Below are 115343 nucleotides of genomic sequence, written 5' to 3' on the forward strand. Positions count from 1 at the left end.
CAACGTATTTGGTTGTCACTTTACCTACAGTTGGCGCAGGAGGGTCCTTCTTGTATACATAGGTTACAACTATATCGTTTTCACTATATTTTCCTGTCGCATTAGCAGGTATTTTACTTTCATCTAATGTATAACCTTCAATAGCAAGCTTTTTTGTCACATATTTTGTGCCAATTATACCAGTTTCAGTGACTGGATCATGTATTTCTTTACCTGTCTCATCAACGTATTTGGTTATTACAGCACAATTAGCCTTTTTCCATTGTGCATATAAAGTAATGACGCCATTAGCAGTATCTGTTAAATTAAAGACATTTTGACCATCTGTATACGTAACTCCAGAAGCATCCGGTGCAGTATTCCAGTTATTAAAAACAAAGTTATCTCTTACAAAAATGTTTTTATTTAAAAGTTGAGCCACATTATATGTAAAAAGTTGGTCTGGCATTGTGTTGATACCTTGATTGGGATCAAACTTTACGCGATAGTTATTAGCTTTGTATACGTAGATAATGCTTCCATTATTACCATTTTTCTTCAAAGTACCTGTAGCAGGCAGGCTTTTTTCTTCAGTAACAGTTCCATCATCCATATTCTGGAAAGTATATCCCTTGATTTCCATTTTTTCAGTATTATATGTGCCATTAACATAAGCACCTGAAGGATAATCTACTTTTCCCTGTGCCAAAGTTTTACCAAATGTATCTACATATTTTACATCAACAGTAGCAGCTTCTTGAAATGAAAAACTGGTTATCTTAAATTGTTGTTCATTAATAAGTGATCCGGTTGATCCGGTCACTGTGAGGGACATTGTAGAATAGCTATCATCTATCTGTTTAGTCCACCTTAGTACATTATCGTTTGTTTGAGTGAAACTAATAGTTAGAAGCCTGCTTCTACCATCATAATTAACATTAAATTTATGAAATTCACCATCAATGTCAGAACTGGAAAGAGATTGTGCACTATCAGGCACATCCTCAGCCCACCATCTATCTACAAGGACTCCATTCTTGGATTTCAACTGCTTTTTGCTCGTGGTAACAAACGCACCATATGGTGGGTTGCCTGAATCTGGATTTAAGCCAAAGCCAAAAGAATCAGCTTGATTAACCATTGACCCTTTCAGATCACTTTCTGGAGCCACAAATTTATTAAGGAAAGTATCTATCTTAAAGCCAATAGCATTTTGCAAGCCGGCAATTCCCAAATTGCCACCTGCATTACCAAGGTCAGATGAGTTACCGGCATGAAAAGCAAAACCCAAACCGTCTCCTCCATTAGGATTTTCCCCAAGGTTAATGTATCCTAACAATGAAAAACTGGTATTTAGATCAATTTTACTATTTAAAGTAAAGGATCCTACTTGATTTTTTGAGGCAGGTGTTAAAGTTACTACACCTGCATTTTGATCATAAGATGCAGATCCATTCAAATTAAAATAGTCATTAAAACTATCTTTATCAACTATAATATAAGGACTACTATTTGTATCTGCATATGTAGTATTTACATTTCCATAGAATAAAAATAATAATATACCTAGAAAAAAAGCAACTATTCTTTTTTTATACATAAATGTTCCTTTCTCTTAAAAAATACTTAAATCTAGGATTATTTAAATATTTTATGTTTTTAAAAGTAATTTTATGTATTCACTAGTGTTTATTTTCCGCGGTATATTAAATGACACGGATTAACGTAATTGTAGCAGAAGCCCTTAGTAAAATCAACTTCTAAATTAGCTGAAAGTACTAAGATAAAATAACAAACTTATTATATTTTTTTAGTTTCACTAAATTTATTAATAAAAAATAAAAAAAGATATACATTTTATTTTTTTAATATACAATAAAGTTATCAAAGAGAAGGAGATTTTCAGAATTAGACTTCAAAGATTTATTTTGGCTTATTATTATCTGTTGCATTAGTTGACTTTGTCTGAGACCATATCAAGACAAAGTCAAATGCACTCTAGAATCTACCGAAATAATTAAAAAACACAGAGTTAAACTTTTTCTCTTTATTCAAAACAATTTGTAAATCATTTTTTAATAATATAGGAGAAATTAATTATGAAATTGAAGAAATTTTTGACGGCTATGTTATTGTCTGCCACTTTAGTTGGTGGTGGTCTAACTCATGCAAAAACAGTTGATGCAGCATTATCAAAAAAGCAGGCTATTGCAATTGTTAAAAAGAAAGAGAGCAACCAAACTAGTGGCCAATATACTACCAGCACAAAGATTAAAAGTGGTAAGCAAAAAATAAATTTCGACTCTCATGGTGCTTTTACCACCAAGCCTGAACTAGTTCAAGCCATTACTAAAGTAAAATCTGGCAAACACGCTGAAACAGTAGAGCAATGGATTGATATGGACGCAAAACGTGTCTACACCAAAGCAGATGGCAAATGGCAATATACACCTATTGCAGACGCTGATACTGCCAAAACTGATATAAAAAAATATAGCAGCGATCTGAAGAAATTTGCTAAAAGCATCACTACTGATTTGAGCAAAAATGCCAAACTTAGTCATAAAGATGGAGTTTATACCCTCAAAAGTAATGTCAATATTACTAAGGCAAGTAAATTTCTGAACAAAATTTTTAAAGACTATAAGGTAGATCTCAAGTCGTTCAAAAAGCACGTTAAACTCAGCAAGTGTAATGTTACTTTTAAAATCAAAGATAAAAAAATAACAAGCTCTGCTACTTCTTTTAAAATGAACTACGACAAAAAAATGCCAGCTTCATTCAACTTTAGAATCTTTGGCTTTGGTAATTCCGACTCTTTGAAGTTACCAGATGAAGTCAAAAACGCCACTCCAGCATCTGCAAAATAATTTGAGCAATAAAGTAAAAGTTTTTATATGAAAACAACTATTTTTAGTAAATATTTAACTATCATAATTATGGTGCTTTTAGGTTACTTAATGAGATAAAATGACTATAGAGTTGTTTAAATATTTTCATTAGTAATCGGAGGTCCAAAAATGAAATTAGGAATTATTGGCAGCGGTAAAATTGTTCACGATTTTTTAACGACTGCTGCTAAAATTAAAGGCCTTGAACTTGCAGCAATATCCACTACTAAACGTAGTCAGCCTATTGCCAAAGACTTAGCTAAGCAATACAACATTAAAGAGGTATTTGCTGATAATGGGCAGTTGTGTCATGATGAAAATGTCGACACAGTTTATGTAGCCGTACCTAATTCTTTACATTATGAAATCGTAAAAGAAGCTCTTCTTGCAGGCAAAAATGTTATTTGTGAAAAACCATATGTAGAAACTGTTGCTCAAGCTGAAGAACTTAAAGAAATAGCTGACAAAAAGGATTTAATCATAGTTGAAGCTATCACAAATATTCACTTGCCAAATTTCAAAGCGATTAAACAGCAATTAGCTGAAATTGCACCTATTCACATTATTTCTTTAAACTATACGCAATATTCCAGTCGCTATGATGATTTTTTGCAAGGCAAAATTGCTCCTGTATTCGATCCTGCTAAAGATGGTGGAACCCTAACAGATTTGAACATTTACAATATTCACTTGGCAGTTGGTTTGTTCGGTAAGCCGGAAAAAGTACAATATTATCCAGTAATGCAAAAACAAGTTGATACTTCGGGCATACTTAATTTAGTTTATCCTGATAAACAAGCAGTTTTAATTGCCGCAAAAGACAGCTATACTACTCCAAGATCATTTATTGAGGGTGAAAAAGGAACCATCTACTTTGATGGTTCAACTGGTGTTATTAAAAATTTCACGGTTGAACACAGAAACGGTGATGACAGTGAGTTCAACTTTAACGAGTTTGACCACCGAATGGCAAGTGAATTTACGGACTTTGTGAAAATTATTGATACCCACGATACACAGAAAGCTAATGATTTATACGAGCATAGCATAGCTGTCATGGATGTATTAGCCAAAGCAAAGCAGTCTGTTTCTAATAATTAATATTATTGACTAAAAACGCAATCAATTCTTGAAGTTAAGAAAGTTGCGTTTTTTTGTATCAAAAAAGAGGTCAGAGAATTTTGAAAAAACCTGTAAAAGCAAGTTTTTTTAACAAAATCAAAGACCTCTTTATCTTTTATATTAAATTTACTCAATAATTTAATATAAAAAGCAAATTAATGATTACTCATTACTTTGAAGGGGTTGAGCTAGCTGAGCTAGATGAATTACCGTTTGAGCTAGCCGAGCCAGATGAACTGTTGGAGCCTGTTGAGCTGCCGTTTGAGCCGTTTGAACTAGCTGAGCCAGTTGATCCGTTGGAGCCTGTTGAACTGTTGGAACCAGCTGAACCGTTTGAGCTAGTTGAACCGTTGGAACCAGTTGAACTAGTTGAGCCTGCTGAACTGCCGTTAGAACCGTTTGAGCCAGTTGAACTAGTTGAGCCGTTAGAGCTGTTTGAACCAGTTGAACTAGTTGATGGGGTTGAAGTTGGTGTTGAAGTCTTCTTCTTAGCTAAAGCACTTACTTTAATGTATCCTGCTAAAGTTGAGTAGTACTTCTTGCCCTTAATGGTAACAGCTGCACCAAATACAGTTACTTTTTGACCCTTACGAACTTTACCGTTCTTCAAAGCTTTGCCACTTCTGGTAACCAAAACAGTGTTCTTAGCTACTTTAGCGGCCTTACCAGTAACATTAACAGCCTTGACATATTGGTTCTTGCCAACTTTGTAGTAAACCTTGCCCTTAACAGTCTTTTTGCCAAGAACAGTTACTTTTTGACCAACCTTAAGTGTCTTCTTAGTCTTAACTAATTTCTTGCCCTTTAACTTGTAAACAGCAGAATTAGCACCGACTTTCTTGGTCTTAGCGGCCTTCTTAGCTGCACTAACTTCAGTTGGGGCACTACTTAAAGCGTTGGTTGGTAACTGATTAACACCAACAGCTAATAATGATGCACCAGCTACTGAAACTATCATTTTCTTATAAAAACTATTTTTACTCATTTTTTTGAGCCTTCCTTTTTCATTGACAAATTCGACGCCCCTAGCTAAACAGACTTAAGAACGCTATAACTCTTACTGAGTTACATAGGATTAATTTTAGCACTATAAACACCCAAAAAAAAGACTATAGTTTTAATAAATTATTATTTTTTGTCATATACGCTCGGAAAAATTTTTCTAATTTTTGCTATTTTTACAGCAAACATTTTGTATATTGCAATTAAACGGTCTGCTTTTTAATAATATCAAATTATCTCCTATACTTTTACAATTTATCAAAATGTGACACACAAAAAGGACTAACTCCTATCGTAAGAAAGTTAGTCCTTAGTTAAATTCTAATAAAGTGTCATATCGGCAAACTGCTTTTTTAATTAACAAAATTACTTATTGCCTACAACCCTGCGAATACGGTCAGCAACCTGATATTTAGAAGTAAATATCAATTCGTCTCCCATTTCAATAACTGTATGCCCATGTGGAACCAGCCATTCTTGTCCACGACGAATGCGGCTGACTGTAATATCACTTGCTATATCCCAATCCATCAATTGACGACCTGAATACTGCCTATTGCGGACAACAACAGAATAGACAGCATTTTTGGTATCGCTCATCACATTATAAACAGCGGGCGATTCTATCAGTGCTCGCAGCAATGATGAAGTAACATTGCTTAAATCAAAAACTTCCATGCCACTGCTGCGCAATTGCTCAACCTTGGCAATGTCAGCACGCTTTTGACAAATAATAATCCGTTTGAAATTGCCCTTAGCTTTTGCCAATTGCCCCAATCGTAAGTTGATTTCATCAGATCTCATAGCTGCAACAAAAATATTTCCGGCAAAAGCGTCAGATTGTCTCAAATTTTCTTCATCCAGCTTAGGTAATAATTTTAAATCTGGAACACGGCTCTTATAAATATTATAGTGTTCACTACTGGTAGTATACATTTGAACTGAATACCAATTATCATGCAAATCAAGCATGACTGGAACTGTTAAAGCATTAGTGCCTATAATTACCACTTTTTCCTTGATACGATCCTCTGCTTTTAACTTAAATATTGCATTAAAAAGTATCGGACAAAAAATGCAAACTATCACAGCGGCCAGAATAAAAACATCAGATTGCAAGCGCGTAATAACATTTAGTTTTCTGGCTACCGCTAAAGTTGGCAAAACAATGGTGATCGTGGTTGCGGTCAAAAAGCCACCCGCAAAACCATTTCTGAAACCAAACTTTCTGGCATAAACTAACGCAACAGGCAATTTTGCCAGAAATAAAAACAGAACTAATATTGGTAACAAAATCAAAGAGTTGGGATGTGCCAAAAGTGATTTTAAATTGAGTTTAACTCCCGTCATAATGAAGAAAATAGGAATAAAAAAACCATAGCCAATTGAAGTTAACTTATCAGCAGTTTCCTGACTAGGCTCCAGCAACTTCATGACAATACCGGCTAAAAATGCTCCCAAAATATTTTCTACTCCGACTCTTTCAGCAACTGTTACTAAAGCAAAAATTAAGAAAAAGGCTAACCGAACATCTAACTGCGTAGTTGACTTGGTCACTTTAACAAACCACAAATAAGGCTGCTTAAAGTGCCACAACAGTAAAATAGCTACACCAAAAAGCAAAATAATGAGCCACAATTGTCTGGTATTGCCACCATTAATCGCAGCATAAACCGTCAGCAGCATTAATGGAATTACTTCTCCCAAAACCGCAGTTAATAAAATCGTCTGACCTATCGGTCTATTTAAAATGTCTTTTTCTTTTAAGGTCGCAATTACTACTCCCAGTGCAATAGTCATGAAAATAATGGTTGCAAGCATCGTATCGCCAAATAAGCCAAACCATTTTAAAACTAATGCCAGGCAAACAGATAAAAGAGCCACACCTAAAAATGCTTCTAAAGCAATTTTAAAGGGAGATATCTGATCCGACTTTTTTTCTTGCTTATGCTTTGGTTTCAACAAATCAAAGTTGATTTCCATCCCTGACAAAAATAATAGCAAAATGACGCCCAAATTTGATAAAAAAGCGAGGTCATGCGTTGGCTGTACAATATTAAAACCACTTGCACCAAGAATAATACCAATGATAATTTCTGCAACGGCTGTAGGAACAGCATTTACCTTTAATCGTGCCATTAAAATAGGAACAATTAAGGCAAACAAAACAACTAGGAATAAAGACAACTGTGCCACCAGGATTACCTCCTCATTTATTCTTAGTCGATTATACAAAATATTGACGAGCAGAGAAAATAAAAAGGGTAGCAAGTATTCATAGCTTTCAAAAATCAATTAATTAAAATTCTGCTGCACATAAAAACAGGCCACGATAATTATCATGACCTGTTTCTTTAATTAAAAATTGGCTGCTTTAACAAAGCGATCAGTATCAATTGAATAGTACTTATTACCATTAATATTAACACGACCACCATATGTCCGAACGGATTTGCCCTGCAAAAGCTTGGTAGTGCCAATACGAATTCCGGTAGTATCGTAAATATAGGCATTATGAGTTAATACACGCTTAGAACCAACGATGTTACTGGCTACAACGTATTCATTTTTACCAATTTGCAAATATTTTTTACCATTTATCATCTTTTCTTGTGCCACGGTTACAACTGTTCCCGCAGTTTTTAATGCCGCATTAGTACGTTTACCTTGAGCATCATATGTATAAGCATCATGCATCAAAGTTTTCTTACCAGTAGGCGCTTGAGAAACAGGATCAGAACCTGTTGCAGGAGTATTCGTTGATTCAGTTGGGTCAGTTGCATTTGCTGGATTTGATGAATCGTCGGTAACTGTGCTGTCATCAGGAGTGGTAGAAGTTACGGTTTCTGCTGCCTGCAAATCGTAATAGTACTTCAAAAGTGAGTAAAAGTCATTCATCGAATAACCCCATTTTTTGAAGTAGCCGTCAGGATCGGTATGATTAGTACCTCCTAAAAAGCGCGATACAGCATGATGGGACCAGATTGTCCCTTTACCAGTATTAGAGGCATTAGAGGGCTTGATGTTATAGCGGTGCAACAACTTTGCCGCATAAATGGCATCGTTATTGACACTTTTGGCAAATTTATTTCTGGTAGTTTCTTGACAAAGTTCAATTTGAATAAAGCGGTTGTTGGCTATTGCTCCAGCACCCCAGACACCATATCCTGGAGTCATCATCTGGATAACCTGCTTGTGATCAACAAAAGCGTGGACATAAGAGTACATATTTTTCCATTCACGGTTGAAGTAAATGGCTTCATTATAAGCGGATGCCCCGGGAGTTGCAGTTTCGTGAATTACAATACCTTCCGGCTTTCCTTTTCTGTACTTAATCTTATTGCCATGAGCGTAAAATTTGTTATACTTAATGTTCTGTGTCTGGAGCATTTTATATAAAAAAGTAACGTCAACATAGCTGTTTTGTTTAGCAATCGAGTTAATAGAGGCAGCCTCTACCGCCTGAGACTGACTAACGTTAAAAATAGGTGCAACTAAACCTACTCCGATAGCAACAGTAGTTATTAGTTTCTTTATCTTCATCTAATTTTTCATTCCTTATTCCGTTTGTGAGAAATTACCTTTGTCTAAAAATTGCCTTTCTTAACATACTGGTGAATGCCTACCCGATAATATTTAAGTCCGTATATTGAAATTGCTCCACCGTAGGTTGCAATGGATTGACCCTTCTTTAACACCTTTTTATTGTCACGATTGCCATAGTCGTTGTAAACAAAAGCATTTTTCTTGAGAAGTCTCATAGTGCCGTCAATATTGCCACTGGCAATGTACTGATTTTCACCAATGCGATAATACTTTTTACCGTTAATAGTTTTAGTGCCATAGGTAGCAATCACCTTGCCGGTGTTGCCTACTTTAATTGCCTTAACTTTTTTTACTCGTTTGCCTTTGGAATTATAAACATAAGCGTTATGCATCAAAGTCTTGTTAACTTTTTTCTCACCCTTTGGAGCTTGAGAAGCCGGTGGAAGAGCACTGCCCATATTTAAAATAGTATCGTTAACCCAGCCCTTACCGGCAATGTACAAGCGCTTTTTACCATTATAAAAAGTAATGGTCTTAGTTATTGTAACTGCATCGCCTTTAGCAACTGAATCGGTTTTGGCAGATACTGAGTGGTCAGTTGGCCAAGCATAAGTGGCACCTGCTTTTTTAACAACATAAGATTTACTGGTGTTCGAAATCTTAGGATCGTATTGCGTTAAGTTCGAGGTGGTTATTCTGGTGTTTAAAATAGTGTTGTAATTATTAGCAGTAGCGTATGTACCAGTTAGAGCCTTGGTGGCATCTGCATACGAAGCAGCATTTTCGAGCCATGCTCCTTTGTAGCGCTCTGGCTGCCAGGTAACACCTAAACGAAGTTTTTTACCATTATCATCAAATGAATCCTGGTAGGTATCGTATTTTCTAAACTTAGCTGTAACGTAGTAGCTCTTGCCATTTTTGTCTTCTTCACGTGTTTTAGAAGAATAGGTTGCTCCTTGCCAGCTATCATCAGCCTTCATTCCGAATAAATTATTGGCATTAACGGCCAAACCTGATTTGCCCCAGTTAGATTCCACAATTGCCTGTGCAATCATAACTGAAGGGTATAAGCCATATTTTTTAGAAACTTTTTGCGCCTGCTTAACAGCAGTATTTAAAAATGTTGTTTCATCTGCATTAGTTGCAGATACTGTCTCAGCTTTTGCTGGAGAAGTGGCAATTAAGTTGTTGGTAACCGGCATCAAGAGCGATGCACCAAGCACCGCTGCTGAAAAACCAGTGATTAGTTTTTTCTTCATAAATAAAATTTCCTCCTTAACCGACATCTTTATTGTATCGAGCAATTAAAGTATTAACAATAGAATCCGCTTATTTGTAGTCAAAAAGTAATATTGTCAGTTTTAATATTACAAATAGTAATTTATTTGTCTAAGACTTCCCGTAAATGATACAAAAGATCTCGTTTTGATCTTTGAAGTTGTACTCGATTAATACCTGTCTTTTCAGCTAAAGCACTGATTGTCTGTCCATCCAGCAAATGTTCAAAGAACAATATAAGTTCTGTCTGCGTCATTTGCGCTAGCTCTTTTTCAAGTGCGAAATGATTATTCCAGTTATCGAGCAATCCTACCTGTTCAGTACAGTCAAAACCAATTTCTTGCTCAGTTATTCGCTTTTGCTTACGCAATAAGTCCAAAGTATGCCAGATAATTTTGCGAAAACTAAGCCGATCAACTTCAGTTCTTGTTCTGCCTGCTAACCTCGTTAACATTTCTGCGTAAATTATTATACCTTCCTGCAAAAAGTCTTCGTAATTAGTATAGTCCATTCTGACGTGGGCGTACTTCAATGCGCCTCTGACTAATTTCTGATTCTGCCATGCAGTTATAAATGCTTCTCTACTAATCTTCATTTGTGACATTCCTCTGTTTCAAATATGTCACAAGCGCTTGTGCTCTTATAGATTAGCAATTTTGCTTAAAATTTAAAAAACATAATATTAAGCTTTTAGCCTTTAGATTAATAAACGTTTAACTTTTGCTTTTAGTTTCCTTAGGCTTGTCTCATATATCATAATTACAATAAATCTACGGGTGAAAAAAGAGCAAAAAAATACACGAACTTCATAAAGATCGTGCATTTTCTTAAAAAAGAGTATCTGGTCGTTTACTGTTTAAATAAGCAGACTTGTGAGCATCAGAAATTAACGGTAATTCATAATAATCAGCTAATAAATTGCCATACCGAGCATGCTTTTTATCTAATAATTCGGTCATTACTTTTTTTAATGATATTTCTTCAAGAGATTGGTGCGGATGAAAGTAAGAAGACTGGTCAATAAGAGAATCTCCTACAGAACTTTTGACCCGCCAGCCTAAATTACTTTTTAAATGTACTGTACCCAGAAGGTAAAGTGCGTGATTAAAAAATAAACTATCGCTAACTTTGCGGGGAATATGACGACTGCAGTTATCATACGTGAAAATATAGCTAAAGCGATTAACTGTCACGGATTCAAAAGCAGTTACATTATTTCGCAGTGACTCAAAACTTGCCATATTATGCAAAGCAATCCAGTCAATATTACCAGTATTGTAGCTACGCAAGGAAAAATAAGCTAAGCGTCCTGTGGCAATCACGTTGTGACCAACTAAATTAATCTTACGCGCAAATTCTCTTTGAAATTCCAGGCCTGCCAACAGGCAATTCTGAGCAAAAGATGTTAGATGCGCTTGAGTGCTGCGACAACTTAAAACAATCCCTTGATCACAGTCAAAAATTACGCTTTTGTACTTGCCTAAAAGGGGCTGCTTCTGAAATTGGTATAAAGCAATAGTTGCAGGATTTACACAATAAAATTTATCTTCAATCAAGTATTTATCTATTTCTCGATCTATCCCAATTCTTTGACGCAAAAGCTTTTGCGACCAAAAACGATATTTATGTCCACTAGGCAGGTTCCAGATATCACTTTCTTTTTTGGACAATTCATTCCTCTCCTTTAATTAAAGTAGACGAATACTATTATACTGGAAATGTTATCGCTTGCATAGCTCAATCACAGGTAAACATAATTTAAAAGCACAAAAAAACAAGAGCGATATAATCGCTCCTGTTTCTAAATTAGCTGTAAGACTAATTATTTAGCAAAGTTTGCAACCTTAACGTATTGCTTAGCAGGTCCGCCAATTCTGTAGTAAGCCTTACCATTCTTGAATGTGTAAGGTGAACCAAAAGTAGTAACTTGTGAGCCAGCCTTCAATACTTTTCTGTTAGCACGCTTCTTGCTGGTCTTATATACATAAGCGTTGTGGCTTAATGTACGTGAAGTACCATCAATGTTGTCAGCCATTACGTATTGGTTGTCACCAATGCTGTAAACTAAGCTACCATCAGCAAGCTTAGTTGCTTTGCCAAATACATCAACTGTAGAGTAAGCAGCTAATGTCTTAGTACCAACACGCTTGTGATCCTTGTCGTAGATGTATGCGTTGTGCATAATCTTCTTAGTTTCTTTTGCTGCTGGTTGGTAAGAACCATCAACATACTTGCTCTCTACATAAAGGTTTGAGTCAGCACTGTTAATACGAGTGTATGACTTCTCGCCAACCTTGATTGGGTCACCAAAGACAGCAATTGTGTCACCATTCTTAACAGTAGTCTTTGAGTCAGTTACAACATTACCTTCAATCTTATAAACTGGTACATCACCGTCTGATTGAACAGTCTTGTAAGTAGCACCCTTAGCACCAACAGTTAGGAAGAAGACAGCCTTAGTAGTTTTACCTTCAGCATTAGTTGCACTTACAGTAACTGGATATTTACCAGCAACTTTAGTGTTAACCTTAGAAACATCAACCTTAGGTGTTAATGGTGTTTTATCAGTAGTACTTACTGTAGTAGCAAAAGCTTTAGCAATTGCATCAGTGTCTACAACACCATTAACTGAAACATAGTTAAATGAAACATTTTCTGGAAGAGCATCAATGTTCTTAGTACCAGTGAACGCATTGCCATTATTGAAGCCAGCAAGCGTCATAGCTGGGAATGTAGCATCACCCTCAGTTGGATTAGGATTTACAGTTACCAAGAAAGTACCTGTCTTACCATTAGTTGCAAAGTAATGTAATGTAACAGGGAAAGCAGCTGCAGGCTTGTCAAAGCTTTCATCTGGATCATTCTTAGTTGTTACACCAGCAGCCTTTAAAGCAGCGCGAACATCATCCATTACACCAGTCCAGTGACCAGTAGCTGGGGTAGTACCATTAGTAGTAGTAACACCAACTTGATACTTGTTCTCAATAGCTTGAGTAACACCTTTAACGCTGTAACTTTGTGAAGAGATGTCAACAGAGCCTGAGTCAACAGCAGTGCCCTTAGTAGCATCCTTTACATAAGGTGCTCCAGTGAGTGTTGTGTTAGCTAATGAAAATGGTGCACTAACTACAGGTACATTTGAAATGACACCAGACTTATCAGCGGTCCTCGTGAAACTAGTAGTAGGCTCAAATGTGTTGTTAAATGTATATTTAGTGTCAGCCTTCAAGTTTGTAAGAGTTACATATACAAGTGTTTGATAAACTGTACTCCTATTAAGATTACCTGCGTTCTTACTTTCAGCATCACTAGCGCTCCACTTTACATTACCATCTGCATTAATACCTAATATTTGACCTGTAGTATAAACTTTAGCTGATGATGTAGATACAGAAGCACCAGTTGGCAAAGTTGGGTTTGCAAGTGAAACTGTCAACTTAGAAGCTGGATCTCCATCTACTAAGCTCATTGCATTATTTACAGTTAAAGTAAACTTTGCAGTTGTAGCACTATTATTTGTAGTACCACCTACAACAGTAACATTACTATCAGCAAATACTGTTGATACACCGGTTGCAGCAACTGGAGCAACAGCTAATAAAGCAGCTGCAGCAGCACTAACAATTCTTAAATTTTTCTTCATGTGGTCTTTCCTCCTTGTGTATATACAAAATAGTAATAGGCTATAGGTTCAGTCGTGATGAGCCTACATTGTTACAACACCCTTCAAGCCGAATTCATAAGTTTATAACTCTTATGAGGTAGCTTTCGAGCTGAAGAACGCGCATGCGTACAGGCATTCGAACCTGAAGCATAGCTATTACTTACCACATTTCTTATTGTACCTACCTTTTGCTCAAATTGCAAGACATGTAGTTATTTAACATACTTTTGTAACAAACGCTTACAGCTTTACAGCTTATTTTTTACTTTTCAAAAAATAATAAAACCCTCAACAGCACTACATTCAATGTTTTTTGCCGCTAACAAAGTTAATAAAGTTATTTTATTTTCTATTAAATTTTACAAAATAATAACAAAATAATTTGGAATAAAGTAAAAATCACGCCAAACTTGCCTTGACGTGATTTCCTATCTTTAATAATTATTTTTACCGCAAAAATTGTTTGATTTTAATTATTGTTTCTTTAATTGTCTCCAAAAGCTGCAGGTTACATTGACTGACCCTGAGTATTATCGAACAAACTAGTAACAGTTCGTTCAACATATGAAGCAGATTGTGGAGTTTTATACAGATCCACTCCTTCTTGTGCAAATGCTTTTGCATTTGCTATTGTTTCCATTGCTTTCTTTACCTCTGTGCCTGCCAAATTAGCGGCAGCATCTGGTAAAGACAAATTAACTTTTTTGTTTGCACCGTTTAGAAATACTAATTGTAAAGTTTTGGTCTTAGTTACCATATTATTTGCTCCTGTCTTAATCATTTTTAGTTGCGAAATTTTATTATTCATCACCAATAGGGATACCCTGTCTTTGAATTAAAGTCGCTGCACCCAGATCATCACCTTGAAGCTGTGCTAAAGCTGCACCCACTTTAGCCAAATTGCCAGCTGTTGCTCCTTCTCTAACGTTCTTTAAAATTCGTGATTTAGTACCGTCTTTGCTGTATTTAGAATTTAAAAATGTGTATTGGACTGATTGTTCTAATAATGCAAAATTCATATTATTTTTTCTTCCTTTTCTTAATAGTGTAATCAACCCGCGCGCCAGATGTCTTACACTATTACTAACGAAAATGGGCGGCAAAATGTAACATTTTTTCTTAAAAAATGGTCACGTAAAGGTGAAAAAACACCATTGAGTAGTCAAATCTGCTTAAACCATCTATAATTAAACTAAGTATTAGTAAGGAGGATAAATTCCTATTATGAAAAAAACGACAATTGGTACGATTGTAGCAGTAGTAATTATCGCTATTGGTGGTGGCGTTTTTTACGCAACACAAAAATCCAATAATGATAAAGTTGAAGCTTCCTATAATAGTGCTATGACTACTGGTAAAAATGCGGTTGCTGATAAGGACTATTCAGAAGCAAGCTCTGCATTTGCCAAAGCTTTCAGTATCAAGAAGACTGACCAGGCTAAAGCTTATAAAAACCAGTCGGACAATATGATTTCCGCAATTAACGCAACTAAAAAAGGCAAGTATAATGATGCGTTAAATGAAACTGCCAATGTAATTCAAAGAAAAAACGGCTATGCAGTTCTAGTAAAACAAGGTAAAAAACTAAAGACTACTATCGAAGATGTTCAAGATAATTATGAACATGAAATTCAACCAATCTTCCTCGCTGCATCCCAAGCGGAATTAGCTAAGCAATATCTTAAAGCAGCTGACCAATACCAAAAAGTGCTGGACCTGCCTTATATTGATGAACAATATTACAGTCAGTACAAGACAAAAGCAGAAAAAGGTCTCAAAGATAACCAAAAAGCTGCTAAAGAAAATAATAATGGCTCTTCAAGTCAAAGCTACAATTCAATTTCAGGTAAAGGACCAGATACTGGCAATGCTGGTAAAACCGGTGAAGGTTCCATGGGCAACCACAAGGTACATGGTAAAACAGTTACTAATAAGCAAATAGCACAACTGCGTAAACGTGTAGGCAAGTTTGGCTATGATTCAATCTCTTGGAGTCCGCAGGATTTGATCGATCTATACAGAAAGTCTGGTCGAACTAAACCAAGCAAAATTACCAAACAAGATATTCAAAACTATCTTAAGCCGTGACAAACAGTAATAGGCTAAACTTAATATGCTGAACCGTCCTGATCGTTACATGGGACGGTTTTTATTTAACCGGTTTATCTATTTTATTGCAGTTGTGCAAAATGCTATAATTTTATTAATATTGTTAAAAACTACCATATATAGAGGTTAAATTGCTCCAATAGTTGCTTTTATAGTCTAAACTCTGTAAAATGACTATTGACTTTCACGTTTCCTATTTTTATTAAAGGAGTGTCTGCTTTGACTGAAAAAGAAAATAATAGCAAAGAAAAAGATAACGAAAAAGAACAAGAAAAAAAGGATAAAGAAGAAGAAATCAAGGTTGTGATGCCTGACGCTGAATGGACAACCATGCCAGAAGAAGAGTTTGCAGAGCAACCGGATTACCTTAAAGTTTTCGCTGACTTTTACATTGCTCAGTTTAACCAACGCGATTTGGAAATCATGAACTTATATGATACCAATTCCAACATGGTTGACATCAACCACTATCTGCTTAATAACATTAAATTCACTCGCAAAGAATTAGTTAAGCATGTTTTGCAATACCATGCTCAGAATTTCCAAAGCATGATTGACGAAATTGCTGCTAAAGATGGTGTTGATGCAGAAAAAATGACAACATATAAAGATTGGGATAACTGGTACGAAGAACGTCGCAATAAAATTTCAACTTCTTTATCATAATTTACTTGTACTAAAGCAAAAAAAAGAACAAAATAGATACTTGAATGAGAATGCCACACTGACATTCTTTTTTACTTAAGAATGAATATTTCAATATTGTCTATGGGAGTACATAATTACTATGGATAAAAAGACGAAGCGGATTTCAGCTGCCGGTCTATTAATTACCATCGGTATCGTTTATGGTGATATCGGAACTAGTCCGCTCTATGTAATGAAGTCAATCGTTACAGGCAACGGTGGCATTGCCAATGTTGATCGTGAACTGATTTTAGGATCAATTTCGCTCATTTTTTGGACAGTAACACTGCTAACCACCGTTAAATACGTCATGATTGCGCTCAGAGCTACCAACCGTGGTGAAGGTGGTATTTTTGCATTATATGCTTTGGTACGTAAGCGAGCCAAATGGCTTGTTATGCCGGCACTGATTGGTGGAGCAGCCCTATTAGCTGATGGGACATTGACTCCAGCTGTGACAGTCACGACTTCGATCGAGGGACTGAAGAACATGCACTTTGGTTCCCACGTTCCCGTTCCTAATCAGAATGCCGTCATCATTATTACGATCGCTATCCTGCTGGTACTATTTTCAATTCAAATGCTAGGCACCAGTAGCATTGGTAAAGCATTTGGCCCTATAATGTTTGTCTGGTTTACATTTTTAGGCATTATCGGTATCTATAATATGGCTAATGACTGGTCAATTTTAGAAGCACTGAATCCCGTTTGGGCTATTAAAGTTCTTTTTAGTCCATCTAATAAAGCCGGCATCTTCATTTTAGGTTCAATCTTTCTGGCCACTACCGGTGCAGAAGCACTATATTCTGATGTCGGTCATGTTGGTAAAGAAAACATTCGCGGATCATGGCCTTATGTTTTTCTCTGCCTGTCTTTAAATTATCTTGGTCAGGGAGTTTGGATTCTGCAAAATCCACATTACCAGACAAATGGTGGCGAACTGAATCCATTCTTTGAAGCTGTACCAGGAGATTTACGACTTTTTGCCATCATTTTGGCTACGGTTGCCGCAATTATTGCATCTCAGGCACTGATTACCGGTTCATTTACATTAGTATCTGAAGCTAGTGGTCTGAAATTTTTACCACGGATGAATATTAATTATCCTACTACTAAGCATGGACAAATTTACATTCCTTCCGTAAACAAAATGATTTGCGTGGCAACTATCGCTATCGTAATTTTCTTCCGGACTTCAGAACATATGGAAGCAGCTTATGGTCTGTCAATCACAGTCACAATGTTAATGACTACCCTGCTGCTCTTTGAATACTTAGGTTCAAAGCATCACCCATTAATTTTACGCCTTTGCTTTTTAATAGCCTTTGGCTTTATTGAAGGCATGTTCTTGATTTCCAGTTTGACCAAGTTTATGCATGGTGGCTACGTCACCGTTTTAATTGCCGGTTTCATTGGCGTCATTATGTTCATCTGGTACTTTGGCAATAAAGTTCGTGACAAGCATGAAGGTGCTCATACCTATGTCCGTTTGGACGAATACACTGATATGCTGACGGATCTAAGCCATGATGATGATTATCCCACTTACGCCACTAACTTAGTTTACATGGCTAAAGTTAAATACAATAAATTTATCAAACGTGAAATTATGTACTCCATCTTGGATAAAAGACCTAAACGTGCTCAGGCATACTGGTTTGTAACTGTCAATATTACGAATGAACCTTTCACAGCCAGATACGCTGTTAATACTTTTGGTACTAAGAATGTCATTAACGTTCAGCTATATCTTGGGTTCAAGAAACAAACCAGCGTTAACGTTTATCTGCGCCAAATAGTCCATGATTTAATTAAAGATGGTACTATCGAAGCACAGCCTCAGGAGTACACTACAACTCCCGGTCGTAAGGTGGGCGACTTCTCATTTGTAATTGTTAATGAAGTTGTCAGTCCTTTAACCCGACTTAAAGGCTTTGAAAAAGTTATGTTAAAGGCACGAGTTTGGTTACAAAACCTGTCTTCTAATCCAGCTTCATGGTTTGGGTTGGAATACACTGACACTGTAGTCGAGGAAGTACCACTCATTTTAGGTAAACCAAGACATAACCTGCATATTAAGAGAGTTGCACCGCGCGACTATTCCAATCTAAAGAATAAAGAATTTGAATAATATAAAATAGCACCTGTGAATTAATTTTACAGGTGCTATTTTTAGTTAAAGTTAATTCATAACTTGATTTGAGTTAGAATCATTTTATTTTTATAATAAGAAATATGACTAACCAGCTATAATTAGCGAAAACTTATGTAAACAGATAACAGTTGATCGAATTAAGATAGTGAGGTGCGAGTACAATGAATAGAGATATTTTCCTTAAGCAAATGATCGCATTTGCTGTGAGTAAAGGCATAAGTGAAGACCAAGCCCAGCGAATTATGAAGAAATATATTGATAAGCTTGAAGTGAGTGACCCCATTGTGCAACACATTGGACCTGAATATTATGCTTATCAAATATTAATTAAAGAAAAACTAGTAGATTTTGTGGCTCTTTAATTTTCAAAAATTAATAAAACAATGAAAAGTCACATTGGCTCCATTCAAAGTAATGTGTCTTTTTTAATACAATAAATATCAAAAAAGAAGGATTAAAAATCCTTCTTTTCACGTATTGAGTTTCACCTCACGCTAGATATGCCCTATCTTACCTCAAGGGTTGGTAGTCCTGTCATTCTTTCACTTCTATCTGAAGCCCACAGGCGGGTGCAAGTTATATCCACTAACCCACAGATTTATTTACCGCAATACTAAATAAAAAATTTGTCAAATTGTCTGATACTTTTAATATTAATTACCAAATATGTACTCGTTTTTCTGGGTCGAGCCACATGCCGTCTTCTGGTTTAACATCGAAGACTTTGTAAAAGTCATCTTGGCATTGACTTTGAACATTAGCCCGCAGTGGACCAGGCGCATGAACATCAACAGCAGTTTGACTCTTAATTGATTCAGTCAATTGCTTATTAGCCCAAATACGTGCAAAGTTTTCAAACAGTTTCTTCAAATCATCATTTTCGTTCTTGGCAGCTTCAACAGCAGCAGTCAAGCCACCCTGATCAGCAATATTCTCAGAAACTATTTGCTTACCATTGAGTTTAACTGGTCCATATTCTATACCGTCAAACAAGTCAATTTCAGCTTGTGTCCGTTTCTTAAATTCAGCATAATCTTCATCAGTCCACCAATTAGTCATATTGCCTAATTCATCAAACTGAGCACCATTGTTATCAAAGGCATGGGAAACTTCATGAGCAATTACGGAACCGATTCCGCCAAAGTTGGCCGCTCTGTCTTGTTTCAAATCATAAAATGGCTTCTGCAAAATTGCTGCTGGGAAAGTCAGATCATTTCTTTGAGGGTCATAACAGGCATTGACTAGGTTACCAGGCATTGCCCAAACTGTTCGATCAACTTCCTTGTGCAATTGTTCAATGTTGTACTTTTGCTGCACAATAGTAAATGCACGTTCATTTGAATAAAGGCTGCCACCTTCATTAGCTGGAATTACCTTTAAACGATTATAAATTTCTTCGATTTTATCTGGATAACCAATCTTTAATACCAAAGCATCAAGTTTAATAATTGCACGTTTCTTAGTTTGTTCAGAAAGCCAATCGTTATTCTGCAAACGTTCCTTGTAAACCTCAAGCATACGGTGAATCATGTCTTCAACGTCTTCTTTAGCTTCTTTACCAAAGTAGGTTTGACCATAATAAACGCCAACTACTTCGCTAAATGAATCATTTGCTATGTAATAAGCCTGTTTCTCACCACTTGTCAATTGAGGTTGACCACTAAGAGCCTGACTAAATGGAAACGCTGCTTCACGAAACTCTTGTGACAAGGAGTCAGCAGCCACGTTAATAAAGTTAACCAACATCCAGCCTTTGATTTCATCAAAGTTTTCTTTATTGATAATTTCGTTAATGTGATCCAAGTAGCGTGGTTCTTCAACAATAATTCGTTCTGGTTCTTCGCCAATTGCTTCTTTCAAGTAGTAAGCAATCTTAAACTGATCAAACTTAGCTTCAAAGTCAGCAATCTTCATTGGATTGTAAGTAGCAGGATAATCTGCCCACTCTTCTGTAGACTTAACGATCTTAGATAGCTTAGCATCAAATTTAATAGCATCTTCTGCATATTTTTCTGCTTTAGCTTGATCAATACCAGCCATGGTTAAAAGCTTAACCGATTGCTTTTGCAAAATGTCTAATAGTTTTGGTGCATCAGGAGTTTGATAAGTTGTAGTGTCAGGCAAGAAAGTTCCAGGACCAGAAAAATACAAAGCATTAACTTTGGTATTCTTCATGTCAGGCGAAACGCCAAAGCTAAATGGAAGTATGGCAAAAGTTGCTAAGTCAGGCGCATTTAAGTTGTAGTCAGAAAAGTCCTTAATGCCATCAAGAAGTTCCAAGTCTGACTTAATTGGTGCAGCTCCATCAGCGTTTCTTTTAGCGAAATCTCTAGCTAATTTGTACAACTTAACTGCTTCATCAAAATTAGGTACATTTGGTAATTCTTTTTTTCCAGCAGCAAAATCAGCAAAATCCTGCATCAAATGCTTTTCAACGTCAACATCAATACCATCAAACGAGGCCATTCGTGACCGGTCTTCCGGAATCTTGGTTTTTTCAATCCATTCTGAGTTAACAGCAAGGTATAGGTTGTCCTGCGGGCGTGCATCAAGCTTAGGTTCGATGATATTACCACTACCGCCTCGAACTGCGAAGTTTTTATTCATTCAGAGTGTCCTCCCTTTTTTATCTAAATTAAAAATAGACTAAATTAATATTATCATTCTAATTATACCCTTAACATTAAAAAATTTTTACAAAATTACTTATAAAGCGTGATATGCTTGTGCAATTTTGCGTGCAATGGCAATAAGAGCAGTACCATCAGAAAAATACCACAGGCAGCAATAATGAAGAATGGAATGTAACCCGCACGATCAATTATCATGCCGCCAAATAATGGACCAAAAGCCTGACCAATGCCACGGGCAACATTAATTTCACCCTGATATTTGCCCTTGCTGTTTGCCGGAGATAAATCGTTAATGTATGCCGGAACAGCTGGAAATGCAGTTGCTTCACCCATAGTCAGGATAAACATTGATAGTGCAAAGTGGGCAAAATCTTTAGCAAAAATCAACGTGGCAAAAGAAATTGCAAACATGAGCGTGCCAAAAATAATTTGCTGGAACAAGCTCTTAAACAAATTAGGATAGCGGGCTAAAATCACCTGAATAATGACTATTACAGCTCCATTTAAAGTCCATAACAAGCTATACAAATGGAAAGGTATTCCTAATGAAACCATGTAAACTGACAGGTTAGACTCCCAATTCATGTACATTAGCCATGTCACAGCCAAGGAAATCAAGAATCCAACCATTAACATCACATTATATTTGGGCATAGGATCGACTTTTTGCTTCGCGCCTTTTTTAATACCGTTCTTTTTACGATTTTGGTGAAAAGTATTAATTGGACGATAATGAATCGCTGCATTAACGCAGGCAATGGCAAATAGTGAAGCCGCTAAAATAAATAAGAATTCAATTGAAAAGTCGTAAAGATATCCTACCAGCAGCGTTCCTGTGACAGTACCGACATTTTGGGCAAAATAAATCAGATTAAAAACATAACGTCCTGAGTATTTACGCAAACTTGTCGCAATTGAGTTAATTAAGGTACCGTTCCAGCCACTGATACATCCCGTCATAATCAGCCAAAACCAATATTCTGGCCAGCCGTGAAAGAATGCCATCAGGAACAGAACTAGAGCATCTAGTCCTAGTCCCGTAACAATTAAGGGGTATGGGTTCAGACGGTCATATAAGCGTCCAGCTAAAAGCGAGCCCAATACGTTGCTGGCACAATTGCAAAATAAAACAACCCCTATTACAGAAAGGCTGATGTGCAATTGCTTGTTTAAATAAACCGAAGTCAAGGGCCAAACAAAACTCGACCCGATCCACGTGGCCAGCTCCCCCAGTAAAAGCCAGCGCAACTTAATTTCTGTTTCTTCATGAGATCCATGTTTAAGTTTCATTTATTCAGTCCTTTCTTTTTTAGTTTCCATTTACCAGTTTAGCAAGAAGTATTAAAAAAGAACACCCCCATTTAAAATAGCTGAACTGGTATTTTGCATACAAAATAATAATTTTATTCTTAGAGAAAAAAGATGACCACCAGCGATTTGCTGCAATCATCTTTATTGCTGTTTAATTAATCCAGAGCCTAAAAGAATTGACCCTTATTCTCCTGATAATACTTTTGATAACGTCCTTTATAATTATGGAACATATATTTCAACAGTAGCCACCGCTTAAAATTGCGGTCCTGATCATAAAAGACTGTTGTACCATAACGTCCTTCATGGATTAACTCTTCAGCCATTCTTTTGGCTTCATTATCAACAGCGTATTGCTTAAACACATTGACAGGTATGCCCAGCCACAATTTATGCTTTGACTTTAACTTATTGCAGTAAACCGGCTCCTTATCGTTTAAGCTGTCATAAACATAGTCATCCACATACCATTTCGCCAAATTATAACCATTAAGAGTCACATAAAAGCTTGAACGTCCTTGGCGCAAATTGATTTCAAAGAATTTATATTTACCATCTCGCGTATCATACTTGATGTCAAAGTTGGCCATCCCTGTATAATTGATTTTTTCCAAGAATGATTCAACTTGCTCGTATAGCTTTTCGTCATAATCAGGCAAAATTGCCATATAATTGCCAATTGACTGTGGTGTCGGATCCTCCAGCAATGGGTGACCCATACACATCATCTTGATATGATGCTCCTTATCAACATAAGCATTTAATACTCGCATGTTGGAGTCATCTCCAGGAATAAAGTCTTGTAAAATCAAGTCTTCATGATAGCCATTTTCATAAATTTTGGTGACAATGTCACGCAATTCAGTTTCATTATGAATGGTAAAAGCTTTTTTACGACCCTCAAACTGCACATCAAGCCAGGAAACAGGATCTTCCGGCTTGAGTTCCAGAGGATAGCCAAAAGGAAGCTCCAGATAATTTTCTGCCTTGTAATCAGCCATCGTCACAATCTTGGTTTTAGGGTATGGCAGACCACATTCTTCAGCTATCTGGTAAAAGTTTTCTTTTGAAATTAGTTTTTGTAATAAATCGTAGTCAACATAGGGAACTACAAAAACTTGTTCCAACTCTGCCTTATGCTTTGCAAGCAGTTCAGAATAGCCGTCTCCACACGAAATCAGAATTACCGGTTCTTTATGATCCTGGTAAATTTTCATTTGCTCACGCATAACTTCAATAAAAGTAGGATCCTCGCTGAAGCCATGATGTAATTCCACCCTGACAATTTTAGAATAACGTGTTGCCGCCAGCTGACTGTCAGCCAGCGCCTTTACGCTAATACCGTATGCCTCGTTAAACGATCGGGCCATGCCGTAAACATTAATGTCACTGCCAAGTAAAATTGGCGTAAAGTTTCGTTTCATTAATAAATTGTTCTCCTCATTAAACCAGCTTGCCCTGCTTAATCAAGCTGGCAACTTCTGGTTGAACATGCTGGTATTTGGCAACTGTGCCGTCATAATCAACAAAGAATAATTTATACCATACCAAAAATGTATAAATTGTCCAAATTTGTCGACGATGGGAACCGTCACCCTTGTAGTTTTCATCAAGCAGAGCCAAAATTTTATCCTGCTCAAAAACGTCTTGTACAAAGTCTTCACTGAATAATTCGCGCACTTGTTTATAAAAACGGGGTTCTTGCAACCATTCTTTGATTGGGGTTGGGAAGCCTAATTTTGGTCGTTTAGCCCATTCATCCGGTAAAACCTTTTCTGAAGCCTTGCGCAAAGCATACTTAGTGTCATGCTTGTTCACTAAGTAATCAGTTGGAATTGAATTGGCTCTTTCTGCAACCTTTTTATCAAGGTATGGCACCCTTAACTCCAGAGAATGAGCCATAGAAATTTTATCCGCCTTTTGTTCAATATCATTTAGCATAAAGTGGTGCAGATCAATGTACTGCATCTGCCGGACATTATCGAGGTCTTTTACCTTTTTAAAGTCACTTTGGTAAATCCCGTTAACAGTTAATTTATTCCGATAAGATGGCTTTAAAACACTGTTAGCGTCTTCAGATGTAAAGATAGTCGGATAATCCATGTCATAGATAACTGATTGACCAACGTAAAATTCACTTGGTTCAGCTAAATTGGTATATAAATGAACCTTACCAGGGAAGTTCGGCATTTTTTTAATTCTGTGTGCCAGTTTAACCCTGGTCTTCTTCGGCAACTTTTTGCATTGGGAAGTAAAAACTTTAATAATGCTGTTGTGCGTGTGCATTCCGTAGTTAACATAACCTGCAAATAATTCGTCCGCACCTTCGCCAGACAAAGCAACTGTCACATGTTTACGTGCCATCTTGCATAAATACCATAATGGAATTATTGACGGGTTTGCATCCGGCTCATCCATATGGTATTGCATTTCCGGGAAGTCATGCATGGCCTCGTCAGCTTTTACCTTATCAGAAAAGAAATGCCAGCCCTTGATATCAGCTAAGGCTTTGGCTTTAGAAGCTTCATCATAAGTGGCATCGTCAAAAGAAATTGAGAATACATCATCCGGATTTAATATACTAGTGATGTAACTTGAATCTACTCCTTCTGATAGGAAGGCACCAACCGGAACATCGGCAATATGGTGCAATTTAACTGACTCGTGTAAATCTTCGTCAATTTTATTGACGGTTTCTTCAAAACTTAAAGTATTGGCCTTATATTCTGCATCCCAGTACTGATGGGTTTTCATTTCACCATCTTTATATTCGAACCAGTGACCGGCAGGAAATCTATAAATTCCCTTGAAAAAAGTTTCATGCAAATCATTATATTGGTTCATCAAGTATGGTTTAACAGCTTCAATATTTAAACGTCTTTTAAAGCCAGGCATTGCCAAAAAGCTTTTGATTTCTGAGCCTATCGTTAAATGACCATTCTCATCACTGTAATAAAGTGGCTTAATACCAAAGAAATCGCGCGCACCATACAATGTCTGGGTATTGTCATCCCAAATCGCAAAAGCAAACATGCCGCGAACTCTCTTAAGCAGACCATCCATGCCCCACTCTTCAAAGCCATGCAGAAGAACTTCTGTATCGGACTTAGTGGTAAAAGTATGACCCGCAGCAATTAATTCATCTCTCAATGGCTGGAAGTTGTAGATTTCACCATTGAAGATAATGGCCATTGTTTTGTCTTCGTTGTAAATTGGTTGACTGCCACCACGCAAATCAATGATTGATAATCTTCTAAACCCTAAAGCAACTTTATCGTTGGTATAAAAACCATCTGAATCAGGACCACGATGCATAATTGCCGCCATCATTTTACCGATAGCGGCTTGTTTATCATTTATTTCTGGATTATAAAATGCAACAATTCCGCACATTGCTTATCTTTCCTTAATTATGTTACTTTGTATATTTTTGTCTTTAATTTAACTTTTCTATTATATGCTAAAAGCCGGGCAATTTCCAAATTGCCCGTCGCGACTTTACTAAATATAAAAAATTCTGCGTTTGCTGGCAGCACCATAACCAAAAGCCTGAATATAATGCCTCTGTATGTCAATATTCACAATATAACCCGCAAATTCGGTTTGATGATCAATTTGCCGCTTCCAATTCTTGTTATATTTAGTGGTTAAAGCATGGTTAGGTCCCATCAGTGCCGAACAGTTAAACAAAATATACTGAATTCCGTTAATGCGGTATTGGTCTTCGTTATGTCTGTGACCACAAAAGTAGGCAATAATACGCGCATTTTTCACATTAGTAAAATCAAAGTCATTAGCTAAACGAAACTCCGGTGGAATTCCGTGGCTGGAATGCATCTGTCCTTTTTCACCCTGATTAAAAGCAACTAGCAGCTCGTGCAGAGAACGGCCGTTATACTTTAACGCATTTGAACCCTTGCGATTAATCGGATTGGCATGGCTCATAAAGATAATTTGCTTATTTGATGACTGCTCCAGTATTTCAATGATTTCTTCAATTTGATCTTCCCTCACAGCCAAAGTAAGTTTCACATCATATTTTTTTCTGCCTTGGGCATCCAAATAGTAAGGCAAATCAGAAGTATTAACGGAAATAAAGCGCAAGTCATCCACATCATAGTAACAAACCCCGTGTTGACGCGAAATATAATGGACACCTTTTTGCTTATACAAAGCAGGCCACATAATCCCTTCAAACTCATTTTCAGGAAAAGAAGCACTTAAATCATGGTGTTCATCAAATTTATCATTTTCATCATGATTGCCTTTAATCAGCATATAGGGCACTTTGTCGGAAACAAATGAATCACGCAACTTGGTTAATTCACTTTCGCCCAAAAAGCCGGTATCGGAACCATCAATCCAGTCACCCAAATGAACTTTTAAACTTAACAATCCTGAGTCATCAAGATAAGAAAATTCGTTAACGTGAGTTAAGCCGTTCCAACCATAAAAGTCCATACTATTACGGTCTTTATAGTGGGTATCAGTAATAACGCTGACATTAACAGAATTTTTCCCTGTGCGAATGTGGCCTTTGACTCTTTCAACAAAGCGATCCAAGTATTCTTCTACAACGTAGCGTCTGCCAGTTTTGCGGTTGACAAAAGCACGGTAGCGCTGCAGTTCGGGGCTGAATCTGCGCACATATTCAGGTTCTAATTTATCTGTACTTTCAAGGCTAAGAGCTTGATGCAAAATTTTTTCTTCATCCTGGTAAACTGTCAGAGTATACGGCTGATCGTTAGGTGTACCCTGTTCACCATCAACGTGATATTCTCCTACCGTTAAATAATTTTGCATAGGATCAAGCTGTGCATCTTTTTTCTTAAATAAAGAACGTAACCTAGCCCCGTTTATCTTGTCAGCTAGCCCTTTAGTATACTTTAAAACACCCATATTTTGCCTCAAGCAGAAAGAAAAAGAGCTGAACACACATTCAGCTCTAAAATTATAAACTTTTTTCTAAAGCGTGTGCCGCTAAACCAATTGATAGAAGAGCATCTTTAGACAAAACTCCTTGTAATGTTTTTGGCGCTACTTCTTCAACGGCTCCAATTACTTTTAAACTGTAACTAACGACATGAAAATCTACCAGGTCATTGTAAAACCCATCTTCATAAGGATTTTCATGATTATAAGTTAAATTAATTTCGCTTTTATCAACAAAACCATCAACGTGGTTAGTTAAAATCCGATCCTGCAAATCGGTTAATTGCTCTGACAACTTAATTAAAGTCAGTTTATGATCACTTTCAGTGTCATAATACTGCTCTTGACTCATGCCGAAGTATTCTTTTATTGGCTTATGCAAAACGTGCAAATTATCAATTACACGATAAACTGCCTCGGCATCAAAATCTGTTTCTTTATTTAAAATACTTTCTTGATTTGCGGCCAAGTCATCGGCCAAAGTTATTATTTCTAACTTCTCCATGGTATCCTCCTAAAGTTCATTATATATTATACCAAAAAAACAGCTATTGCACTTTTTGAAGGAAAAGTTTCTGATATTTAAGCAAAAAGAAAATAATTAAAGAATTTCAGCAAAATAAACGACCAAATTGTTTTTAAAAGAATAAAAATCTTTTGGCGTATTTATTCATGAACGTTAATATATATTTAAGGAGAATAAGACATGAATAATAATACTCGTTGTCCTTGGAGTGACCATGATGATTACTTAATTAAAGATTACCATGATCACGAATGGGGTAAATTAAACTTAGATGAACGCTATTTATTTGAAATGCTGGTACTGGAACTGTTTCAGTCTGGTCTCAGTTGGTCTACAGTTTTGCATAAACGGCAAAATTTTCGGCAGGCTTTTTGCAATTTTGATCCCGCAGAGGTTGCACAAATGACTGAACAGGATCAGACGCGCTTATTGCAAGATAAAGGAATCATTCGCAACCAAAGAAAAATTGCTGCTGCGATGACCAATGCACGCGCACTGTTAATTATTGATGCCAAATATGGCAACTTTGCCCATTATTTACAAAAATTCATTCCTACTCCCATTATTCATCATCCTCAAACAAATGATGAGGTGCCAACGACAAACAAAATTGCGCAAAAATTAGCAAAGCAGATGAAAAAAGACGGTTTTACTTTTGTGGGGCCAGTAATTCTATACTCTTTCCTGCAGGGCGTTGGTTTAATCAACGATCATTTAGAAAATTGCCCCTTTAAATATCACGGCTAAAAAAATGAATCAAGCTGATATCTACATGCTTGATTCACTATATTCAGATATTTTCGTTTTTAGACTAATTTTTTACGGATCCAGCCCGAAATCCAGTCAATGATCACAACCATAATGATGATACCCAGTAAAATGATACCAACACGATTCCATTGACGGTATTGCAGTGCGATAATTAACGGGTAGCCGATACCTCCGGCTCCAACCAAGCCTAAGATAGAAGCTGACCGAATCGAAACATCAAACCGGTATAAAGTGTTTGAAATTAACGCCGGCATTAAATTAGGCAAAGTAGAAAACATGATAATATTTGTCTTTGAACCACCAACAGCAGTAACTGCTTCGTTGGGACCATCCTCCAAGTTCTCAATTGCTTCAGAAAAGAGCTTGGCGAGCATCCCCACTGAGTGAAAGCCAAGTGCTAAAACACCGGCAGCAGAACCAGGTCCGACAGCTTTAATAAACATTAAGGCTAAAACAATTTCAGGAAATGACCTGATTACTGCCAGCACAATCTTGCCCGACCGTGAGACATACCAGTGCTTGTGCTTAGTATTCGCGGCCCAGAAGGCAAAAGGCAGTGAGATAATGGCAGAAATGAAAGTTCCTAAAAAGGCAATGCAAACAGTTTCCCATAATTGCGACAGTAAGTCTTCGCCTGAACCGTTATAGACATAAGACCAATCAGGATGAAAAATACCAGAAAAGATCGCACCGGCAATCTGTCCGGCCGTTTCTTTGATTCCACCAAAATCGATTCCTGTGCATGACCAAACAACTAAAGCCGCAGTAACAATTGCTATCAGCCAGTGCAAAACACGTTTTTTGACATCTATGGGCCTAGGAGGCAATTTTTTCATACTTGTATCCATTATTGCATCAACGCCTCCCGTGATTTAGATGAAACATAATCAATTAGTACCACTACTATAATGATCACGATAATAATTGTTCCTGTCTTAGGATAATCAAAGATTTGCAGTGTCTGTTGCAGATACAAACCAATACCACCGGCACCGATATAACCTAAAACGGTTGAAGCACGCACGTTAATTTCAAATGCATACAAACAATAGGAAATAAAATAGGTCATAACCTGAGGCAAAACCGCAAAGACAATGATTTGCAATTTGTTGGCACCAACAGCGGTTAAGGCTTCAATCGGACCCGGATCAATAGTTTCAATTGCTTCGTAAAACAGTTTGACCACAATCCCGAACGTACAGATAGCCAAGGCTAAAACACCAGCTACTGGCCCTATACCGACAATAGCTACGAAGATAGCACCCAAAAGCAGGTCAGGAACAGTTCTGATGATATTCATAATAATCCGCAATATTCCAGTAAGTGCTTTATTTTTTACAATATTACGCGCAATAAGCAAAGAGTAAATAAAAGCAATTACAGAACCGATTGCAGTACCCAAGATCGCCATCTTAATAGTTTCCAGCAAAAGAGGTACTACTGTGCCCAGATAAGACCAGTCAGGATGCAGCATTTGCAAGAAAATGTCAGCAAATTGACCGAAGTTGGCAAACAAGGCACCTAAGTCAGTTTTGGTTTCATTAGTAGAAATGAATAATCCGGCAATAAAAAGCAATACCCAAAGCAAATTTAAGATTTTAAACTTTTTCTTAGGCAAAGCCTTCAGCTTTTCTTGCTCTGTGCTACTCATCTTCATCACCACCGGAATAGATCTGATCAAACGTTGCTGCCGGAGTATCAGACATCTTGCCGTCATAGATAATTTCACCATCACGAACTCCAATGACCCGCTTGCCAAATTCCTGTGCCAGTTGCACGCTGTGCAGGTTAATGACAACAGTCATGCCATGCTTTTCGTTAAGCATCTGCAAGTCTTTCATCACCCGACGTGAAGTCTGCGGGTCAAGTGAAGCTGTTGGCTCATCTGCCAGAATAATATCCGGGTTTTGAGTCAAGACACGCGCAATAGCTACCCGCTGCTGCTGTCCACCGGACAATTCATCAGCCCGAGAGTAAACTTTGTCTTCAAGATCAACTTGTTGCAAAGCGTCATAGGCCCGTTGTTTATCTTCTTTAGTAAAAAGGTTTAGAGTGGATTTCCAAGTTGGATAATATCCAACTCTGCCAGTTAAAACGTTGCGCATCACGCTTGAGCGCTTAACTAAGTTAAAGCTTTGGAAAATCATCCCAATATGACGACGCAAAGTTCTTAACTTTTTACCTTTGGCCTTAGTAATAGATTCACCATTAATTAAAATATCACCCTCGGTAATATCAATTAAACGGTTAATCGACCGCAAAAGCGTTGATTTGCCGGCGCCAGATAGACCAACAATAACGACAAATTCACCTTTATTGATAGTTAAATTGACGTCTTTTAAACCAACAACATCTTTGCCATAAACTTTTTTAACGTTTTTTAATTCGATTATTGGCTTAACTGCAGAATCTGCCATTATAAACTTCCTTTGTATTCCTTATTTTTTGGTCGATTCGATAATTTTTTCATATTTACGCACAACGTTAAAGTCACTGTCTTTAGTGTGAACGTATCCTTCATGAGTATAAATACTCTCAATAACTTTTTTACCCTTCTTAGATTTACCAATATCGATAAATGCCTTGGCCAGCTTCTTTCTGAATGAATCAGACATGCTGGGAACAACGGAAATTGTATCGTTTGGAATAGGCTTGGTAAAGTAAATTGGTACTACTTGACTCATGATTTTAGGATTGTCGTCTTTCACAATTGTCCGTGCATCTTCAAATACAAATGCGGCATCTGTGTCACCATTGAGAACATTTAAAACAGCTTGGTCTTGACCAGTCACAGTGACTAACTTGCAACTCTTGCGTACATCAAGTCCTTTTTCCTTCAATTCGGCAATTGGGAAAACGTAGCCGGCTGAAGATGTGGGACTTTGAATGGAAATTGACTTGCCTTTTAAATCTTTCCAACTCTTAATTTTAGAATTTTTCTTAGCTACAATCTCAGCACGATAGAAGTTAACCAGTTCCTTGGTTGGTCGACCATTTGGTTGTTTAACTCCATATCTTTGTGCTTGCAGCAATACATCTGCTGCTCCTTGCTTATGAGCCAAAATGTAGCCATTTGGTGGCAAGAAACCTACATCAACTTTCTTAGACTTCATGGCTTCGACCACTGTGTTGTAATCAGTAGACATTGAAACGTGAACTGGAATACCTAAACGGTCTGACAGCATTTTTTCCAGTGGTTTTGCACGTGACTCCAACTTTGTGGCCGCCTGACTAGGAACAAATTGCACGTTCAATGATTTGGGCGTGCCACTATCTTTGCTCTTTTCCTTATTTGAGCAGGCAGTTGCCATTAAGGCTACTAAAAAAACAGCAGCACAAGCCAATATTTTTCTAAATTTTCTCATCATGCCCTCCCAGACATAAAAAAAGACTTTAGCTAAAAACACAAATGTGAATTAAACTAAGTCTTTCAATAACACTTTTACTAAAAAAGCGAACAATACCTTTTTGAAAGAAACGAAAAGGCTTTTTTGCAAAAACTTCAATGAACGCTAGGCGCCGTTGATATTTTTGCATTACCTTCACTCTCCTTTCGCCATACTGTATTTATTCTATCAAATAATAGCAGAAATGTTTTATTTAGAAAAGAGAATTGACTAGAAATCTTATTTTGTTTAAGAAAGTTTATTTAATTCCTATTATGCGGCTTTTTTAGATTTTTGAAATATTGGGAAAACTATTTCTTAGTAGAAGCAATTACTTTATTATATTGACGAATAATGTCGTAGTCGCTGTCTTTGGCGTAAGTATAACCTTCTTGGTTATAAACATTTTCAATAATCTTCTTACCTTCTTTAGACTTGCCTATAGCAATAAATGCTTTAGCCAGCTTCTTCTGGAAGGATTTTGGCAAACTAGGGATAACCGAAATAGTATCGTTAGGAATACGCTTGGTGAAGTAAATTGGCACTACCTTGCTCATAATCTTCGGATCATCATTCTTAACATTATTACGTGCATCTTCAAATACGAAAGCTGCATCAGTATCACCGTTTAAAACGTTTAAGACGCCTTGATCGGCACCCTTAACAGATACAGTCTTGCAACTCTTGGTTACATCTAATCCCTTTTGCTTTAATTCAGCAACTGGGAATACATAGCCAGAGTCGGAAGTGATATCCTGAACAGAAATTGACTTGCCTTTTAAGTCCTTCCAGCTCTTAATTTTTGAACCCTTCTTAACCAGGATTTCACCACGGTATGAATTAACTAATTTCTTGGTTAGAACGCCATTTGGTTGTTTAATGCCATAACGAACTGATTGTAAAAGCAGGTCAGCAGCTTTTTGCTTGTGAGCCATAATGTAAGCGTCTGAAGGCAAGAAACCAACATCAACTTTTTTTGACTTCATAGCTTCAACTAAGCCATTGTAGTCAGTTGACATTGAAACATGTACTGGGATGCCAAGGCGTTTGGACAATAGTTTTTCCATCGGTTTAGCCCTTGCTTCCAGCTTATTGGCAGCTACACTCGGTACGAACTGAACGTTGAGTGATTTTGGCGTATTACTACTTGAACTAGACTTCTTACTTGAATTGGAACATGCTGTAGCACCAACTGTTAATAACAGTACGAAACATGCTATCAGAAACTTTTTGATTTTGGTCATTTGTTTTTTACACTCCTAATAAATATACCATAACTTCATTTTGCTTAAGCATAAACATTGTTGTCACTTTCATGGCAATACATTCATGTAAATATCCAAATAAAATCGATCTGAATTAACTTCTGCTTCTATTTTCCATTAACATCCTCCCGAAATTAAGCAAATAAAAAAGGCAAAATATGCCTACTGCATATCATGCCCAAGTAGTTATTCTGAAAGAAAAACGAACGGTTAACGAAGATAATTGTAAAGTATTTAAATAGGAAAATAAATTATAGGTTTTTCCTGTTACTTTCATTGCCCTCAACCTTCCAAACAGTATAATTACGTTCATTTCATACAGATAATACCATAAATATTCGCAATTACGCAAGTAAATATCGGATTTTATTTTGTTATTGTATTATGAAAGTTAATTTTGCGAACATCAATAATATAATATTTTTTAAGGTTCCTTATTTTGCACAAAAAAAGACACACGAATTATCTATCGTATGTCTTTTCATTTTAGAACTCTATTTATTTTTACGTTCTGGCTTAATTGGATTATTGTCAATATCCGTTCTGACAATAAGGACATCAGCCAAAGCATGTTGATTAACATATTCAGTAACAGAACCCATCAACATTCTTTCAACTGCATTTAAACCAGTTGCACCCATAATAATCAAATTATTATGATGGTCTTTAATAAAGTCATAGGAAATAATTGCTTTCGGGCTGCCATAACGAATGTGGTAATCAATATCATCAAAACCCAAATTGTCATGAGCCCATTCCTTTAAACTCTTGAGGTATTTTTCTGAATCTTGCGTCATCTGATAAACGGTATCGCCTGTAATCAGCGTATCTTGCATCTCACCTAAAAACTGTCTGGTATCAATTACGCTTAAAACATCAATGTGGGCATTTTCCGTCATTGCAATTTTAACTGCTTTATCAAAGGATCTTTCTGCCGACTCTGAACCGTCGACTGGAACTAAAATACTAGCTTTTTTCGTTTCCATGTTCTCACCCTTTTGAAATATATTGTTCTTTTGTTTATTTTACCATAATTTCGATATACTCTTGGCTTTTTTTATAATTGTTTATATACTTGTTTATTGCTAAAATTAGGTGTAATTGTCAAACGCAAAGGTGGAGGTATCATGACCCAAAAACTAAAAAATCAATTAATTGGCGTAAAAAGTGGCCGTAATTTTCGCGAGCTTGGTGGCTATCAAACCAGTAGCGGCAAAACCGTCAAAATGCACAAATTGCTTAGAACCGCTAATTTGGCAACCCTTGATAAGACTGACCTGAAATTTTTACAAGACTACGGCGTAAAATACGTTGTTGACTTTAGAAGCAAGGACGAAGTTGACCGAGAACCTGATCGTGTACCTGAGGGTGCTATTTATAGCTTTGATCCGGTATTTAGCGAAGATTTGACCGAATCCTCAAAGGGAATTGACGAAATTCTTAGCGAAAAGCATCAAGATCCTAAAGCTGGATTTGACCACATGTTTTTAGCCTATGATGACATGATTAAAAGTGAGTCTGCCCAAAGAGCTTACCGCCACTTTTTTGACGTGTTGCTGGCTAATGACCAGGAAAATCAAAGTATAATTTTTCATTGTACTGCCGGCAAAGACCGGACTGGTTTTGCGGCATTATTAATTTTATCAGTTCTTGGCGTACCATTTGAAACAATCAAAAAAGATTATCTTTTAACAAACGTTGCCACCAAAGACTTTGTTCATAATTTTTTACAAAAAGCTAAAGATGAAGGAGCAAATGACGCAACCCTAAACATCTTAAAAGACTTGCAAACCGTGCATTCTGAATACATTGACTTTGTACTTACAACTATAAATAAAAATTATGGTAGCGTTGAAAACTACTTACGTGATATTATGAGATTAACTGATGATGAAATCAGTAAGTTGCGTGAAATTTATTTAAATTAGGTTAAATGGTAAGGAGAAATTTTATGACTAAAACAAAAACTGTTTATTTTGGTGCCGGTTGGTTTAACGATAAGCAAAACGATGCTTACAAAAAGGCAATGAAAGCTTTAGAAGAAAACCCAACCATTGACCTGGAAAACAGTTATGTTCCTTTGGATCATCAATATAAAAATATTAGCGTTGAGGAAAATCCTGAATATTTGCGTGATCGTGAATGGGAAACCGCAACTTACCGCGGGGATCTAACAGGTATTAAAGCTAGTGATATTATGATCGGAGTATATCTACCTGATGAAGAAGATGTTGGTCTCGGCATGGAACTGGGCTATGCTTTGTCACAAGGAAAATACATCGTGTTGGTCATCCCTGATGAAGACTATGGCAAACCAATTAATCTAATGAGCTGGGGCGTTTGCGACATTGCTCTTAAAGTGAGTGAATTAAAAGATTTTGATTTTAATAAGCCTCGCTTTGGCTTTTACGATGGTGCTGTTTATTAAAAATAACATTTTGTCGAAGCAAAACTAAATATGACAAAAAACCGTTTCCATTGAGACGGTTTTTTGTGTGAGCAAGTTATGATTCTTCAGGGCGGTTTAGCCTAGTGCGTAAATTAACTGCATATTTCTAAATTAGCTCTAGCTTTGCAATTTAAAAATGCCTTGTATTCTTTTACGCTATGAATTCTGCTCTATAATACTTAATTGCACCATAAAAGCATTCATGCTAAAATACAGGTGTAAGAAAAAGGAAGACTTACGCCATAAGTCTTCCTCACGTAGAGCCGCCACAAAGGACGGTAACTGCGCTTATAGTTATAATTTTTTAAATTTATAAACCGCCCAGCTAGTATCTAGGACGGTTTTTGATTTGCTCATTTATCGTGATGCTTGTCAATAAAAACCGTTTCTGTTGAAACAGTTTTTGTGTGAGCAAGATATGACTGTTCAAGGCAGTTTAAGCTTAGTGTATAAAATTAACTGCATATTGTTAAATTAGTGCTAGTTTTGCAATTTAAAATACCTTGTATTCTTTTACGCTATGAATTCTGCTCTAATACTTAATTGCACCATAAAAGCATTCATGCTAAAATACATATGTAAGAAAAAGGAAGACTTACCTCAATAAGCCTTCCTCACGTAGAGCCGCCACAAAGGACGGTAGCTGCGCTTATATTAGTTTTACATTAAAACCGCCCAGCTAGTATCTAGGACGGTTTTTTGATGCGATTATTTATCATGATGCTTGTCAATAAACATTAACAAGGTCAAGATAAACATGCCAAAGTTAAGCATTAAACTTAGCGCTTCGGCAGTGCTCATCAACTGCTGCTCCCTTCTTTTGGGAGATTGGAGTATGAATCAAGATAGTTCATAGGCCTCACTTCCTTCATGAAAGCGGCAGCTACCGTCCTTTTAACTTTTCTACGCTAATTAAATTATAACAAACCAATCCCAAATATTAACTGGATTTTATAAAAATTACCTATAATCGTATATACAAAGCCATTGAAATGGCTTGGTTTTTATTTTGAAGGTTATTTCAGTAACTACAATGCTTATTTAATGCACTTTCCAAATGCTAATCATGCCAAAGATGGTAGATTTCAACTTCATCTTTTTTAGATAATTTAGATATAAAATACCCCCCAAATGTGGGGGCGCTTCATTGCTAAGTCGCGTCTATTTTCTGCTTTTACAAATAATTAATCTGATTCCATAATTCTCAGTAAAAAGTTCAAGCAAATAATAGCATTTTAAAGCGGATCCTATATTATTCTGTCAAATAATCTAAGATGCGAAACATTGCCCTTTTATTTTCCTTAGGAACAGGATGCTCAATAATTTGCTTAGCTGTTTGTTTAAACATCGACCCAGAAAGATATTGAGAATCATTAACCACAATCTCTTTGATATTATCTTTTTCTGGTTCTAAGTGAAACTGCAAACCAACAGCTTGCTTATCTAAAACAAAACCTTGATTTTGTAAATTAGCATTAGAAAACAAAACGTCAGCCTCTTTTGGTATTTCAAACATTTCTTCATGCCAATGCAGTACTTCTAAACTTTCAGGTAAGCCGGTAATTAATTTGGATTGCAATTTGACTGGCCCCCAGCCTACTTCCTTAACCGGCGCCTTTTTAACCTGATAGCCTAAAGTTTTAACAATTTGTTGGGCGCCAAAGCATACTCCCAAAATAGGCTTTCCCTCCTGAAATAGCTGCTTAATTAACTGGCGCTCTTGCTTAATCCATGGCAGATCGTCATTTGGACTCATTGGACCACCTAAGATAACTAGTAAATCTGTTGTTGCAGTAACGGGCAAAATGCCAAACTGATAGGGATGATATACATAAAAATCATGCTGATGCAGATCAGCCCATTCCTGGATTGAACCGGGGCCTTCGTTTGGCGTGTGTTGTAAAACATTAATTCTCATCGTTTTGCTCCTTTTAAAACAATTTAGCACCATAATGTTTTTAATAAAATATTCAAATAATAATTTAATATTATTATAATTTAGTGATAAGGTATAGATTAAGTCTATACAGTAAAAATATTACTTTTTTTATTGCATAGACTTATTAAATTTAATTTTGAAAGGTTTCAAATCATGCTGAAATATAAACTTAATCCTAAAATTGCCTTATTTTTAATGGGCATTTTACAATTTTTAATTGGTATTCTTTTTATTTATTATCATAAAAATAAAATAGCTATATATACTTACTTTTTATTTGGTGTTATATTATTGCTAGGCGCTATTTTCATTAAAACCACCCACCCTGTAAAAATTATTCAAAAGGTTAATCTCGATGGCGTAGAAAAGTTTTGCAATTACTCAATTTTAGCACTTTTAGCATTTTCTCTATTAGTATTAATTTTTGATAGGACTAATCGAACTTCATATATTCCGCAGATTGATGCATACTTATTTCTTATCCTATTTTAACCTGCCGGTTTTAGGGAAAGTAGTAGATAAAAAGTATTGCAGCAGCTCAATCAAAACATGCAATACTTTTTATTTTCCAATTCCAAAAAGAATTGGATTTTTTTTGCATATAAATCCCAACAGCTTTATTTTTGATACTTGCAACATAATAGCCCCGTTCTTTAGTTCCACCTTGAAAATCGCTAATTTTATGGCAGCGGTCACTAGTTTTAAGAGAATGTAAAAAGTTCGCTGTTTTTCTATTAGTTGCTACCTGGTTAATTTCTCGTGTATCGTGATTCCTTATTATGTGATTAACCTGGTACTGTGCTACGTCAGGTACATAGTCATTTGATGACCAATAGTAAAATAAAAAAAGACCTGCAGCAACAATACATGCAAATATACCAAATTTCACTTTTCTAGTCATTATTGCCACCTCATTTACAATATTGAACAAATAATAGTTCATTTTATTAAAAAAGCAATTCATATGATATTACATTTTTTAATGAATTTTGACTTTAATAGTCTTATATTTTTAGTTTCTTTTTTATTTAGCAAAAAAAGATCCAAAAAAGTTCAAATTTTTGCTTTTTAGATAAGCCGTTAGAACCCTCTTAGCTTTACGCTAAAGAAAACTAAAAAGCTCGACGTCTAATGAAAATCGACATCAAGCTGTAGAAATATTTAATTAAGTTTTTATTACTTTATATAAAAGTAAATAATGCCTATTTTATATAAATTCATTTATCTGAGACATAATTCTTTGACATGTTACTTCAACTGATTTATCACGTTTAACTTTGGCCCAATGGTATTTTTCTGCTAATTCTTCATAAATTTTTGACATATGTGTTTGTGTCTTAATAAAGTCCTTAGGATTTCCACCGAAACTTCCGGATTCAACTGGATTAGAATTCGAATCTGGACGTATACAATCTTCAGGCCGTGCTTCGAGAAGAATTGAAAGATCAGGCTTATAAAGAAAATCGAACTCTTCACTTGTTTTTAATGTCTTGGAGCTCTCAATTGCTTTTACCATTTCTTTATAAAAATAGCCATCTAAAATAACAGAAACACCTTTGTTTAAAAGTGGTATTATCCTGTGTTGTTCGAAAGCACTATACCAAACTAGAAAAAGATAACGCCAATGTTCTTTGTTAAAGCCATTAAAGGGGACATTTGGAGCCTGAGAAAAAACTTTTCCTTTTCCCCACATTATTGCATAAAGATATTCCATATGCTTTTTAACATAACTATTAGTGTTTGGAATTTCTTTTCTGTTTACATATTGCCATGTGGTATCTTGATCTTGTAAATAGTGTTCAATCAAGTACTTTACACAGGTTGTTTTTCCAACGCCATCTATACCCTCTAGGCTTATAAGTTTTCCACGTTTCATATTTTCTCCCTTTTTTAAAAATTATTCCCTTAAATGTATCAATCACAACATTTTTTGCATGCGTAATGTCTAATAATTAATCCCAATTTCAATTTTATCTTAGTAATCAGCGAGATCTCCAAATTACATGTAAAAATCATATCAGTTGATGTTTTTACATCTATTATTCTATATTTGTTCCCAAATTTTTAATAGCTTTTATCCTTTAATCTTTTTTACGAAAATATTTCATATTACTTTATATAAATTTTTGTGAATCATAGTTACGTTTATTCCATCTGCTCAATTATTTACAGAAAATAAAAAACTTCTAATTTGCTAAGCATAATTTTGTATGTCTTCAAATTAGCTAGATAAAAAACAAAGGGCAAATTTTCTGTTAGTAATAATGAATCATTTTCTAAAGATAGATTTTAATTTATTAGGCCAACTAAATTAAACACCCGAAAATTATGAGCACTTAATCCCTTTTTTATACACTCTTTTTTCGTTTATTTTCATCTTTTTAACTATATCTTCTCCTAAATCACTATCAAGAATCTCTGAAATGCCCAATAAAAAAATTGCCACATCCGCTAATTCTTCATTTATGTTTTCTTTATCTTGCTTACGCCATGCCTCAAAAAGTTCATTAGTTTCACCATACAACCTAAGTAATTCGAATTCTACATCAGTTGTATTAAAGCCGTGTTTCTTTTTGTTTTCAATAACGTCCTTTTGAAGTTTTTGTGTATTGATTATCATTTTACATTTTCCTCAAATCAAAATCACTTATTTTCCCAAGCTCTATTCTATGATTTTCTTAGAAATATTTACAAAAACTAAATCCCTAAAATAAATCTATAGTGCCTTTTTTTCTAAAATTTTTCTCACTTTTGTTTATCACAAATAAAGTAAAGAAAAAACATACCAAGTTAATAAAAATAAAAGTTAGCCACTCAATAATTCCTGGCCAAGAAAGAACTGACATCTTTCTCACTATTTGTAGAGTATAAGTAAGCGGAAAGATAAAAGAAAAGAAATACAAAAACTTTAAAAAAGATCTAATAGGAATTGAGACTCCTGATAAGTACTCCATCGGCGGTATTGAAAAGAATATACCAAATAGAAGTATTTCTACTCACTAAATATAAAGCACACATAAAGGTTCCCCATAAAGAAGCAGAAATAAAAAGGATCATACCAGCAATTGCATAGAACATTATTTTTATAAAAGGATTTCCTGAACTAATTAAGAAAATATAAAAATATATTAATACAAAAGAAAATATAATTTGTGGAAAACCAGACAATGCCCTGCCAAGCAAAAGTCCAAATCTATTTGCTGGACTTATGTAAATTATTTGCAATGTACCATCTTCACGATCCCTTTGGATTGATAAAGCTTGTGTAATCATAGCAGAATAAAATGAAAGTGACACAAATCCTGATAAAAGAAAAATTAAAAAATCTGAATGTGAATTGATACCGAAATGAGTAAACAATTTCAAATTAAAACTCTTATATGTAAACAAAGTAGTTAGAAGTCCCAAAAGTGGCCATATTATTGAAGCTACGATACCATTGAAACTCAAAGTATTTAACTTACTACATCTCAAAAATTCAGCAAATATTGATTGAATTAATAAATGTAATCTACTTCGTAATTTGTGTAAATAAGAAGTCTTCAAGTGTAATATCCTCCTTTTTCATTTCTTCTACTGAATAGTTTGCTAGCCTGTCATTTGTTATTACTTTTCTTATCAAATTAGAATGACCAAATACACTCACAGATAGTGGAGATTCCTTCTTAACGTCAACTACACCATCACTTTCTTTAAGCATCTTAATAAGATCTTGACTTACAACCTTATTGAAACTTATAAGAATTTTTTCACTTACTTTGGCTTCCTTTGATAACTCTACAGAAGATTCCTTGGAGGTTATCTCACCTTTACGTAGAAAATATATGTTATCGCATAATTCCGCTGCCTCTTTTAAGTAGTGCGTAGTTAACAAAATGCCTTTCTTATTATTGTGAGCTAGATCCGCAATTAATTCCCTCATTTCGGTCGCTATATCAACATCTAAACCAATTGTTGGCTCGTCAAAAAAAATATAATCTGGATTATTAATCATTCCTCTTGCAAATTGTAATCTTTGTTTCATACCTTTAGAAAGGTTTCTACTCTTTGACCACTGGCTTTTTCTAGCCGGACTAATTTTAATAGATTGGGAATTCTGCTTCTGTATGTTTCTTTCTCTATACCGTATAGCCTTGCAAAATAGGTCAAGTTATCGTAGGCAGTTAAATGCCAAAAAAGTCCACGCTCAGTGCCAGAAATTACATTAACTTTTGTCCTAAAATTAGTTAAATTCTTTTCTATAGGAGTGTTATCTTCATAAACTGTTCCTTCATCTGGTAAAAGCTCCCCAGATAGCATTCTTATAGATGTGGTTTTCCCTGCACCATTTAAACCAAGAAGACCTGTAATTTGACCTTTTTTTATTTCAATATTTATACCTTTAACGGCTTCAACCACATTAACATTATTATTGTTGGAAGCTTTTTTTAAGTTTTCCCCTTTAATCATTATGCCAAACTCTCCAATCTTACCTTTATAGTCTTTTTTAAGAAAAAATATCCTACAGTCAAATAGATAATTGACAAAAAAATGTTAAATATTATATCATTTTTCCAAGATCTATATTTATCAGAATTGCTTTATTTCTAAATATGTCCAAAGCAGATGTTAATGGGATTGCCTCAGAAATATATTGAACCCACTTAGGTAAAAACTTAATAGGAAAAGAAATACCACATAAAAAACTAATAAGTACACTAATTGTATTTTGTACCAAATAGGTATTATTAAAGAAAAGCATTATAGAGCCGACAAACACAGCTATGGAAATGGAACTAAATATGATTAAGCCATATCCGATTATCAACTGTAAAAAGCTTATTTGCGAGTTAGTTATAAACAAAAAAATAAAGAGAATTACGCTTTCCAAAAAGGATAAGATTATTCCTGTAAGACTTACAGCAACCAAATAAATTAATAAATTTGCACCTGAGTATATATAATATTGGAAGGTCCCTTGTCTGAACTCAGTAACTATTGATCTTCCAATCGACATTAATAAAGAAAAAGAAGCTGAATATGCAATAAAACCTAAAAAAAGAAAAAGCACATAGTTACTACTGCTGCTGCGTTTAAAAGCAGAGCTTACTTGTTGATTGAAAACAAAAAAATAAAGAGAGAGAGGTAGTAATAAGCTTACTAAAAGAGAAACCACACGTTGTGTAACTAGAGATAAACCATAAGCACTAAAATTATCTTTTATTGATCTTATAAAAACAGCATTAAAAACATTAACTATTTTTTTCATAGAGCCCCCAATATTCATAAAAAACGACAAAAACTAGTTTTTATAAAAAATCGTAGATTCAAATTAAAAAAATATATAGTTTTTTTAAGCCCTTGTCAAATTCTTAAAAAATAGCAGGGAAAACAAAAGATTTCGATGCTATAAGTAGTATTTTTGTACTTAATTCATAGCTTTTTATATTATTATTTTGCTCATTTAATACTACTTTAAATTTAATATCTGCGCTTTTTAGAATTAATATAATAATCAAAGAAACAAAATAATAAATCTGATATTAAAATAAATTCATCATAGCTTTTGAAAAAATTGGTAACTTATCATATATAGCTCATTGGCATTTGTTTAATTTGTAGCCTTTTTAAATTAAGTAATTGTACTAATGGACGCTTAACTTTTTTATAAAATACTAATAATCTATCGTTGCTTAAGAATGGCTATACGGTGCTGATTAATGTTGGTGAGAATAATTAAACGGTATTTTAATATTCGATAGAGATGAATATTATTAAAAAGCCCCAAAAATTCATTTATCAATTTTGATAAATGATTCAAAATATAGAAGTTTCTTCCAAAAATTCAGCTACTGTCTTTAAAAGAAAATTTAACGACTATCGGTCACGAAATTTAAAAAGGGCAAGCAAAGTGTAACCTAAATAAACTTTTTAAGTGGTGAAAATGATTTTGATTTGAAAGTAGAAGGTTCACCTGAAGAGATTGAAAGTGTATGATTATAGTTATAAAAAATTCTCTTGTATGGTACACATTAAAAAAAGAAAAGTTCGTATAATTTTATTAATCACTATTTAGTAAGGAAGTAGGGATAAATTATGGATAAGTTAGACATTTTAAAAAAAGCAACCAAATTATCAGACCCACAGAAGGATATTTTACATTTAATAAAGCTTAAATGTAATATACAGAAGGATATTTTATATGCATGTGTATACTCGTCTAAATTTGATGGTTTGGGAAATAAATTTTCAGATTTAGATGTTTACGTTATAGTCAGTGATGACAAGGCTTATGTAAAACGCCTCAGTTTTGTTTTGGGTAATATACCACTTGATATAGAGGTAATTTCAAATAAAAAAATTAACAAAATTCTCCAAAAAAATAAGTACGATTTAACCGATGGTGATATAAAAAGATTATGGAGGATAAAAATAAGTATGCCTGTCTTTAAATCTCTAGAAAAATTAGATGGAATAGCACACTTTGATATTGCAAAATTGGTATTTGATTTGTCCAATGAGAAATCATATGAACTTGAAGATGATGGAAATAAAATGTTTAAAGTAGAAAACTTTATTTCTTCCATTGAGTGTTTTAGATCATCTATTATCTATTCAATAAAAGCACGTGGTTGCCTTTACGATCGTGTGATTCTTAAAGACAAGTGGCTTCTTTATTCTTTCATAAAAAATAATGGTTATAATAATCAACAGCTGGCGAAACGCGTAGAGCAACTTTTAGTCTTTCCCTGCGTATCTAAAAACAATATATCTAGTTATAATAATAATTTAGCCACTTTAGCAGAGAATTTGCTATTTATAAACAAATTAGATTTTAATAGGAAAGAAAAAAGATAAGAATCGAATCAGCAAAAAATTAGGTATGATTTAAGGTGCCATTACTATTGGGTAGCACCTTTTTATTATGCTAAGTTATAAAAATTTATGAAATCCTGATTTTAAGCTATCAGCTAAATGATCAGCTTCGATTTTTTGAAGTAAACAAACTTGCTCTAGTGCTGCGGCTTTATTTTTCTGACAAGAAGCAACTCTGGCTTTAGCTACAAGTGATTTATTATATTAACCTAATTCTTTAATAGCACCCCAAAAACTGTTCCAGTTACTTTGAAAACAAAGCCAAGATAAAAATAGCCACAATTACCAAGATATCTGCAAATTTCATCTTTTCTTTAAGGAAAATATCGCCAAAGATGACGCTGTATAAAGAGGTCATGTTTAAAAAGATCCAGGCAATGCTTGAGTTGGGTGAAGACGTTGCCAAAGTATAAGTTACTTGCGCTAAAAGAGTCAAAACCGCCCGAGAACCATAAATCAGATAAACCTTACCTTTAAGATTTTCAGCGCTGATTTTAAGAGTTCTATTTTTATAAATAAAAGTAATTAGGGTAATTAAACAGCGCACATAAATTGTCATGATAGTAAAAAAGACCAGATCAATCGGTTTGATTAGGCCTTTAGTTAATAACGGTGAAAGTGCCGCTTGAATAATCAACAAGGGCGCAATTACGGCAAAAGTCGTCAACAGGTTTTTCAAATTTAAATTATTGTGGCGCTGTTCGAAAACAATATAAATAACCACGATCACCGTGGAAATAATAGAAACTAAATATGAGGATTTGCTAAAGTAGCCCATAGTCAGCAAAATGGCCCAAGGAATAAAAAGATCGGTCACCTTGCTCAAAAGCACAGACTGCATAATTGAAACTTTTTTGAACACATAGCTGTAGCCATAAGCGACGATTTGAGCCAAAAAAGCATATAAAAGGACTTTAATAAGATAGTTGTTGGTTATTCTGGGACTGGGAAAACTGTGCAGGACGTAAATCAGGAAGAAAGTCACTAAAACCGAGCTGCAAATATTATTTAAAAAGTTCACATCAATTGAGCTTTGCTTGCGATAGCCCATTTGGTAACGGTCAATAACTGATATTATTCCCCTGGAAAATGACGAAATAGTGGCAAAAATAATCAACCAAATATTACTGATAATCATGCTTCCTCCATATGAAAAACATAGTCTAAAACTATTACTAATATTTTGGTCTTTGCAGCCACAATTAAAAAGTCAGAGAAATATTTATTATCAATAACTATGAGTTGTCTAGTTACTAAAATCCAGCCATTGGACATACAAAGTTTAAATGTATTCAAATGATATCCACTAACGACTAATCATAAAAAACACATTATTTGGTTTGAATAGTATTTTATTATACACCAAGTTTAAAATTCAAAAAAGTGGCTAGGAGACTTAAAGGGCTTTCATAAATACTAATTCTTGCTTAAACCGAAATGTTTTATGGTCAAGAATATAACTACCATAACCTGCAAAAACTAACTAAAGCAATTATGGAATACATTCGCTACTATAATGAAGAAAGAATATCGGGCTCAAGCCTTAAAGAAATGATATTAACTTTTTGCCCAAATTTTTGAACTCAGTAAAGCTTAATATTTGGTAGCACCTTTTTTACCATGCTAAACTATAAAAATTCATCAATTTTTGATCTTAACCTATCAGCTAAATGATCAGCTTCGATTTTTTGAAATAAACATACTCGCTCTAATACTGCAGCTTTATTTTCTGACAAACAGCAATCCTGACTTTATTCACAAGCAATTTATCATATTGACCCAACTCTTTAATTAAAGATTTTAGTTTAATTAATTAACTACTGCCAAGTCAAATTTTTGTGCCAACATTTCAGTCATTACCTGATTAACTAATGTATTTACTTTTGAAGACTTATTTAAGGGGCAATATTTATCGATAGCTTCAATAATTTTGTCAACAATTTTATTTGCAGTTTCGTAATCATACGATCAAAGGGATCGTTCGCTAACTTTTGTTGTGTTAGCCTTCGTAATATTCTTAATTTCTAGCCGTCCGACCAAACTTGTTCATGTAAAAACCTATTTAAAAACTTCGCTTAAATGATATTATGAAACTAAGAACTCATTAAAGGTTAAGTTTTAAATGAATCCTCAAACACTATAGAAAATATTTAGATGTATATTACTCTTTTTTAATGTCAATTTAAAATCAAATTCGATATTGCTAAAAGACACGCATCGCAGAAATTAATTAGTAATAAGCTTTCATAATTACATAATACTAGATTATAAAAGTAAGGAGGTTAAAGATAATGTTTTCACCATTTGTAACCACAATACTGAAAATTTTGCAATTTGTGCTAATTATACTAGTAGTAATTAGTGCAATATATGTGAAAAGACACGAAAAAGAGGTCTTTAGCAGGCCTCGGACTCATCCCAAAAGCTTTGATATGTGTTTAATCTTTGGTATTACACTTGTCCCTAGGTTCCGGTACTCTGGTACATAATTTTTACGCTTAAAGCTAACTTTTCAATTTATATTCAAAGAATAGTAAACGTATGGTCAACAATTGCACTATGCGTTTTCTGGACATTAATTATGCTTTTGGCAACATACTATGACCTAAAGCTGCGAAAAAAATATAGTGCGGATCCGCAAAATTTAAAATACTTCCAGTATTAAATTATTCTCTACTGGAAGTATTTTTTAGTTACAAAAACTATAGCTCATATTATTAATTTAAACTGACTAAATAGCAGAGCTCTTCGTTTAAATAACCAGCGACTTAAATACATACCTACAAAATTATTTTCAACAATCTTTTCAACATCAAAATCAAAGCACAGTTGAAAGAACATGATAACTCGTTTAATCTAATAGTAAATAGCTAAAATTACATATATGATAAAAGATACAGAATACCAATTCGATTTTGACAGAGCTATTTTCGGATAAGAGGTTTAAAGGTGCTACGAAAAATAAAAGTCCTACTTTACTTGCTAGTTACAATTACTACTATCGCCCTGTTCACTAACATTTTTCATTCCTATGATGACAGTTCTTTACCTGATAATCCCACCATTGTGGAAATTTATGGTTCAAAAAAACTTAATAATTCGCAAATTAGGAAATGGCAAAAAACGGATAGTAAAGAATGGAACAAAAAATATAATAAAAAAAGGTTCTTTATCATATTACAAAAGTTTGCTCATTCTAAGAATATTTCTTTAGTTAAGCTAAGAATTAATAATTTTAATGGCCATCAAAGTAAAATAGTTTATAGTTTTGGCAATGATAATAAAGATTACTCACTTTATAAAGATAAATCTGTTAAAAAACTATCAAATAAAAAGCTACAATTAGAAGATCTTTACGGAGTATATTGTACTAATGCCAAAAATAAAGTTTTGGGCGATTTGCTTTCATTACTCCATTCACACCAATTTAGAGTACGAACTGAACACAACTCCCTATCATTTAATTATATTTTGCATTTATTTCTAACGGAATTAAGTAGTACCAATGTAGTCATATTTTTGGGTGTTATCAGCATTTTGTTCATTGTAATGGTGCTCGAAAAATTATACCGTTTCAAAGCGTATGGCATAATGAAAATTAACGGCTTAAATAACTGGCAGCTTTTTATGAACGACTTAAAAAGAGAAGCACCTTTATTAGTTACAACTCTCGGCTTAATTGTAATATTCATAGTCGTTTGGGGGTCTTATTCATTTACTGCTAAAGGTTGGACAACTTTTTTACCCTATCTGCTACTCGTATTATTGATTTTATTTTTAAGTTTCTTCTTCTTAAACGCCTTATCCTATCTAGTTCTGGCACTATTAAAACCTTATGCCGCAATCAAGGGTGAAGAACATTCAGGAGCGTTTTTATTAATTGGCTATCTTTTAAAAATAGTACTGCTGGCCTTAATAATGCTTAACGCGATAGCTTTATATAAGAATTACCAGATTTATACAAGAGATACGAGTATCATCAAAAAGCTTTCTGCTAAAGAAAATGGTTATTCACTGAATCTTAGTTGGCATATTTCGGACAAGGCTGAAGATATGAAAGTAGCGCGAAAAGTTCATAAATTGGTGGTCAAGTCTCCGCAAGCAATCGTTTCAAAAAATTCACAGGTATTCAGACCAGCAATACGGGATGTTCAGCCTGAAAATGGCAATGTGATTACTGCCAATAAAAACTTCCTGGCAAAGAGTGGTCTCACTTCTAAACATATTAAAGTTTCTGAAAATAATGTCTTGCTCTTAATACCAAAGAATCGCTTAGATCAACTGGGAGAAGCTAAAAAGGAGCTGAAGACCTTCCTTAAGTTTCAAAATAAGTTACCTAACCGCTATCGCAAGCAAAAAAAGATGCCAACGATTCAGGTCATTCCGATTGCAAGTGATCAAAAAGTCCTTAATTATACCGTTCGTGACGAGATACTATCGTCTATTTCATTTAATCCATTAATTATCGTGGTGAATGATAAGCTGTTATCGGATGATTTCTATTTGTCAACTAACAGTCAAGGAATGATCCGCTTTCCCGATCTTAAAGCCATGCAACGATTAGTGAAGCGTTTAGGTTTAGCTTCCTATACTATTGGAATTACAAGCCAGCAGGCATTGCTTTCAGATTATGTCGCAAAAGCGAATAAAGAGCTGCTCCTGTTAACTACGACGACGATCATATCATTGCTGCAATTAATTTTTATTATCTTGTTTGTCAGCTCAACCTTCTTACAAAGCCAGAGACATAAAATGGCGGTTTATCAGGTATTCGGAAAATCTAACGCTAAACTAATCTGCGCGTTTTTAATTGTTAATTTGGGGTTCGATTTCTTAATGATTAACTTGGTTTTAGCTAAAAGAGGATATTTAAACTTAATGCCACTTACTTTAAGTTACCTTTTAATAGAAGCAATTATTATTTTATTAACTTATATTCACGCACAGCACAATTTATTAATTACCCTTAATCACGGAAATTAGGAGCGAAAAATTGATTAAAGTAGAACATCTTACTAAAAAGTTTCAAGAAAAAGTTATCTTCGAAGATATTAATTGTACTTTAGAAACAGGTAAAACATATGCTATTGTGGGCAAAAGTGGTGCTGGTAAAACAACTTTTCTTAATGTTTTAAGCGGACTTGAGCAACCTTCATCTGGAAAAGTAATTATTACTGACTTAACTGTTAATGGCAAAAATCGCAAAAAACTATATCGCACATTTTTTGGCTTCATTTTTCAAAATTTTGGGTTAATTGACACAGAGACCGTCAAGCAAAACCTGGAATTAGGCTTAGCTAATCAGAAATTAACTAGAGGGCAAAAAAGCGAACGAATGCATGCGGCTTTAAAGCAAGTGGGGCTGGAAAAAATGCCGTTTAATCAAAAAGTATATACTCTCAGCGGAGGTGAACAGCAACGGATAGCGCTAGCTCGCATACTTTTAAAAACCCCCAAAGTGATATTCGCGGATGAACCAACCGGTTCACTAGATTCAGAAAATAGCCAAGTAGTGCTAAAAACCTTGTTAAATAATTTTGATCCCGCTGCCACAATTGTGATAGCAACTCATGATCCGAGTGTTTGGCAAGAATGTGATTACCTAATTAAAATTGAAGATAAAAAGATTAAAATAATCCTCAACTGATATCATCCCTAAAATTAAGATTAAACACAAAGAACTAACACACGATTTATTCGCATGTTAGTTCTTTTAATTTTATTGCAAATTCTAATTCAAACTATGACAATAACTTTTCGCGCCAATTGTTTTTAACTTAAAAAGCTCCAAGCTATCTATAGCTTGGAGTCAAAATATTAGCAAAAGGATTTTTTAAAAAATCCCCAAGCTATTTTTATAATCAAAATTTTATCATATATCACTGTGCTTGCTTTTAATAACTAATCGTTCAAAGCAACTTTTCTGAATATAAAATATACTGCAGCTAGTACACATACCTGAACTACTCCAAGAGGAATGCTGACACTGTTTAAAGCAGTGAAATTCTTAAATAGCAAGTAAGATACAACTGGGGGTATAACAATAATTGCAACCCCTACACCCGCAAAAATTTTGTTAAGAGCTTGCAGTTGCTCTCTTCCTGTATATTCCATTCCAGCAAATAATACAAGAAGTAAAACCATAATCCACAACATTTTTTTACCTCATAATAACTCTATCGTTTATTTTGCTGAACGATAATCCCTAAAAATATAAAATAAACCTAACAGAATAAACAAAACAATTCCAGAATGGAAAGCCGGTAAAATTTGGCCAAACTGAAAATTATGTATTACTAATTCAAAGGCTACTAAGGAAACGGAGGTTAATATCAATATCATTCCCCGATTAGTCCTAAGAAATTTGATTGCTGGATTATCTTTATAGATTTTACCCAAACACCAGCATGTAATGATTAAAGATACCCCTGCTATTGTTTCGGTCATGTATTTATCCTCCTTTCCAAATAAATGTACAAAAGTCATGCTGTTACGTCTTTATAGGTAAGATGACGACTTCTTAATTGACGAAATAAATCAGATATAATTATTGATTTATTTCTAAACTAAGAATAACATTAAACCATTATTAATAATGTGCAAAATCAGCACATCATTCTAAGAATAAATAAACATAAAAAGAGTAATACCATGAGCAATTTTGGCAAAACAATTCATAGTCTTAGAACTACACGTAAAATGACCCAGCAAGATTTAGCACAAGATTTATTTGACCGTAGCACAATTTCTAAAATTGAAAATACTGAATTATCAACTACTTACGAAAATGAACTTAAATTAATAAAGCGACTGGGTTTAACTCCCAACGAGTTTGAATATATTAGTAATGGCTATCATATTAGTACTAAAAGTCAACTTCTGCATCGGTTTTTAAACCTTGATGGTAGTATTGATAAGGATAAAATAAATAGTTTGTTACAAGATTGTCTCTTAGTCAAAAACGACAATGATATTAAACGAATTACTATTATTCTTAAAGCTCTACTATTAGTCGATAAACCAAAAGGATTTACTCATGCACAAGAACTAGTTCAACCTATTTGGTTCAACTCTTTTCGTAATATCGAGATTTTTACTGTTACAGATATTACGATCCTTAGTTCAATTTTATTTGCCTTTGACTATCAAACAGCAAACGAAATTATTGCCAAGATTATTGCTAATATAGACAATCATTATCCGTTTATGAAAACTCTGAAAACCAATACGCTAATTAATCAGGCAATAATACAAATGACGCATCACAAATTTAAGTTAGCTGTCACTACTTTAAATAGTTTAAAGCCTTTATTAAAGAGCCTAAGACAGTATGATAAATTACTTGTTGTTAATGCTCGAATTGCAATTTGTCAAAAGCACAAATTAGAAGCACTAGAACAGATTAGTTTATTAGAAAAAATTGGTGCTGATAATTTAGCAAGGCATTTAAAACAGGAAATCGCAGAGTTTTTTTAAATAAAAACATTAATGCCCACTTCTAATGTTACTAACAAAAGCCATCTAAAAATAAACCTTTGAAATTTCAAAGGTTTATTTTTTATCTTAAAAAATTAATGGCACAGTAGCTAATCGTCATCAAAATGAAACATCCCTTTTTTATTTACTATTGTCTATCACCTAAAAAATCTAATATCATATATTGTATAATATAGCTGAAGATAGTATAATACTGTTAATAATAAATAAGCAAAATTTTTATTATTAAAAAATAGAATATGTTTTCATACTATCGTAATTGATTTAACTAACTATTGAAAGTCAGCTCGTTTAAATTAAAATGAGGGGGTAATTATAATGAAAAAGATTTTTAAAATTGGCATTTTTTGTGGAATTGTTGGTTTTCTTACATTCGCAGGTTTGAAAATAGATAGTGCTTTACAAAAGCCTCAAGTAGCAGAAGCCAAAACTAATCAAACTACCAAAAGAGTTTACACAGTTAAAAAATTTAATAAAATTAAATTTTCTTCTTACAGACCCAATACTATTGTTACTTTAGGTAACAAATACCAGGTCAAAATTAAAGCTAAACGTGGTGGAAATGCACAAAAAATTAAAACCAAAGTGAAAAATAAGCAACTGACTATTTATGATAAGTCAGAAAAGCACTTTAAGGATGGCTATTATGAAGTCACTGTTACTGTACCAAGTAAAAACGCTTTGAAAAAGGTATCAGGATATTTACGAGGAGGTTCCGTGTATTTAGAGAAGTTAAATGTCCCAGTAATAAATCTTAAGTCAAACATTGCTTATTTAGCTCTGGATCATATTTCTTCTCAAAACGTTAAGTTAAAGATTAAACATCAAGTTTTAGACATAATGGATTCAAATTTACAAAATTCTTCCATTAACATTGGCAAAGGCAATATAGCTTTTAACGATAGCAAGATCAAAACTAAAGTATTCATTGCCAAAGGCGGCATGCTTATTAATGATTGTACTTTCTTGGGTGATAGCTCGTTTACTCTTAACAAAGGAGTATTTTCGATGACCGGTGCGCCAAAAATCAGTTATGATTTGCGCGTTGATCCTAAACATAAAATTGTAACGGATACTAAAGATCATCGTAATCGGCTTCTTATATCCGTACCAAACAAGCCAACCGTTAAAGTAACCAGCAAAAATGCAAATATAGAATTTTTTAAATAAGCTTTACTTGTTTAAATTTAATATAAGTATATTAAGGAAATAAAAATGAAAAAGATTTTTAAAATTGGAAGTTTTTGTGGAATTGTTGGTCTTCTTATTTTCGCAGGTTTGAAAATAAATAGTGCTTTGCCAAGGAATCAAGTTACAGAAGCTCAAACCAATCAAACTACCAAAAGAGTTTACACAGTTAAAAAATTTAATAAAATTAAATTTTCTTCTTACAGACCCAATACTATTGTTACTTTAGGTAACAAATACCAGGTCAAAATTAAAGCTAAACGTGGTGGAAATGCACAAAAAATCAAAACCAAAGTTAAAAATAAGCAACTGACTATTTATGATGAACCGGAAAAACACTTTAATGATGGCTATTATGAAGTAACTGTTACTGTGCCAAGTAAGAATGCTTTGAAAAAGGTATCGGGATATTTACGAGGAGGCTCCATATATTTAGAGAAGCTAAATATACCAGTAATAAATCTCAAATCAAACATTGCTTATTTTGCCTTTGATCATGTCTCTTCTCAAAATGTTAAGTTAAAAATAAAACATGAAGTTTCAGACATAATGGATTCGAATTTAAAGAATTGTTCTATTAACATCGGTAAAGGTAATATGACTATTGATGACAGTAAAATCAAAGCTAAAGTGCACATTAGCAAGGGTGGCATGACAGTTGTTGGTAGCACTTTCATGGGTGATAGTTCCTTCACTCTTAATAAAGGATTATTTTTGATGACAGATGCTCCTAAAATAAGTTATGACCTGCGCGTTGATCCTAAGCATAAAATTGAAACTGACAATAAAGATTATCATAAACGTCTATCTATTATCGTACCAAACAAGCCAACCGTTAAAGTAACTAGCAAGAATGCAAATATAGAATTTTATAGATAGATTCAGTATGTTTTAATTAGAAATGAAGAAATTAACTATGAAAAGATTATATAAATTAGGCAGCTTTTTAGGAATTGCCGGATTATTGGTGCTCATTGGCGCTAAGGCAAGTAATTTCCTACAAAATCCTCAGTATCAGGATGACAAAGTCGTTTTTGCCAAAAAGTCAAGATCTCAAAATAAAGTCAACAAAACTTTCAATGTTACAGAATTTGACCAAGTCAAACTTAATACCAAGCGGCCTGATATCAAATTCATAGTAGGCAATACATTTAGTGTCAAAGCCAGTGGAACTCACAGAGCTCATATTGCATTTACCAGGATCAGCGTTAAAAACAGAAAACTAACTATCTATGACAAACCTACCGGTCATCATAATTATGGCGGATATACAGTTACCATAACGGTTCCTAATAAGAACTCTATAAATAAGGTTACTGGGAATTGTGATATCAGTGATATCTACTTCAACGGTTTGAATATTCCAAGTGTTGCTGTCAAAACAGGCTATGGCGATGTTATCCTTAATCACGTCAACTCTGAAAATGTTAGTGTCAAGCAAACAAATGGTGACTTGAAAGTCTTAAATTCAACAATTAAAAATAGTACAGTTAAATTAAGCGTTGGAGATTTAATAATTAAAAATAGTAAATTCAAAACAAAGGCCAATTTAGCTTTAGCACCTGACTTCAAATATAGTAGTGTCAAAATTCAAAATTCCAGCCTTTTAGGAAATAGTTCAATTAATTTGGCTATAGGTGACTTTGTTATGACGGGTGCTCCGAAAATCAGTTATGATTTGACAACTAAACCAAAAGGTAAAATCAAATTTCAAAGCAGACTTTACACTCATCAATTTTCTAAGACTGTTCCTAATCAACCACTTCTTAAAGTTAACAGCAGAGGAAATATTAAAATAGATTAATTAAAATGAAGGTAAATTAGAAATGAAAAAGTTTTATCAAATATGTGGCAGTATCGCTACTTTAGCAGCTCTTCTTTTTGTAGTTGGCAAAGCAAACAACAATTTTTCGAAAACTGGAATCGTTGATGCAAAAGCCAGTCAAACTACAAAAACAAATAGCTACAAAGCAGTTGTCACAAAAACAAAGAAAGGCAAAGTCAAGAAAACTTATACTGTTCCCAAATTTAGCCAAATCAAACTTGCTTGTTACAGACCAGATGTGGTCATTGACTTAGGTAAAAAATTTAAAATCACTGTTATAGGAGAAAAAGGAGTCGATGTTAATAAAATTAATACAAAAGTGGACAACAATCAGCTTACTGTTTATGATGAACCCGAATATAAATTCAACGATGGTGACTATCAAATAAATATTACCGTTCCCCACAAAAATAGCGTAAAAGAAATAACTGGTTTCAATTATGAATATGGTGTCATAATAGATAAATTGAATATTCCCAGTATTAATTTAAGTTCAACTGCAGGATTCCTTTTTATTTCAGATGTTAAAGCAAATAATGTGACCTTTACAGTTAAAAACTATGACGCCAAACAAAATCATGACGAGGATAATGAATGCATAGATGTCTTTGATTCTAAATTAAAAAGCAGTAATTTCAATGTAAATAAAGGAAACATTTATATTTATAGTAGTAAGCTAAAAACTAATACTTTTATCAATCATGGCAATTTTAATTTTGGCAGCAGTAAAGCTATTGGCCAAAGCACAATCGATCTAAATACCGGTAATTTTAGTATGTTCGATATGTTTGATTTGCCAAAAATCAATTGTGACCTTACAACTGATTCTACACAAAAAATAAAAGTTGGTAAAAAATACTATTCTCATCATTTTTCTACTTCTTCCCAAGCAAACCCATTGCTTAAAGTTACCAGTAAAACTGGCAAAATTTCAATATCTAAGGATTAAGCTATATAGTCTAGCTTCAAAACTCACACAGTAAAATTAATCAACTTAATTTGATATTCATTGCACCTATTTACAAATTAAATATAAAATAGACTAAAATCATTATTTAGGAGTCCAAATTGATCATAGATACTAAGAAACTGCAAAAAGCAGTCATGGAAAATAAGAAAAAACACGGTTTCAATACCACAGATATTGAGTTTGAATTATTGCGATTACATGGAGAAGCTAATGAGTTATTTGAAGCCTGGCGCAAGAATAATAAGGAAAATATTAATGAAGAATTAGCCGATGTAGGGATATTCCTATTAGGCATTGCAGAAATGCTTAGCAGTGATTTGGGTGAAGACATTGTTAATAAAATGAAAATAAACGAAAAAAGAATATACAAAAATGGCGTTAAACGCAGTCATCATTAATTAGGAAGCAATTAAAAATTTTGTTGCTTTTTAATTATCAGGGTTTAATATATCCAAATATAATATAAATATCATCTTTGATATCAAGTTATATACAAGATTATTTGATAATAGGGAAAGCGTTATACTGTTATGATTTTAAAAAAATTGTCTTATAAAGCTAGAGTTTTAATATGTGGCTTTATTCAGGTTCTGCTAGGCCTCTTTGCAATTTTTGTTTTAAAACACAAATTTTATGTCATAATCATATTTTTAATTCTTGCTCTCTTGGATTTTGCAAATGTTCTTTTTGGAAAGGATCCAGCCGATAAACCTAAAAATATTCTGAAAAGGTCTATAGAAATAGGCAGATATTTTCGATTTGCGTAGGTTTAGTTTTGCTTTTAATGGCTTTAGTGGAACTTATAGATAACCCGAGAAGTGGTTTAGGTCTTGTTTCTATGGAAGCCGGTCTGTTATGCGTACTATTCCCCTAATGAACATTTAGAAATAGTTATTTCTGAAAAGTGTAATCTTAATTTGACAAAGGTCCCAAAATTTTCTCAATTTCGGGACCTTTTTATAATAAATACAAAAATGCACCTAATAGCTGATTTTTACTATTAGGTGCATTTAAATTATTTATTTAGTTCTCTTAAAATTATTTATTTGGCCGTCTTTGGCTTAGCAGCTTGACTTGCTTCTTCTGCAGTATTGATCGGACTTAGTCTTACGCCCGCAATAAATCTAACATCACTCGCTTTGACATAGCTATCACCAAAATCTACTTGGCCACCGCCTGTTCCATCTGGCTTATCAGTGGCATAAAATCTATGACCCTTCATATGGTAAAACAGTTCTGCTTTATTTTAGGCTGGCATTATAAACATCTGTTTCTTTGTAAAGCATAATTTCTTATAATTTGACTTATATAAACAGCATACACTTGTCCGCTCTGACTTCGATATTTCAAAAAACTATTGTACTAATATTTTAACCAAGAATATCTAAATAAGTGATAACATTTAAAGTAGGTAAAAATATATCGAAAAAAATTATGGATTTCATACACTATTGGTTTTACATAAGGAGAAAAAAACATGGAAATTTTTTCAAAAAAAGATTTTATATCTTCTTGGGAGAAAGAAATCGATTCTTATAAGAAAGGGAATGATTTCTTTATTACCTATCCATTTGGTCTTGAAGAACCAAGCTATACAATAAATAAAAGAAACGAACTTTCTCAGTTTCAGAACAATAACATGACAGAAGAGAAACTTTATTCCGATTTGTATTATGAGCAAAGATTAGTACAAAGAGAAAATGAAAATGTGAGAGATTTTCAATCAAGAGTAATTAAGGAAGATCCAGAAATTTTCAAAGTTGCGCCAAATTATCGAGTTCATATAGTTAGAGATGAAGGCACTGATCAATATTCATATGAAAACGGCTATTTTTTTGCTTTTAAAATTTTAGTTAATTTTGCCGTAAGTTCCGACCCTAAATATGATGAATCAGTATTATACTTGCCACTATTCTTTTTAGCACGGCATTATATAGAGCTAAGCTTAAAAGACGCAATTTTTAATTTGTCAATTGCAACCGGTAAACCACTAAAGATCGGAAAAAGTCCTAATCATAATTTATGTCAGCTTAGCGAGGAATTTGAGGCTCTACTTACTGAGAATAAATTCTATAGCGAAAAAAGTAAAGATTCACAGAACTTAATATTAAATAAAACTTTTTTCAACATACCTAAAGCTATAAATAAATTAACTCAGAAAAGTGACGAATTTAGATACCCTGTAAATGCACAAGGTGAAATTAATATATCCCGTAATAAACCGGCATTGTATAATCTTTTAGGTCTAACTAAAGACATGAATTATTTTTTTGCTTGTATGGATTCGTTAAGGCTTGTTTTAGATGGTGTTTTTCAAGACACCATTTATGAAAATGACGCTATTATTGGAGTTTTGAGCAAGTTATGGAGTCAGAAACAAAAATTGTTAATAGACAAATCTACTAAATCAGGTTTAAAACAAGGCTATCAAAGTATAATCCTAAACTTATTTAAAAATGCTTATTTAAAAAATATTGATGAAAAGTCAGGCGAAGTTAATAAAATTGTTAAAAATAGTGTATCGTTTAAAGAGTCTGATACTGAAATCAAAGTATTCTGCGAAAATGACTATGTCTTTTCTATATATTCTTCATCAAAGTGTTCCTGTTTAAATTGTTCTTGTTCAAATGAAAAGAACTACTACATTAAAACTGATAAATTAATCAAGGAGATAGAAGATTCTTTAAATTCAAAATGAAGATACAATTTCAGAATGTTATTGAATAAATATAAAAATAGCACTAGCTGGATTGAAAGAAAAACAAATTAAGAGTAAAAATACAAATTAGAATTTAAATACCTTGGATTATAAAATCAACCTTTTAATGTAGAATTCACTATTTACCATTGATTTGTAAAAAAGATTGAAAATTTTCAAAATATATCATAATATTTTAAGATAATATACAAGTAAAAAGGAACTTAAAATCAGTCATGAGAAAATTCAATACTGTCTAGTCTTACTTATAAGTAATTAAATCCAAAATAGGTTAATTTTTCTTTCTGTTTTCAAGGTGTATTTCATCGTCAAACATATTTTTTAACCTTTGTTCAACTTTATGTGCAATAAAAACGATAGTTATATTTTGTTTTGTTAAATATTGCATAATGCTGTACATAGCATTAGAATCAATGGCGCTAGTACCCTCATCAATCAATAGAAAAGTAGAATGGTTAAATAAGCTTCTTGCTAAAACAATCTTTTGACGCTGACCACCTGAAATTTTTTCTGAGCTAATTACTGTTTCAAGTCCCATAGGTAAATCATCAATATCCTGATTTAGTTTTACATGATTACATATATGCTTAATATTGTGGTCAGATTGAGGTGAAAACATTGTAATGTTTTCACCTATAGTTGCTGGAAAAATAACCGGTTCTTGTGGTAAATAATCAATACTACTCAAATCTGGCTTTATTATTTTATCTTCGTGATTAATATAACTTATTTTTCCGCTTGTTGGATGTGTTAGCCCTTTAATAACTCTCAATAAGGTTGATTTTCCAGTACCATTGTCTCCAGTCAACAAAACTTTTGTTCCAGGTTTAACTGTAAAATTCGGATAACTAATTACTTGCCCGTTCGAAAAAGTAACTTTCAAATTTGTCACTCGCACTCCCGCTGCTACTTTACCAGTTTGATTTTTAGTAACAACCTTTTTACATGAATCTTCCATCTTTTCTCTGAGTGGACGAACGGATTTAATTAAACCCCAGCAGGTAGCTATATTCTTAATTGATCCAAAAAGATAGGAATCAAAATTACTTATACTAAAAATTACACCAAAGCGAATTACATTTTTTGTTACCAAAACGCTTGTTAGAATTAGCATAATTGCATCCCCTACTAGATAAAGCAAACTACTAACATAATCAAAAATTTGGTTAACCTTATCATTACTTATATATGCTTGCTCCATATTTTGACTAGTATCAGATAAAACTTTGAAAAATTTTTGACCAGAAAAATACTGGCGAATTTCGTTTAATCCAATTAACCAATGTCCCAAAGTTTTTAAATAATGTTCGTTTTCTTTCGATAAATTACTCATCGCTTTACTCAATGGTTTTTCAAAAAAATAAGGAGCCAAAATCTGTATGGCAACAATTAATAAGGAAGTCAACAATAACAACCAATGATATGATAAAAGCAGACCAATGCTGAAAAAAAGCAGAGCAAAATTATAAGCTAATAATCTAATCTGATAAAAAAGATTTTTTTCTAATAAATTTAAATCCGTAGTCATTCGATTCTGGATATTACTTGTCTCATTATTGCCAGCTTTTAAAAAATAATGGTCGGCAAGTTTCTGACGTATTTGGTGAAAATATTTCAGAACAGCATACTTCCAAAAATATTTGCTAAACTGTAAAAAACCATATCCAGCCAGAATCCATAAAAATTGGATACCAGCGAAAATGCCAAAGTTAATCAAATTTTTTTCTTTAATAGCATCAAATAGCAAAGATTGGACTTGATTAGCATTAGTAAACAAACCTGCACTTGCGATAGCTAAAAGTAGAGACATCCAAAAATATATTGGATGTAGTTTGCGCATATCTTTAACTTTCATTGATAATCCCTTTTCCCAGATAGATTTTTTTATTAAATTGACTTTTTTCCTTTTCGGTCAAATTATGGCTTATCATAATCAAGGTTTTATTACTTGTCAGCAACTCAGATAAAATTTTATTACTTGATATTTTATCTATAGCACTAATTGGTTCGTCTAGTAACATAATAGATTTCTTATGAACTAAGGCTCTTGCCAATACTACTTTTTGTTGCTGTCCTCCTGAAAGGATAGATTTTGAAGCATTAATATTTTTAAACAGAAATTCATTTGGCAGTGCCACTAAATTCGCAGCATCTTGTACTACTTTTAATGGCATCGTTTTAAACATAGTGATATTTTCTATAACACTACCTGGAAATAAGACTAGATCTTGAGGAAGATATGCAAATTCAGCAAAATCGGGTTTAACTTTTTCACCTTTAGTATTAAAGAAAGATACAGTACCAGTTAATGGTTTTTTAAGCCCCATTATTAGTTCTATGAGCGTTGTCTTTCCTGAACCACTCTTGCCATAAAGAAGTATTTTTTCACTTCTTGTAATTGTTAAATCAGGATAATGTAGTATACTTTCTCCATTATACGAATAGGATAGATTATGCAATTTGATTTTTTCTATGCTTTGCGTTTTAGCATTTGAAGATTGCGAAGATGGTAATGATACTTGTTTTTTCAAAGTTTGATCTCTAATGCTTTTTGTAGACTTAATATAATTAATATCTTCAACAATATCTAATAAGGTTGAAAAAATACCATCTGCGAATACACTAGCTGTGACTATTACACCGAAGCCAACGCGATTACCGAAATATAAGAGACCAGCTATTACTGTAATACCAACACGCCCTATAGCATCAGCAATGCTTTGGATAAACTCGGCCCAGGTTAAAACTTTTTTCCGAGCAATTTGACTATTTTCAAGTTTTTGACTTCCCTTACCCAAAGCCAATTTAAAAGCTCGACCAATTTTATACTGTCTTGCCACTTCTAAACCTGATGTCCATTCCTTTATTAAATTTAAAAATGCATTATTGCTATCAGAAACTTTTTTAGTTTGAGTAACTGTATATTTCTGACAAATTTTCGGTATCAATAAAGAAATCAAAGCCATTATTATTGTGAAAAACACAAGAATCCAATCAAATTTCAACAGTGTATTAATAGCTAAAAACTGGTATATAATGTTAGCTATTAAGTCAAAATTTCTAACAAAATAATCGTCATTTAATATATTGAGATCGTTACCTAAAGCATTTTGCATTGAGCTGACTGATTTATCTTGCTTTTGTAAAAAAACGTGAGATTCTTTGTTGCGCACATCATGGAAATAGTATTGTGTTTGCTTATTCCATTGATAACTAGATAAATTATACATAAAATCATTAATTGTGAATAGTAATAATTGAATTATTGTAATTATAATAAAGGCATTAATACGGCCTTTAATAATGAAATTCATCTGTATATCTGTAACGTAAGTAGCTACAGTATTCAAAATTTGTGATATCGTAAGAACAATAATAATAATAATAAATCTTACTCGACTAATATTAACGAACTGTTTAAACATATTTCTCCATTGAATTATATATAAGTGTCTATTGAATTTCTTCTCTACTTTATAGTACTTGCTATCTCTTTGAATATTTCTGTAATAAAAAGCCTATTTTAGTTTTTGAATTAATCCATTCATTTAATTGATTATTTGCTAATTTAGATAAAATACAGATTTCCATAAACTGCTTGCTTCTTAACAAATCTAATAAATGGGGATTTTGATACGCTTTATCAAAAAAATCTTTGTATTTTTTCATGCCCTAAAATGGGTTCTAATTGTATAATATTTTTTCTCATAAAATAAAAAAAGATCAATATGTTAACAACATATTGATCTTAAGCTATTACACTAAACAATAAATTTAACGCATGCAACAACCAGAAGAGATAACACGTGTGTTTCTATTAGGTCTAGCAAAAGATGATGTATCTTCCATCTCAATATCTGCAACATTCAAACACATATTTAAATTTAAGTCTTCTTTAATCATTTTTATCTCTTCTTTTTTATTATTTTTATTTATTATACATTAATTTTATATTTAATCAAATTTTTAATGTTAATTTCAAAAAATCCGATCATTATCATAAATAATCTAAGATCACATTTGCAATTCTTCCTATAGCAAAAATTTTTAAGCACTGTCTAAAAAGTAATCTTTGTTAGAATAAATGCATCCAATAGCTGATTTTTACTATTAGGTGCATTTAAATTATTTAGTTCTCTTAAAATAATTTATTTGGTCGTTTTTTGCTTAGCAGCTTGACTTGCTTCTTCTGCTGTATTAATTGGGCTTAATTTAACACCAGCAATAAATCTAACATCACTTGCTTTTACATAGCCGTCACCAACATCAATTGAATCCGGTCCTCCACCACCTGGTAGGTCAGAGGCATAAAACTCATGACCTTTTAAATGGTAAAACAGTTCAGCTTTATTTTCAGCTGGCACCCAAATATAAAGTAATTTATCTACCTTTAAATTTCCGCCTTGTTTTCTGATTCTTTGTCCTTTATGATCTTGCATGGTGCCATCGACATTATAGACATCTGTATCTTGATAAAATCTAATATAAGAATAGTGCTCAAGGTCATAAAAATGATGTGGAAGTTCTTTCTGAACTTTAACGTCCAGACAATAGAGCCAATTATTCGTCCCTTTAATACGATAAATAGTAGGATTAGGAATAGCCGAATGACCAATCTCCTCCGCATAGTTATCTTCTTCAGCTCGGTCGACTACGAACGTAGTACCTTTTTTAGCCTTTTTAATAGTTTTGACCCCATTATCGATCTTATAAATTGGTGCACCACCGTCGCTTGTCACTGTTGCGATAGTTTCTTCCGTGTTTGAAGCTGTGATTTTGCCCAAGTTGCTGGCTCTCACATATTGCTTTGCAGGACCACCAATGCGGTAGTAGCGCAAACCATTCTTAAACTTAACGGTACCACCATAAGTTGTAATGGAAGTTCCTTTTCTAATTAAACGATAGTCAGCCCTTCGTGAACTGGTAGCGTAAACATAGGAATTATGCTTAACTTCACGTTTAACACCGTCAATGTTATTAGCTTTGATATATTGCTTTTTACCACTAATTTTATAGTATGGGGTATAGGGCTTGAAAGTTAAGATTAATGGCTCTTTTTCAACTTCAATCCGCTTAAAAGCAGGATATTTAACGTCTACCTTTTGTCCATCCTTATCGTATGCTTGTGATGTATACATAACGGTTCTTATAGTGCTGGGAACCTTTGCTTGAACCGTATGGACTTGCTGATTAAATGTTAAAACGGCAGTTAGTCCTAAAAAGCCAGCTGCTAAGTAATGAGTAATTTTTTTATTCATGTGTTTTAACCTCTCTTCTTCAAAAAATGCTATCTCTATTTTTGATTCTCTAATTTCTGCAATAAAAACAAGAAATTATATAATTTCATTCTGTGCTTTTCTTAACGATTAATGAAGTTAAAAAATGATGGACTTAATTAGCCAAATATCTTAATACAAATAGGAAATAAGTATGTTATGACTTTAACTAATTCCCTGCTCTTTTCTTAGCAGCTTCAATTACTTCTTTGGTCGTTTTTTGCTTAGCAGCTTGACTTGCTTCTTCAGCTGTATTGATCGGGCTTAGTTTTACGCCGTCAATAAATCTAACATCACTCGCTTTGACATAGCTATCACCAAAATCCACTTCACTACCGCCACTTCCATCTGGCTTATTAGTGGCATAAAACCAATGACCTTTCATATGGTAAAACAGGTCGGCTTTATTTTCGGCTGGTACCCAAATATAAAGCAATTTATCTACTTTTATATTACCGCCTTGTTTCCTAATTCTTTGTCCATTATTATCTTGCTTGGTGCCATCAGCATTATAGACGTCTGTATCTTGATAAAATCTAATATAAGAATAATGCTCGGAGTTATAAAAATGATGCGGAAGCTCTTTTTTAACTTTAACGTCTAGGCAATTTAGCCAATTATTCGTCCCTTTAATGCGATAAATAACTGCATTTGGAATAGCCATATTGGTTATATCGTCAGCATATCCTTCTTCTTGAGCACGGTCAACTACGAAGCTAGTACCTTTTTTAGCCTTTTTAGTAGTTTTGAGACCATTATTGATCTCATAAATTGGAGTCCCACCGTCTTTTGTCACTGTTGCGATAGTTTCTTCAGTGTTTGAAGCAGTGATTTTGCCCAAGTTGCCTGCTTTCACATATTGCTTTGCAGGACCACCAATGCGGTAGTAGCGCAAACCATTCTTAAACTTGACGGTGCCACCATAAGTTGTAATTGAGGTTCCTTTTCTAATTAAACGATAGTCAGCCCTGCGTGAACTTGTAGCATAAACATAAGAGTTACGTTTGACCTTGCGTTTAACGCCATCGATGTTATTAGCTTTAATATATTGCTTTTTCCCGCTAATTTTATAGTATGGGGCATAGGGCTTGAAAGTTAGGATTAATGGTCTTTTTTCAACTTTGACCTGGTGAAAAGCTGGATACTTAGCTTTAACCTTCCGTCCATCTTCATCGTATGCTTGTGACGTATACATAACAGTTCTTATGGTGCTGGGAATCTTTGCTTGAACAGTATGGGCTTGATGATTAAATGTCCAAATAGTTGTTAAGCCTAAAAAACCAGCTGCTAAATAATGAGTAATTTTTTTATTCATATGTTTTAACCTCTCTTCTTCAAAAAGTTGCTATCTTTATTTTTGATTGTCTAATTTCTGTAATCAAAACAAGGAATCATATAATTTTATTCTGTGCCTTTCTTGATAATTAATGAAGGTAAAAAATGATAGGCTTAATTAGCCAAATATCTTAAAATAATTTATTTGTCTGCCTTTTGCTTAGCGTTTTGTTGGGCTTCTTCTGCAGTGTTACTTGGACGTAATTTTAGGCCAGCAATAAATTTAACATCTTTTTGCTTAACATAGCCATCACCAACATCTATTACAGAGGTTCCTCCGTCTCGTGAGGCAGAGGCGTAAAATTCATGACCCTTCAAGTGATAAAATAATTCAGCTTTCTTTTCAGCTGGTACCCAAATATAAAGCAATTTATTTACCTTTAAAAACCCACCTTGTTTTCTGATCTTTTGTCCGTGATGATCTTGCTTAGTACCGTCTGCATTGTAAACATCTGTATTTTTATAAAATTTAATGTAAGAATAATGTTCAGAATCATAGTAATGTACAGGCATTTTCTTTTTGGCTTTAACTTCACTGCTCAGTAACCAATATTTTGTACCCTTAATATGATAAATAAATATTTGGGGATCATCTTCATCTCCTCCATTATTTTCAGCATAGTCTACCGTAAATTTTGTACCCTTTTTGGCTTTCTTGGAATAAGTATCGTCTTTGATAAAATCATAAAGTCCAGCTCCTTCTTTTGCAGTTACTTTTACAATTGTTTCTTCTGTATTAGAACTAATAATCTTACTTAAGTTGCTGGCTTTCACATATTGCTTTTTTGGTCCACCAATGCGGTAGTAACGTTGCCCGTTCTTAAATTTGAAGGAATTGCCATAAGTTGTTATTGTCTTGCCCTTTTTAAGCAAACGGGAGTCAGCCCTCCTAGAGCTTGTAGCGTAAACATAAGAGTTACGTTTGACCTTGCGTTTAACACCGTCAATATTACTTGCCTTGATATATTGCTTTTTACCTTTAATTTGATATGCGGGTGCAAACGGCTTAAAAGAAAATGGAATTGGTTGATCATCTAACTTAACCTGAGTGTAAGCTGCATATTTTCCTTTTACTTTATCACCGTATAAATCATAAGCATGGGCATCGTGCATTACGGTCTTAACAATACTTTTAGCTTCTACAGTATTGACTTTTTGGTTCATAACAAAAATTGCACAAACGCTTAAAATAGTAGCTGCAACATAATGTAGAAACTGCTTATTCATATATTTTCTCCCTTCTAGACATATTTCAAAAATTATTCAGCTTTCTTATTTGTATCCTGTTTTGCAGCTTGACGCGCTTCTTCTGGTGTATTACTTGGACTTAGTTTAAGACCATCAATAAATTTAATATCTTTTTTCTTAACATAGCCTTGACCGACATTTATTACATCCGAGCCACTGCTTCCATCTGGTAAATCTGTAGCGTAAAATTGATGGCCTGCTAAATGATAAAACAATTCAGCCTTATTTTTGGATTTTATCCAAATATAAAGCAATTTGTTAACCTTTATAAAACCTCCTTGTTTGATAATTTTTTGCCCATGATGATCTTGCTTTGTACCGTCAGCATTATAAACATCAGTATCTTTATAAAACATTATATAAGTATAATGTTCAAATTTATAATCATGTATTGGTATTTTCTTATCTGCTTTGACATCACGATACCATATCCAAAAGTCTGTACCTTTTATATGATATTCATATCCATCAGGATCGTCTATATCCATGGAAGAATATTGCGCATAATCAACTTTGAATTTGGTTCCTTTCTTGACTCTCTTTACAATGTCTTCATCGTCACTATCAATATAAGCATAATCAGTAATATCAGCTCCCTTGGTTTTTACAGTTACAGTTGTTTCTTCTGTATTAGAACCAATAATTTTACCCAAATTAGCAGCTTTCACATATTGCTTTTTTGGTCCACCAATGCGGTAGTACCGTAAACCGTTCTTAAATTTGAAGGAATTGCCATAAGTTGTTATTGTTTTGCCCTTTTTAAGCAAGCGAGAATCAGACCTCCGCGAGCTCGTAGCGTAAACAAAGGAATTATGTTTGACTTTACGTTTAACACCATCTATGTTGCTGGCCTTGATATATTTATTTTTACCGCTAATTTTGTATGCTGGTGCAAACGGTTTAAATCTGAATGAAATTGGGTCATCGTCCACCTTAACTTGAGTATAAGCTGCATATTTTCCTTTGACTTTATCACCATATAAATCACAAGCTTGAGCATCGTGCATCACGGTTTTATTAATACTTTTAGCTTCTACAGTATTAGTTTGTTGGTTTAGCACCAGACTTGCAGAAATGCCCAATATAGCAACTGCTAAGTAACGAAAAAGCTTTTTAGTCATATAATTTTTACTCCTTTCTCTTAAGACAGGCACTGTTGTTACTGCATCGCTCTTATTTCATAAAAATGCAAAACAAATGATAGCGCAAACATACTGGCTATAATTCATTCTGAACCTTTCTCAGTAATTAATGAAGGTAAAAAATGGTGGGCTTAATTAGGCAAATATCTTAATATATATGGAGATACTTAATTTTAAACTTTCTTCGTTGAATTTATATGTATTTATACGTATAATAAGAAACATGGAAGTTTTACTTTGTGACGAAGACGCCAAGAGAAATTATCAAGTTTTTTAAAAAGCAAGGCTTTGTAAAAAGTCTCAAAACGGATTCCATCTAAAAATGTATAACCCCATTACAAATGTTACTATTCCTGTTCCCATTCATCCGAAAGAAATGAAAAAAGGACTAGAACAGAGAATTCTAAAAGAAGCTGGATTAAAATAAATTTTTCAGCTAATTTTTACATGTTAGGAGGAATTAATATGTCTAAGCTTTTAGTATACCCTGTTATACTTCACCCTGAAGACACTGGCTATACTGTCGAAGTTCCAGATATTACAGGTGGTTTTACTCAGGGCGAAGATTTAACTAATGCTTTGGAAATGGCTTCTGATATGATTGGATTAATGTTGGAAGACACGACTAATTATCCTAAACCATCTAAGTTAGAAAGTATCCATGTTGCTGACAATGATATTAAAACTATTGTTGCCATTGATATGGATGATTATAGACGCAATAATTCCAAGACAATCCGCAAAACAGTAACTGTACCAGAATATCTGGTAAAAATGGGCAAAGAGAAAAATTTAAATTTTTCTGCTGTACTAACTAAAGCCTTAAAAACAGAATTAAATTTATAACTAGAAAAAATAAGTCCTGGAAGTTAATTAACTTTCGGGACCTTTTTACAATTTTTGGACTAATTGTTAAATAGCATAATACAAAATAAATGCACCTAATAGCTGATTTTTACTATTAGGTGCATTTAAATTATGAATTTTTTCTCTTGATCGTTCTTACTCAGTAGTTATAAACATATTTATGCTGTACTACTGGGCTAATTAACCAAAAATTCTAAAAGTTAGCTTTCTTTACATATCGCTTCAATCCGGTGATGTAATAATAACGACCTTTCCGTTTTACTGCACCACCAAATGTTCTAACTTTGCGTCCACGCTTCAGAATGGCATGTCTTATTTTCTTTACTTTTTGATTATAGATCAGAGCCTTGTGCTTTAACTTACGCTTTTGGCCTGTAATATTAGTAGCCTTCACAAACGTATTATTACCTAAAAGATAATACTTCTTACCTTTTATGTTTTCGGTACCATAAGTAATAATTATCTGGCCTGACATAAATTCGCCTGGTTTCCGCTTACCATTAATATCATAAAGATAAGAATTATGCATTACCGTTCTTTCAGTCCCGTTAAAGTTAGCTTTCTTCACGTAGCGGTTCAATCCGATGATATAGTAATAGCGGCCTTTTCGCTTTACTGCACCGCCATATGTTGTAACTTTGCGTCCACGTTTCAGAATGGCATGTCTTATTTTCTTTACTTTTTGATTATAGATCAGAGCCCTGTGCTTTAACTTACGCTTTTGGCCTGTAATATTATTGGCCTTCACAAACGTATTATTACCTAAAAAATAATACTTCTTACCGTTTATGTTTTCGGTATCATAGGTAGTAATTATCTGGCCTGACATAAATTCGCCAGGTAACTGCTTACCATCAATATCATAGAGATACGAATTATGCATTACCATTCTTTCAGTCCCTTTAAGGTAAGTAAAAGTTACAGTCTGAGGCTGGTAGCTGAAGAAACCTGTCGCATTATAAGGCCTTGCCTTTAATAAATAACCAGCAAATTTCAGTTCTTGGGTAATGTACCCATCTCCAACATTACCATTCAAGATTTTATCAGGTGCCAATTTAAGGCCATTTTTATCTTTATACTGTACTCTGACCTCAGCTCCTGCAATCGGCTCTATAGTACCAGATGAATGACTTGGTGGTGTTGGTGTCGGCGGTGTTGGTGGTGTTGGCGGATTGACTGGTGGCTTAGGCTCATCAAAGTGTGTACCCTCGCGAACATAAGTATCTGCATCATTAGCTGGATCATAATTTGCCATTAACTCTTTTGAGCTCCACCTATTCTTGCCCTGAGGGTCATTAAGTGTACCATTAGCAACATTGCGCCAAGTGCCATCAGCATCAAATCCAGTACCCTTGACAATATTATCTTTTCCTAGTTTTAACAAGTTTAAACTTTGCAAATCATTTAGCATATCGGAAATGTATATAATTTTGCTCATATCAAAACCGCTAATATCAAGCCTTTGCAACCGAAAATCATACTTAAACATCTCTTTCATATTAAAAACATTCGCGGTATTAAATTTACTGAGATCAAGCTCTGTAATATTCTCGCAGTCCATAAACATGTTATTCATTACAGTTACTTTATCAGTATTAAAGTTGCTAACATCAATTTTTGTTAAGCTTTGGCAGGCCCCAAACATATATGACATAGTCTTAACGTTAGCAGTTGAAAAGCCGCTAACATCTAGGTCAGTTAAGACAAAGCAATTGTTAAACATCCCGTTCATATCAGTGACATTATCAGTTTTGAAATCTTTACCAAACTTAATGCTTTTTATAAACCAGCAATTCTGGAACATAGTACTGGTATTAGTCACCTTACTAGTTTTAAAGTTGCTTAAATCAATTGCATTTAAACTTCTGCATTCTTCAAACATGCCACTTAATTCCGAAACATTTTCGGTATTAAAGGAACTGACATCAATATTTTTAAGACTTACGCAAGAATAAAACATGCTTGACATTGTGGTAACATTGGCAGTATTAAAGTTTTTTAGATTAACATCGCTTAAACGATAACATGATGAAAACATGCTTGTCATATCAGTAATTTGAATAGTATCAAGCTTGTCCAAGCCGTCTATATTAGTTAGATAAGTAAAGCCTTTAAATAGATACCTGACTGACCCGCTAAGTGCCAAGGGACCCTGAATAACAATATGGTTAACATTTTCAGGATCAAGCCCTACATTATATAAAGCATTTGCCAGCGGTTTCGGGTTATTAAAAGCTGTGGAGTTACCAGGAATAGTTAATGTTTTACTGGTCGAATCATAGCTAAGTGACAGTTCACTATTATCATCAATATCAGTACTGACCCATGGAACTGTCCGAATGTCTCTTGTTGCAATTTTCGTTTCTTTTGCTAAATTTGCAGGAGGTGAAGCCGATGCAAATATTGTTTGCGGTTTAATAATACTTAAACCTACCACAGTCATAGCAATAGTAGCTAAGTACGTTGTAAGTTTAATCCTAAAATGGTGTTTATTCATTATTTGTCTCCTTTAAGCAATATACTTCTACTTAACCAAAGTGTAGCATAATTAACCTTTAATATAAAATATATTTTTAGAAATATATAAATATATATAATTTCTCTTGAATTTCTTTTGTACTAAATCCTCTTTGATACAAATCTACTGCTTCTAATTTTGTTTTTAGTAAATATTTAGACATAAGAAAACCCCCGAATTGGAATCTTTGTCCAATTCCGGGGGTTAACTTCATAGCTAATAAACTGCTTGATTCTTTTTATTTACATCAACGACAATGAGCAATTATTTATTTAATTGTCATTTCTAATTTTGCCAGTTGTCGAACACTTTTATAATTAACAAAGTTATAACCATAGTTAAAATTAACGGAATAATCATTTCCCAAGCCGTCAGGGTCTGTACTTGACTGCTAATCGTAGCTTCCCAAAAAGTGATTAATCTTATTTGCCATGCCCAAGGAATCACAGGCCAGATAAAATCAAAAAGACTGGTAATACTTAAACCTGAGATTACAACACCAAAAAAGCCCAGAATCATGGCACCACCAACATTAAACTTTAATACTATCCATTGAGCAAGCTCGTATTGAATAAGACCAAAAAGTGCAAAAATAAAACTGGTTAGTAAAATTTTAATAAAGGATATATTATTTATCTGAAAAGCAAATCTTAAAATAAAGAAATAAATTAAACTCATTCCGATAATTTCAAAGAAATATAATAACCAATAATAAAATAGCTGCAACCCAATAGTTAAGCCTTTTTTGCCAGGATTTGCCAACCAATTTTTACAATGACCAGCTTTTTCTTCGCGATCAAAAACCAGACCGATAACAATGCTAATAACTAGCGGAGAAATAAGCGCCAGCAATTCGTAAAAAGTTATTATCATAACGGATGAGTTTACAATATTTTTTCTTGTACCATAATAAAATCCCATTAATAATGGATAAGCAATTAAAGTTAACAAATGTAAATATAATAAAAAACTCCGCTTAAGTTTAACGTTTTCTGACCGAAAAATATTTTTAAGCATTTTTAATTACCTGCTTCTTAAACGATCTGGCAGCGAGATAACTGAGCAAAATGAAAAGCAGAATAGCTGCTGCTATAAGCAAATAATTATTTGAACCTGCCACATTATGACTTAGAGGTAATCCGTTAATATTCATTTTTATTAGCGGTACTGGGAAAAGTTCAGACCAGGTAAATGGCCAAATTTTGCCAAGGAAATAACTATTTACTTCTATGCCGCTAAAAATTCCGGCAAAGGTCAATACAATAGTTACATATATATTAGTAAGGCGACTAAGCCAAATATATAATGGAATTTGCCAAAGATTAACTAACCAAATACCCAAAATTGCTAAAAAACAAGAGATCAACGAGACACTGATTTCAGAAATAAAATAAAGCAAACTTACAAAAAGAACTAAGAATAAAGAAGAAACTAATGTTAAAAGTGCAATGTGTAAAATTCTACCTAATTCATAATCAAATAAATTGTAAGGTGAGCTCAAAATCAACTTATAAATCGTGCTATTCTTCTCGTGTCGGTCAATTAGCCCAACAACCAAAGCAAGAAATAAGGGAAACCAAATGGTACTCCACTGATTAATGACACTTTGAATAGCATAACCAGTAGTAGCAAAAAGCACTGTCACTACAATTATTATTAAAAGAGGATAAAGCCACAATAACTGCCTGACAAGTGTTCTTTTAGTTTTTATCACTTCAATAGACAATGAGTTAAGCATTCGTTACACCAGCATTCATTAAAGTATCATTAAATAATTGTTCCAGATTTTCTGTATGATCTATAGTTTTTTCAAGCAAAAGCTGGCCTTTACCGATAATACCAATTTTATCAGCTAAACGCTCAACTTCAGAAAGCATATGACTAGAAATGATAATAGTAATGCCTTCTTTTTTAAAACTAGAAATCAAATTCCGCAACTGCTGAATGCCCAGTGGATCAAGTCCATTTGTCGGTTCATCCAAAATTAACAACTTGGGTTGACCAACAAGAGCCAAGCCAATTCCAAGGCGCTCTTTCATTCCCAGAGAAAAATTTTTGGTCAGTTTTTTACCCGTATCGTTAATGCCTACTTTTTCCAGAATTGGTTGTATTTCGTTTTCTTCGACCCCTCTTAAACGACAAACTACCTGGAGATTTTCAGCAGCCGTTAAATTTCCATAAAGAGGTGCATTTTCAATCAGGGAACCAATAGCAGATAAATCCGCTCTAGACCAATCGTGACCAGCAAACGTAATAGTACCGCTAGTAGCGGGTATGATTCCTGTTAAAATCTTCATTAAGGTAGTCTTACCTGCGCCATTAGGTCCTAGCAGACAATAAACCTGATTTTCTGGGACGTGTAGGCTTATTTGATTGAGTACAACTTGATCTTTAAACTTTTTTGTTAGTTTATTTGTTACTATTAAGTCAGACATGTTTTCCCTCTTTTATAATAATTTTTGTTGTTAAAATATACTCAAATAGTTTTTAATGCTAAACTATATAAAAGCAATTTAGCAATATTAAAATTAACTTGTATAACATAATAAAGATGATTATATTATATATAAAAAAGCAGGTCAATATATTTTGTAATAGTAGATATCAAAAAGGAGTTTGCTCTAAACAAACAAATTGAGCACACATCTTTTGTCCACACCAATTTCAAAAATTTTCTAATAAGGATCAGATTGGAAGAAAAAATGAAAAGAGCCTAGCGATTTATTATATATTTCATTCTGTTTATTTACTCTTTATCAGCAAAATTTGACAAAGAATTGTTTTTGCCTTTTCTTTCGGATTTTAAAGCAATAGCAAAAGTTGCAATTTCATTTTGATCTCGCATACTTAAATGAACACTTTGCTTTCTCAATGATATTCTATTTGTACTATTATTTGAGTATCATTTATACTTCTTAGGTTCTTTTTAATGATTTACTTGGCCGTATTTTACTCATAAATTATCAGCAAATTTTATATTTAGTGAAATTTGTAAAGTCAATTTATACGGTGGTATTAATTTTTATTACTTTATAAATTTTAATATATATACAAATTAGCTATACTGGTGCATCTTTGTATAACTAACGTATTTCTTTTGTTACCATAGTAGACAGTAAAGTGCTATAAGCACTTTCAGATATTGATAAAAAGGGGATTTTTTCTATGAATCAAAAAGTAGTTATCATTGGTGCTTCCCATCCGGGTCATGAAGCAGCTATCGAGTTATTAGACAGATATCAAGATCTTGATGTCACTATTTATGAAGCAAGTGATTTTGTTTCATTTATGTCATGCGGAATGAAGCTCTTTTTAGAAGAAAAAACTACCGGTCAGGACAATGTACGCAATTTTTCACCTGCTGATTTGGAAAAATTAGGTGGTAAGATTGTCAATAATTCGCAAGCAGTTGCCTTAAATCCGGCAAATAAGCAAGTTACAATTAAAAATACCCAAACTGGTCAGACTGAAGAAGTTAACTATGACAAATTAATCTTGTCTCCAGGAGTTGATCCACTCCAGTTGCCAATTCCAGGGGCAGATTTAGATTACGTTTATTTAATGCGGGGCTACAGTTGGGCTAAAAAGATCAATGAAGCTCTTCATAATGATGAAATTAAAAATATCGTTGTTGTGGGTGCTGGTAACGGAATCGCTGCCGTTGAAGCTGGTGTTTTAGCTGGTAAAAACATGACCTTGGTTGATGCCAGCAACCATATCTTGGCTAATTATTTTTCAAAAGACTTTACCGATGTTTTTGAACAAGAAATGCGAGACAAGGGAGTCGATTTAAAGCTTGATACAAAAGTTACTGGCTTTACCAATGATCACCTAGTCCAAACTGATCATGGTGACATTAAAGCTGATTTAGTCATAGTTGCTGCAGGCATTGTTGCTAATACAGACTGGCTTAAAGATACTATTAAATTAAACCAACGGGGTTATATTGAAACCGACGAGTACTTAAGGACTAATCAAAAAGATGTTTATGCCCTGGGTGATGCTATTTGGCCACTGTCAATTCCGGCTAATAAAAGGATGCCAATTCCATCAGCAGTCGCTGCTCGTCACGAAGCAAATTACTTAGTACAACATTTGTTTGAAGAAAAACCAAGCCGTCCATTCCCAGGTTTAGTGGGCGGACAATTACTAGAATTTGGTGATGTACATGCGGTAGTTAGCGGCCTCCCACAAAAATCTGCTGAATTTGCCGGCATTAATGCTGCAACTAGCATCTACATCGATCATTTGCGTCCAGACTTTATTCCTGCAGATGATAATCCGTTAGGATATATTTCCTTAACTTATAATAAGGACACTCATCAGATTCTTGGAGGTGCAGTTATGTCCAAGCATGATATCACCGCTCAAGGCAATGTCTTAAGTTTAGCAATTGGTCATAAATTAACATTAGAAGATTTAGCTGAGCAAGACTTTTTCTTCTCACCAAGTTTTGATCGGCAATGGAATATTTTAAACTTAGCCGCACAACATGCGCTAGGTTTACACAAGTTTTAATTAATTTTAATAGGTGCTAAACCTTGTGAAATACCTCATTTTAGTGTCTTACTATGTTTAGTAAATTTAATAAAAAAAGAAGTTTTGTAACTCTTTAAAAATAATTAGCCACTTGATGTGTGGTTAGTTGATGAAGAAATAAAAGACTGTCCTTAACTACGAAATGAGTCCCGAAAGTTTTCTAACTCTCGGAACTCATTTTAATGATTTTCTTCTTTTTTCTTCTTAACTTGGACTATTTATCATATCACATATTTTTGTAAAAAAAGCTTTGATACAACTCTCTATTTTTAAATAGCCACTTAATTATTTTTTCCCATAACTAAATTATCAACATTAGCAATCAAAATCCGGTACAATTTTATTCCTGTACTTTTAACTAATTGGGATTAGCTGCTTATCTTCTAATTTGTAAGCATGGGTGAACTTACTTTGCAAGTCCTCTGGAATATGGTGATCAATCTCTACCACTGTCAAGTCGGAAGATAAAATCATTTCATGAATTTCATGAGCAGTTTGTGGGTCAAGGGATGCGGTACCCTCATCAATCAGTAAAAAGTTACGATTATATAAAAAGGCACGAGCAATTTCTATACGTTTCTTTTCTCCACCTGACAAGTTAGTTCCGTCTTCTTGAATTACGGCGTCAAGGCCAATCTTTTGCATTAATGGCGTTAAACCCGCTTCTTGAATGGCATGCTCAATCTCTTGGTCAGAAAAGTCACGCCCCAAAGTCAGGTTAAAGCGCAAGGTATCATGAAAAATATTCGAATCCTGATTGACTTCTCCAAAGTAATCAGGCTGAGGAGAAACAACCTTACCATTTGGTTCAACTAATTCCACTGTTCCCTTGTTCGGTTGGATAATATTTGCCATTAATCTGAGCAATGTGCTCTTACCCTGGCCGCTGCGACCAGTCAGCAGAATTTTATCACCACGATTAACCGTCAAGCTGGCATTTTGAATAATAGTCTTATCCTGATAGCCAAAAGTCACACCATTGAGTTGCAAGTCTTTGAAATCTATTGTCGTCATCTCGTCACTGAGAGTAGACTGCGGTAATTCCTTGATATTAGTCACTTTTGTTAACAAGGGTTTAGCCGAGTTAATCGTTGTCATTGACCGGTTGATGGCCAAGATAGAATTTACGATCCAAGAACTGGAATACTGAACCATAATAAAGGAAGAAAGAGGCAAGCGCTTGTCTAAAACAAATAAAATACCAATCCCAATGGGCAGAAATGATAAGGTATAAGCCAGAATACCAGCCAGTAAATTGCTCATGGCAATCGTATTTTCCCGTTTCTGCTTCGCTTCAGCTGTTTCAGTAATTGCCTTCTTGCCTTTCAGTAAAAAGAAAGGCATCGCATTATAATGCAAGATTAGGTCAATGTGCTTGAGGTAATCCGACATAAATCCCGTGTACTTACCAACACTAGCACTCCAAGCTTTAGAGCTTTCCATAACCCGTTTAGCCATAATTTTTGGAGCAATTGCTGAAATAACTGAAAAAAGCATAAAAACAAGAGTCAGGATAAAGTTCGCATTTATTGCCATAGCCAAACATAGCAGCAGGTTAACAATAGAAGTGATTAAATTAAATACTTCTTTGACGTAATTATTTTCTACCAACTCTAAATCATTGGTAACAAATGATAACTTATCAGAAACTGATCCTTGTTGTTTAACAAAATCAGAAGATAGCAGATCACTGCGCACGTTCTTATTGAAGAGGTAGATGTTCCGATTTAGCGTCCTCTCGTAAAAGTAGCGGGCAACGGTTAATAAGAAAACAATCAGTACAATCAAACAGACTTCTAAAACTACTCGTCTCTTATCACCAGCTTCAACCATGGCAAAGATTTGCGAATAAGACCACGTATTAAAAGGAGTATCAAGACCCACGATCAGGGTTAGCAAGAAACATAGAATTATGCTTTTGTTATCAAAATATTTTTTCATAATTGTTTTTACCTTTCATTTATATTTAACATATTTTGCTAAAATGGCCTTAACTCCATAGAAGCAATATGATTTATCTTGTTTAAATCTTTCCCGTTACTGTTTGTTCTTTTAATTTAATCATAATTTTGTTTTAAAGTATATATTTATTTTCTAAGAGGTAGTTTTTTAGACTAAGTGGTTATTACTAAAAAGCTTCCGCCATTAAAAATAAATTTAACTAGCAGAAGCAATTAGGAATTGTTTAGTTCAAAAATACTAACGTTTCTACCTTTAAAATTTAAATATTATATTAAAAATCTTGATTCTAATTACCAAGATAATTTAGGCAAAATAATACACTCAAATTTATTCTAAATTTGAGTGTATTATCAAGACCTATAATTCTTTTTTAGTTTAACTTGGTAATTTTTCTGCTACTTAGTTTATAAATATTATCATGTAATGCCGCAATTTTTTTGTCATGCGTGACTGTCAAAATTGCTTTTCCTTCATCTTTTATCTTTTTAAATAAATCAATGATTGTCTTGGCATTCTCTTCATCTAATGATCCAGTAGGTTCATCCGCCAATACAATGTCTGGATCGTTAATTAAAGCCCTTACTGCAACGGCCCGTTGCTTTTGCCCACCTGATAGTGTACTTGGTTTCCTTTTTAAAAGAGATTCTATGTTCAAATATTTGGTCAATTTATGCATTCTGCTTTTAATTTCTTTTTCATTCCTTGCTTTTTTTGGCAAATAAACTGTTGGTAGCAAGATGTTTTGTTCAACAGAAAGTCTTTGAATTAAAATTGGTTCCTGCAGCACAAAGCCAATTTTTGTGTTACGCAACTGCGACAATTCCCTATCATTACAGAGTGATAGATCTTGTCCTTCAACAATAATTTGACCACTATAAGAATTGTCAAGTGAGCCAATCAAATTTAGGAAAGTTGTCTTACCTTCGCCAGAAGCGCCTATTAAAGCTGTCATTGAACCTTTTTCTAACGAAAAATCTATGTCCTTTAAAATAGGTTGTTCCTCGAAGTTTTTACTTAAGTGATTAACATATACAGCTTTACTCATAACTTATTCATCATCCTCAGATTTAAAGGTATTTTATTGAATTTATAAATGATTAACATTGATGAGATAGTACCAATTATTAATAATGCTAAAAAGCTTAAAATCAGACTAATTGATTCAATTCTAGGAAGAGGAGTTGACAAAATAATCTGAGCATCTATACCAGCTCGGTTTGAAGCTAATAAATAGGCATTTCTCATCACATAGATGGTAACTGGTATAAATGAAACTATTGTAAGTAATAGTTGGTATAAAAACGTTATAATATATAATTGGTCTTTTCTTAATCCAAGTGAAATTCTAATGGCAATTTCTTGTCTCGATTCTGACAAACTTTTCCAAATATTCCATAAAAATAGGCCCAGAAAAATAATCAGCATAATTATAGATACTAATAATAACAATAAAACTCTTGGTTTATATTCTGCATAGAAGTCGTTAATATTTTCTTTTACTGAAATAAATTTTACTGTAGCAAAAAGATCTTTTTTAATAGTTTTAGATAATTTTAAAGCTTCATTTTTAGATGCATTATAAATCAATAAATCCTGAAAAGCTGAAACTAGTTGAGTTGCATTAACCTGTCTTTTATCTTTATCAGTCAAAGGTCTAAATACAGTCTTATTAAGTAAACGACCTCCATCCATATTATAAACTGATGGTAGCCTCAGATTTTCTTTCAAAATGCCGATAACTTTATAAGTTTCATTTTTCCCATTTGCTGGATTTAAAATTTTAAAAGTGGATCCGAGCTTTATATTTTTTAAACCCGAACCAACAATCACTGGTATTTCTTTAGTATCAGCAACATATTCTGAATTTGTAAACAATCTGCCTTTTTGCACTTTAAGAGGATAAAATTTAAAGAAATTACTGTTAATTGTATCTAAATTTATGGATACAGAACCATTAGGAATTTCAGTATTAAATGACCATCTGGATGAATAATGATAGTTGTGATTTATATAATTAAATAACTTTTGTGCTCTTTGATTTGTTTGTTTAATATTTTTCTTATTGAAGTCATAATGCAATTGACTACTAGTCATCTGGTTATTTCCCATAAATACGTCTTTTTTAATTAATTGTTGTAAATCATTCTTACCTTGTAAGACATACAAATTAGAACGGATAAGGGTATAAAAGATAAAGCTAAAAGATATCATAGTAACTAAAGTCAGAAGCACTAAAACCAAACGCTTTAAAAATACATTTTTGATGAATTCCCTATACACTATTTTAAACTCCTACTATTAATCAAGCTTTAATACAACTAATAACAAGTAGTATACATAATCTGAGCATACTAATCACAATAAACATTAGGCAGACTTTACTTAAAAACAAATAATTAAAGGACATTATTATACATATAAAAAGCACAGATACAGTATTAGTGATTAACAGCAATGAAAGAATTTGATATTTCATTCGCCATATTGTAGATCCAACTATTATTCGTATAAATTTCTCTTCTTTCGTACTTTCATTTAAATGATATATATAAAGAAGAGTAATGGCATTAACAAAAATTGGGATGAATATAACAAGGATATCGCTATCAAAAATTAACTGTAAAATACCATGAATATCCTTTGGAACAAGATTATTTAAAACATATATTGCAATTACAATGTTATTCAGTAATTCAATCAAAAAGCTAAAACAAAAATCTGTTAATTTAAGAACATTTTTAGTCACTAATAAATCAAAACCTTACATATATTATAAATAACCCTAAAAAAGAGAAGACCGCATCTAATTAGATTTTTAATAAATTTTATTTAAATTATACAATTATAGAATATCATAAAAGTAAATATATATCCTAGATATTATAAAAAGCTTTACAGAAATTTTTCATTTTATTTTGTAGCTAAAAAAGAAGCTTTGTAAAGCAAGCCTTCTTTGAAAACAAGTAATTATTCAAATTTTGGTTAATTTTCACCTGCTTTAATTATTAGCAGCAGACTCTCCTTGGGCTTGAGCCTCGACTTCAGCTTTCGTGTTGCTTGGCTTTGATTTGATACTATGAACAAACTTGACATCATTTGTTTTCGCATAGCCATCGAGTACTTCAATTCATTAAGTATGCATGGTTACCTATAGATACTTTTAACTCTTTCTCTTGCTAATCCTGAAAAGTCAACAACATAATTCTAGCCTACTACCAGCCAAATACTGAATAAATCAAAAAAGTACACGCAACAGCGACAATCATATAAGAAATACGACAAATAATATATAATCTCCTTACTAATTTTGCCCGTTTTGCATTATAAATATAGGGAATACTTGTATAATGCTCTCTTTCTTTTTTAGTTAAATCTGCGTTCATATATATTTCTGCTAACACGGCAACAATGAAAATCAAATTTCCTATAAATAGAATAACAACTTCTGATGTAAAAAAAGCCCAACTTAATAACAGAACAATAGCCGCAATAAACCGGCTGGCCTTTATCATTACCACTTCTCTCTCAATTCCAGGCTTTGCTACAAATTCTACTGTAGACGCTGCGACTTCTTTTCGTGATTCCAAATTAAGCTTATGCCAAGCTTTTGACTTGAGATAAATCATATATAGCGATGTTATAAATGCAATAGTAAAGAATATTAAAATAATAATTTCGTAAATCAAATCGTAAATCAAATCGTAATTCGTAGTATCCATAAAAAGCTCTCCTAGTTTATTATGTTTTGCAAATATTTAAAGGGTTGCGATGTTTTGATTATTTTAGAAGGTTAAATACTGTAAACTTTTTATTTCATACACTATACACTGCCTTAAGTTTTAGCATATCATTTTTTATTGATATAACAAATACCCATTGAAATAAAATAATTACAAAAAGTCTAAGATCGCTAAAACTTCGAGAAATTTTTTGCTCTGCTTTCGTAACTGTTAAAAAGAAGATTATAAATGGCAACATGCAATCCCTGACTCAGTCCACTTGTGCAAAATTAATTCAGTCATGATATAATGTAATTGTAAAGAAAAGGGGTCTTGCGTTAACAAGACCTCTTTGAAAACAAGCAGCCGCTCTAAAGGCGGTTAGCTGAGTAAGAGATAAAGACCATCCCTAACTGGCTAAAGTATTATTTGGACGGTCTTTTTTATTTCTTGTGATTGTTGATATAATCCAACAACACAATAGTAAACGTGACGAATGCCAACATTATTTGTAATGCCTGGTGAACGCTCATTGACTGCTTCTCTTGCTAGCTATGTTAGCCCAATCATTATTCAGCCCGTTGTGCAAAATTAACTCAGTCATGATATAATGTAATTGTAAAGAAAAGAGGCCTTGCGCTAACAAGACCTCTTCGAAAACAAGCAGCCGCTCTAAAGGCGGTTAGCTGTGTGAGAGATAGAAGACTATCCCCAACTTGCTAAAGTATGATTGGGACGGTCTTTTTTATTTCTTGTGATTATTGATATAATCCAACAACACAATAATAAACGTGGCGAATGCCAACATTATTTGTAATGCCTGGTAAACGCTCATTAACTGCTTCTCTTTCTAGCTATGCTAGTCGCAATCATTACTCAGCTCATTGTGCAAAATTAATTCAGTCATGATATAATATAATTGTAAAGAAAAGAGGCCTTGCGCTAACAAGACCTCTTTGAAAACAAGCAGCCGCTCTAAAGGCGGTTAGCTGTCTAGGTAATAGAAGACTATCCCTAACTTGCTAAAGTATGATTGGGACGGTCTTTTTTATTTCTTGTGATTGTTGATATAATCCAACAACACAATAATAAACGTGGCGAATGCCAACATTATTTGTAATGCCTGGTAAACGCTCATTGACTGCTTCTCTTTCTAAAAGATTTCGTGCCATAGGCACCATCTCCTTTCCGGATCAACAGCCAACCGCCCTCAAAACAATTTGCTTGAATTCTAAATTAATTATAACAAATACTGTTTGCATATTGAATAAAAGAAGAGCCAGATAATTAACTAAACGGCTTGGTGTAAATAACTTTCACTCACCTTATTAACTTAATATTAAACTGTTTGAAAGCCTATTCAAAGGCAGCTTATTATTCTATAATGGATGTAAAGTATTTAATCAGTTTTTTGAGGTGATTACATGAAATTAAATAAAAAGTTCGTTTATGCTTCCATAGCAAGCATTCTTGCTATTAGTCCTATGCTACCCGCAGTAATGCCAAGCAATACAGAAGTATTAGCTGCTAAGACTGATACTCTTACGTTAAATCATAATTCTTATGTTTATACGGCTCAGGGCAAGCGTACTTATTATAACGGTAAAGGAACATTGCGTATGGGCACCACTGTAAACGGTAGTGCCAAAACTACTTCTATTAATGGTAAAAGCTACTATCCTTTAACCGGTGGTGCCTACGTTAAGGCGGCTAATGTTGGTGTTGTCAACAAACAGGTACAAGATGGCAACTTGGAGCTCAATTACAATTCTTATGTTTACGATAAGAATGGTAAACGGCTATACAAATTCCGTGGCAGTAAAAAGAATACGCATTTGCGCAAAGGAACCCCTTTGAAATACTCTGGCTCTGTAGAAAAAATTGACCGGAATAGCAAACAGTATTTCCTAGTCAATGATGACAACTATAATCAGTCATGGCTCCCTTATAAAAAAATCGGTGGTAAATATTACTACAATATTGGAGCCGGTGGCTATGTTAATGTGGCCAATGTTGGGCAGATAGATAATAAACCACTTTACACAACTGATGTAAGTGTGAAAGTTAATACAACTAGTGCTATACGGGTTGGCACCGGTAAAGAGCGTACAAGTATTAAACCTGGAGAAAAGGTCAAAGTTGATCGCGTCTCTCAAGTATTGTCTGGACCATCATACAGAGCTAGTTATCGCATAAGCGGAACAAAGACAGGCTTTTTCGCCACATCTATAGTAAATAAAAAGCCAAGACAGCAGCTTCTTAACTATACATATTTTACTTATGTTTCTGCCAGCAAGAATATCGATGCTTATGATGCCAACGGACAGGCTCGTTCAAACCTAACGGCAATAAACGGTGCAACTACTTCTTTTGCTAAAGGCACTTTCATACCCGTTGATGAGGTACTATACATTTGGAATAACAAGGAAAACAAGGCTGAGTTATATTACCACCTTGCTCCAAATACAACTGTGAGTGACATTTCTCTCCAGACAATTAACAAAGACAGTATGACTTTTGTTAAAGCAGCTGACAGCAAATTTGTTTCTGGACCATTGTTAAAGCCTGTTAATACAGTAGATGAAGCCAAAACAGATGCCAAGGCAGCTACTGAAACTGATAAACAAGACTTGCAAAAAGCAATCAATCAAGATGAAAAAGTTAAAGCAAGTGAGAATTATCAGCAATACAGACATGAAACATATGATGCAGCTTTAGCATATGCAAAGCAAATTAATAGTTCAAATACAGCCAGCCTGCAAGAGGTTAAACAAATTACACTCACCTTAAAGAATCAACAGAATAGTTGGTTTCTTCCAGCCGATGAATTAAAAGTTAATAGTGAGTTGGCTTTAACGAAACCATTCTAAATACTTTTTACTCTGTTTAATAGATTTCAATTAAGGATTAACTTCCGATATTTAACGAAGTTAGTCCTTTTTGTTTTGTCCTGGTTCTTTTTTGACTGAGATTTTTTATGACTATCCACTTGCTATTTATAATAAAAACAGAAATTAGCCTTATGATCTCTAAACTTAAAAAAGCCCTTATCATCTAATAGGTTATTTGTTTAGTTTTATGTTGGTTTTTAGATTATTTTGACTTTTAATTATTTATCTGCCTATAATTTATCTATTAATCACAGGCTAGTTATATTAATATGTAATTTTATTTGTAAGGATTTACTTATGGCAAATAATCAGAATGACGAAAAAAATGAGAAAACAAAACAGTTTTATGAATTTTTAAAATATACAATAGTCTTATTTGCGATTTTTATTTTAATTAATTTTTTACTGACAAAATATTTAATAGTCAAATGTTCCGTATCTGGTATCTCGATGCAACCAACTTTTGAAAACCAAGAAAGAGTTATAGCTAATCGCAATAGCAAATTGAAACGAAATGAAATTGTCATTTTAAAGGCTCCGGATGAACGTAATTCCTTTTATATAAAAAGAATTATAGGATTACCCGGTGAAACTGTTACTGGAAAAAATAATAAGATTTATGTTAATGGCAAAAAAATAAATCAAGACTATTTAAAGCCAGGATTTAAGCTGACGGATAATGAAGACGGCTTTTATGGTACAAAATATTCTTACACTGCTGACTTTTCAATTCGTTCTTTAGCAAGAACAAAAGAATATAAAAGTATTTATTCCCCTTCTCAATTAAAAGAAATGAAAAGTACTAACAAAGTTCCCAAAGGCTCGTATTTTGTAATGGGAGATCATAGGAGCGTTTCAAAAGATAGTCGTTATATAGGTGCAATTCCTAGAAGTAAAATTGAAGGTGTTGTTAAGTATCGTTATTGGCCACTTAACAGAATCAAAGTATATTAAAAAGGATTAAGTCCAAATTTAGGTCTTAATCCTTTTTCCTTTCACTTTTTATAACTCTACTAATCGTTTTTCATCTACATGAAACATAATCATACAATAAAGTAATAATATTGCAGTCATAAACACCACCACATAGATGTTAGTCATAATTCCAGGGAGTTCACGTAAGAAATCAGCCGGTGAATAACTTATGAGATATGGCAAATGGATAGTTGCGTTCATTAATAATAAAACTATTTGCAAAACTAAACCTGTACACATGGCAGCAAACTTATTTTTAATCCACAAAGAAGTAACCATTGCGAATACAGAAAATAATCCACCCCAAAGAGAAGAAAATATAATTGACAAAATAGCGTGGACAAATGGATGGGAATAATAAAGGGAGACAAACAGCATAGTAAAATTCCTAGCACCAATATTAATATTAAGTAAGTTATCGGGCTTAACATTAGGTAATATCATAAACCAAGATAAGAAGTTAAACAGTAAAGGAACAGCAATCACAATAAAACCTGTCATAAATGCGATTTCTAGGTATCCTAACAAGATTTGTTTAATGGACTTCCCCATCTTTAATTTATAAAAATAGCCGTTGGTAAAATCTTCTTTTAATAATGTACTGGCAGGTAAACTCGCTATTAAAGGTAACAAGATAAAAAATATAGTAGGTACAAAAGTAAATTGATCTATTGATATCCACATAGTATAAGGTGAGTTTGTCGCAGGAATATTTTTAGACGCAGAAACGCCACATTGTACAACGCTAATACTTATTCCTATAACCAATGCTAAAAACAACCATAATTTATTCAAACGTGACCACAAAAATTTCATTTTATTCTCCCTATTCTAGCAGAAGCGAATATTTAACATAGTGCTTTTTAGCTGGTACCAAGAAACTGAAACGTAACTTTTGATTGCGCATGTCATATGAATAGCGCGGAATAGTAAAGTCCATTGTAAAAGGCTGCTTGCCATGCTCCAATGCTTTATAAGGATTAATACTGTGGTGACTTTTGTCATACAATTTTACCGAGGGATTGCTTGTACCATAAGGATTATTTAGATACATATTTTCTATAAAATTAGGATTGTTTTTTCTCTCGCCATAGAATGGCCGGCCAGTTTGACGTATATGAAATTTGACTTTGGCTTGTACAACATCCTTACTTTTCTTAACTGCAGCTTCATGAACAATAAAGTTAACATGATAGGCTTTTACCAATTCATTTTTGTGAAAAAGCTGTTCTTTAGTCACACCATACTGCTGAGGATGGGCGTTTACCTGGCGGTAGCGATAAAAGCCCCCGCATCCAACTACAATTATTATTACCATGAAGAAACTCCATAATAATTTTTTATTTTTCATGATTAATTGTTCCTTCTTGTACATATAGCTTTTGCGTGGCGACTTTGTTTACAAATTCATGATCATGCGAAGCAATAACAAAGGTTGAACCTTTATGGTTATATCCATCAATCAATCTGATTAATTTACCAATACTTTCATGATCCAGCGCATTGGTGGGTTCATCCAGAACAATTAACGGATAGGCTCCAAGAAAAGCCTGTGCAATTCCTAATTTCTGCTTCATCCCCAGTGAAAATTTCTTAACTTTTTGTTTAGGAAACCTGGTTAAATCAAAATATGCCAATAAATCATTAATCTGCTTTTCTTGAATATCCGGATCTAATTTTGCTAGCAAATCTAAGTTTTTATAAGCAGTGAATTCTTCTATTAAACTGGGATTTTCAATTAAAATTCCCGCTTTAATTGGATAAGGCTCTTGGACCTTCATCTTCTTACCATTAACTATGACTTTCCCACTGGTATTTATTAAGCCTAAAATTGCCTTTAAGATTAACGTTTTACCAGAACCATTTATTCCTTCTAAAACAGTGATACTGCCGTCTGGAATATCTGCACTAACATCATGCAATAGTGGCCGTCTTTTCACTATTTTTCCTACGTGCTTTAATTCAATAAAACCCATTTTTTACTCCTTAATCTACACTAAAGAAATGGTCAATAATCCCATAAACAATCACCATAATCAAAGTTGCCAGCAATAATAATAAAAAACCAGGGAAATTAAATCTCATAATTATCAAGTTATTTAAAGGATTTAATTGCCATTTTAAAAGAGATGTCATTATCAAAAGTGAAGCTGGAATAATCAGACCCAATGCCGAATTAAACTTTCCAATTGTACCTTGCAAAAGAAGGATCAGATATATTCCCAAAAAATTGTTGATGAAAAGTAGTGGGATCGCCTGCCAGTCAGTTAAATCAAAAAAAGACAAAGAGGGCAATTTAAATAAAGCCGTAACAAGCAACATAACTAAAAGTGTAACAAACACATAGACAAAAGCTATTACTCCCATTAATAACATAGTGACAACAGTAAAATTTTTCGGTGGAATTTGTAATCCTCTTAGGTGCATAATGGTAGTTTGCCAAAGCAGTTTAAAGCTATTTAATACAATAAGCAGCGGTATCAAGAAATAGACTAACCACAAAATAAAATTAAAAGATGCACCTTGACTGGTATCGGCAAAGAAAAGATTAAATATAGAAGTATTTGAACTGTTAATTAGCTGCGTACTGAGAAAAATAATTGAAAAGCAGATCAAACTTAGCCAGCAAATAAAACGGAAGCGGATTATTTGCCATAAATATAGTAATTGATTCCAAAATAGACGTTTCATAAAGACCTTCTTTTTAAGAGTGAGGACAGCCGCAACAATAAAGATAAATTAATTTGACTATTATAAATAGCCAGTTTTGTTTCTTAATCTTAATTATCGTTTAATTCTATACATTCATAGTACCATTTTAGAATTATTAAAAATAGTAGAATTAGACTTTTAATAATCCGGTTCACTGTAACGGTCAGTAATTAAATAGACAATTAGCATTAATAGCGTTGTAGCTAATAACAGCAGAATATTGTTCTTATTGACACGCAGAAGCATTAAACTATTGAGCGGATTATATTTCCAAGTGGTATAAACAGTCATTATAAGCCAACTAATTGGAATAATTATACCCAGTGGAGAATTGAAGCGACCGATAGTGGCCTGAATTATCAACAACAGAAATATTCCTAAAAAATTGATAATGACCAGTACTAATGAAGCTGATAATCCGTAAAATTGCATTAGTTTAAAACGTCTTAGCCAGGAAAAATCAGTCACTAAAGCCATAATTCCTTCTGTTAGTGCCACATAAATGAGGGTGATCAATCCCATTAACCCAACATTAACTACAGCGAAACTTAAGGGTGAGTATCTGAGTCCTCGCAATTGCATTCCTCTTACTTGCCACAATTGTTTAAAACCGCTTAAGACTATTAATAGCGGTACTACAAAATAAACAAACCAAAAAACAGGCAAAATAACTTGGCGTGATTTAACAGCGTTAAAATCAACACCCATGAAAAAAATAGGAACTATAGCAGAATTCGGCATTAATTTCAACATCAGTATTACAAAGCTTATTAAGCCTAACCAAAAAAGAAAGCGTGATTTTATTAGTTGCCACAAAAATAAAAATTGATCCCAAAATAAATTTACAAGAGATGTTTTTGAGTCTACCGCTTTAGAATGCAATTGTTCTCTCCTTATTTGTTTACACTAGCACTAGTCAAAAATGAAATAGCTTACGCCAATATTACCACTTGTATAGAATTAAAAAAACACTATTAAATTTGGCAGTACAACTTTAATAGTGCTTTTATTATATCTAGACATACAAAAGAGCTTCCTAATTATTATTGAGAGCGCTAAAATAACTTTAACTCATAAAGCAATAAATATAAGAAAGGAATTTTCATGATTAGAAAATGTGAAGTTGCTGACAGTCCAGCTATTCAAAAAATCAATCAAATTGAACTAGGTTATGATTATCCTGTCGAAAAAACGGCCGCCAACATTAAAAGGCTGCTAAATGATCCTGCGCATCATTATCTCTGGGTCTTTGAAGATGATAATACCAAAAAAGTTGAAGGGTATTTGCATGCAGAAGTTTTTGAAGAAACCTATTTTGATCCCATGTTCAACGTTTTAGCTTTAGCAGTAGATTCTTCTGTGCAAAAGAAAGGCATTGGCAGTCAACTTATGCACATTTTGGAAAAACAAGCTAAAAATTTAGGCATGAAAGAAATTAGGTTAAATTCAGGAGAATCACGTTTAGGTGCTCATAAATTTTACGAAAAACTGGGCTATACCAGCAATAAAATGCAGAAAAGATTTGGTAAAAAGTTGGATTAACAACTTAATAATATAGCACTTTAATTTAAAATATTTTCCAAACAAAAACCCGCCTTATCTACATGATCAAAGACGGGTTTTTATAACATGAATTTTTATTAATTATATTAGCATTTGCGTGATTTCCAAAACTACTGGTACAACTATTACGAATAAAACTGTTGAGGTAGTCACAACGTTGGTAGCGTATTGCACATCCCCGTGCGATTCACCCACTAAGATTGGCAAAACTGCCAAAGCAGGAGTAGCAGATTGCACAACTAAGGTTTGTTTAGCTAGACCTGTCAAGGATGGCAGCCAATTTGCACCAACAACAATTAAAATCATCATTAAAGCCGGTACTAAGATAAAGCGGCCAAGCAATGCCCAAATAGTATCACGGTCAAGGTGGATTGACTTCAAACCAGCATCTGCCAATATAATACCAATATAGATCAGTGACATCGGTGTGACGATGCCGCCAACCATACTTAACACAGCCGTAATCCAACTAGGAATTGGTACTTCAACTAATAAGCAAATTAAGGCAATTAGAAAACCAACTAATGGTGCTGGCAACAATTTTTTCCAGTTGAATTTTTGTTGTTTTCCTTTTTGTTCAGTTGGGTCATCGCTAGAAATGAAGAAGACACCAATTGCCCAGGTAGAAACCGTATTTAACACATAATAAATTAAAAAGTACGGCATACTTTTTTGCCCAAATAAGGCAATGTTTAAAGGCAGCCCAATAAAAATAGTATTGGCATTCGTAATGGCATTAATAAAAGTACCACGGCGGCCTTTGCGAATCCGCAGAACCTTACATAATATCCATGCGAACAAATAACTTAGAGCAAAACAGATAATGGCATAGATCAGACCACCTGTTAAGCCAAATAATTTTTGCCTGTTTAAATATTTTAGGACAGAAACAAAAATTGAAGCTGGTAAAGCAATATTCATAATTAAATAGGAAATATTGCCCTTAAACTGATCGCCTAGTTTGCCACTGGTTCGCAGCCAGTACCCTAAAGCAATTACAAGCAACAGTTCAACAACGCTAGTTAATGAAGTAATAAAGGCTTGCATTTATTCTCACTCCTGCTCATCTTTATATTCAGGCGCCCAGCGAAGCGCAGCCACTGCCTTGTCACCATCTTGAAAGTCATTTTGGTTGAGGTGATCGGCAATTGCCTTGTTAGCCACAGCTTTTGCTACAGTTTGAGAAAAGACATTTAGTTTTTCAACTGGTGGCAAAACTGCTGCGCCTGGTTTACTTGAATCAACAATGCCACCAAGTGAGTGGGCCGCTACACTAATCATTTCATCACTTAAAATCTTAGCATTAACTGCCAGAGCACCAAGACCAAGTCCTGGGTAGACCAAAGCATTGTTGGCTTGTCCAATTTCATACTTAGTGCCCTCATAATCAACTGGATCAGCAGGAATACCAGTAGCTACTAAAGCCTTGCCTTTAGTCCAATGAATTAAATCTTCTGCTTTTGCCTCCGCTAATTGAGTTGGGTTTGACAATGGGAAAATAATTGGCCGCTCGGTATGGGTTGCCATTTCCGTCACAATATCCTGAGTGAAAGCACCTGAACGAGTTGAAGTTCCCACTAAAATATCAGGATGAACTGCTTGTACAACACTCTTTAAATCTTTAAGCTGGTCAGCATTACTGAATTCTGAGCGTTTTCTAACAAATGGTTTCTGCGCTGGTGTTAAGTCGGGGGTGTCTTCAAAGAGCAGACCTTGTTTGTCAACTAAGTAAAAGTGCTTGCGTGCTTCATCAGGTTGTAAACCTGCTTGCAGCATCTCGGCATAGACTTGCTCCACGATTCCTGTGCCAGCTGTTCCTGCACCAAAACAGACATACTTTTGATCTGTTAATTTCTGACCACTAATCTTCAATGCTCCCAAGATACCTGCCAAAACAATGACACCGGTACCTTGAATATCATCATTAAAGGTTAAAATATGATCACGATAGTGTTTTAAAATATTATCAGCATTATCTCGGCCAAAATCCTCAAAATGTAAATATAGTCCCGGAAACAGCTTTTCTACAGTTTGCACAAAGCGATCAACAAATTGGTAATAAGGGTCTCCATTCACCCGACACTGATGGTTGCCTAAGTAGAGCGAATCATTAAGTAATTTGTCATTGTTAGTGCCAACATCAAGAACCACCGGCAATACGCACGCAGGATCAACACCAGCTGCTGCAGTGTAAACCATTAACTTACCTACAGAAATGTCAACTCCCTGTGTGCCCCAGTCACCGATTCCTAATATTTCTTCACCGTCAGTAACCACGATTAGTTTTATATCACGGCTATCAGCCGCGTTTTTCAAACTGTCTTCGATTTGATCAGGTTCATTAATTGACAGAAATGCGGCATATTGCGGATTAACAAACAAATGACTGTAATTTTCGATAGTTTCAGCTATCGTAGGATCATACACAATCGGCATAAATTCGGTAACATGCTCACTGAAGACCTTAAAAAACAACACGCGATTAGTATTAAAAACGGTCATTAGAAAAATCCGTTTTTCTAGATTCGTTGATTTTTCCTGGTATTGTAAATAAACTTCTCGAGCTTGTTCTTCAAGAGTCTGCACCTTAGGCGGCAACATCCCTGCCAGCTGATACTTTTCTCGCTGCTCTTCTGTAAAAGCAGTCCCTTTATTCAAAAATGGGTCATTCAACCTATCTTGTCCTGTTTTAGCCATTTTCTCACTCTCCGTCTATTTAATTATTAATAGCACGTACTATATTCTTAGATTAAGGCCAGGATAATAAAAGTGCAACCAATTAAGCTTATATTAATAGTGTATAGTATATAATAAATACTTAAATATAGTTTTTATTAAAAATTGTGCAAATAAAAAAACCGGTTCAACTTAACGAACTGGTTTTTCTAATCTTAAACTAGGAATTATTTTGCCTGGTAGCGTGACTCACCATTTAAATAAGTTTCACTTAAAGTCATGTCAGGGTTTAATACTAAGAAATCGGCATCTTTATCAGGTGCAATTGAACCACATTTATCGAGTACGTGCGCACTCTTAGCCGGTACGTAAGAGGCCATCATGATTGCTTCTTCCGGCGTAGCAACGTTCCAGTCAACAACATTCTTAACGGCAGTCTTTAATTGTAAAATACTGCCGGCTAAATTATTACCACCCTTTAAGCGCGCCATGCCCTCTTTAACATAAACAGGCAACTCACCTAACATATAGTCACCGTCAGGCATCATACCGGCTTCCATGCAATCCGTGATTAAACAAATATGTTCGGCACCTTTAAGCTGAACCAATGCCCGCACCATTTCTTTTTGAACATGGTGACCGTCACAGATCAATTCATCTGTAACATTATGCAGAGCCATCGCAGCGTTAGAAATTGATGTATCATGGTGTGAAGGATCAGGCATTCCGTTAAAAGTATGAGTAAACATTGTTGCACCAGCTTCAACACCGGCTTTAGCTTCTTCAAAAGTAGCACTGGAGTGTCCCAAAGAAACAACCACACCCTCTTTAACAGCAGCACGGATAAATTCCCGGGCATCTTTTCTCTCAGGCGCAAGAGATATTTTATTCAGCAACCCTTTAGATTCTTCACGCCACTCATTAAATTGATTAATATCAGGATCAATCAAATATTTAGGGTTTTCTGCACCAGCATGTTCTGCAGTAAAGTATGGTCCTTCAAAATGCAACCCTTGAATTTTAGCACCAGTTTCTTCACTTTTATGGGCGCCAAACATCTGGCAAATTTTGCTTAATGTATCTGCACCGGCAGTATAAGTCGTTGGCAGCCAGCTGGTAACGCCAGACCGTAAAAAGCCTTCTGACAGGCGGTTTATTCCTGCCCAATCACTTTTCATCACGTCTTCTTTTAGTGAACCATGTACATGTGTGTCAACCAGTCCTGGTGCAATCCATTTGCCTTTATAGTCTACGATTTTGCCTTCAGGTTTTTGATCTTCAGTATAGTAAAAGCCAAATTTGCCATCATCTTGAACTTCTAAGTAACCACCTTGTTCTGTCACATTTTCAAGAAAGAATTTATCTGCATGAATATAATAAGTCATATTATTTTTGCCTTTCTTTTTAAAAAATAAAACTCGTATTTATAGCTTAATTTTAGCTTAATCAACTGGTCTTTACCAGTTCAATTTCAAATAGTACGGAAACTTTTTATTTTTTAGTTATAATAGTGGTATAGGAACTGATTAGGAAAAAAGAAATATGATTCAAAATACGCAAGCAAATCAACATCAACTAGGAGCACTTACTGGTGCCAGCAAGTGTGACCATTATTACGAATTACATTTTGCCACGGGCGAAATTGCGCGCTTTTACGTCTTAGCTGACGGCATTTTTCGTCTTTTAATTGATCCGGAGCAAAATTTTACTGAAAATCGAACGGAAACTATTCAATTAGGCCAGTTTGATAATTCTGCCTTTGCAAAGTCGCAGGTCAGAGCCACCAATGATTCCTTAATTATCCATACTGGCAATTACCAAATTATTTTTGGGCAAAATCCAGCTGTTATAAGTATTTTTGATGAATCATTGCACCATAACAGGATGCACCAATCTCAACCACTTGAACTTAGTTCTACCAGAACCCGTGAGTTTTTAACAGAAAATAAAAATGAATTTTTTTATGGTGGCGGCTTGCAAAACGGCTACTTTAGTCACAGAGGACACAAAATCGCAATTAAGCATGACCAAATAACCGGTAAAGGTGGCGTCATTATGCCTGTCCCTTTTTTCTGGTCGAATGCTGGTTATGGCGAATTAAGAAACACTACTGCAACAGGAACTTATGATTTTGGCAAAACCAAGAGAGGAGTCACTGTTCTCACCCACCAAGATGCAATTTTTGATGCATTTTATCTTCTTGGTACTAATCCTCAGGAAATTTTGCAGCACTACTATATTTTAACGGGCAAACCAATGTTATTGCCCAAATATGCCTTAGGTCTAGGCCATATCGGCAATTTCTGTACAACCTTGTGGCAACCAAGTCAAGCTAAGAAACGCAATGCCAGTAAAATTGGCAATAATTATTATACTCGTACAAAAGATGAAAAAGCCGCATCGGGCAAAGCTTCACTTAACGGCGAAGAAAACTACCAGTTTTCCGCGCGGGCACTAATTGATCGCTATCATGCCATGCACTTTCCTTTGAGCTGGTTTGTGCCCAATTATGGTGTTCAAGCCAACAATCAACAAGCTCTCAGTTTCTTTAATGAATATGCGTTAAACCAAGACGTTCATCCCGGATTTTGGCACCAAAGCGAAGTCGAATTACCGGAAAAAACTGCTTTTACTTTTACTACTAATGAAATAGCGACTAAAGATAAAGCACAGCTTCAAAACGAATCACAAACAAAGCGTTCACTAGTGCTTGCTGATAGCGGCAGTACCGGCATGCAAAAAAACGCTGCTTTGATCTTTGGAGATGTTGGCGGCAACTGGGGCAATGTTGCTACACAAGTAGCTGGTATGCTCGGAGCAAATCTTTCAGGTCAGCCTTTAGTTGGTGCAGCAGTTGATGGACTAGAAGGCGGTGGCAATGCACAAATCAATGTCCGTGATTTTGAATGGAAATGTTTTACCCCTCTGCTCTTTAACTTTGATGATCAGGGCGACTTCAGTAAAAATCCATTTGCTTATAATAGGAAAATAAGCGACATTAATTTGGCTTACCTCAAATTGCGCCAGCATTTGACTAACTACCTATATACACTAAATGAACAGGGAAAAAATGGCGCGTTAATCATGCGTCCCCTTTTCAGCGACTTTCCAGATGTGCTGGCTAATTACACAGCACAGTTTGGCAATGAATTCATGTTAGGCTCCAATTTGTTAATTGCACCAATTACTAGTGGCCGCGAAGATGAAAACGGTGATTCACGCAAAGATAATCTGTATTTACCCGGAAAGAAGACAATGTGGATTGATCTTTTTACAGGTAAAAAATATGCCGGTGGCAAGGTCTACAATAATTTATCTTTTCCATTATGGCACCTACCAGTCTTTGTTCGCGGTGGCAGTATTTTTGACTGGGGCAATCGTGATTTTCTGCTTTACCCGCAAGATCAAAGTGAGACAGTTATTTACAACGATAACTCTCAAGCCGCTGAATCCAATAGTTCTACCACAAAAATTTTCAGTAAAACTGAAAATGAAACGTTGCTGGTAACTATTCCACCAGTTGAAGGCAACTGGGAAAGCCAAGATGTTGAACAACCTACTAAGTTGACTATTATGTGTGATTCTTACCCTGATCGCATCACTATTAAAATTAACGATCAAGTTGTCCCAGTGGAAGAATACGGATCGCTTGACGCTTTCAACCATGCTCGTGAAGGCATTTTTTACAATGCTAATTACGGCTTGGATGAATTTAAACAATATCACAAGAACACGCAAACTGCCCTGCAAATAAAATTAGCAAGTCGAGACATTACCACAACTAAAATCGAAATTACAGTGCACAATTTTAATTATGGCAAGAAAGTTTTAGTACATGAAATTACCAGTGGCGTATTGCCTTCACCTAAATTGCCGGCAGTTGATTCAAGCAAAATTTCAGCTCATTCGTTCGAACTTGCCTGGCCTCACGAAAGCGCAGTTCAGATAGAAGTTAATAATCTCCTTTATGTCGGCATTACTGGTAAAAATTTCACTTTTCACGAATTAACCCCTAATACTCGCTATATCATTAGAATGCGGTATGTAATAGGAAATAAAGTTTCTGAATGGTCTGATCTTTTCGGCGTCATTACCAAGCACGCTGCTAAAGATTATGCTATTGAAAACATTGATGTGACTAGCAACTATACCAGCAAAGAAAATCATCCCCTGTCTTATTTAACTGATCTTAAACTGGCAAGCGAATGGCAAACTAGGCAAACTGTTTCACCTGAACAACCACTGGAACTAACCTTTACTTTTGAAAAAGTTGAGAAATTAAGCAGAATGGTCTATGTGCCAAGAAATATTGATCATAATGGTGATCCTCTTGTCGTTTCAATTGCTGTTTCAACGGATGGCGAGCAATATACTACCTATGCAGACCACTTGCAGTGGAAAGCTGACACGAAAAACAAGGTGGTTGGTCTGCGAGATGTCCGTGCTAAAAAAGTGCATCTGACGATTTATCAATCATCCGGTCCGATTATTGCGGCAAGAGAAATTATCTTTTTCAGGGCAAAAAGGTAAATAAATATAAACACAAAGCAAATATATACTGAGCCTACAAAAGTTGTCCTAAACTTGGGGCTCTTTTATTTAAAAATTATATTAGACATTTAATTAAGCTTTTGGCTCATGATTTATCTATATATTTTTAGTCTTAAGGCTTTATCGCATTGAAAATATTATATTAAATGTGCTAAGTCGCTATTAAGACTATATTGCTGCTTAAAATCGAAATCGCCTAAATTATGGAGAGACATAATCGAAATCTAATCGGGTGCGGTGTATACTTGTACTAACATAAATTAGGGAGCTAATATTAATGAAAAAAAAACTGGGTAACTTTGTTGCTAGAAAAGTTGGTAATTCTATAGCACTCACGGTCCCGAGTAAGGCTGGAGTTAAACCTGGTGAACGATTTGAATTGATTCAGGAAGATAATAGCACTTTAATCTATAAGGCTATTGACTCTAATCCGTGGTTTAATGGAGAATATGATGATATTGACTTTAAAAAAGAAACTGAAAAAGTAGGTAACCCTGATACTATGCAGGTTGGTAAGGAAAATGTAGCATCTAATCAAGAGACATTATTCGGATAGATGCTGAACCACATGCAGGACGAGAAGAGGGCGGTCATAATCCCCGATCTGGCAATATTCAAAGACCAGCGATAGTTATATCAAATAATGCATATAATCAAAAAACAGGACTCGTTATCTGCATGCCTCTTACGCATGATCTTAAAAAAGATAATCGTGGTCTATACTATCGTCTTGCTGATATCAGCAGTGGAATATCTGGTAGTGTAGTTACTTTTCAAATGCCTAATTATGATTTTTCCGGTCGAAATGGTAAAATTGTTGGACATGTTAGTGATAAAGACTTGGATAACCTGCTATCTAAAACATATCAAATTTTAGATAAGCGCTAATTTTTATCAAAAAGTTGCTTAACCTAAAATAAAACCCCGAAATTAAAGTAGAACTAAAAAGTGAAGTGCTCCGTAATAGTTAGACATTAATATGTTTATTAGGAGCACTTTTTTCATGACTAAATATTCGATTGCTTTAAAAATTAATTTGGGGTTCACATCATTTTTTTGTGTCTTTTTGATTTTTATTGCTAAAATCGCAATATTTTTAACAAATATAGTGTATAATCAAAAATAAATTCAAAAAATGGGGTTTTTTGAATTTATAATTAGAAAGGTAAACTAAATTATGTCAAAATATCACTTATTGAGAATTTATTCTTACCAACATCCGGGCAAACCAGTTACTAGTGAATTTAATAAAAGATTTAATGGCTATGGCACAATTAAGTTTCCGTTAGAAATAAATCCCATAGATGTGCGAGAACAAATTAGAATACCTACACAATTGCCACTTTTTTTGGTACAAATTGAAGATTATAATTCACTGCTAACTGTCATTAGAGAGAACTCTGCTCAAATCAAAGCACTCATTGGCAAGCTTCCAGGTGTTGCCAGAGAGCAATTTTTCATTGATTTGTTAATTAAAGAAATTAAAGGTACAAATGATATTGAAAATGTTGCTTCTACTACAAAGGAAATTAACAGAGCCGTAGAAAATATTAATAATCAAAATAAACCTGTGCGTTTCCAATCTTTTGCTAAAATGTATTTTGATATTGAAAACGGTAAAACTTATCAACTTAATGAGCTAAAAGACATCAGAGTATTGTATGACTCTTTATTAAAAGGTGAAATAAAAAAAAGTAACTTACCTGACGGCAAGCTATTTAGGGATGGCTTTGTCAGAATTGGCAACTCAACCCAAACTGTTCATCTTCCCAAAAACAGTGAAGATGAGATAAATCAGCAATTGGAAAATTGGCTAAAATTTATTAATTTGGATAAATATGATCCTATTTTAAAGGCCTGTGTTGCCCACTATTATTTTGAATATATTCATCCTTTTTATGACGGCAATGGCAGGTTAGGAAGGTATCTCTTTTGCAGTTATATTGGAAAAAAAGTTGACCCTTATACTGCTGTCAGTTTTTCTTATCAGATCACTCTAAAAAAGGCAAGATATTATAAAGAATTTCAAGAAGTTGAAAATGAAAAAAATCGCGGCGAAATCACACTATTCGTTATCAGTTTGCTAAAATACTTAGTTTCTGGACAAAAGTATGTATTAAGCAATTTAAAAGATGACCACAACATTTTAAATTTTGTCCAAAAGAAATTAGAAGATTTTGATTATCCCAGCTTTGAATTCAATATCTTATATGTATATGCCCAGTCATTTTTATTCAATAGTTTTGATGGCAGCGTTCAAGACACAAGTTTGATCAGCTTTATCAAAAGCACAGAAAAAATATCAACTAAAAAAGTAAAAACCACCATAGAAGATTTAGAAAAAGAAGGTTTAATTAAAACTGTTAAAGGAAGGCCAAAAAAAAGAAAATTGACTGCTAAATTTTTAGATAAAATTGGTTTGAATATCTAAAGCTTTTTAGATTAAAGCCCAGTTATTTATATTTTTTATATAAAATTTCCAGAAGTCAATTATTAATTATGTAATATCTATTAAGCAGTCAAAAATATACATTGCTCTTCATATTAAGTGCATTATACACAATAATAGTGTATAATATTTGAAAATTAAGAAGAAAGGTTATGAGTGTGCCAGGGAAGCCGGTTAAAAAATTAATGTTTCTTACTTGGCATATTTAAATTGACATGAAACAAGAAATTGCAGCTTATCCTGTTATTATAGAAAAATGTAACGATGAATCAGGACATTATTATGCAATTACGTCACCTAACATCCAAGGCTTAGTCACTGATGGTCAAACAATAGGTGAAGCTCTTTATCATGCAGAAGATGCAATGGCAACAATGATTGACATTCAAGGCTATCCTAGAGTTCAAGATCCTAAAAAGTGGGAGTTGGAAAAAAATCAGCAAATATCTTGGGTTAAAGTTAATATGACAAAGTGGCGTAATAAATATAGTAAAACTGTTCGGCGCAATATTTCATTGCCAGAGGATCTAAATAATTGGGCTAAGAAAAATAAAATTAATGTATCAAAAGTTACAACTGAAGCTTTGCGTCAAATGCAAGCTTAATAATATTATTTTAATTCAAACCACTCAAATAATAAAAATAGTTTCACTTTAAAGAGTCTGGGAAAAAACTCTAACCTAACTAAAAAGGCTGACAAATCACGTCTATAAAACGTTGATTTGTCGGTCTTTTTAAATTGTGAAATTTTTTAATTTAACTTCAAAGAGCACTTTTTTCCCAGACTCTATGTTTTTTTACTTATCCGTATTATTTTTTGAAAAACCAGTGATACATTTTCCCATCGAGAAAGTCACCAATCACAAATATCAACGTCCACAAAACAATTCCAATAATGCGCACAAACAAGGATGTTACATAATTATTCCAGCTATTATCATATGGTAGAAGAAATAAAACAATAGGAACTACAAGGAAGAAGTACTTAACTTTAGTCCACCGTAAATGTTGGTGCTGATAAAATTGGATAATTTTAGAATTCTGCGGTGTTTTGTGTGTTAATCTGACGCAAACTAGATATATTAAGTAAATAGCATCAACTATTAGCAAAATCAAAACAATATCATTAAGCATAAATGATCCCCTCCTATTTACAATTTAAGTCAAAAAAATTTTTAAACAGATGATATTTTATTATTTACTGTTTAACTTGATTTTAAAGACAAACATATACTTTTACAATATTAAGTAAAAATAAATTTGCTATGCAAAATATAATAAACTGCTTTTTCAAAGCAGTTTTTAAAATCATAAAAAAACCAGCTTATAGCACAAAAAGCTGGTTTATGATTTAAAACTTTTTCTGGTTTTTAAACGAATCTGTCCTTTTTAATTACCCGGTAAACTGAAATAACTAAAACTAAAATTGCGCAAAGCATTGCCACATAGGCCATAGGTCCGACACTAATAGCAGCCTGAGCTTGACTGCTGGCCATACGATTTTCGACAGCGTATTCTACAATCCACTTACTCAATAAACGAGGAGTTAATACGAAGCTGACAGTAGCAATGATTGAAGCAGCCAAAGCGGTATTGCGCGAATATGGTTCACGGAAAAATTGTGCTAAAACGCAAAATGCTGGTGCAATCATTAAAAGCAGAACCCACATGATAATTAGTCGTCCTGCGCTACTGCTCATCATTTGGGCACTGTTAGTCGCATAACGATATTTGCCCCAAAGTTGTCCACCAGTTAGGGTATTTAATAAACTCAAGAAGTATGATCCCTGTTGACCATAGACGCCACCACGATTAGACAGGATGCCCTGAACGACTTGCAAGCCATCAGTCGAACCAGCTGTGGAAAAATTAACTGTTACCACTTTTTTCATATAAGTGGCCAGAAACATGATAATCGAGCCACCAAATTGCAAAGCTCGTAACATGCTTAATTTCCGGGATGACTTCATTTTAAATTCGAGGCTAAGTACACGGTTAGGATGATGACTGCGGCCAATCACAAAGATGCCAATTGCGACCACAATTGCAAGTGCAGCAAGAAGCCACCAGAGTTTAGCCATAACTAAGAAAATTGCCAAAACAACAATGGCCACTGCAACATATGGTCGATCAGCAAATATATCCCAGAAATTTAGTTTTAAATGGCGGTAGTCAGCACGAGTCTGAGAAGTATTATTTTCTCTAATCGTTGCCTTTGGCACCTTGTTTGTGTGCGACTGGGATTTTTGGCGGTATTTTTTACGGTATTCCTGCCTAGTTAAGTGCGACTCTCTTCCCATACCAACATCCCTTCCTTTCAGAAATAATATCCTAACATGTTTAATATGAAAATATCATCTATTTAGCAAATTCTTAGCAAATTTATTGTGCTAAAATAGAAAAGATATCATATTTTTTAGAAAAATATTAAAAAAGAAAGCGAGGACGTTTTGACAGTTTCCGAAAAATTTCCGGCTGGCTGGCATAAAGCTTTTGTCACTTTATGGCTAGGCTGCTTTATCACAGGTATGGGTTATTCCATGACAATGCCCTTTATCTCACTATTTATCGCTGATCTGGGCCACTACAGCAAGTTGCAGATTAGCATGTATTCCGGTCTTGCATTTGCCATGACATTTATTGCTCAGGCAATTGTTTCACCTTATTGGGGCAACTTGGCTGACCGCAAGGGTCGTAAATTAATGTGCATGCGGGCATCTGGGGTCATGGCTTTAACTATTACTGCTACCGGTTTTGCTCCTAACGCTATTTACATAATTGTCATGCGTTTTATTCAGGGTGCTTTTTCCGGCTACATTAACAATGCTACCGCCCTGATCGCAGGAGAAACTCCCCACAGAAAAAGTGGCTGGGTAATGAGTCAAATGATGACTGCTGGAACTGCTGGAAACTTAGTCGGACCACTTTTAGGTGGTGTTTTGTCAAATTTCTTCGGCAATTGGCTTGGTGGCGTCTGGGGCTACCGGATTCCATTCTTCATCACCGGCTTTTTGATGGTGCTCGTCTTCTTAGGGTCGACATTCTTAGTTCATGAAAACTTTACCCCAATTTCCCGCGAAGAAATGAAGCCTATGAAAGAGATCATGCACTCTCTACCCAATGTTAAATTGATAGTGGTCATGTTCGTAACTACCCTGTTAGTACAGGCCGCTAACATGTCAATTGATCCGATTGTTTCTTTGTATGTCAAATCAATGATGCCTAATAGCAAGAATATTGCGTTTGTAGCGGGAATTGTAGCCGCAACTCCAGGTCTCGGAACGCTGCTGGCTGCTTCCAAAATCGGACACAAAATGGATGAAATTGGACCACTAAAAATTTTACGCCTAGGTTTAATAGTAGGAGCTGTTCTCTTTATTCCTATGGCCTTAACTCATTCGCCTTGGGTACTGGCAGGATTGCGTTTTCTGCTGGGAATTGCCAGTGCTGCAATGTTACCGGCAGCACAGACTGTTTTGACACTGAACACTCCGGCCGAAAGTTTTGGCCGTATCTTTAGTTATAATCAGTCTTTCCAAGCAGTTGGTTCTGTGTTTGGTTCAATCATGGGTTCCACCATTTCCGGTCTGTTCAACTATGCTACAGTTTTCTGGACTACAGGCTTCACTCTACTGATTAACTTTATTCTGATTATCTTTTTCAGTTTGAGAAAAAGTCCTAATAAATAAAAACTAACTTACAACTAATAAAGTATCCTAATTTTGGTGGTCACATCACATTTCGTTCAGGATGCTTTTTTGTTTTGCTTGATCTCCGTAGATAAACATTGTATAATTTTATTACATTTCAGGATATACATTGTTTATTTTTTATAGGGGGAAAATTATGATTCGGGCTACTATATCTAAATGGGGTAATTCTAAAGGCATCCGATTAAACCAAGCAGTCTTGCAAGCATTAAACGCTACTATAGGAGATCAGTTAAACTTTAAAATTGAGGACAACAAAGTAATAATGTCAAAGCAAGATGATACACCTGATTTAACTTTTGAAGAACTTTTTAAAGATTATTCAGGTGAAGAATTTGATACTGAAATTAAGTTACCAGATGAGAGAAAAGGAAATGAAAAATGGTAATTAAGCAAGGATCTATTCTATTAATGGATTTAAGTCCTAAACAGGGGCATGAACAATCTGGCAAACGACCTTATTTATATTTAAGCTATAAAGGGGTTGAAAAATACGCTCATATTGCTGTGTTTGCTCCTATATCTACTACTAAAAGACGCTACCCATTATATCAAGAATTACCTGCTGCATCTCAAACAAAAGGTGTAGTCATGCTAGATCAGCTAGTTACAATCGATTATCATAATCGACCATTTCATTATTTAGAGCAACTACCTGATGATTATATGGAAAAGATACTCAAAATTGTAAAAGTAGTTTTTCAGAAAGATTAGCCAAGCGGTTTTTCTGTAGATAATTCCATGATATGTTGTGAAGCTAAGATTGGTCCTTTTTTAACACGGTTTTAATAGTTCCTATATCTTCACCAAAGAAATATAGAGTAGCAGAAAAGTTTGTTAAATCACCTTTATTTATTAGATGAAATCTATGCTGCAGCCTTACTACAGCATGTTAGGGCAATAGATCCAACTGTGAGAATGAAAGGTAATATCAAAGTAAGATTAGACGAAGCTAATATGAAAAAATTTGAAAAATTTAAGTTCAATTTTTTTAAAAAACAAAAACTGTACTGAACCTCAAAAATTATCCAACTTTTGGGGCTTTTTTATGTCTAAATTAGCTAAACAAGATAAAATTATAATCTATCAGCTTTGGCATAATTATCAAATTAAGACCAAACTAAAAGAACTAACTCCGATCAAATAAGGGCAATTAGTTCTCAGTTAACAACCATAAAATGTTCTAATTTTGAGATTCACACCATTATCTTGGTGGCTTTTTATATCTGGCTTAGAAAAATGCTGGCAAAAAGCAACTGCAAATTTACCAGCTAAATGGGCTGTTTATTTTCCTTTTTGTGCAGATTTTCTCATCACCAATAAGGTAATTACAAAGAGCAAAATACTGACGATTAATAATCCTAGAAGAGAATACTGCACGTTTGTCACCGCTGATAAGGTGGTAAAAGCAGTTGTCATTAAGGGACTGGCAATTAATAAAATCGTATTGATCAGGCCAATGGAAGATGCCAAAATTTTATGATCAACTGCACCTACCATCCACTGCGTCAATTTTGGCGTAGCAGTTCCCGCAAAAAAGCCTAAGATACAGTAGGTTATTAAACAGAACCAGATTTGTTTGCTTAAAATAGCAATTATGACACTTGCTCCAGCAATATTGGCTAACATAATGATGATATAAAGGCTAACATTTTTAAATAGATTAGTACCAAAAATACTGCCTAAGGCAGCGCCTATTCCTGCCATAGCGCCGATTAACGCGATTGTAAAACTATAGGTTCCAATGACCATCACCTGGCGATTGCCCGCGATTACAATAGAAATCAGAGGCTCGATCGTGCTGAGAACTCCGTTTAAAATGGCGATTACCAGTACGGTAGTAATTAAGCCACTAGCCTTTTTAACTTGCTTTAATGCTAAAACCAAGGTGGACCAAAAGCCACGATCATCGACTTCTTGTGTGACAGTTGAAATGCCCTTTTTTCGTTTACTCCTGGCAATATTGCAATAGATCAACCCTGCCACAACGAAAGTCAGGCCGTTAATTACAGCCAGCGCAGAATATGACATGAATAACAAAAGTCCTGATCCAACAAACTGACTAATCAAAGTGATTACTTGCGAAACACCGCTAGTAAAACCTTCAGCTTCAGCAATCTCATCTTTTTTAACCAGACTAATAATTAGTGGTGTGGTCAGTCCGCCAGAATAAGTTCCGGCTGTATCAGAAATAAAGTTGATGATAATCACCATTATTACTAAATTCCAACCGGCAATATTTTGGCTAAAAAGAAAACCAACCAGTAGATAAAGCGCACCTCTGATCATAGCCATCCAGACTATTTTTTGAAATTTATTCTGTGTCCGGTCAGCTAGATAGCCACCAACACTGGAAAACAGCCGGGGAACTGACTCTGAAATGGCGATTAATGATAAGGCCAGCGAATAATTTTTGAGCCGACTGGCATAAGTCATCAGCGCTAAATAGAATAAAATATCTCCAGCACTAGATAAAATGCTGGCAATTGAAAACTTGCGATATTCTTTATTTTTAAAAAAGATGGTCATAATTTTTTCTCCCGTTTAACTTTCTTCTTTTTCAATTGTACTTGAGCTAAAATTGAAAATAAAAAAGTGTCATATATGAAACAAAAAATATTAATGAGGTTAAATTATGACTATCGGTGCATTACTTAGACAATACCGTTTAGAAGCTGGGAAAACTCAACGTGCATGGATTGGCGACGTTATCAGCCCCTCTTTTTATTCTAAAGTAGAAAAAGATCTGACCCGTATTTCAGCGGCAGACCTAATTGAACTATTACGGCAAAATCACGTGAAAATTGCTACTTTTTTTAAGCAACTTGATTACCAGGCTGAAAGTGAAGATAATCTCAAAAAGAAGATTGTTGCCCAAATGACAGACGCTTATTATAATTTTGATATTAAGCGCCTAAAAGAAATCAAACAGACTATCGCAGGTAGCCAGCTTACCAGTAAAAATGATTTAATGCTAAGTGTGAACTCAATCTTAGCTATTATAGATGGTAATAGAGAAAAATTGAGTGCTGCAGAAATCCAGCAACTTAAAAATAAATTCTTTAATGAAGAGAATTTCGACTGGAAAACTATCAAAATTTTCCTGAACTGCATGGTTTTTTATGATTTTGACAGTGATATGATCATTACTAACAAAATTTTTCAGCAATTTAAAGATAGTGATAATGACGATATACAATTTATAGTGTTGGGAATATTAATCAATATGATTAGTATGTGTCTGGAAAAAAGCAAGTACCAGGAAGCCAAGCAATTGGTGGAAAAATCCCATGAGATTCACACCCAGCCACTAACCTGCTTTAATAAGATGGTTCTATTATTTTTGGAGAACATTATTAACTATCATTTTGATCCTAAACAAGTTTATCTGGATAATTGCGCAAGGCAAATAGAAGAGTTTGCCTTAATCGGCATGACTGAATTTAGTAAGCAGTTGCAAAAAACTGTGCAAGAAAAGACAGGTGGCAATTTAGTATAAAAAGAAGCCGGTTCCAGCATTCACTGGTAACCAGCTTTTTATTATCAATTTGATTAAGACACTCCTATAGTCTAGGGATCAACAAAAAGCAAAAATTTTCCGTTGCTGCCAAGAAAGGCGTTTTCTAAAGCAAAGACGTAGTATAATTAAATGAAAATAAAGCAGTTACTGCTAAGTTGTGAAAGTGTAAATATCATGAAGTCAAACGAAGAAATGATTGAAGGACAACAACTCTATCCTTCAAATAATTCAGGTTTTACTAACTCCAATAAAAGTGTGACTGTTGGACATAAAGTAAACATTCTGCATGTAATCACAGGAATAATTTTAGTCATTTTAGTGTCATTATTTATGACTGGATTTGGCTATCAACCATGGTGGGTACTGGGATTCACAATTTTGGCAGGAATTTTTATTACTTTACCAACATGTTTTAGTGGATATTGGCTGATCGATAAAAATGGAATTACTGTAGTGAGTTATAGTTCAAATGATGCAATGAAACTTATGCAGCTGTTACATATCAAAAAAATATATACAAAATCATATTTATTCGAGAATATCACTAATGCTGAAATTACATATCGTAAAAAAGTTCGAATCAGTCCACTTGATTTTAACCCAGACTTTTTTAAACTAAATTTGACTGTGAATAAAAAAGTTATTCAATTAGAATTAGGAAATATTCAAGCAAAAGATTTAATAGAAATTGTCACTATACTTAATAATCATGGAATAGCTGTTTATGATAGACAACAGATAGTTTGGCTGCTTAAAGAGAATAAAAATTTATTTAATCATTTTCACATTTATTTAATCATTTTCACAATGGTAAGTGGGCATCACTATAGTGGCATCATAGATAAAAAGGCACAGCTTGTTTAATTTTTTGTTGAAATATGCAAAAAATGTTAGTAGACGATTCTGCATAAGTAGACAATGCACAATTGTATTGTCCACAAAAAGTCGATTTTTTGTTGAATCTATGACAGTAAAAATAAAATGTGAATAAATATAGCGTAAGCAAATTGGCAACTAAACCCTATTTCAAATTTGCCATCAATTTAATTTTTGAGTAAAAAAAACCAGGCTTTCTAAACGAAAAGCTTGGCTTTTTTACTTGCAGCAATTGGCTGAAGCAATATGTTCTAACATAGAAATCTGGCATTATAGCTGTTTATTTTTTAACCAACAACTCGGCTACTTGATCATTAGCAGTAACTCTATCATTATCAGCAATTTTGACATCTAATAATCGGTCAGACAGAGTAGCTACAAAGATAACATCAGTTGCCTTTCCAGCAGATTTAATTTCTGTTATATGCATCTCTGCCAGCTTGTCACCCTGATGGACTTGTTCTTTTTCAGAGCAAAGAATCTTAAAGCCTTTGCCCTTAAGTTCAACAGTATCTAATCCCATATGCAAAAGATACTCAATGCCATTTTCATCTTTTATGCCAATTGCATGTTTAGTCGGAAAAATTGTTGTTATAGTGCCATTAACTGGAGCATAAATATTGTCATTTTCTGGTAAGATCGCAAAGCCTTTACCTACCATCTCTTTGGAAAAGACCCCATCATTTAAGGTTTGCAATGATTCCAGCTGTCCATCAGCAGGTGCAAACAATGCAATTTTTTGACTCGGACCCGTTTCAACTGACTTTTGAACTTTTTTATCCTCTGAATCTAACTTCGAACTATTTGCTGGCTTAACAGAATTTGCAACAGTTTTTGGTGCTTTGCCGCTATTAATCAGATCCATTACATTTGTTTTAATGTTGCCGACAGTAGTGCCATAAATTACCTGGACAGACGCACCGTTAACTACTGTTCCGGCTGCTCCCGTTGAGGTTAAGGTTTCTTTATCTACTAAATTGCCGTCTTTAACTGTCACCCGCAGCCTTGTGGCACAGTTGTCAACATTCACTAAATTATCAGTTCCGCCAAGAGCTGCTACTATTTCATAAGCTACTTGCTCATCTTTAGTTAGAGCAGTAAATTTCTTATTATCAACATAATCTTTCTTGGTTTTTAAAGTAGTATCATCTTTACGACCAGGCGTATTGAGATCGAACTTAGTAATTACAAATCTAAACAAGAAATAGTAAACAACGAAATAAGCAATACCTAAGAAGATGATTGGAACCCAATTAGTTCTGGCATTTCCGGGTAACACACCATAAAGAATAAAGTCTATTAAGCCACCGGAAAAGGTAAAGCCTACTCCTACTTTTAGCAATGTTACAAAGACTGCAGAAAAAGCAAAAAGTACACAGTGAACGCCAAAATACAAAAATGGTGAAGCAAATAAAATAGTAAATTCAAGTGGTTCGGTAATTCCAGTTAAAATGGAAGTTACTGCAGAAGATACTAAAAGTCCTTTAATTTCACTCCTTTTATCTTTACGAGCTACAGAGTACATTGCAAGGGCAGCAGCTGGCAAGCCAAAAATCATTTCTGGGAACTGAAATGAAAAGAATCTGGCAGCTTCATACGAAATTTTCCCGCCGGCAGCTAATTGTGCAAAGACAATATTTTGGGCACCTTGCACGGTATGACCAGCAACAACAGCCGTTCCACCTACCGCTGTTTGCCAAAATGGCAAGTAGAAAATGTGGTGTAAACCAAAGGGTATCAACATTCTGTAGATTAATCCGTATAGAAAGGAACCAACTACTCCTGATTTAGCAATAAAGAAGCCCAAAGCAGAAATTCCAGCAGCAAAATAAGGCCAAATATATGAAAGCAAAATTCCTATTATTACGCCAGAAACCGCGGCGGCTATTGGCGGAAAGTGAGTCCCGCCAAAAAATGAAATTACATCTGGCAGTTTAATATTGTAGTACTTATTGTGTAGCCATACGACTATCAACCCAATAATAATTCCCCCGAATACTCCCAGGTTCATTGTGTTGTTAAAACCCAATACATTTGTAATTAAGCCATTAACTTGTTTGAGCTGATTTAAATTTCTGAGATTTTTAATTGAACTGGTTAAGGAAGCGTACATTAAAAAGTAGCCTACAACCGCAGAAAGCGCAGCGACCCCTTTTTCACTTTTTGCCATTCCCAACGCTATAGAGACAGCAAATAGCAAGCCTAGATTGTCAAAGACTACAGAGCCACAGTCATTTAAAATGCTTAAAAACCTGTTTAACGGCATCCCCGGCGATAAAATACTTTCCAAATGATACAACTTTATAAAAGTCGGACCGGTAAAAGAAGCACCCAATCCTAGAAATAATCCCGCTATCGGAAGCAACGAAATTGGCAACATGAATGTCTTGCCAACTTGTTGCGCCTTAGCATAAATTTTTCCCTTCATTATTTTCCTCCTGTATCTATTTAAATACTCCAGATCAGATGTTCTCATTAAGACAGAATATAAACAATCCTTTGTGAATCGTAAAAACTATTTTTTTCTGTATTTATAATGAAATGCTTTTTTCTATGCTTAATATCCTTCAAATTAATACTAACTTGACCTGCCTATTTTAAAAAAATCTTTCTATAATTTTTTCACGCAGAACTATCAAAATAACTATTATTTTATAATTTTAAAAAATATAGCTTTATTTTAAAATAGTTCTTTCGATTATAAAATGTTTAGCGTATAGTGAGAAGACGTAGAAGAATTTAAAATAATTAGATACTTTTACTTATGTTTTTTAGAATAGAAAGGATGTTTATATTAATGGAAAATTACAAAAAATATGATAAGTCAAATTATTATCTTGCGCTCTTTTTTTCGGGAATAGTCTATCCGTTTATAAACTTATTGCTTGCTTTGGTGTTAAAAAGATTAATTGACTCAGGGATTGCCAGGAATGTTTATGAATTAAAAAATGCTATATTTGTTTGTTTATTAGTATGTATATTTTTGGCAGCTGCTGTTTTTACCAGTGAACTAACCAAAAATAGGTTTGTTAATAATTTTAGTAAAAAATATCGCAGGCATATTTTTAATGAAATTATTGCAAGTGACCTAAATGAATTCAGCAACAATAGTACCGGAGATTTTTTAGCAACAATGACCAATACTGTCTCGACAATTGAGGAAAAATATATCAAATCTTTCTTTAGTATTGTGTCTGACTCGTCATTATTGCTTTTCTCGATTATAGGGATGTTTATGATTAACTGGCAGCTGTCAATAGCAGTGCTAATAGTAAGTTTAGTGCCAATTATTGTTATGAGTTTGTTGGGTGGAAAAATGCAGGCAAAGCAGAATCTGGCTTTGACGCAACAAAATGCCTATGTCTCCAAGGTAAAAGACGCATTTTCAGGCTTTTTAGTAATTAAAAGCTTTAATATTGAAAAGCAAATTAGCAAAGAATTTCAGAACGGTAACGATAAACGAGCTGATAGCGAGTTTTCCCTGTCAGAACTTAATAATATTTCGGTATCAATTTCAAATTTCTCTGGATATTTAGTTTTTCTGGTTGCATACGGACTCGGAATGTTTATGGTAATTAATGGAAACACCAGTATTGGCGGAGTTACAGCAATTGTGCAATTAGTTAATTTTATTGTAATGCCACTAAGCAAATTGGGTCTGGAAATGAATAACAAAAAGGCTGGTTTAGCCGCCAGCAAAACTCTGAATCAGTTGCTGGAGAAAGTGCATAATCCGGTAAAAGATAACAGCAACTATTTGAAATTGAACAGATTTGAAAATGAGATCAAATTGACCAACGTTAGTTTTTCCTATCCCCAGCATGGTGAAGTGGAAAAAACAGTACTTTCACACATCAACTTACGAATAGAAAAAGGCAAAAAATACGCGCTTGTAGGTATGTCTGGCAGCGGTAAAACAACATTATTAAAGTTACTAATGAGATATTACAAATTGACTAAGGATGGCAACATCAGTATAGATAACGTAAATATCAATAACATTAATTTGTCATCGCTTTATAAACTAATAAATATTGTCCAACAGGACGTTTATATTTTCGATAATTCTCTTGCGTATAATATAATGCTAGGCAAATCTTTTACAGATAAAGAACTGAATTATGCTATAAATAAGGCTGGTTTAAGAAAGCTAGTAGACGGTAATTCTAAGGGCGTTGATCTGAATGTTGGCGAAAATGGCAAAGATTTATCTGGTGGCCAAAAGCAGAGAATTTCTATAGCGCGAGCATTAATTAGAAAAACACCTATCTTGTTAATGGATGAAGCAACGTCATCTTTAGATCAAAAAAATACTACTGCAATTGAAAATGCCATTTTAGAGATAAACGATTTAACATCAATTGTGGTAACACATAAATTGAATCCCAACTTATTACAAAAATATGATGCGATAATTTTTATGAAAGATGGCACTATTACTGAAGAAGGTTCTTATGAGGAATTAATGAAGCAAAAAGGTGATTTATATAATCTATGCAGCCTAACTATGACTAATTAGTTTATAGCAATCAATGTTTTGAAAAAATTGCAATAGAAATTGACATAGCAAAAAAGCGTGCTTTTAAGCACGCTTTTTCTTGTTTATTTTGCTCACATGAGCCGAGTCTTATCTTTGCCAAGATTTACCCTAAATCAGCACCGTTAGTGGAAATAACCTTCTTGTACCAGTCAAAAGACTTTTTCTTGTAGCGCTTAAAGGTTCCGTGGCCTTCATCATCTTCATCAACATAGATAAAACCGTAACGTTTCGACATTTCACCAGTTGAGGCACTGACTAAATCAATACAACCCCAAGGAGTATAACCCATAACATCAACGCCATCGTCTATTGCCTGGGAAATAGCTTCGATATGTTCACGCAAGTAATCAATTCGGTAATCATCAGCCACATAATGATTTTCGTCAGGTTTGTCTACTGCACCCAGACCGTTTTCAACAACAAAAACAGGTTTTTGGTAACGATCGGACAATTGGTTTAAGGCAATTCTTAATCCTGTGGGATCAATTTGCCAGCCCCAGTCGCTGCTCTTTAAGAATGGGTTCTTAACGCCGCCCATTAAGTTGCCGTTAGCAGTTTCTTGGTTTTCATGAGTAACATCAACTACAGATGACATGTAGTAGCTAAAACCAATATAGTCAACTGGGTATTGAGCTAGCAATGCCAATTCACCATCTGTGTAATCAATGTCAGATAATTGCACACCTTGACGAGCCAACAAGCTCTTAGTATAAGCAGGGTAATGTCCTCTTACTTGAACATCGGCACAGAAGAAGTTATTAGCCTGATTATCCTGCAAGGTAGCCAATTGGTTCTTAGGATTTGAATCATAGCTGTAAGTGGTAGCATATAAAATCATGCAGCCAATTTTCATATCAGGATTAAGTTCATGACCAATTTTAACAGCTTTTGCACTAGCAACAAATTGGTTATGCCATGACTGGTAAATATTTTTCTTATCGTCAGCGCCATTACTTGTCGTTAAGCCTTGACTCATTATTGGAAAGTGAGCAGCACTGTTAATTTCGTTGAAAGTCATCCAGTACTTAACCTTGTCTTGGTAGCGAGTTAAAACGGTGCGGGCAAAACGTTCATAGAAGTCAATTAACTTCTTATTCTTCCAGCTCCCATATTCAGTAATTAAATGAAGAGGTAATTCATAGTGAGAAATAGTAATTACAGGCTCAATATCATGCTTTAAGCATTCATCAATTAGTGAGTCATAAAACTTAAGTCCCTCTTCATTAGGAGTTTCTTCATCCCCATTAGGAAAAATTCTGGACCAGGCAATTGAAAAGCGGTAGCACTTAAAGCCCATTTCGGCAAAAAGTGCAATGTCTTCTTTATAATGATGATAGTGATCAATACCAATGTGGTTAGGATAAACGTAATCTGAATTAATCTTAAAATCAAAATCAGGTGAAGCAATGATTTTCATTCGGTCCTTACCGCCAGGCATAACATCTGGTAAAGATAAACCTTTACCTCCCTCTTGGTAAGCACCCTCTAATTGATTGGCGGCAGTAGCACCGCCCCATAAAAATCCTTTAGGAAAATTATTTGTGGTCATTATTGTCTCCTTTCGTTATTTCAAGTCTAATAATGCATCCCCAATGGTTATTGTACCATCCGCAACTACATTAACTTCATGGTAATTATTAGAATTAGTAACAATTACTGGTGTTGTAGTTTCAAAGCCAGCTTTTTTAATAGCTTCAAGGTCAAATTTAATAAGAGGCTCACCTTTTTTGATACTCTGACCTTTTTTAACTAAAGTAGTAAAGCCTTTGCCATCAAGCTCAACAGTATCCATACCAATATGAATCATTACTTCTGCGCCATTAGTTGATTTAAGTCCGATTGCGTGGCCGGTAGGGAAAACCATTACCACTTCACCATCAAGGGGTGAACAAACTTTGCCTTCTCGTGGTTCAATCGCAACACCTTTGCCCATTGAGCCACTGGAAAAGACTTCATCTTTAACTTCGCTTAATGGCACAACCTGTCCATTTAACGGAGCTACCAATTTTTCTTCCTTATTATATGAAACTTCTGGTTTAACATTTGCGGAACTTGCAGAATTGTTTGTTGCAGCATTATCTGTACCTGCATTTGTAGCTGTCGCTAAGGCAGTTTGTTCAGTTATTGGTGCATCAACACTGTTTTTACCAAATAGCATTTGGAAAGCAAAGCCTAAAACTGCAGCTATCGCCATCGCTAAAATCAAACCGTAAACGCCAGTATCAATACCATTTTTACCAATAGCGTCTGGAATTGAGAAGATTCCCATTCCGGCCATCTGGAATACTTTTACTTGGAAGAAGCCAATGATGCCGGCCCCAATTGCAGAGGCAATACAGCTTAAAATGAAAGGCTTCTTTCTTTCAAGGGTGACACCATAAATAGCCGGTTCAGTAACCCCAAAGATACCAGAAACAAAGGCTGGAATTGCAATACTGCGGGTTTTTTCATCTTTAGTTTGGAAAATAATTGCTAAAACAACGCCTGTTTGAGCAAATGAAGCTGCTAAAGATAAGCCTAAAATTGGATCATAACCTAAAGCAGCAATATTGGTCATCATAACTGCCACAAAGCCCCAGTGAACGCCAAAGATAACAAATACTTGCCAGAATGCTCCCATTAAAATGCCGGCAACAATTGGGCTGAAGTGGTAAACAGCACTGACAGCAGCTGCAATAGCGTTACCTAACCAGGTAGCAACAGGACCAATGACAATAAAGGTAACAGGAATAGTAATTAGTAAAACCATAAATGGCACTAAGAAAGTTTTGACAACATCAGGAATAATCTTTTTAGCCAACTTTTGTACTTTAGAAGCAAACCAAATTGACAGGATAATTGGAATGACTGATGAAGTATAGTTCATCGAAATTACCGGAATTCCCAAAAAAGTCATGTGAATTGGTGCTTGGAGAATAGTACCCTTAAATACAGTAAACAAAGTGGTTTTACTGCTGGCCATTGCGACAATTGAAGGATAGCAAAGTGCAGCACCAATTGTTGCACCCAGATAGCCGTTCATGCCGAACTTTTTAGCTGCTGAAATTCCTAAAATAACTGGCAGGAAGTAGAATAAACTGTCACCAATGGCATTCAAAATAATGTAAGTACCAGAAGTTTGTGCTTCCCAGCCAAAAGCTAAGAACATAGCATTAAAGCCCTTGATCATACCGGCAGCGCACATTGGCCCTAAAATCGGATTGAAAATGCCAGAGATTAAATCAATAAACTTATCTGCTAAACTCATGTTGCTAGTATCTTCATAATCATCGGGCACGCTGCCGCCACCAGAAAAGCCGCCTACTTTAACCAGCGTGTCATAAACATCAGCGACATTATTGCCAATCACAACTTGGTACTGACCGCCCGATTTCACAACAGAAATTACGCCATCAGTGGCCTTTAATTTGTCATCATCAGCCTTTTTCATATCTTTTAATTTAAAACGTAAGCGCGTAGTACAGTAAACAACACTGATCACATTATCTTTACCGCCAACATCAGCGATAATTTCACGACTTAGATCCTCGTAAGCCATTTTTTCCTCCTAAATATCAAAACCCGAGGGCCTCAAG

General features: G+C 34.2%; 103 protein-coding genes and 1 pseudogene. 38 read left to right on the forward strand and 66 right to left on the reverse strand.

What is annotated here, in order from left to right; translation table 11 throughout:
• The coding region (locus F5ESL0261_RS08765) for a MucBP domain-containing protein (RefSeq protein WP_199699951.1) at positions 1 to 1579 on the reverse strand (1579 nt) is incomplete at its 3' end.
• A gap of 499 nt (positions 1580 to 2078) precedes the next feature.
• Between F5ESL0261_RS08765 and F5ESL0261_RS08770 the strand changes: the two genes are divergently transcribed.
• Positions 2079 to 2849, forward strand: a complete 771-nt coding sequence (locus F5ESL0261_RS08770) for a hypothetical protein (RefSeq protein ID WP_122052935.1) — start codon at positions 2079 to 2081, stop codon at positions 2847 to 2849.
• A 150-nt stretch (positions 2850 to 2999) separates the two neighbouring features.
• Entirely contained in the window at positions 3000 to 3971 is a 972-nt protein-coding gene (locus F5ESL0261_RS08775) for a Gfo/Idh/MocA family protein (protein ID WP_122052936.1), read from the forward strand.
• A gap of 190 nt (positions 3972 to 4161) precedes the next feature.
• On the opposite strand, the gene F5ESL0261_RS08780 is transcribed toward F5ESL0261_RS08775, so the two are convergent.
• The 9 genes from F5ESL0261_RS08780 to F5ESL0261_RS08820 all read right to left on the reverse strand — a co-directional run bounded on the left by F5ESL0261_RS08780 (position 4162) and on the right by F5ESL0261_RS08820 (position 14501).
• Positions 4162 to 4977 (reverse strand): SLAP domain-containing protein, encoded by an 816-nt coding sequence (locus tag F5ESL0261_RS08780; RefSeq protein WP_122052937.1) that lies wholly within the window; start codon positions 4975 to 4977, stop codon positions 4162 to 4164.
• A gap of 383 nt (positions 4978 to 5360) precedes the next feature.
• Positions 5361 to 7190, reverse strand: coding sequence for a cation:proton antiporter family protein (locus tag F5ESL0261_RS08785; RefSeq protein WP_122052938.1), 1830 nt, complete (start codon positions 7188 to 7190; stop codon positions 5361 to 5363).
• Between the two features lie 162 nt (positions 7191 to 7352).
• A complete protein-coding gene (locus tag F5ESL0261_RS08790; protein ID WP_122052939.1) occupies positions 7353 to 8537 on the reverse strand; it encodes an SLAP domain-containing protein in 1185 nt (394 codons plus the stop codon).
• 44 nt (positions 8538 to 8581) lie between these two features.
• A complete protein-coding gene (locus F5ESL0261_RS08795) occupies positions 8582 to 9799 on the reverse strand; it encodes a glucosaminidase domain-containing protein (RefSeq protein WP_122052940.1) in 1218 nt (405 codons plus the stop codon).
• A 122-nt stretch (positions 9800 to 9921) separates the two neighbouring features.
• The gene (locus F5ESL0261_RS08800) at positions 9922 to 10413 is read right to left on the reverse strand and encodes a sigma-70 family RNA polymerase sigma factor (RefSeq protein WP_122052941.1); all 492 of its coding nucleotides are present in this window, start codon (positions 10411 to 10413) and stop codon (positions 9922 to 9924) included.
• 232 nt (positions 10414 to 10645) lie between these two features.
• Positions 10646 to 11488 (reverse strand): hypothetical protein, encoded by an 843-nt coding sequence (locus tag F5ESL0261_RS08805; RefSeq protein WP_122052942.1) that lies wholly within the window; start codon positions 11486 to 11488, stop codon positions 10646 to 10648.
• A gap of 152 nt (positions 11489 to 11640) precedes the next feature.
• Complete coding sequence (locus F5ESL0261_RS10140) at positions 11641 to 13461, reverse strand: SLAP domain-containing protein (RefSeq protein WP_158595212.1); 1821 nt, start codon at positions 13459 to 13461, stop codon at positions 11641 to 11643.
• Between the two features lie 529 nt (positions 13462 to 13990).
• The gene (locus F5ESL0261_RS08815) at positions 13991 to 14239 is read right to left on the reverse strand and encodes a DUF2922 domain-containing protein (protein ID WP_109586780.1); all 249 of its coding nucleotides are present in this window, start codon (positions 14237 to 14239) and stop codon (positions 13991 to 13993) included.
• Between the two features lie 43 nt (positions 14240 to 14282).
• The gene (locus F5ESL0261_RS08820) at positions 14283 to 14501 is read right to left on the reverse strand and encodes a DUF1659 domain-containing protein (protein ID WP_109586781.1); all 219 of its coding nucleotides are present in this window, start codon (positions 14499 to 14501) and stop codon (positions 14283 to 14285) included.
• A 205-nt stretch (positions 14502 to 14706) separates the two neighbouring features.
• On the opposite strand from F5ESL0261_RS08820, the gene F5ESL0261_RS08825 reads away from it, so the two are divergent.
• The 4 genes from F5ESL0261_RS08825 to F5ESL0261_RS08840 all read left to right on the forward strand — a co-directional run bounded on the left by F5ESL0261_RS08825 (position 14707) and on the right by F5ESL0261_RS08840 (position 18795).
• Positions 14707 to 15570, forward strand: a complete 864-nt coding sequence (locus F5ESL0261_RS08825) for a hypothetical protein (protein WP_122052943.1) — start codon at positions 14707 to 14709, stop codon at positions 15568 to 15570.
• A gap of 240 nt (positions 15571 to 15810) precedes the next feature.
• Positions 15811 to 16257, forward strand: coding sequence for a hypothetical protein (locus F5ESL0261_RS08830; RefSeq protein ID WP_122052944.1), 447 nt, complete (start codon positions 15811 to 15813; stop codon positions 16255 to 16257).
• 121 nt (positions 16258 to 16378) lie between these two features.
• Positions 16379 to 18409: a KUP/HAK/KT family potassium transporter gene (locus tag F5ESL0261_RS08835; RefSeq protein ID WP_122052945.1), complete on the forward strand. Its 2031-nt coding sequence runs from the start codon at positions 16379 to 16381 to the stop codon at positions 18407 to 18409.
• 185 nt (positions 18410 to 18594) lie between these two features.
• Positions 18595 to 18795: a hypothetical protein gene (locus F5ESL0261_RS08840; protein WP_122052946.1), complete on the forward strand. Its 201-nt coding sequence runs from the start codon at positions 18595 to 18597 to the stop codon at positions 18793 to 18795.
• Between the two features lie 295 nt (positions 18796 to 19090).
• Here F5ESL0261_RS08840 and F5ESL0261_RS08845 read toward each other — a convergent pair whose 3' ends face one another.
• The 6 genes from F5ESL0261_RS08845 to F5ESL0261_RS08870 all read right to left on the reverse strand — a co-directional run bounded on the left by F5ESL0261_RS08845 (position 19091) and on the right by F5ESL0261_RS08870 (position 27814).
• Positions 19091 to 21040: a M13 family metallopeptidase gene (locus tag F5ESL0261_RS08845; RefSeq protein WP_122052947.1), complete on the reverse strand. Its 1950-nt coding sequence runs from the start codon at positions 21038 to 21040 to the stop codon at positions 19091 to 19093.
• A 95-nt stretch (positions 21041 to 21135) separates the two neighbouring features.
• Entirely contained in the window at positions 21136 to 22356 is a 1221-nt protein-coding gene (locus F5ESL0261_RS08850) for an MFS transporter (RefSeq protein WP_122052948.1), read from the reverse strand.
• Positions 22357 to 22544: 188 nt separating this feature from the next.
• Positions 22545 to 23801: a carboxylate--amine ligase gene (locus F5ESL0261_RS08855; protein ID WP_122052949.1), complete on the reverse strand. Its 1257-nt coding sequence runs from the start codon at positions 23799 to 23801 to the stop codon at positions 22545 to 22547.
• 19 nt (positions 23802 to 23820) lie between these two features.
• The gene (gene asnB, locus F5ESL0261_RS08860; protein WP_122052950.1) at positions 23821 to 25770 is read right to left on the reverse strand and encodes an asparagine synthase (glutamine-hydrolyzing); all 1950 of its coding nucleotides are present in this window, start codon (positions 25768 to 25770) and stop codon (positions 23821 to 23823) included.
• Positions 25771 to 25878: 108 nt separating this feature from the next.
• Entirely contained in the window at positions 25879 to 27276 is a 1398-nt protein-coding gene (locus tag F5ESL0261_RS08865; protein WP_122052951.1) for a metallophosphoesterase, read from the reverse strand.
• A gap of 52 nt (positions 27277 to 27328) precedes the next feature.
• Positions 27329 to 27814: a hypothetical protein gene (locus F5ESL0261_RS08870; RefSeq protein ID WP_122052952.1), complete on the reverse strand. Its 486-nt coding sequence runs from the start codon at positions 27812 to 27814 to the stop codon at positions 27329 to 27331.
• Positions 27815 to 28015: 201 nt separating this feature from the next.
• On the opposite strand from F5ESL0261_RS08870, the gene F5ESL0261_RS08875 reads away from it, so the two are divergent.
• Positions 28016 to 28582, forward strand: coding sequence for a DNA-3-methyladenine glycosylase I (locus F5ESL0261_RS08875; protein WP_122052953.1), 567 nt, complete (start codon positions 28016 to 28018; stop codon positions 28580 to 28582).
• A 59-nt stretch (positions 28583 to 28641) separates the two neighbouring features.
• Here F5ESL0261_RS08875 and phnE (F5ESL0261_RS08880) read toward each other — a convergent pair whose 3' ends face one another.
• The 6 genes from phnE (F5ESL0261_RS08880) to F5ESL0261_RS08905 form a co-directional block, all read right to left on the reverse strand.
• Complete coding sequence (gene phnE, locus F5ESL0261_RS08880; protein ID WP_122052954.1) at positions 28642 to 29454, reverse strand: phosphonate ABC transporter, permease protein PhnE; 813 nt, start codon at positions 29452 to 29454, stop codon at positions 28642 to 28644.
• The gene (phnE, locus tag F5ESL0261_RS08885; RefSeq protein WP_109586790.1) at positions 29454 to 30257 is read right to left on the reverse strand and encodes a phosphonate ABC transporter, permease protein PhnE; all 804 of its coding nucleotides are present in this window, start codon (positions 30255 to 30257) and stop codon (positions 29454 to 29456) included. The genes phnE (F5ESL0261_RS08880) and phnE (F5ESL0261_RS08885) overlap by 1 nt, the downstream gene beginning before the upstream one ends.
• The gene (phnC, locus tag F5ESL0261_RS08890; protein ID WP_122052955.1) at positions 30250 to 31023 is read right to left on the reverse strand and encodes a phosphonate ABC transporter ATP-binding protein; all 774 of its coding nucleotides are present in this window, start codon (positions 31021 to 31023) and stop codon (positions 30250 to 30252) included. The genes phnE (F5ESL0261_RS08885) and phnC overlap by 8 nt, the downstream gene beginning before the upstream one ends.
• 21 nt (positions 31024 to 31044) lie before the next feature.
• Entirely contained in the window at positions 31045 to 31971 is a 927-nt protein-coding gene (locus tag F5ESL0261_RS08895) for a phosphate/phosphite/phosphonate ABC transporter substrate-binding protein (protein WP_109586791.1), read from the reverse strand.
• Positions 31972 to 32303: 332 nt separating this feature from the next.
• Positions 32304 to 33236 (reverse strand): phosphate/phosphite/phosphonate ABC transporter substrate-binding protein, encoded by a 933-nt coding sequence (locus tag F5ESL0261_RS08900; RefSeq protein WP_122052956.1) that lies wholly within the window; start codon positions 33234 to 33236, stop codon positions 32304 to 32306.
• A 515-nt stretch (positions 33237 to 33751) separates the two neighbouring features.
• Complete coding sequence (locus F5ESL0261_RS08905; RefSeq protein ID WP_046332660.1) at positions 33752 to 34243, reverse strand: universal stress protein; 492 nt, start codon at positions 34241 to 34243, stop codon at positions 33752 to 33754.
• A 141-nt stretch (positions 34244 to 34384) separates the two neighbouring features.
• Here F5ESL0261_RS08905 and F5ESL0261_RS08910 point away from each other — a divergent pair, with 141 nt between their 5' ends.
• Both F5ESL0261_RS08910 and F5ESL0261_RS08915 read left to right on the forward strand, forming a co-directional pair.
• A complete protein-coding gene (locus F5ESL0261_RS08910) occupies positions 34385 to 35185 on the forward strand; it encodes a tyrosine-protein phosphatase (protein ID WP_122052957.1) in 801 nt (266 codons plus the stop codon).
• 23 nt (positions 35186 to 35208) lie between these two features.
• Positions 35209 to 35685 (forward strand): nucleoside 2-deoxyribosyltransferase, encoded by a 477-nt coding sequence (locus tag F5ESL0261_RS08915; RefSeq protein ID WP_045928676.1) that lies wholly within the window; start codon positions 35209 to 35211, stop codon positions 35683 to 35685.
• A 729-nt stretch (positions 35686 to 36414) separates the two neighbouring features.
• Here F5ESL0261_RS08915 and F5ESL0261_RS08920 read toward each other — a convergent pair.
• Together F5ESL0261_RS08920 and F5ESL0261_RS08925 are read right to left on the reverse strand one after the other, a co-directional pair.
• Complete coding sequence (locus tag F5ESL0261_RS08920) at positions 36415 to 36507, reverse strand: putative holin-like toxin (RefSeq protein WP_081945322.1); 93 nt, start codon at positions 36505 to 36507, stop codon at positions 36415 to 36417.
• Between the two features lie 451 nt (positions 36508 to 36958).
• On the reverse strand, positions 36959 to 37624 hold the full coding sequence (locus F5ESL0261_RS08925; RefSeq protein ID WP_122052958.1) for a type 1 glutamine amidotransferase: 666 nt from the start codon (positions 37622 to 37624) through the stop codon (positions 36959 to 36961).
• Between the two features lie 174 nt (positions 37625 to 37798).
• Here F5ESL0261_RS08925 and F5ESL0261_RS08930 point away from each other — a divergent pair, with 174 nt between their 5' ends.
• Positions 37799 to 38137: a hypothetical protein gene (locus F5ESL0261_RS08930; RefSeq protein WP_122052959.1), complete on the forward strand. Its 339-nt coding sequence runs from the start codon at positions 37799 to 37801 to the stop codon at positions 38135 to 38137.
• A 46-nt stretch (positions 38138 to 38183) separates the two neighbouring features.
• Here the strand turns inward: F5ESL0261_RS08930 and F5ESL0261_RS08935 are convergent, their stop codons facing one another.
• The 6 genes and pseudogenes from F5ESL0261_RS08935 to F5ESL0261_RS08965 form a co-directional block, all read right to left on the reverse strand.
• A complete protein-coding gene (locus tag F5ESL0261_RS08935; RefSeq protein WP_122052960.1) occupies positions 38184 to 38546 on the reverse strand; it encodes a hypothetical protein in 363 nt (120 codons plus the stop codon).
• Positions 38547 to 38852: 306 nt separating this feature from the next.
• Positions 38853 to 39521, reverse strand: a complete 669-nt coding sequence (locus F5ESL0261_RS08940) for a hypothetical protein (protein ID WP_122052961.1) — start codon at positions 39519 to 39521, stop codon at positions 38853 to 38855.
• A 450-nt stretch (positions 39522 to 39971) separates the two neighbouring features.
• Positions 39972 to 40265, reverse strand: coding sequence for a MazG nucleotide pyrophosphohydrolase domain-containing protein (locus tag F5ESL0261_RS08945; protein WP_122052962.1), 294 nt, complete (start codon positions 40263 to 40265; stop codon positions 39972 to 39974).
• 299 nt (positions 40266 to 40564) lie between these two features.
• Positions 40565 to 41191, reverse strand: coding sequence for a hypothetical protein (locus F5ESL0261_RS08950; protein ID WP_122052963.1), 627 nt, complete (start codon positions 41189 to 41191; stop codon positions 40565 to 40567).
• Positions 41157 to 42094: pseudogene (locus F5ESL0261_RS10315) on the reverse strand (ABC transporter ATP-binding protein). Before F5ESL0261_RS10315 ends, F5ESL0261_RS08950 begins: the two are co-directional and overlap by 35 nt.
• A gap of 91 nt (positions 42095 to 42185) precedes the next feature.
• Entirely contained in the window at positions 42186 to 42893 is a 708-nt protein-coding gene (locus tag F5ESL0261_RS08965) for an ABC transporter permease (RefSeq protein ID WP_158595214.1), read from the reverse strand.
• Between the two features lie 827 nt (positions 42894 to 43720).
• On the opposite strand from F5ESL0261_RS08965, the gene F5ESL0261_RS08970 reads away from it, so the two are divergent.
• A complete protein-coding gene (locus tag F5ESL0261_RS08970; RefSeq protein WP_122052967.1) occupies positions 43721 to 44482 on the forward strand; it encodes a hypothetical protein in 762 nt (253 codons plus the stop codon).
• 262 nt (positions 44483 to 44744) lie between these two features.
• Here F5ESL0261_RS08970 and F5ESL0261_RS08975 read toward each other — a convergent pair whose 3' ends face one another.
• On the reverse strand, positions 44745 to 45638 hold the full coding sequence (locus F5ESL0261_RS08975) for an EamA family transporter (protein ID WP_046332667.1): 894 nt from the start codon (positions 45636 to 45638) through the stop codon (positions 44745 to 44747).
• 299 nt (positions 45639 to 45937) lie between these two features.
• On the opposite strand from F5ESL0261_RS08975, the gene F5ESL0261_RS08980 reads away from it, so the two are divergent.
• The 3 genes from F5ESL0261_RS08980 (at position 45938) to F5ESL0261_RS08995 (ending at position 50147) form a co-directional block, all read left to right on the forward strand.
• A complete protein-coding gene (locus F5ESL0261_RS08980; RefSeq protein WP_261982744.1) occupies positions 45938 to 46081 on the forward strand; it encodes an IS3 family transposase in 144 nt (47 codons plus the stop codon).
• A gap of 1368 nt (positions 46082 to 47449) precedes the next feature.
• Positions 47450 to 49483 carry a hypothetical protein gene (locus F5ESL0261_RS08990; RefSeq protein ID WP_122052969.1) on the forward strand — a complete coding sequence of 678 codons (2034 nt, stop codon included), beginning with the start codon at positions 47450 to 47452 and terminating at the stop codon, positions 49481 to 49483.
• A gap of 10 nt (positions 49484 to 49493) precedes the next feature.
• A complete protein-coding gene (locus tag F5ESL0261_RS08995; RefSeq protein ID WP_122052970.1) occupies positions 49494 to 50147 on the forward strand; it encodes a putative bacteriocin export ABC transporter in 654 nt (217 codons plus the stop codon).
• Positions 50148 to 50401: 254 nt separating this feature from the next.
• On the opposite strand, the gene F5ESL0261_RS09000 is transcribed toward F5ESL0261_RS08995, so the two are convergent.
• Positions 50402 to 50656, reverse strand: a complete 255-nt coding sequence (locus F5ESL0261_RS09000) for a hypothetical protein (protein ID WP_122052971.1) — start codon at positions 50654 to 50656, stop codon at positions 50402 to 50404.
• A gap of 27 nt (positions 50657 to 50683) precedes the next feature.
• A complete protein-coding gene (locus F5ESL0261_RS09005) occupies positions 50684 to 50947 on the reverse strand; it encodes a hypothetical protein (RefSeq protein ID WP_046332672.1) in 264 nt (87 codons plus the stop codon).
• A gap of 204 nt (positions 50948 to 51151) precedes the next feature.
• Here F5ESL0261_RS09005 and F5ESL0261_RS09010 point away from each other — a divergent pair, with 204 nt between their 5' ends.
• From F5ESL0261_RS09010 to F5ESL0261_RS09035, 6 genes are all read left to right on the forward strand, one after another.
• Entirely contained in the window at positions 51152 to 51976 is an 825-nt protein-coding gene (locus F5ESL0261_RS09010) for a helix-turn-helix domain-containing protein (RefSeq protein ID WP_122052972.1), read from the forward strand.
• A 339-nt stretch (positions 51977 to 52315) separates the two neighbouring features.
• Positions 52316 to 53167, forward strand: coding sequence for a DUF4097 family beta strand repeat-containing protein (locus tag F5ESL0261_RS09015; protein WP_122052973.1), 852 nt, complete (start codon positions 52316 to 52318; stop codon positions 53165 to 53167).
• Positions 53168 to 53212: 45 nt separating this feature from the next.
• Positions 53213 to 54064 carry a DUF4097 family beta strand repeat-containing protein gene (locus F5ESL0261_RS09020; RefSeq protein ID WP_122052974.1) on the forward strand — a complete coding sequence of 284 codons (852 nt, stop codon included), beginning with the start codon at positions 53213 to 53215 and terminating at the stop codon, positions 54062 to 54064.
• A gap of 37 nt (positions 54065 to 54101) precedes the next feature.
• Positions 54102 to 54989 (forward strand): DUF4097 family beta strand repeat-containing protein, encoded by an 888-nt coding sequence (locus F5ESL0261_RS09025; protein ID WP_158595216.1) that lies wholly within the window; start codon positions 54102 to 54104, stop codon positions 54987 to 54989.
• 22 nt (positions 54990 to 55011) lie between these two features.
• Positions 55012 to 55959, forward strand: coding sequence for a hypothetical protein (locus tag F5ESL0261_RS09030; RefSeq protein ID WP_122052976.1), 948 nt, complete (start codon positions 55012 to 55014; stop codon positions 55957 to 55959).
• A 119-nt stretch (positions 55960 to 56078) separates the two neighbouring features.
• Positions 56079 to 56378 carry a MazG nucleotide pyrophosphohydrolase domain-containing protein gene (locus F5ESL0261_RS09035; RefSeq protein ID WP_122052977.1) on the forward strand — a complete coding sequence of 100 codons (300 nt, stop codon included), beginning with the start codon at positions 56079 to 56081 and terminating at the stop codon, positions 56376 to 56378.
• A gap of 644 nt (positions 56379 to 57022) precedes the next feature.
• On the opposite strand, the gene F5ESL0261_RS09045 is transcribed toward F5ESL0261_RS09035, so the two are convergent.
• Entirely contained in the window at positions 57023 to 57202 is a 180-nt protein-coding gene (locus F5ESL0261_RS09045) for a hypothetical protein (RefSeq protein WP_122052979.1), read from the reverse strand.
• 255 nt (positions 57203 to 57457) lie between these two features.
• Between F5ESL0261_RS09045 and F5ESL0261_RS09050 the strand changes: the two genes are divergently transcribed.
• Complete coding sequence (locus F5ESL0261_RS09050) at positions 57458 to 58678, forward strand: hypothetical protein (protein WP_122052980.1); 1221 nt, start codon at positions 57458 to 57460, stop codon at positions 58676 to 58678.
• Between the two features lie 292 nt (positions 58679 to 58970).
• On the opposite strand, the gene F5ESL0261_RS09055 is transcribed toward F5ESL0261_RS09050, so the two are convergent.
• From F5ESL0261_RS09055 to F5ESL0261_RS09085, 7 genes are all read right to left on the reverse strand, one after another.
• The gene (locus tag F5ESL0261_RS09055; protein WP_122052981.1) at positions 58971 to 60554 is read right to left on the reverse strand and encodes an ABC transporter ATP-binding protein; all 1584 of its coding nucleotides are present in this window, start codon (positions 60552 to 60554) and stop codon (positions 58971 to 58973) included.
• Positions 60544 to 62124: an ABC transporter ATP-binding protein gene (locus F5ESL0261_RS09060; RefSeq protein WP_122052982.1), complete on the reverse strand. Its 1581-nt coding sequence runs from the start codon at positions 62122 to 62124 to the stop codon at positions 60544 to 60546. Before F5ESL0261_RS09060 ends, F5ESL0261_RS09055 begins: the two co-directional genes overlap by 11 nt.
• Positions 62125 to 62473: 349 nt before the next feature.
• Entirely contained in the window at positions 62474 to 62602 is a 129-nt protein-coding gene (locus tag F5ESL0261_RS10290; RefSeq protein WP_255409683.1) for a hypothetical protein, read from the reverse strand.
• Between the two features lie 245 nt (positions 62603 to 62847).
• Complete coding sequence (locus F5ESL0261_RS09070) at positions 62848 to 63957, reverse strand: SLAP domain-containing protein (protein WP_122052984.1); 1110 nt, start codon at positions 63955 to 63957, stop codon at positions 62848 to 62850.
• Between the two features lie 187 nt (positions 63958 to 64144).
• Entirely contained in the window at positions 64145 to 65290 is a 1146-nt protein-coding gene (locus F5ESL0261_RS09075) for an SLAP domain-containing protein (RefSeq protein WP_122052985.1), read from the reverse strand.
• 161 nt (positions 65291 to 65451) lie between these two features.
• Positions 65452 to 66537 (reverse strand): SLAP domain-containing protein, encoded by a 1086-nt coding sequence (locus tag F5ESL0261_RS09080; protein WP_122052986.1) that lies wholly within the window; start codon positions 66535 to 66537, stop codon positions 65452 to 65454.
• A 32-nt stretch (positions 66538 to 66569) separates the two neighbouring features.
• Positions 66570 to 67679 carry an SLAP domain-containing protein gene (locus F5ESL0261_RS09085; RefSeq protein WP_122052987.1) on the reverse strand — a complete coding sequence of 370 codons (1110 nt, stop codon included), beginning with the start codon at positions 67677 to 67679 and terminating at the stop codon, positions 66570 to 66572.
• A gap of 343 nt (positions 67680 to 68022) precedes the next feature.
• Here F5ESL0261_RS09085 and F5ESL0261_RS10320 point away from each other — a divergent pair, with 343 nt between their 5' ends.
• Both F5ESL0261_RS10320 and F5ESL0261_RS09095 read left to right on the forward strand, forming a co-directional pair.
• Positions 68023 to 68127 (forward strand): type II toxin-antitoxin system HicA family toxin, encoded by a 105-nt coding sequence (locus tag F5ESL0261_RS10320; protein ID WP_342446795.1) that lies wholly within the window; start codon positions 68023 to 68025, stop codon positions 68125 to 68127.
• A 38-nt stretch (positions 68128 to 68165) separates the two neighbouring features.
• Positions 68166 to 68546 (forward strand): type II toxin-antitoxin system HicB family antitoxin, encoded by a 381-nt coding sequence (locus tag F5ESL0261_RS09095; RefSeq protein WP_122052988.1) that lies wholly within the window; start codon positions 68166 to 68168, stop codon positions 68544 to 68546.
• Between the two features lie 214 nt (positions 68547 to 68760).
• Here F5ESL0261_RS09095 and F5ESL0261_RS09100 read toward each other — a convergent pair whose 3' ends face one another.
• The 4 genes from F5ESL0261_RS09100 to F5ESL0261_RS09115 form a co-directional block, all read right to left on the reverse strand.
• On the reverse strand, positions 68761 to 71064 hold the full coding sequence (locus tag F5ESL0261_RS09100; protein ID WP_122052989.1) for a BspA family leucine-rich repeat surface protein: 2304 nt from the start codon (positions 71062 to 71064) through the stop codon (positions 68761 to 68763).
• 306 nt (positions 71065 to 71370) lie between these two features.
• The gene (locus F5ESL0261_RS09105; protein WP_122052990.1) at positions 71371 to 72102 is read right to left on the reverse strand and encodes a lantibiotic ABC transporter permease; all 732 of its coding nucleotides are present in this window, start codon (positions 72100 to 72102) and stop codon (positions 71371 to 71373) included.
• Positions 72095 to 72823 (reverse strand): hypothetical protein, encoded by a 729-nt coding sequence (locus F5ESL0261_RS09110; protein ID WP_122052991.1) that lies wholly within the window; start codon positions 72821 to 72823, stop codon positions 72095 to 72097. The genes F5ESL0261_RS09105 and F5ESL0261_RS09110 overlap by 8 nt, the downstream gene beginning before the upstream one ends.
• Complete coding sequence (locus tag F5ESL0261_RS09115) at positions 72816 to 73520, reverse strand: lantibiotic protection ABC transporter ATP-binding subunit (RefSeq protein ID WP_122052992.1); 705 nt, start codon at positions 73518 to 73520, stop codon at positions 72816 to 72818. The genes F5ESL0261_RS09110 and F5ESL0261_RS09115 overlap by 8 nt, the downstream gene beginning before the upstream one ends.
• 730 nt (positions 73521 to 74250) lie before the next feature.
• Here F5ESL0261_RS09115 and F5ESL0261_RS09120 point away from each other — a divergent pair.
• The gene (locus tag F5ESL0261_RS09120; protein WP_122052993.1) at positions 74251 to 75603 is read left to right on the forward strand and encodes an FAD-dependent oxidoreductase; all 1353 of its coding nucleotides are present in this window, start codon (positions 74251 to 74253) and stop codon (positions 75601 to 75603) included.
• A 375-nt stretch (positions 75604 to 75978) separates the two neighbouring features.
• Here the strand turns inward: F5ESL0261_RS09120 and F5ESL0261_RS09125 are convergent, their stop codons facing one another.
• The 7 genes from F5ESL0261_RS09125 to F5ESL0261_RS10335 form a co-directional block, all read right to left on the reverse strand.
• Positions 75979 to 77565 carry an ABC transporter ATP-binding protein gene (locus tag F5ESL0261_RS09125; protein WP_122052994.1) on the reverse strand — a complete coding sequence of 529 codons (1587 nt, stop codon included), beginning with the start codon at positions 77563 to 77565 and terminating at the stop codon, positions 75979 to 75981.
• Positions 77566 to 77956: 391 nt separating this feature from the next.
• Positions 77957 to 78631, reverse strand: a complete 675-nt coding sequence (locus F5ESL0261_RS09130; protein ID WP_122052995.1) for an ABC transporter ATP-binding protein — start codon at positions 78629 to 78631, stop codon at positions 77957 to 77959.
• A complete protein-coding gene (locus F5ESL0261_RS09135) occupies positions 78628 to 79866 on the reverse strand; it encodes an ABC transporter permease (protein ID WP_122052996.1) in 1239 nt (412 codons plus the stop codon). Before F5ESL0261_RS09135 ends, F5ESL0261_RS09130 begins: the two co-directional genes overlap by 4 nt.
• 932 nt (positions 79867 to 80798) lie before the next feature.
• The gene (locus F5ESL0261_RS09145) at positions 80799 to 81305 is read right to left on the reverse strand and encodes a hypothetical protein (protein ID WP_122052998.1); all 507 of its coding nucleotides are present in this window, start codon (positions 81303 to 81305) and stop codon (positions 80799 to 80801) included.
• Between the two features lie 443 nt (positions 81306 to 81748).
• Positions 81749 to 81838, reverse strand: coding sequence for a putative holin-like toxin (locus tag F5ESL0261_RS10325; RefSeq protein WP_122052999.1), 90 nt, complete (start codon positions 81836 to 81838; stop codon positions 81749 to 81751).
• A 212-nt stretch (positions 81839 to 82050) separates the two neighbouring features.
• Positions 82051 to 82140 carry a putative holin-like toxin gene (locus F5ESL0261_RS10330; protein ID WP_081945396.1) on the reverse strand — a complete coding sequence of 30 codons (90 nt, stop codon included), beginning with the start codon at positions 82138 to 82140 and terminating at the stop codon, positions 82051 to 82053.
• A gap of 213 nt (positions 82141 to 82353) precedes the next feature.
• Positions 82354 to 82443 carry a putative holin-like toxin gene (locus tag F5ESL0261_RS10335; protein ID WP_081945396.1) on the reverse strand — a complete coding sequence of 30 codons (90 nt, stop codon included), beginning with the start codon at positions 82441 to 82443 and terminating at the stop codon, positions 82354 to 82356.
• Positions 82444 to 82729: 286 nt separating this feature from the next.
• Between F5ESL0261_RS10335 and F5ESL0261_RS09165 the strand changes: the two genes are divergently transcribed.
• Together F5ESL0261_RS09165 and lepB are read left to right on the forward strand one after the other, a co-directional pair.
• Positions 82730 to 84175 (forward strand): SLAP domain-containing protein, encoded by a 1446-nt coding sequence (locus tag F5ESL0261_RS09165; protein WP_122053000.1) that lies wholly within the window; start codon positions 82730 to 82732, stop codon positions 84173 to 84175.
• A 318-nt stretch (positions 84176 to 84493) separates the two neighbouring features.
• On the forward strand, positions 84494 to 85150 hold the full coding sequence (lepB, locus tag F5ESL0261_RS09170; RefSeq protein ID WP_122053001.1) for a signal peptidase I: 657 nt from the start codon (positions 84494 to 84496) through the stop codon (positions 85148 to 85150).
• A gap of 48 nt (positions 85151 to 85198) precedes the next feature.
• Here lepB and F5ESL0261_RS09175 read toward each other — a convergent pair whose 3' ends face one another.
• The 5 genes from F5ESL0261_RS09175 to F5ESL0261_RS09195 all read right to left on the reverse strand — a co-directional run bounded on the left by F5ESL0261_RS09175 (position 85199) and on the right by F5ESL0261_RS09195 (position 88624).
• Positions 85199 to 85987 carry a hypothetical protein gene (locus tag F5ESL0261_RS09175; protein WP_122053002.1) on the reverse strand — a complete coding sequence of 263 codons (789 nt, stop codon included), beginning with the start codon at positions 85985 to 85987 and terminating at the stop codon, positions 85199 to 85201.
• A 10-nt stretch (positions 85988 to 85997) separates the two neighbouring features.
• Entirely contained in the window at positions 85998 to 86522 is a 525-nt protein-coding gene (locus F5ESL0261_RS09180; protein WP_122053003.1) for a hypothetical protein, read from the reverse strand.
• Positions 86512 to 87147 (reverse strand): ATP-binding cassette domain-containing protein, encoded by a 636-nt coding sequence (locus tag F5ESL0261_RS09185; protein WP_122053004.1) that lies wholly within the window; start codon positions 87145 to 87147, stop codon positions 86512 to 86514. Before F5ESL0261_RS09185 ends, F5ESL0261_RS09180 begins: the two co-directional genes overlap by 11 nt.
• 10 nt (positions 87148 to 87157) lie before the next feature.
• Positions 87158 to 87862: a hypothetical protein gene (locus F5ESL0261_RS09190; RefSeq protein ID WP_122053005.1), complete on the reverse strand. Its 705-nt coding sequence runs from the start codon at positions 87860 to 87862 to the stop codon at positions 87158 to 87160.
• A gap of 159 nt (positions 87863 to 88021) precedes the next feature.
• On the reverse strand, positions 88022 to 88624 hold the full coding sequence (locus F5ESL0261_RS09195) for a rhodopsin (protein WP_147446240.1): 603 nt from the start codon (positions 88622 to 88624) through the stop codon (positions 88022 to 88024).
• Positions 88625 to 88987: 363 nt separating this feature from the next.
• Between F5ESL0261_RS09195 and F5ESL0261_RS09200 the strand changes: the two genes are divergently transcribed.
• Positions 88988 to 89425, forward strand: coding sequence for a GNAT family N-acetyltransferase (locus F5ESL0261_RS09200; protein WP_122053007.1), 438 nt, complete (start codon positions 88988 to 88990; stop codon positions 89423 to 89425).
• Positions 89426 to 89527: 102 nt separating this feature from the next.
• Here the strand turns inward: F5ESL0261_RS09200 and F5ESL0261_RS09205 are convergent, their stop codons facing one another.
• The 3 genes from F5ESL0261_RS09205 to nagA form a co-directional block, all read right to left on the reverse strand.
• A complete protein-coding gene (locus tag F5ESL0261_RS09205; RefSeq protein ID WP_122053008.1) occupies positions 89528 to 90493 on the reverse strand; it encodes an AEC family transporter in 966 nt (321 codons plus the stop codon).
• 6 nt (positions 90494 to 90499) lie between these two features.
• Positions 90500 to 92143: a malolactic enzyme gene (locus F5ESL0261_RS09210; RefSeq protein ID WP_122053009.1), complete on the reverse strand. Its 1644-nt coding sequence runs from the start codon at positions 92141 to 92143 to the stop codon at positions 90500 to 90502.
• A 206-nt stretch (positions 92144 to 92349) separates the two neighbouring features.
• Positions 92350 to 93507 (reverse strand): N-acetylglucosamine-6-phosphate deacetylase, encoded by a 1158-nt coding sequence (gene nagA, locus F5ESL0261_RS09215; protein ID WP_122053010.1) that lies wholly within the window; start codon positions 93505 to 93507, stop codon positions 92350 to 92352.
• 157 nt (positions 93508 to 93664) lie between these two features.
• Here nagA and F5ESL0261_RS09220 point away from each other — a divergent pair, with 157 nt between their 5' ends.
• The 5 genes from F5ESL0261_RS09220 to F5ESL0261_RS09240 all read left to right on the forward strand — a co-directional run bounded on the left by F5ESL0261_RS09220 (position 93665) and on the right by F5ESL0261_RS09240 (position 99727).
• Positions 93665 to 96652, forward strand: coding sequence for a TIM-barrel domain-containing protein (locus F5ESL0261_RS09220; RefSeq protein WP_122053011.1), 2988 nt, complete (start codon positions 93665 to 93667; stop codon positions 96650 to 96652).
• Positions 96653 to 96950: 298 nt separating this feature from the next.
• Positions 96951 to 97229 carry an AbrB/MazE/SpoVT family DNA-binding domain-containing protein gene (locus F5ESL0261_RS09225; protein ID WP_122053012.1) on the forward strand — a complete coding sequence of 93 codons (279 nt, stop codon included), beginning with the start codon at positions 96951 to 96953 and terminating at the stop codon, positions 97227 to 97229.
• Positions 97226 to 97561 (forward strand): type II toxin-antitoxin system PemK/MazF family toxin, encoded by a 336-nt coding sequence (locus F5ESL0261_RS09230; RefSeq protein WP_233560925.1) that lies wholly within the window; start codon positions 97226 to 97228, stop codon positions 97559 to 97561. The genes F5ESL0261_RS09225 and F5ESL0261_RS09230 overlap by 4 nt, the downstream gene beginning before the upstream one ends.
• A gap of 289 nt (positions 97562 to 97850) precedes the next feature.
• Positions 97851 to 99104 (forward strand): Fic family protein, encoded by a 1254-nt coding sequence (locus tag F5ESL0261_RS09235; protein WP_122053014.1) that lies wholly within the window; start codon positions 97851 to 97853, stop codon positions 99102 to 99104.
• A 233-nt stretch (positions 99105 to 99337) separates the two neighbouring features.
• The gene (locus tag F5ESL0261_RS09240) at positions 99338 to 99727 is read left to right on the forward strand and encodes a type II toxin-antitoxin system HicB family antitoxin (RefSeq protein ID WP_122053015.1); all 390 of its coding nucleotides are present in this window, start codon (positions 99338 to 99340) and stop codon (positions 99725 to 99727) included.
• 205 nt (positions 99728 to 99932) lie between these two features.
• On the opposite strand, the gene F5ESL0261_RS09245 is transcribed toward F5ESL0261_RS09240, so the two are convergent.
• Together F5ESL0261_RS09245 and F5ESL0261_RS09250 are read right to left on the reverse strand one after the other, a co-directional pair.
• Entirely contained in the window at positions 99933 to 100256 is a 324-nt protein-coding gene (locus F5ESL0261_RS09245; RefSeq protein ID WP_122053016.1) for a hypothetical protein, read from the reverse strand.
• Between the two features lie 236 nt (positions 100257 to 100492).
• Positions 100493 to 101422, reverse strand: coding sequence for a cytochrome C5 (locus tag F5ESL0261_RS09250; protein WP_122053017.1), 930 nt, complete (start codon positions 101420 to 101422; stop codon positions 100493 to 100495).
• Between the two features lie 150 nt (positions 101423 to 101572).
• Between F5ESL0261_RS09250 and F5ESL0261_RS09255 the strand changes: the two genes are divergently transcribed.
• The 3 genes from F5ESL0261_RS09255 (at position 101573) to F5ESL0261_RS09265 (ending at position 103546) form a co-directional block, all read left to right on the forward strand.
• The gene (locus tag F5ESL0261_RS09255) at positions 101573 to 102811 is read left to right on the forward strand and encodes an MFS transporter (RefSeq protein WP_122053018.1); all 1239 of its coding nucleotides are present in this window, start codon (positions 101573 to 101575) and stop codon (positions 102809 to 102811) included.
• Between the two features lie 157 nt (positions 102812 to 102968).
• A complete protein-coding gene (locus tag F5ESL0261_RS09260; protein ID WP_052059690.1) occupies positions 102969 to 103220 on the forward strand; it encodes a hypothetical protein in 252 nt (83 codons plus the stop codon).
• A complete protein-coding gene (locus F5ESL0261_RS09265) occupies positions 103214 to 103546 on the forward strand; it encodes a type II toxin-antitoxin system PemK/MazF family toxin (RefSeq protein ID WP_122053019.1) in 333 nt (110 codons plus the stop codon). The genes F5ESL0261_RS09260 and F5ESL0261_RS09265 overlap by 7 nt, the downstream gene beginning before the upstream one ends.
• Before the next feature lie 570 nt (positions 103547 to 104116).
• On the opposite strand, the gene F5ESL0261_RS09275 is transcribed toward F5ESL0261_RS09265, so the two are convergent.
• Positions 104117 to 105361 carry an MFS transporter gene (locus F5ESL0261_RS09275; protein ID WP_122053020.1) on the reverse strand — a complete coding sequence of 415 codons (1245 nt, stop codon included), beginning with the start codon at positions 105359 to 105361 and terminating at the stop codon, positions 104117 to 104119.
• A gap of 106 nt (positions 105362 to 105467) precedes the next feature.
• Here F5ESL0261_RS09275 and F5ESL0261_RS09280 point away from each other — a divergent pair, with 106 nt between their 5' ends.
• Both F5ESL0261_RS09280 and F5ESL0261_RS09285 read left to right on the forward strand, forming a co-directional pair.
• Positions 105468 to 106331: a helix-turn-helix domain-containing protein gene (locus F5ESL0261_RS09280; protein WP_122053021.1), complete on the forward strand. Its 864-nt coding sequence runs from the start codon at positions 105468 to 105470 to the stop codon at positions 106329 to 106331.
• A gap of 195 nt (positions 106332 to 106526) precedes the next feature.
• Positions 106527 to 107216: a hypothetical protein gene (locus F5ESL0261_RS09285; RefSeq protein ID WP_187160352.1), complete on the forward strand. Its 690-nt coding sequence runs from the start codon at positions 106527 to 106529 to the stop codon at positions 107214 to 107216.
• Between the two features lie 292 nt (positions 107217 to 107508).
• On the opposite strand, the gene F5ESL0261_RS09290 is transcribed toward F5ESL0261_RS09285, so the two are convergent.
• Complete coding sequence (locus F5ESL0261_RS09290; protein ID WP_122053022.1) at positions 107509 to 109656, reverse strand: PTS transporter subunit IIABC; 2148 nt, start codon at positions 109654 to 109656, stop codon at positions 107509 to 107511.
• A 369-nt stretch (positions 109657 to 110025) separates the two neighbouring features.
• Between F5ESL0261_RS09290 and F5ESL0261_RS09295 the strand changes: the two genes are divergently transcribed.
• Entirely contained in the window at positions 110026 to 111747 is a 1722-nt protein-coding gene (locus tag F5ESL0261_RS09295) for an ABC transporter ATP-binding protein (protein WP_158595218.1), read from the forward strand.
• A gap of 124 nt (positions 111748 to 111871) precedes the next feature.
• Here F5ESL0261_RS09295 and F5ESL0261_RS09300 read toward each other — a convergent pair whose 3' ends face one another.
• Together F5ESL0261_RS09300 and F5ESL0261_RS09305 are read right to left on the reverse strand one after the other, a co-directional pair.
• Positions 111872 to 113317 (reverse strand): glycoside hydrolase family 1 protein, encoded by a 1446-nt coding sequence (locus F5ESL0261_RS09300; protein ID WP_122053024.1) that lies wholly within the window; start codon positions 113315 to 113317, stop codon positions 111872 to 111874.
• Positions 113318 to 113332: 15 nt separating this feature from the next.
• Positions 113333 to 115306, reverse strand: coding sequence for a beta-glucoside-specific PTS transporter subunit IIABC (locus tag F5ESL0261_RS09305; protein WP_122053025.1), 1974 nt, complete (start codon positions 115304 to 115306; stop codon positions 113333 to 113335).
• Between the last annotated feature and the right edge of the window lie 37 nt (positions 115307 to 115343).

Source organism: Lactobacillus sp. ESL0261, from assembly GCF_003693025.1.
Taxonomy (GTDB): Bacteria; Bacillota; Bacilli; order Lactobacillales; family Lactobacillaceae; genus Lactobacillus; species Lactobacillus kullabergensis.

Bases quoted from the DNA above. Each gene is read 5' to 3' on its own strand.
- F5ESL0261_RS08770 (WP_122052935.1), top strand. From the start codon at position 2,079: ATGAAATTGAAGAAATTTTTGACGGCTATGTTATTGTCTGCCACTTTA.
- F5ESL0261_RS08775 (WP_122052936.1), top strand. From the start codon at position 3,000: ATGAAATTAGGAATTATTGGCAGCGGTAAAATTGTTCACGATTTTTTA.
- F5ESL0261_RS08780 (WP_122052937.1), bottom strand. From the start codon at position 4,977: ATGAGTAAAAATAGTTTTTATAAGAAAATGATAGTTTCAGTAGCTGGT.
- F5ESL0261_RS08790 (WP_122052939.1), bottom strand. From the start codon at position 8,537: ATGAAGATAAAGAAACTAATAACTACTGTTGCTATCGGAGTAGGTTTA.
- F5ESL0261_RS08795 (WP_122052940.1), bottom strand. From the start codon at position 9,799: ATGAAGAAAAAACTAATCACTGGTTTTTCAGCAGCGGTGCTTGGTGCA.
- F5ESL0261_RS08800 (WP_122052941.1), bottom strand. From the start codon at position 10,413: ATGAAGATTAGTAGAGAAGCATTTATAACTGCATGGCAGAATCAGAAA.
- F5ESL0261_RS10140 (WP_158595212.1), bottom strand. From the start codon at position 13,461: ATGAAGAAAAATTTAAGAATTGTTAGTGCTGCTGCAGCTGCTTTATTA.
- F5ESL0261_RS08815 (WP_109586780.1), bottom strand. From the start codon at position 14,239: ATGGTAACTAAGACCAAAACTTTACAATTAGTATTTCTAAACGGTGCA.
- F5ESL0261_RS08820 (WP_109586781.1), bottom strand. From the start codon at position 14,501: ATGAATTTTGCATTATTAGAACAATCAGTCCAATACACATTTTTAAAT.
- F5ESL0261_RS08825 (WP_122052943.1), top strand. From the start codon at position 14,707: ATGAAAAAAACGACAATTGGTACGATTGTAGCAGTAGTAATTATCGCT.
- F5ESL0261_RS08835 (WP_122052945.1), top strand. From the start codon at position 16,379: ATGGATAAAAAGACGAAGCGGATTTCAGCTGCCGGTCTATTAATTACC.
- F5ESL0261_RS08840 (WP_122052946.1), top strand. From the start codon at position 18,595: ATGAATAGAGATATTTTCCTTAAGCAAATGATCGCATTTGCTGTGAGT.
- F5ESL0261_RS08845 (WP_122052947.1), bottom strand. From the start codon at position 21,040: ATGAATAAAAACTTCGCAGTTCGAGGCGGTAGTGGTAATATCATCGAA.
- F5ESL0261_RS08850 (WP_122052948.1), bottom strand. From the start codon at position 22,356: ATGAAACTTAAACATGGATCTCATGAAGAAACAGAAATTAAGTTGCGC.
- F5ESL0261_RS08855 (WP_122052949.1), bottom strand. From the start codon at position 23,801: ATGAAACGAAACTTTACGCCAATTTTACTTGGCAGTGACATTAATGTT.
- asnB (WP_122052950.1), bottom strand. From the start codon at position 25,770: ATGTGCGGAATTGTTGCATTTTATAATCCAGAAATAAATGATAAACAA.
- F5ESL0261_RS08865 (WP_122052951.1), bottom strand. From the start codon at position 27,276: ATGGGTGTTTTAAAGTATACTAAAGGGCTAGCTGACAAGATAAACGGG.
- F5ESL0261_RS08870 (WP_122052952.1), bottom strand. From the start codon at position 27,814: ATGGAGAAGTTAGAAATAATAACTTTGGCCGATGACTTGGCCGCAAAT.
- F5ESL0261_RS08875 (WP_122052953.1), top strand. From the start codon at position 28,016: ATGAATAATAATACTCGTTGTCCTTGGAGTGACCATGATGATTACTTA.
- phnE (WP_122052954.1), bottom strand. From the start codon at position 29,454: ATGGATACAAGTATGAAAAAATTGCCTCCTAGGCCCATAGATGTCAAA.
- phnE (WP_109586790.1), bottom strand. From the start codon at position 30,257: ATGAGTAGCACAGAGCAAGAAAAGCTGAAGGCTTTGCCTAAGAAAAAG.
- phnC (WP_122052955.1), bottom strand. From the start codon at position 31,023: ATGGCAGATTCTGCAGTTAAGCCAATAATCGAATTAAAAAACGTTAAA.
- F5ESL0261_RS08895 (WP_109586791.1), bottom strand. From the start codon at position 31,971: ATGAGAAAATTTAGAAAAATATTGGCTTGTGCTGCTGTTTTTTTAGTA.
- F5ESL0261_RS08900 (WP_122052956.1), bottom strand. From the start codon at position 33,236: ATGACCAAAATCAAAAAGTTTCTGATAGCATGTTTCGTACTGTTATTA.
- F5ESL0261_RS08905 (WP_046332660.1), bottom strand. From the start codon at position 34,243: ATGGAAACGAAAAAAGCTAGTATTTTAGTTCCAGTCGACGGTTCAGAG.
- F5ESL0261_RS08910 (WP_122052957.1), top strand. From the start codon at position 34,385: ATGACCCAAAAACTAAAAAATCAATTAATTGGCGTAAAAAGTGGCCGT.
- F5ESL0261_RS08915 (WP_045928676.1), top strand. From the start codon at position 35,209: ATGACTAAAACAAAAACTGTTTATTTTGGTGCCGGTTGGTTTAACGAT.
- F5ESL0261_RS08920 (WP_081945322.1), bottom strand. From the start codon at position 36,507: ATGAGCACTGCCGAAGCGCTAAGTTTAATGCTTAACTTTGGCATGTTT.
- F5ESL0261_RS08925 (WP_122052958.1), bottom strand. From the start codon at position 37,624: ATGAGAATTAATGTTTTACAACACACGCCAAACGAAGGCCCCGGTTCA.
- F5ESL0261_RS08930 (WP_122052959.1), top strand. From the start codon at position 37,799: ATGCTGAAATATAAACTTAATCCTAAAATTGCCTTATTTTTAATGGGC.
- F5ESL0261_RS08935 (WP_122052960.1), bottom strand. From the start codon at position 38,546: ATGACTAGAAAAGTGAAATTTGGTATATTTGCATGTATTGTTGCTGCA.
- F5ESL0261_RS08940 (WP_122052961.1), bottom strand. From the start codon at position 39,521: ATGAAACGTGGAAAACTTATAAGCCTAGAGGGTATAGATGGCGTTGGA.
- F5ESL0261_RS08945 (WP_122052962.1), bottom strand. From the start codon at position 40,265: ATGATAATCAATACACAAAAACTTCAAAAGGACGTTATTGAAAACAAA.
- F5ESL0261_RS08965 (WP_158595214.1), bottom strand. From the start codon at position 42,893: ATGAAAAAAATAGTTAATGTTTTTAATGCTGTTTTTATAAGATCAATA.
- F5ESL0261_RS08970 (WP_122052967.1), top strand. From the start codon at position 43,721: ATGGATAAGTTAGACATTTTAAAAAAAGCAACCAAATTATCAGACCCA.
- F5ESL0261_RS08975 (WP_046332667.1), bottom strand. From the start codon at position 45,638: ATGATTATCAGTAATATTTGGTTGATTATTTTTGCCACTATTTCGTCA.
- F5ESL0261_RS08980 (WP_261982744.1), top strand. From the start codon at position 45,938: ATGTTTTATGGTCAAGAATATAACTACCATAACCTGCAAAAACTAACT.
- F5ESL0261_RS09000 (WP_122052971.1), bottom strand. From the start codon at position 50,656: ATGTTGTGGATTATGGTTTTACTTCTTGTATTATTTGCTGGAATGGAA.
- F5ESL0261_RS09005 (WP_046332672.1), bottom strand. From the start codon at position 50,947: ATGACCGAAACAATAGCAGGGGTATCTTTAATCATTACATGCTGGTGT.
- F5ESL0261_RS09010 (WP_122052972.1), top strand. From the start codon at position 51,152: ATGAGCAATTTTGGCAAAACAATTCATAGTCTTAGAACTACACGTAAA.
- F5ESL0261_RS09015 (WP_122052973.1), top strand. From the start codon at position 52,316: ATGAAAAAGATTTTTAAAATTGGCATTTTTTGTGGAATTGTTGGTTTT.
- F5ESL0261_RS09020 (WP_122052974.1), top strand. From the start codon at position 53,213: ATGAAAAAGATTTTTAAAATTGGAAGTTTTTGTGGAATTGTTGGTCTT.
- F5ESL0261_RS09025 (WP_158595216.1), top strand. From the start codon at position 54,102: ATGAAAAGATTATATAAATTAGGCAGCTTTTTAGGAATTGCCGGATTA.
- F5ESL0261_RS09030 (WP_122052976.1), top strand. From the start codon at position 55,012: ATGAAAAAGTTTTATCAAATATGTGGCAGTATCGCTACTTTAGCAGCT.
- F5ESL0261_RS09045 (WP_122052979.1), bottom strand. From the start codon at position 57,202: ATGAAGGGTCATAGATTTTATGCCACTGATAAGCCAGATGGAACAGGC.
- F5ESL0261_RS09050 (WP_122052980.1), top strand. From the start codon at position 57,458: ATGGAAATTTTTTCAAAAAAAGATTTTATATCTTCTTGGGAGAAAGAA.
- F5ESL0261_RS09055 (WP_122052981.1), bottom strand. From the start codon at position 60,554: ATGAAAGTTAAAGATATGCGCAAACTACATCCAATATATTTTTGGATG.
- F5ESL0261_RS09060 (WP_122052982.1), bottom strand. From the start codon at position 62,124: ATGTTTAAACAGTTCGTTAATATTAGTCGAGTAAGATTTATTATTATT.
- F5ESL0261_RS10290 (WP_255409683.1), bottom strand. From the start codon at position 62,602: ATGATTAAAGAAGACTTAAATTTAAATATGTGTTTGAATGTTGCAGAT.
- F5ESL0261_RS09070 (WP_122052984.1), bottom strand. From the start codon at position 63,957: ATGAATAAAAAAATTACTCATTACTTAGCAGCTGGCTTTTTAGGACTA.
- F5ESL0261_RS09075 (WP_122052985.1), bottom strand. From the start codon at position 65,290: ATGAATAAAAAAATTACTCATTATTTAGCAGCTGGTTTTTTAGGCTTA.
- F5ESL0261_RS09080 (WP_122052986.1), bottom strand. From the start codon at position 66,537: ATGAATAAGCAGTTTCTACATTATGTTGCAGCTACTATTTTAAGCGTT.
- F5ESL0261_RS09085 (WP_122052987.1), bottom strand. From the start codon at position 67,679: ATGACTAAAAAGCTTTTTCGTTACTTAGCAGTTGCTATATTGGGCATT.
- F5ESL0261_RS10320 (WP_342446795.1), top strand. From the start codon at position 68,023: ATGTATAACCCCATTACAAATGTTACTATTCCTGTTCCCATTCATCCG.
- F5ESL0261_RS09095 (WP_122052988.1), top strand. From the start codon at position 68,166: ATGTCTAAGCTTTTAGTATACCCTGTTATACTTCACCCTGAAGACACT.
- F5ESL0261_RS09100 (WP_122052989.1), bottom strand. From the start codon at position 71,064: ATGAATAAACACCATTTTAGGATTAAACTTACAACGTACTTAGCTACT.
- F5ESL0261_RS09105 (WP_122052990.1), bottom strand. From the start codon at position 72,102: ATGCTTAAAAATATTTTTCGGTCAGAAAACGTTAAACTTAAGCGGAGT.
- F5ESL0261_RS09110 (WP_122052991.1), bottom strand. From the start codon at position 72,823: ATGCTTAACTCATTGTCTATTGAAGTGATAAAAACTAAAAGAACACTT.
- F5ESL0261_RS09115 (WP_122052992.1), bottom strand. From the start codon at position 73,520: ATGTCTGACTTAATAGTAACAAATAAACTAACAAAAAAGTTTAAAGAT.
- F5ESL0261_RS09120 (WP_122052993.1), top strand. From the start codon at position 74,251: ATGAATCAAAAAGTAGTTATCATTGGTGCTTCCCATCCGGGTCATGAA.
- F5ESL0261_RS09125 (WP_122052994.1), bottom strand. From the start codon at position 77,565: ATGAAAAAATATTTTGATAACAAAAGCATAATTCTATGTTTCTTGCTA.
- F5ESL0261_RS09130 (WP_122052995.1), bottom strand. From the start codon at position 78,631: ATGAGTAAAGCTGTATATGTTAATCACTTAAGTAAAAACTTCGAGGAA.
- F5ESL0261_RS09145 (WP_122052998.1), bottom strand. From the start codon at position 81,305: ATGGATACTACGAATTACGATTTGATTTACGATTTGATTTACGAAATT.
- F5ESL0261_RS10325 (WP_122052999.1), bottom strand. From the start codon at position 81,838: ATGAGCGTTCACCAGGCATTACAAATAATGTTGGCATTCGTCACGTTT.
- F5ESL0261_RS10330 (WP_081945396.1), bottom strand. From the start codon at position 82,140: ATGAGCGTTTACCAGGCATTACAAATAATGTTGGCATTCGCCACGTTT.
- F5ESL0261_RS10335 (WP_081945396.1), bottom strand. From the start codon at position 82,443: ATGAGCGTTTACCAGGCATTACAAATAATGTTGGCATTCGCCACGTTT.
- F5ESL0261_RS09165 (WP_122053000.1), top strand. From the start codon at position 82,730: ATGAAATTAAATAAAAAGTTCGTTTATGCTTCCATAGCAAGCATTCTT.
- lepB (WP_122053001.1), top strand. From the start codon at position 84,494: ATGGCAAATAATCAGAATGACGAAAAAAATGAGAAAACAAAACAGTTT.
- F5ESL0261_RS09175 (WP_122053002.1), bottom strand. From the start codon at position 85,987: ATGAAATTTTTGTGGTCACGTTTGAATAAATTATGGTTGTTTTTAGCA.
- F5ESL0261_RS09180 (WP_122053003.1), bottom strand. From the start codon at position 86,522: ATGAAAAATAAAAAATTATTATGGAGTTTCTTCATGGTAATAATAATT.
- F5ESL0261_RS09185 (WP_122053004.1), bottom strand. From the start codon at position 87,147: ATGGGTTTTATTGAATTAAAGCACGTAGGAAAAATAGTGAAAAGACGG.
- F5ESL0261_RS09190 (WP_122053005.1), bottom strand. From the start codon at position 87,862: ATGAAACGTCTATTTTGGAATCAATTACTATATTTATGGCAAATAATC.
- F5ESL0261_RS09195 (WP_147446240.1), bottom strand. From the start codon at position 88,624: ATGCCGAATTCTGCTATAGTTCCTATTTTTTTCATGGGTGTTGATTTT.
- F5ESL0261_RS09200 (WP_122053007.1), top strand. From the start codon at position 88,988: ATGATTAGAAAATGTGAAGTTGCTGACAGTCCAGCTATTCAAAAAATC.
- F5ESL0261_RS09205 (WP_122053008.1), bottom strand. From the start codon at position 90,493: ATGCAAGCCTTTATTACTTCATTAACTAGCGTTGTTGAACTGTTGCTT.
- F5ESL0261_RS09210 (WP_122053009.1), bottom strand. From the start codon at position 92,143: ATGGCTAAAACAGGACAAGATAGGTTGAATGACCCATTTTTGAATAAA.
- nagA (WP_122053010.1), bottom strand. From the start codon at position 93,507: ATGACTTATTATATTCATGCAGATAAATTCTTTCTTGAAAATGTGACA.
- F5ESL0261_RS09220 (WP_122053011.1), top strand. From the start codon at position 93,665: ATGATTCAAAATACGCAAGCAAATCAACATCAACTAGGAGCACTTACT.
- F5ESL0261_RS09225 (WP_122053012.1), top strand. From the start codon at position 96,951: ATGAAAAAAAAACTGGGTAACTTTGTTGCTAGAAAAGTTGGTAATTCT.
- F5ESL0261_RS09235 (WP_122053014.1), top strand. From the start codon at position 97,851: ATGTCAAAATATCACTTATTGAGAATTTATTCTTACCAACATCCGGGC.
- F5ESL0261_RS09240 (WP_122053015.1), top strand. From the start codon at position 99,338: ATGAAACAAGAAATTGCAGCTTATCCTGTTATTATAGAAAAATGTAAC.
- F5ESL0261_RS09245 (WP_122053016.1), bottom strand. From the start codon at position 100,256: ATGCTTAATGATATTGTTTTGATTTTGCTAATAGTTGATGCTATTTAC.
- F5ESL0261_RS09250 (WP_122053017.1), bottom strand. From the start codon at position 101,422: ATGGGAAGAGAGTCGCACTTAACTAGGCAGGAATACCGTAAAAAATAC.
- F5ESL0261_RS09260 (WP_052059690.1), top strand. From the start codon at position 102,969: ATGATTCGGGCTACTATATCTAAATGGGGTAATTCTAAAGGCATCCGA.
- F5ESL0261_RS09265 (WP_122053019.1), top strand. From the start codon at position 103,214: ATGGTAATTAAGCAAGGATCTATTCTATTAATGGATTTAAGTCCTAAA.
- F5ESL0261_RS09275 (WP_122053020.1), bottom strand. From the start codon at position 105,361: ATGACCATCTTTTTTAAAAATAAAGAATATCGCAAGTTTTCAATTGCC.
- F5ESL0261_RS09280 (WP_122053021.1), top strand. From the start codon at position 105,468: ATGACTATCGGTGCATTACTTAGACAATACCGTTTAGAAGCTGGGAAA.
- F5ESL0261_RS09285 (WP_187160352.1), top strand. From the start codon at position 106,527: ATGAAGTCAAACGAAGAAATGATTGAAGGACAACAACTCTATCCTTCA.
- F5ESL0261_RS09290 (WP_122053022.1), bottom strand. From the start codon at position 109,656: ATGAAGGGAAAAATTTATGCTAAGGCGCAACAAGTTGGCAAGACATTC.
- F5ESL0261_RS09295 (WP_158595218.1), top strand. From the start codon at position 110,026: ATGGAAAATTACAAAAAATATGATAAGTCAAATTATTATCTTGCGCTC.
- F5ESL0261_RS09300 (WP_122053024.1), bottom strand. From the start codon at position 113,317: ATGACCACAAATAATTTTCCTAAAGGATTTTTATGGGGCGGTGCTACT.
- F5ESL0261_RS09305 (WP_122053025.1), bottom strand. From the start codon at position 115,306: ATGGCTTACGAGGATCTAAGTCGTGAAATTATCGCTGATGTTGGCGGT.